Annotated in this window: 107 protein-coding genes, 1 pseudogene and 1 riboswitch (2 of these 109 only partly in view); of the genes and pseudogenes, 71 read left to right on the top strand and 37 right to left on the bottom strand. The window is 69.2% G+C overall.

Features of this window, described 5'->3' with window-relative positions; all coding sequences use genetic code 11:
* A protein-coding gene (pstS, locus tag ACFOES_RS11915) for a phosphate ABC transporter substrate-binding protein PstS (RefSeq protein WP_377833565.1) crosses the window boundary here: on the bottom strand, positions 1-62 show its start. 982 nt of this gene lie to the left of the window's left edge; the window shows 62 of its 1,044 coding nt (coding positions 1-62); its start codon is at positions 60-62; its stop codon lies beyond the left edge, outside the window.
* A 301-nt stretch (positions 63-363) separates the two neighbouring features.
* Between pstS and ACFOES_RS11910 the strand changes: the two genes are divergently transcribed.
* A complete protein-coding gene (locus ACFOES_RS11910) occupies positions 364-1,794 on the top strand; it encodes a M20 family metallopeptidase (RefSeq protein ID WP_377833494.1) in 1,431 nt (476 codons plus the stop codon).
* A 244-nt stretch (positions 1,795-2,038) separates the two neighbouring features.
* On the opposite strand, the gene ACFOES_RS11905 is transcribed toward ACFOES_RS11910, so the two are convergent.
* Positions 2,039-2,575, bottom strand: a complete 537-nt coding sequence (locus ACFOES_RS11905; protein WP_377833493.1) for a peptidoglycan-binding domain-containing protein — start codon at positions 2,573-2,575, stop codon at positions 2,039-2,041.
* Positions 2,576-2,730: 155 nt separating this feature from the next.
* Here ACFOES_RS11905 and ACFOES_RS11900 point away from each other — a divergent pair, with 155 nt between their 5' ends.
* The 8 genes and pseudogenes from ACFOES_RS11900 (at position 2,731) to ACFOES_RS11865 (ending at position 10,189) form a co-directional block, all read left to right on the top strand.
* Complete coding sequence (locus tag ACFOES_RS11900; RefSeq protein WP_377833564.1) at positions 2,731-3,054, top strand: 2Fe-2S iron-sulfur cluster-binding protein; 324 nt, start codon at positions 2,731-2,733, stop codon at positions 3,052-3,054.
* Positions 3,054-3,806: an FG-GAP repeat domain-containing protein gene (locus tag ACFOES_RS11895; protein WP_377833492.1), complete on the top strand. Its 753-nt coding sequence runs from the start codon at positions 3,054-3,056 to the stop codon at positions 3,804-3,806. Before ACFOES_RS11900 ends, ACFOES_RS11895 begins: the two co-directional genes overlap by 1 nt.
* 174 nt (positions 3,807-3,980) lie before the next feature.
* Complete coding sequence (locus ACFOES_RS11890; RefSeq protein ID WP_377833491.1) at positions 3,981-4,796, top strand: TIGR00282 family metallophosphoesterase; 816 nt, start codon at positions 3,981-3,983, stop codon at positions 4,794-4,796.
* Positions 4,793-5,746 (top strand): DMT family transporter, encoded by a 954-nt coding sequence (locus ACFOES_RS11885; RefSeq protein ID WP_377833490.1) that lies wholly within the window; start codon positions 4,793-4,795, stop codon positions 5,744-5,746. The genes ACFOES_RS11890 and ACFOES_RS11885 overlap by 4 nt, the downstream gene beginning before the upstream one ends.
* Positions 5,747-5,755: 9 nt before the next feature.
* Positions 5,756-7,534 carry an SLC13 family permease gene (locus tag ACFOES_RS11880; RefSeq protein WP_377833489.1) on the top strand — a complete coding sequence of 593 codons (1,779 nt, stop codon included), beginning with the start codon at positions 5,756-5,758 and terminating at the stop codon, positions 7,532-7,534.
* A gap of 285 nt (positions 7,535-7,819) precedes the next feature.
* Positions 7,820-8,560, top strand: coding sequence for a YebC/PmpR family DNA-binding transcriptional regulator (locus tag ACFOES_RS11875; RefSeq protein WP_377833488.1), 741 nt, complete (start codon positions 7,820-7,822; stop codon positions 8,558-8,560).
* A 46-nt stretch (positions 8,561-8,606) separates the two neighbouring features.
* Positions 8,607-9,182, top strand: a pseudogene (locus ACFOES_RS11870) (DinB family protein).
* 95 nt (positions 9,183-9,277) lie between these two features.
* Complete coding sequence (locus ACFOES_RS11865; protein WP_377833487.1) at positions 9,278-10,189, top strand: DMT family transporter; 912 nt, start codon at positions 9,278-9,280, stop codon at positions 10,187-10,189.
* Positions 10,190-10,312: 123 nt separating this feature from the next.
* Here ACFOES_RS11865 and choV read toward each other — a convergent pair whose 3' ends face one another.
* The 4 genes from choV to ACFOES_RS11845 form a co-directional block, all read right to left on the bottom strand.
* Complete coding sequence (gene choV, locus ACFOES_RS11860; RefSeq protein WP_377833486.1) at positions 10,313-11,374, bottom strand: choline ABC transporter ATP-binding protein; 1,062 nt, start codon at positions 11,372-11,374, stop codon at positions 10,313-10,315.
* The gene (gene choW / locus ACFOES_RS11855; protein ID WP_377833485.1) at positions 11,371-12,204 is read right to left on the bottom strand and encodes a choline ABC transporter permease subunit; all 834 of its coding nucleotides are present in this window, start codon (positions 12,202-12,204) and stop codon (positions 11,371-11,373) included. Before choW ends, choV begins: the two co-directional genes overlap by 4 nt.
* On the bottom strand, positions 12,201-12,944 hold the full coding sequence (locus ACFOES_RS11850) for an alpha/beta hydrolase (protein WP_377833484.1): 744 nt from the start codon (positions 12,942-12,944) through the stop codon (positions 12,201-12,203). Before ACFOES_RS11850 ends, choW begins: the two co-directional genes overlap by 4 nt.
* A 64-nt stretch (positions 12,945-13,008) precedes the next feature.
* Positions 13,009-13,953 carry a choline ABC transporter substrate-binding protein gene (locus ACFOES_RS11845; protein ID WP_377833483.1) on the bottom strand — a complete coding sequence of 315 codons (945 nt, stop codon included), beginning with the start codon at positions 13,951-13,953 and terminating at the stop codon, positions 13,009-13,011.
* A gap of 207 nt (positions 13,954-14,160) precedes the next feature.
* On the opposite strand from ACFOES_RS11845, the gene betI reads away from it, so the two are divergent.
* The 4 genes from betI (at position 14,161) to ACFOES_RS11825 (ending at position 17,498) form a co-directional block, all read left to right on the top strand.
* The gene (betI, locus tag ACFOES_RS11840) at positions 14,161-14,763 is read left to right on the top strand and encodes a choline-binding transcriptional repressor BetI (protein WP_377833482.1); all 603 of its coding nucleotides are present in this window, start codon (positions 14,161-14,163) and stop codon (positions 14,761-14,763) included.
* Positions 14,764-14,877: 114 nt separating this feature from the next.
* Positions 14,878-15,522, top strand: coding sequence for a glutathione S-transferase family protein (locus tag ACFOES_RS11835; protein ID WP_377833481.1), 645 nt, complete (start codon positions 14,878-14,880; stop codon positions 15,520-15,522).
* Entirely contained in the window at positions 15,522-17,168 is a 1,647-nt protein-coding gene (betA, locus tag ACFOES_RS11830; RefSeq protein ID WP_377833480.1) for a choline dehydrogenase, read from the top strand. Before ACFOES_RS11835 ends, betA begins: the two co-directional genes overlap by 1 nt.
* 90 nt (positions 17,169-17,258) lie before the next feature.
* Positions 17,259-17,498: a YdcH family protein gene (locus ACFOES_RS11825; protein ID WP_377833479.1), complete on the top strand. Its 240-nt coding sequence runs from the start codon at positions 17,259-17,261 to the stop codon at positions 17,496-17,498.
* 6 nt (positions 17,499-17,504) lie between these two features.
* Here ACFOES_RS11825 and ACFOES_RS11820 read toward each other — a convergent pair whose 3' ends face one another.
* The 4 genes from ACFOES_RS11820 to ACFOES_RS11805 form a co-directional block, all read right to left on the bottom strand.
* Positions 17,505-17,969 carry a CoxG family protein gene (locus tag ACFOES_RS11820; RefSeq protein WP_377833478.1) on the bottom strand — a complete coding sequence of 155 codons (465 nt, stop codon included), beginning with the start codon at positions 17,967-17,969 and terminating at the stop codon, positions 17,505-17,507.
* 91 nt (positions 17,970-18,060) lie between these two features.
* Positions 18,061-19,458, bottom strand: coding sequence for a helix-turn-helix domain-containing protein (locus ACFOES_RS11815; protein ID WP_377833477.1), 1,398 nt, complete (start codon positions 19,456-19,458; stop codon positions 18,061-18,063).
* A 196-nt stretch (positions 19,459-19,654) separates the two neighbouring features.
* Positions 19,655-20,872 (bottom strand): multidrug effflux MFS transporter, encoded by a 1,218-nt coding sequence (locus ACFOES_RS11810; RefSeq protein WP_377833476.1) that lies wholly within the window; start codon positions 20,870-20,872, stop codon positions 19,655-19,657.
* A 196-nt stretch (positions 20,873-21,068) separates the two neighbouring features.
* Complete coding sequence (locus tag ACFOES_RS11805; protein WP_377833475.1) at positions 21,069-22,103, bottom strand: trans-3-hydroxy-L-proline dehydratase; 1,035 nt, start codon at positions 22,101-22,103, stop codon at positions 21,069-21,071.
* Positions 22,104-22,244: 141 nt separating this feature from the next.
* Between ACFOES_RS11805 and ACFOES_RS11800 the strand changes: the two genes are divergently transcribed.
* The 5 genes from ACFOES_RS11800 to ACFOES_RS11780 all read left to right on the top strand — a co-directional run bounded on the left by ACFOES_RS11800 (position 22,245) and on the right by ACFOES_RS11780 (position 27,330).
* Positions 22,245-23,777, top strand: a complete 1,533-nt coding sequence (locus ACFOES_RS11800; protein WP_377833474.1) for an acyl-CoA carboxylase subunit beta — start codon at positions 22,245-22,247, stop codon at positions 23,775-23,777.
* 15 nt (positions 23,778-23,792) lie between these two features.
* A complete protein-coding gene (locus ACFOES_RS11795; RefSeq protein ID WP_377833473.1) occupies positions 23,793-24,257 on the top strand; it encodes a DUF6497 family protein in 465 nt (154 codons plus the stop codon).
* A gap of 37 nt (positions 24,258-24,294) precedes the next feature.
* Positions 24,295-24,663 carry a hypothetical protein gene (locus ACFOES_RS11790; protein ID WP_377833472.1) on the top strand — a complete coding sequence of 123 codons (369 nt, stop codon included), beginning with the start codon at positions 24,295-24,297 and terminating at the stop codon, positions 24,661-24,663.
* A 325-nt stretch (positions 24,664-24,988) separates the two neighbouring features.
* Positions 24,989-25,201, top strand: coding sequence for a hypothetical protein (locus tag ACFOES_RS11785; protein ID WP_377833471.1), 213 nt, complete (start codon positions 24,989-24,991; stop codon positions 25,199-25,201).
* Between the two features lie 128 nt (positions 25,202-25,329).
* The gene (locus ACFOES_RS11780; protein WP_377833470.1) at positions 25,330-27,330 is read left to right on the top strand and encodes an acetyl-CoA carboxylase biotin carboxylase subunit; all 2,001 of its coding nucleotides are present in this window, start codon (positions 25,330-25,332) and stop codon (positions 27,328-27,330) included.
* Positions 27,331-27,343: 13 nt separating this feature from the next.
* On the opposite strand, the gene ACFOES_RS11775 is transcribed toward ACFOES_RS11780, so the two are convergent.
* Positions 27,344-27,787, bottom strand: coding sequence for a DUF4174 domain-containing protein (locus ACFOES_RS11775; protein WP_377833469.1), 444 nt, complete (start codon positions 27,785-27,787; stop codon positions 27,344-27,346).
* Positions 27,788-27,898: 111 nt separating this feature from the next.
* Between ACFOES_RS11775 and scpA the strand changes: the two genes are divergently transcribed.
* The gene (scpA, locus tag ACFOES_RS11770; RefSeq protein ID WP_377833468.1) at positions 27,899-30,028 is read left to right on the top strand and encodes a methylmalonyl-CoA mutase; all 2,130 of its coding nucleotides are present in this window, start codon (positions 27,899-27,901) and stop codon (positions 30,026-30,028) included.
* Between the two features lie 257 nt (positions 30,029-30,285).
* On the opposite strand, the gene ACFOES_RS11765 is transcribed toward scpA, so the two are convergent.
* Entirely contained in the window at positions 30,286-30,729 is a 444-nt protein-coding gene (locus ACFOES_RS11765; protein ID WP_377833467.1) for a MarR family winged helix-turn-helix transcriptional regulator, read from the bottom strand.
* Between the two features lie 133 nt (positions 30,730-30,862).
* Between ACFOES_RS11765 and ACFOES_RS11760 the strand changes: the two genes are divergently transcribed.
* From ACFOES_RS11760 to ACFOES_RS11740, 5 genes are all read left to right on the top strand, one after another.
* Entirely contained in the window at positions 30,863-31,711 is an 849-nt protein-coding gene (locus tag ACFOES_RS11760) for an FAD binding domain-containing protein (RefSeq protein ID WP_377833466.1), read from the top strand.
* Positions 31,708-34,434: a molybdopterin-dependent oxidoreductase gene (locus tag ACFOES_RS11755; RefSeq protein ID WP_377833465.1), complete on the top strand. Its 2,727-nt coding sequence runs from the start codon at positions 31,708-31,710 to the stop codon at positions 34,432-34,434. Before ACFOES_RS11760 ends, ACFOES_RS11755 begins: the two co-directional genes overlap by 4 nt.
* 292 nt (positions 34,435-34,726) lie before the next feature.
* A complete protein-coding gene (locus tag ACFOES_RS11750) occupies positions 34,727-36,208 on the top strand; it encodes a 6-hydroxynicotinate reductase (RefSeq protein WP_377833563.1) in 1,482 nt (493 codons plus the stop codon).
* Positions 36,205-37,056, top strand: a complete 852-nt coding sequence (locus ACFOES_RS11745) for a UPF0280 family protein (RefSeq protein ID WP_377833464.1) — start codon at positions 36,205-36,207, stop codon at positions 37,054-37,056. Before ACFOES_RS11750 ends, ACFOES_RS11745 begins: the two co-directional genes overlap by 4 nt.
* Positions 37,037-37,630 carry an amino acid synthesis family protein gene (locus tag ACFOES_RS11740; RefSeq protein WP_377833463.1) on the top strand — a complete coding sequence of 198 codons (594 nt, stop codon included), beginning with the start codon at positions 37,037-37,039 and terminating at the stop codon, positions 37,628-37,630. Before ACFOES_RS11745 ends, ACFOES_RS11740 begins: the two co-directional genes overlap by 20 nt.
* Before the next feature lie 157 nt (positions 37,631-37,787).
* Here the strand turns inward: ACFOES_RS11740 and ACFOES_RS11735 are convergent, their stop codons facing one another.
* Both ACFOES_RS11735 and ACFOES_RS11730 read right to left on the bottom strand, forming a co-directional pair.
* Complete coding sequence (locus ACFOES_RS11735) at positions 37,788-38,762, bottom strand: quinone oxidoreductase family protein (RefSeq protein WP_377833462.1); 975 nt, start codon at positions 38,760-38,762, stop codon at positions 37,788-37,790.
* Between the two features lie 175 nt (positions 38,763-38,937).
* A complete protein-coding gene (locus tag ACFOES_RS11730; protein WP_377833461.1) occupies positions 38,938-40,350 on the bottom strand; it encodes an amidase in 1,413 nt (470 codons plus the stop codon).
* A 176-nt stretch (positions 40,351-40,526) separates the two neighbouring features.
* Positions 40,527-40,732: riboswitch (cobalamin riboswitch) on the top strand.
* Positions 40,733-40,864: 132 nt separating this feature from the next.
* Here ACFOES_RS11730 and ACFOES_RS11725 point away from each other — a divergent pair.
* The 9 genes from ACFOES_RS11725 (at position 40,865) to ACFOES_RS11685 (ending at position 49,179) form a co-directional block, all read left to right on the top strand.
* The gene (locus ACFOES_RS11725) at positions 40,865-42,682 is read left to right on the top strand and encodes a TonB-dependent receptor plug domain-containing protein (protein WP_377833460.1); all 1,818 of its coding nucleotides are present in this window, start codon (positions 40,865-40,867) and stop codon (positions 42,680-42,682) included.
* A 117-nt stretch (positions 42,683-42,799) separates the two neighbouring features.
* Positions 42,800-43,639 (top strand): ABC transporter substrate-binding protein, encoded by an 840-nt coding sequence (locus ACFOES_RS11720; protein WP_377833459.1) that lies wholly within the window; start codon positions 42,800-42,802, stop codon positions 43,637-43,639.
* Entirely contained in the window at positions 43,636-44,625 is a 990-nt protein-coding gene (locus tag ACFOES_RS11715; RefSeq protein WP_377833458.1) for a FecCD family ABC transporter permease, read from the top strand. The genes ACFOES_RS11720 and ACFOES_RS11715 overlap by 4 nt, the downstream gene beginning before the upstream one ends.
* Positions 44,622-45,377, top strand: a complete 756-nt coding sequence (locus ACFOES_RS11710; protein ID WP_377833457.1) for an ABC transporter ATP-binding protein — start codon at positions 44,622-44,624, stop codon at positions 45,375-45,377. Before ACFOES_RS11715 ends, ACFOES_RS11710 begins: the two co-directional genes overlap by 4 nt.
* A 172-nt stretch (positions 45,378-45,549) precedes the next feature.
* Complete coding sequence (locus tag ACFOES_RS11705) at positions 45,550-46,182, top strand: ATP-dependent Clp protease proteolytic subunit (RefSeq protein ID WP_377833456.1); 633 nt, start codon at positions 45,550-45,552, stop codon at positions 46,180-46,182.
* A gap of 138 nt (positions 46,183-46,320) precedes the next feature.
* Positions 46,321-47,592, top strand: coding sequence for an ATP-dependent Clp protease ATP-binding subunit ClpX (clpX, locus tag ACFOES_RS11700; RefSeq protein ID WP_377833455.1), 1,272 nt, complete (start codon positions 46,321-46,323; stop codon positions 47,590-47,592).
* A 143-nt stretch (positions 47,593-47,735) separates the two neighbouring features.
* Complete coding sequence (locus tag ACFOES_RS11695; RefSeq protein WP_377833454.1) at positions 47,736-48,110, top strand: NADH:ubiquinone oxidoreductase subunit NDUFA12; 375 nt, start codon at positions 47,736-47,738, stop codon at positions 48,108-48,110.
* A gap of 2 nt (positions 48,111-48,112) precedes the next feature.
* Positions 48,113-48,601, top strand: a complete 489-nt coding sequence (gene mlaD / locus ACFOES_RS11690) for an outer membrane lipid asymmetry maintenance protein MlaD (RefSeq protein ID WP_377833453.1) — start codon at positions 48,113-48,115, stop codon at positions 48,599-48,601.
* On the top strand, positions 48,598-49,179 hold the full coding sequence (locus tag ACFOES_RS11685) for a DUF2155 domain-containing protein (RefSeq protein ID WP_377833452.1): 582 nt from the start codon (positions 48,598-48,600) through the stop codon (positions 49,177-49,179). The genes mlaD and ACFOES_RS11685 overlap by 4 nt, the downstream gene beginning before the upstream one ends.
* On the opposite strand, the gene aat is transcribed toward ACFOES_RS11685, so the two are convergent.
* Positions 49,143-49,784: a leucyl/phenylalanyl-tRNA--protein transferase gene (aat, locus tag ACFOES_RS11680; RefSeq protein ID WP_377833451.1), complete on the bottom strand. Its 642-nt coding sequence runs from the start codon at positions 49,782-49,784 to the stop codon at positions 49,143-49,145. The two genes, ACFOES_RS11685 and aat, sit on opposite strands and share 37 nt — an antisense overlap.
* Before the next feature lie 108 nt (positions 49,785-49,892).
* Here aat and ACFOES_RS11675 point away from each other — a divergent pair, with 108 nt between their 5' ends.
* A complete protein-coding gene (locus ACFOES_RS11675) occupies positions 49,893-50,597 on the top strand; it encodes a class I SAM-dependent methyltransferase (protein ID WP_377833450.1) in 705 nt (234 codons plus the stop codon).
* A 129-nt stretch (positions 50,598-50,726) separates the two neighbouring features.
* Here the strand turns inward: ACFOES_RS11675 and accC are convergent, their stop codons facing one another.
* Entirely contained in the window at positions 50,727-52,085 is a 1,359-nt protein-coding gene (gene accC / locus ACFOES_RS11670) for an acetyl-CoA carboxylase biotin carboxylase subunit (RefSeq protein ID WP_377833449.1), read from the bottom strand.
* An 11-nt stretch (positions 52,086-52,096) separates the two neighbouring features.
* Positions 52,097-52,582, bottom strand: a complete 486-nt coding sequence (gene accB, locus ACFOES_RS11665) for an acetyl-CoA carboxylase biotin carboxyl carrier protein (RefSeq protein ID WP_377833448.1) — start codon at positions 52,580-52,582, stop codon at positions 52,097-52,099.
* Between the two features lie 290 nt (positions 52,583-52,872).
* On the opposite strand from accB, the gene ACFOES_RS11660 reads away from it, so the two are divergent.
* A complete protein-coding gene (locus ACFOES_RS11660) occupies positions 52,873-54,207 on the top strand; it encodes an NAD(P)-dependent oxidoreductase (protein WP_377833447.1) in 1,335 nt (444 codons plus the stop codon).
* 11 nt (positions 54,208-54,218) lie between these two features.
* A complete protein-coding gene (gene preA / locus ACFOES_RS11655) occupies positions 54,219-55,520 on the top strand; it encodes an NAD-dependent dihydropyrimidine dehydrogenase subunit PreA (protein ID WP_377833446.1) in 1,302 nt (433 codons plus the stop codon).
* A gap of 239 nt (positions 55,521-55,759) precedes the next feature.
* Here the strand turns inward: preA and rutR are convergent, their stop codons facing one another.
* Positions 55,760-56,377, bottom strand: coding sequence for an HTH-type transcriptional regulator RutR (gene rutR, locus ACFOES_RS11650; protein WP_377833445.1), 618 nt, complete (start codon positions 56,375-56,377; stop codon positions 55,760-55,762).
* Between the two features lie 237 nt (positions 56,378-56,614).
* Between rutR and ACFOES_RS11645 the strand changes: the two genes are divergently transcribed.
* Positions 56,615-57,943, top strand: a complete 1,329-nt coding sequence (locus ACFOES_RS11645) for an aspartate aminotransferase family protein (protein WP_377833444.1) — start codon at positions 56,615-56,617, stop codon at positions 57,941-57,943.
* Positions 57,943-58,230 carry a cupin domain-containing protein gene (locus tag ACFOES_RS11640; protein ID WP_377833443.1) on the top strand — a complete coding sequence of 96 codons (288 nt, stop codon included), beginning with the start codon at positions 57,943-57,945 and terminating at the stop codon, positions 58,228-58,230. The genes ACFOES_RS11645 and ACFOES_RS11640 overlap by 1 nt, the downstream gene beginning before the upstream one ends.
* 216 nt (positions 58,231-58,446) lie before the next feature.
* On the opposite strand, the gene ACFOES_RS11635 is transcribed toward ACFOES_RS11640, so the two are convergent.
* On the bottom strand, positions 58,447-59,097 hold the full coding sequence (locus ACFOES_RS11635; protein ID WP_377833442.1) for a TetR family transcriptional regulator C-terminal domain-containing protein: 651 nt from the start codon (positions 59,095-59,097) through the stop codon (positions 58,447-58,449).
* A gap of 127 nt (positions 59,098-59,224) precedes the next feature.
* Between ACFOES_RS11635 and ACFOES_RS11630 the strand changes: the two genes are divergently transcribed.
* The 9 genes from ACFOES_RS11630 (at position 59,225) to ACFOES_RS11590 (ending at position 67,041) form a co-directional block, all read left to right on the top strand.
* A complete protein-coding gene (locus ACFOES_RS11630) occupies positions 59,225-60,475 on the top strand; it encodes a Zn-dependent hydrolase (protein ID WP_377833441.1) in 1,251 nt (416 codons plus the stop codon).
* Between the two features lie 143 nt (positions 60,476-60,618).
* Positions 60,619-60,867: a hypothetical protein gene (locus ACFOES_RS11625; protein ID WP_377833440.1), complete on the top strand. Its 249-nt coding sequence runs from the start codon at positions 60,619-60,621 to the stop codon at positions 60,865-60,867.
* A gap of 29 nt (positions 60,868-60,896) precedes the next feature.
* Positions 60,897-62,351, top strand: coding sequence for a dihydropyrimidinase (hydA, locus tag ACFOES_RS11620; protein ID WP_377833439.1), 1,455 nt, complete (start codon positions 60,897-60,899; stop codon positions 62,349-62,351).
* Positions 62,352-63,152, top strand: a complete 801-nt coding sequence (locus tag ACFOES_RS11615) for an ABC transporter ATP-binding protein (RefSeq protein ID WP_377833438.1) — start codon at positions 62,352-62,354, stop codon at positions 63,150-63,152.
* Positions 63,153-63,237: 85 nt separating this feature from the next.
* Positions 63,238-63,864: a hypothetical protein gene (locus ACFOES_RS11610; RefSeq protein ID WP_377833437.1), complete on the top strand. Its 627-nt coding sequence runs from the start codon at positions 63,238-63,240 to the stop codon at positions 63,862-63,864.
* Entirely contained in the window at positions 63,861-64,724 is an 864-nt protein-coding gene (locus tag ACFOES_RS11605) for an ABC transporter permease (RefSeq protein ID WP_377833436.1), read from the top strand. The genes ACFOES_RS11610 and ACFOES_RS11605 overlap by 4 nt, the downstream gene beginning before the upstream one ends.
* Positions 64,721-65,572 (top strand): ABC transporter permease, encoded by an 852-nt coding sequence (locus ACFOES_RS11600; protein ID WP_377833435.1) that lies wholly within the window; start codon positions 64,721-64,723, stop codon positions 65,570-65,572. Before ACFOES_RS11605 ends, ACFOES_RS11600 begins: the two co-directional genes overlap by 4 nt.
* Before the next feature lie 60 nt (positions 65,573-65,632).
* Positions 65,633-66,622 carry an ABC transporter substrate-binding protein gene (locus tag ACFOES_RS11595; protein WP_377833434.1) on the top strand — a complete coding sequence of 330 codons (990 nt, stop codon included), beginning with the start codon at positions 65,633-65,635 and terminating at the stop codon, positions 66,620-66,622.
* A 263-nt stretch (positions 66,623-66,885) separates the two neighbouring features.
* Positions 66,886-67,041, top strand: a complete 156-nt coding sequence (locus tag ACFOES_RS11590) for a hypothetical protein (protein WP_377833433.1) — start codon at positions 66,886-66,888, stop codon at positions 67,039-67,041.
* Positions 67,042-67,073: 32 nt separating this feature from the next.
* On the opposite strand, the gene ACFOES_RS11585 is transcribed toward ACFOES_RS11590, so the two are convergent.
* Positions 67,074-67,655, bottom strand: a complete 582-nt coding sequence (locus ACFOES_RS11585; RefSeq protein ID WP_377833432.1) for a VOC family protein — start codon at positions 67,653-67,655, stop codon at positions 67,074-67,076.
* Between the two features lie 167 nt (positions 67,656-67,822).
* Between ACFOES_RS11585 and ACFOES_RS11580 the strand changes: the two genes are divergently transcribed.
* The 4 genes from ACFOES_RS11580 to ACFOES_RS11565 all read left to right on the top strand — a co-directional run bounded on the left by ACFOES_RS11580 (position 67,823) and on the right by ACFOES_RS11565 (position 72,861).
* The gene (locus ACFOES_RS11580) at positions 67,823-69,154 is read left to right on the top strand and encodes a helix-turn-helix domain-containing protein (protein ID WP_377833431.1); all 1,332 of its coding nucleotides are present in this window, start codon (positions 67,823-67,825) and stop codon (positions 69,152-69,154) included.
* Between the two features lie 265 nt (positions 69,155-69,419).
* Entirely contained in the window at positions 69,420-69,788 is a 369-nt protein-coding gene (locus ACFOES_RS11575) for a response regulator transcription factor (protein ID WP_377833430.1), read from the top strand.
* On the top strand, positions 69,785-70,177 hold the full coding sequence (locus tag ACFOES_RS11570; RefSeq protein WP_377833429.1) for a hypothetical protein: 393 nt from the start codon (positions 69,785-69,787) through the stop codon (positions 70,175-70,177). The genes ACFOES_RS11575 and ACFOES_RS11570 overlap by 4 nt, the downstream gene beginning before the upstream one ends.
* Positions 70,174-72,861, top strand: coding sequence for an ATP-binding protein (locus tag ACFOES_RS11565; RefSeq protein WP_377833428.1), 2,688 nt, complete (start codon positions 70,174-70,176; stop codon positions 72,859-72,861). Before ACFOES_RS11570 ends, ACFOES_RS11565 begins: the two co-directional genes overlap by 4 nt.
* Positions 72,862-73,025: 164 nt before the next feature.
* Here ACFOES_RS11565 and ACFOES_RS11560 read toward each other — a convergent pair whose 3' ends face one another.
* Genes ACFOES_RS11560 through ACFOES_RS11550 form a run of 3 tightly spaced genes read right to left on the bottom strand, consistent with a single transcriptional unit; the run spans position 73,026 to position 74,325 of the window.
* Positions 73,026-73,457, bottom strand: coding sequence for a TIGR01244 family sulfur transferase (locus tag ACFOES_RS11560; RefSeq protein WP_377833427.1), 432 nt, complete (start codon positions 73,455-73,457; stop codon positions 73,026-73,028).
* Between the two features lie 8 nt (positions 73,458-73,465).
* Positions 73,466-73,900, bottom strand: coding sequence for a DUF6691 family protein (locus ACFOES_RS11555; protein WP_377833426.1), 435 nt, complete (start codon positions 73,898-73,900; stop codon positions 73,466-73,468).
* Entirely contained in the window at positions 73,900-74,325 is a 426-nt protein-coding gene (locus tag ACFOES_RS11550; protein WP_377833562.1) for a YeeE/YedE family protein, read from the bottom strand. Before ACFOES_RS11550 ends, ACFOES_RS11555 begins: the two co-directional genes overlap by 1 nt.
* Positions 74,326-74,706: 381 nt before the next feature.
* Here ACFOES_RS11550 and ACFOES_RS11545 point away from each other — a divergent pair, with 381 nt between their 5' ends.
* From ACFOES_RS11545 to ACFOES_RS11535, 3 genes are all read left to right on the top strand, one after another.
* Positions 74,707-75,024, top strand: a complete 318-nt coding sequence (locus tag ACFOES_RS11545) for a TraR/DksA family transcriptional regulator (RefSeq protein WP_377833425.1) — start codon at positions 74,707-74,709, stop codon at positions 75,022-75,024.
* A gap of 40 nt (positions 75,025-75,064) precedes the next feature.
* Positions 75,065-75,253 (top strand): hypothetical protein, encoded by a 189-nt coding sequence (locus ACFOES_RS11540; RefSeq protein ID WP_377833424.1) that lies wholly within the window; start codon positions 75,065-75,067, stop codon positions 75,251-75,253.
* 164 nt (positions 75,254-75,417) lie between these two features.
* A complete protein-coding gene (locus tag ACFOES_RS11535; RefSeq protein ID WP_377833423.1) occupies positions 75,418-77,508 on the top strand; it encodes a 3-hydroxyacyl-CoA dehydrogenase NAD-binding domain-containing protein in 2,091 nt (696 codons plus the stop codon).
* Positions 77,509-77,708: 200 nt separating this feature from the next.
* Here ACFOES_RS11535 and ACFOES_RS11530 read toward each other — a convergent pair whose 3' ends face one another.
* Positions 77,709-77,927, bottom strand: a complete 219-nt coding sequence (locus tag ACFOES_RS11530; protein WP_377833422.1) for a hypothetical protein — start codon at positions 77,925-77,927, stop codon at positions 77,709-77,711.
* Positions 77,928-78,086: 159 nt separating this feature from the next.
* Between ACFOES_RS11530 and ACFOES_RS11525 the strand changes: the two genes are divergently transcribed.
* A complete protein-coding gene (locus tag ACFOES_RS11525; protein ID WP_377833421.1) occupies positions 78,087-78,347 on the top strand; it encodes a DUF2312 domain-containing protein in 261 nt (86 codons plus the stop codon).
* A 167-nt stretch (positions 78,348-78,514) separates the two neighbouring features.
* Here the strand turns inward: ACFOES_RS11525 and ACFOES_RS11520 are convergent, their stop codons facing one another.
* Positions 78,515-79,390 (bottom strand): hypothetical protein, encoded by an 876-nt coding sequence (locus tag ACFOES_RS11520; RefSeq protein WP_377833420.1) that lies wholly within the window; start codon positions 79,388-79,390, stop codon positions 78,515-78,517.
* A 94-nt stretch (positions 79,391-79,484) separates the two neighbouring features.
* Here ACFOES_RS11520 and ACFOES_RS11515 point away from each other — a divergent pair, with 94 nt between their 5' ends.
* Entirely contained in the window at positions 79,485-81,167 is a 1,683-nt protein-coding gene (locus ACFOES_RS11515; RefSeq protein ID WP_377833419.1) for an ABC transporter permease, read from the top strand.
* A 448-nt stretch (positions 81,168-81,615) separates the two neighbouring features.
* Positions 81,616-83,826, top strand: a complete 2,211-nt coding sequence (locus ACFOES_RS11510) for a hypothetical protein (RefSeq protein ID WP_377833418.1) — start codon at positions 81,616-81,618, stop codon at positions 83,824-83,826.
* A gap of 99 nt (positions 83,827-83,925) precedes the next feature.
* On the opposite strand, the gene ACFOES_RS11505 is transcribed toward ACFOES_RS11510, so the two are convergent.
* From ACFOES_RS11505 to cydD, 7 genes are all read right to left on the bottom strand, one after another.
* A complete protein-coding gene (locus tag ACFOES_RS11505) occupies positions 83,926-84,546 on the bottom strand; it encodes a LysE family translocator (protein ID WP_377833417.1) in 621 nt (206 codons plus the stop codon).
* Positions 84,547-84,636: 90 nt separating this feature from the next.
* The gene (locus tag ACFOES_RS11500; protein ID WP_377833416.1) at positions 84,637-85,629 is read right to left on the bottom strand and encodes an SLAC1 anion channel family protein; all 993 of its coding nucleotides are present in this window, start codon (positions 85,627-85,629) and stop codon (positions 84,637-84,639) included.
* Between the two features lie 101 nt (positions 85,630-85,730).
* Complete coding sequence (gene cydX, locus ACFOES_RS11495; protein ID WP_377833415.1) at positions 85,731-85,859, bottom strand: cytochrome bd-I oxidase subunit CydX; 129 nt, start codon at positions 85,857-85,859, stop codon at positions 85,731-85,733.
* 15 nt (positions 85,860-85,874) lie between these two features.
* Entirely contained in the window at positions 85,875-87,026 is a 1,152-nt protein-coding gene (gene cydB, locus ACFOES_RS11490; protein ID WP_377833414.1) for a cytochrome d ubiquinol oxidase subunit II, read from the bottom strand.
* A 6-nt stretch (positions 87,027-87,032) separates the two neighbouring features.
* Positions 87,033-88,643 (bottom strand): cytochrome ubiquinol oxidase subunit I, encoded by a 1,611-nt coding sequence (locus tag ACFOES_RS11485; protein ID WP_377833413.1) that lies wholly within the window; start codon positions 88,641-88,643, stop codon positions 87,033-87,035.
* Between the two features lie 123 nt (positions 88,644-88,766).
* The gene (cydC, locus tag ACFOES_RS11480; RefSeq protein ID WP_377833412.1) at positions 88,767-90,410 is read right to left on the bottom strand and encodes a thiol reductant ABC exporter subunit CydC; all 1,644 of its coding nucleotides are present in this window, start codon (positions 90,408-90,410) and stop codon (positions 88,767-88,769) included.
* The gene (cydD, locus tag ACFOES_RS11475; RefSeq protein ID WP_377833411.1) at positions 90,407-92,092 is read right to left on the bottom strand and encodes a thiol reductant ABC exporter subunit CydD; all 1,686 of its coding nucleotides are present in this window, start codon (positions 92,090-92,092) and stop codon (positions 90,407-90,409) included. Before cydD ends, cydC begins: the two co-directional genes overlap by 4 nt.
* Before the next feature lie 224 nt (positions 92,093-92,316).
* Between cydD and ACFOES_RS11470 the strand changes: the two genes are divergently transcribed.
* The 5 genes from ACFOES_RS11470 (at position 92,317) to ACFOES_RS11450 (ending at position 100,079) form a co-directional block, all read left to right on the top strand.
* Positions 92,317-93,486 carry an efflux RND transporter periplasmic adaptor subunit gene (locus ACFOES_RS11470; protein WP_377833410.1) on the top strand — a complete coding sequence of 390 codons (1,170 nt, stop codon included), beginning with the start codon at positions 92,317-92,319 and terminating at the stop codon, positions 93,484-93,486.
* A 10-nt stretch (positions 93,487-93,496) separates the two neighbouring features.
* Positions 93,497-96,646, top strand: a complete 3,150-nt coding sequence (locus ACFOES_RS11465; protein WP_377833409.1) for an efflux RND transporter permease subunit — start codon at positions 93,497-93,499, stop codon at positions 96,644-96,646.
* A 198-nt stretch (positions 96,647-96,844) separates the two neighbouring features.
* Positions 96,845-97,315 (top strand): MarR family winged helix-turn-helix transcriptional regulator, encoded by a 471-nt coding sequence (locus ACFOES_RS11460; RefSeq protein ID WP_377833408.1) that lies wholly within the window; start codon positions 96,845-96,847, stop codon positions 97,313-97,315.
* 4 nt (positions 97,316-97,319) lie between these two features.
* Positions 97,320-98,444: an HlyD family secretion protein gene (locus ACFOES_RS11455; protein WP_377833407.1), complete on the top strand. Its 1,125-nt coding sequence runs from the start codon at positions 97,320-97,322 to the stop codon at positions 98,442-98,444.
* Between the two features lie 60 nt (positions 98,445-98,504).
* Positions 98,505-100,079: a DHA2 family efflux MFS transporter permease subunit gene (locus tag ACFOES_RS11450; RefSeq protein ID WP_377833406.1), complete on the top strand. Its 1,575-nt coding sequence runs from the start codon at positions 98,505-98,507 to the stop codon at positions 100,077-100,079.
* A 201-nt stretch (positions 100,080-100,280) separates the two neighbouring features.
* Here the strand turns inward: ACFOES_RS11450 and ACFOES_RS11445 are convergent, their stop codons facing one another.
* From ACFOES_RS11445 to ACFOES_RS11435, 3 genes are all read right to left on the bottom strand, one after another.
* Entirely contained in the window at positions 100,281-101,327 is a 1,047-nt protein-coding gene (locus tag ACFOES_RS11445) for a YeeE/YedE family protein (RefSeq protein WP_377833405.1), read from the bottom strand.
* An 89-nt stretch (positions 101,328-101,416) separates the two neighbouring features.
* The gene (locus ACFOES_RS11440) at positions 101,417-101,716 is read right to left on the bottom strand and encodes an ArsR/SmtB family transcription factor (protein WP_377833560.1); all 300 of its coding nucleotides are present in this window, start codon (positions 101,714-101,716) and stop codon (positions 101,417-101,419) included.
* Between the two features lie 246 nt (positions 101,717-101,962).
* Complete coding sequence (locus ACFOES_RS11435) at positions 101,963-102,397, bottom strand: hypothetical protein (protein WP_377833404.1); 435 nt, start codon at positions 102,395-102,397, stop codon at positions 101,963-101,965.
* An 83-nt stretch (positions 102,398-102,480) separates the two neighbouring features.
* Between ACFOES_RS11435 and ACFOES_RS11430 the strand changes: the two genes are divergently transcribed.
* The 9 genes from ACFOES_RS11430 to ACFOES_RS11390 all read left to right on the top strand — a co-directional run bounded on the left by ACFOES_RS11430 (position 102,481) and on the right by ACFOES_RS11390 (position 110,667).
* On the top strand, positions 102,481-103,221 hold the full coding sequence (locus tag ACFOES_RS11430; protein WP_377833403.1) for a cytochrome c biogenesis CcdA family protein: 741 nt from the start codon (positions 102,481-102,483) through the stop codon (positions 103,219-103,221).
* A gap of 52 nt (positions 103,222-103,273) precedes the next feature.
* Positions 103,274-103,855, top strand: coding sequence for a SoxW family protein (locus ACFOES_RS11425; protein ID WP_377833402.1), 582 nt, complete (start codon positions 103,274-103,276; stop codon positions 103,853-103,855).
* Between the two features lie 295 nt (positions 103,856-104,150).
* Positions 104,151-104,627 (top strand): sulfur oxidation c-type cytochrome SoxX, encoded by a 477-nt coding sequence (gene soxX / locus ACFOES_RS11420; RefSeq protein WP_377833401.1) that lies wholly within the window; start codon positions 104,151-104,153, stop codon positions 104,625-104,627.
* Positions 104,628-104,657: 30 nt separating this feature from the next.
* Positions 104,658-105,077 carry a thiosulfate oxidation carrier protein SoxY gene (gene soxY / locus ACFOES_RS11415; protein WP_377833400.1) on the top strand — a complete coding sequence of 140 codons (420 nt, stop codon included), beginning with the start codon at positions 104,658-104,660 and terminating at the stop codon, positions 105,075-105,077.
* Positions 105,078-105,097: 20 nt separating this feature from the next.
* On the top strand, positions 105,098-105,427 hold the full coding sequence (gene soxZ, locus ACFOES_RS11410) for a thiosulfate oxidation carrier complex protein SoxZ (RefSeq protein ID WP_377833399.1): 330 nt from the start codon (positions 105,098-105,100) through the stop codon (positions 105,425-105,427).
* A 62-nt stretch (positions 105,428-105,489) separates the two neighbouring features.
* Positions 105,490-106,335, top strand: coding sequence for a sulfur oxidation c-type cytochrome SoxA (gene soxA / locus ACFOES_RS11405; protein ID WP_377833398.1), 846 nt, complete (start codon positions 105,490-105,492; stop codon positions 106,333-106,335).
* A 181-nt stretch (positions 106,336-106,516) separates the two neighbouring features.
* Positions 106,517-108,208, top strand: coding sequence for a thiosulfohydrolase SoxB (soxB, locus tag ACFOES_RS11400; RefSeq protein WP_377833397.1), 1,692 nt, complete (start codon positions 106,517-106,519; stop codon positions 108,206-108,208).
* 79 nt (positions 108,209-108,287) lie between these two features.
* Entirely contained in the window at positions 108,288-109,559 is a 1,272-nt protein-coding gene (soxC, locus tag ACFOES_RS11395) for a sulfite dehydrogenase (RefSeq protein ID WP_377833396.1), read from the top strand.
* On the top strand, positions 109,543-110,667 hold the full coding sequence (locus tag ACFOES_RS11390; protein WP_377833395.1) for a c-type cytochrome: 1,125 nt from the start codon (positions 109,543-109,545) through the stop codon (positions 110,665-110,667). The genes soxC and ACFOES_RS11390 overlap by 17 nt, the downstream gene beginning before the upstream one ends.
* Positions 110,668-110,842: 175 nt before the next feature.
* Here ACFOES_RS11390 and ACFOES_RS11385 read toward each other — a convergent pair whose 3' ends face one another.
* Both ACFOES_RS11385 and ACFOES_RS11380 read right to left on the bottom strand, forming a co-directional pair.
* Complete coding sequence (locus tag ACFOES_RS11385) at positions 110,843-111,118, bottom strand: response regulator transcription factor (protein WP_377833394.1); 276 nt, start codon at positions 111,116-111,118, stop codon at positions 110,843-110,845.
* Positions 111,109-111,195, bottom strand: partial view of a hypothetical protein gene (locus ACFOES_RS11380; protein WP_377833393.1) — the 3' end only. The gene runs 435 nt beyond the window's last position; the window shows 87 of its 522 coding nt (coding positions 436-522); the start codon falls outside the window, past its right edge; the stop codon is at positions 111,109-111,111. Before ACFOES_RS11380 ends, ACFOES_RS11385 begins: the two co-directional genes overlap by 10 nt.

The following is a 111,195-nucleotide window of genomic DNA, read 5'->3' as shown; positions in this document are numbered from 1 at the left end:
GCGGCAGCGGCCATGCCCAGGGTGACGGCAGCGGCAGCAGCACCCGCCACGATGGATTTCATGAAGCTCACGTCGTGTCTCCTGTTCAGGGACGAGGATTGTGGCCCGGAACCCCCCCGGACCGCGAAGTGCGGCCCGAATACGCGCGGTATATGATGGTTCGGTGACAAATAATGTCACGAAAACGCGAGCAAAATTCACGGGCCCGTGAGGTGCGGCCGCGCCGCCGCCCCTGCCGTGCGGACCGGTGCCGCAGGCCCGGCGCGCGCCGATTGGTTCGTGCTTGAGGCCGCCGCTGGCCAGGCCTATCCCTGTCGGGCAGGCAAGCGGCCCGGGCCGCGACAACCAAGGAAGGGATGCGTGATGCAGAACAGCGACAGAATCTGGGACATCGTCGACGGCCGACGCGAGGCCTACGAGGCGCTCTCGGACCGGGTCTTCGACACGCCCGAGATCGCCTATACCGAATACCAGTCCTCGGACGCCCATCTCGCGATGCTCCAGGCCGAGGGCTTCCGCATCACCCGCGACCTCGCCGGCATCCCGACCGCGGTGATGGGCGAGGCCGGCGAAGAGGGGCCGGTGATCGCCATCCTCGGCGAATACGACGCCCTGCCCGAGCTGGGCCAGGAGGCCGGGCTGGCCGAGCCGAAACCCGCGGGCGGCAAACCCGGCCCGGGCCATGGCTGCGGCCACAACCTGTTCGGCGCGGCGGCGATGCTGGCGGCGGCGGCGGTCAAGGACTACCTCGCCGAGACCGGCATCAAGGCGCGGGTGCGCTATTACGGCTGCCCGGCGGAAGAGGGCGGCGCCGCCAAGACCTTCATGGTCCGCGCCGGCCTGTTCGACGATGTTGACGCCGCCATCACCTGGCATCCCTCCGGCGTCAACGCCGTCGACATCGCGCCGACGCTCGCCAACAGCCGCATCGACTACACCTTCCACGGCCGCGCCGCCCATGCCGCCGCCTCGCCCGAGCTCGGCCGCTCGGCGCTGGACGCGGTCGAGCTGATGAATATCGGCGTCAACTACATGCGCGAGCACATGCCGGATTCCGCCCGCATCCACTACGCCTATCTCGATGCCGGCGGCAGCGCGCCCAACGTCGTCCAGGCCAGGGCGACGGTGCGCCAGCTGGTCCGCGCCCGTGACCTGCAGGGGCTGAACGAGCTGATCGCCCGGGTCGACAAGATCGCCGAGGGCGCGGCGCTGATGACCGAGACCACGGTCGAGCGCCGGGTCGCCTCGGGCGTGTCGAACGTGATCAACAACGGGGTGCTGCAGCAGGTGATGCAGGGCGCCTTCGACCGGCTCGGCGCGCCGCAATTCGACGATGCCGACCGCAACTATGCCGAGGCGATCCGCGCCACCCTGACGCCCGAGCACATCGCCTCGAGCTTCGCCAAGATCGGCCGGACGCCCGATCTCGACCTGCCGCTCTGCGACTTCGTCGCCCCGCTCGACCGCCCGGCCGGGGCGGGCGAGGGCTCGACCGATGTCGGCGATGTCTCCTGGGCGGTGCCGACGGTGCAGGCGCGGGTGGCGACCAGCGCCATCGGCACCCCGTTGCACACCTGGCAGATGACCGCGCAGGGCAAGAGCGGCATGGCCCACAAGGGCCTCGTCCACGCCGCCAAGGTGATGGCGGCGACCGCCCGCGACCTGATCGAGCAGCCCGAGCGGCTGGCCGCCGCCAAGGCGGCGCACCAGGCCCGGCTGGCGGCGCAGCCCTATCGCTGCCCGATGCCTGACGAGGTCCAGCCGCCGATCCAGCCCCGCCCCGACGCGGCCTGATCTCGCGCAAGAGAGGGGCCGGGCCCCGCGCCCGGCCCTTTCGTCCCGGGGGGCTCCGAAGTCCCCCGCGCCCCCGCGCCCGCGCGCCGCGCCGCCTGCGCTCTTCCCGATTTCACCTTTGCCAAAATACTCCCGGGGGAGTCGCCCGCAGGGCGACGGGGGCAGCGCCCCTGCGCGCGCAGCGCCCGACAGGATCTTGCCCCCGCACGGGGGGCGCCACCGGATTGACGGCCGGTCCGGCCACTCAGCCGTCGGGCTGCTGCAGGCTGTAGAGATCGTAGGTCGCCACCCCCAGCAGGCGCGCGGCGGCCAGCGACGGGATGGCGCTGGCCAGCCCGCGCTCGGACTGGTAGCGGCGCAGCGCGTCCCGGGTCGGGGCGTCCATTTCGCCGGTCACCGGCCCGCCGTAATAGCGCCGCACCTTCAGCGCCCGTTGCAGCGTGGCGATGACGTCGGGCGACATCACCGCGGGGCAGAGCCGGCGGAACCAGACGGCCTCGCGCGGGCGCACGATGCGCTGGTGGCTGCGGGTCTCGAACTGGCCCGGCGCGGTCTCGACATGCTCGGTCGTGGTCTCGATCACCGCCGGCAGGGTCTCGTGCGCCCAGCACTCGCCGGGCACGGTCGAGGGCGGGCCGGGTTGCGTGCGGCGCAGGATCGCCCCGGCCAGCGATTGCCGGGCGCCGGGTTGCGGCCCGTCCCCGGTCAGGGCCGGGTCGGAAGCGGTGCTGCAGGCGGCCAGGCCGAGCGCCGCGAGGCCAAGGAGAAAGGGTCGGATCATCTGCTCGTGCCGGTCTTCTGCCCGTTTCGAGGCACGATAGCGGCAAGCCCGGCCCCGGGGAAGCCGCGAAATCCGGCTGTGGCGCGCGGGCACTGGCAAATCGCTTTCGCTTGGCCTATGTGCGGGAACGGGACATGAGGACGGCGAGGAAGACGATGGCGAAAATCACCTATGTCGAGTTCAACGGCACCGAGCACGTGATCGACGTGCCCAACGGCCTGACGGTGATGGAAGGGGCGCGCGACAACGGCGTGCCGGGGATCGAGGCCGATTGCGGCGGCGCCTGCGCCTGCTCGACCTGCCACGTCTATGTCGATCCGGCCTGGGTCGAGAAGCTGCCCGAAAAGGACGCGATGGAAGAGGACATGCTCGACTTCGCCTACGAGCCCGACCCGGTGCGCTCGCGCCTGACCTGCCAGCTCAAGGTGACGGACGCGCTGGACGGGCTCAAGGTGTTCATGCCCGAAAAGCAGATCTGATGGCCGGCGGGGCCGGGCGCTGGCGGGCTGCGCTCGCGGTTGTCCTGGCCCTGGCCGCTTCGGTGGCGCGTGCCGACACGGTGATCGTCGGCGCCCGCTTCACCGACCCCACCACCCGCTACGATCACGGCGTTCTCGGCGATGCCGTCGAATACGGCGCGCTGACGCTCGACCTGCTGGTCTCGCCGCCCGGCGGGCTGGGGGCGACGACCCGGCGCTCGGTCACTTTCCGGCTGCCGAGGGACCGCGTCTTCGAGGATCTGGCGCCGCGGCTGGTCGATGTCTCGGGCGACGGCGCGCCCGAGGTGCTGGTGGTCGAGACCCAGGTCGACAAGGGCGCGCAGCTGGCGGTCTACGCGCCCATTGGCAAGGTCGCCGCGACGCCGCCGATCGGCAAGACCCACCGCTGGCTGGCGCCGCTGGGCGCGGCCGATCTCGACGGCGACGGCAGGATCGAGCTGGCCTATATCGACCGGCCGCACCTGGCCAAGACGCTGGTGGTCTGGCGCTACGATTACGGCCGGCTGCGCAAGGTGGCCGAGAAACCCGGCCTGACCGCCCATCGCATCGGCGACGGCTTCATCTCGGGCGGCATCCGCCGCTGCCGCGCCGGCGTCGAGATCGTCACCCCCTCGGCCGACTGGGCCTCGGTGATGGCGACCCGGCTCGAGCGCGGCCGGCTGATCAGCCGCCGGCTCGGCCCCTACAAGAACCGCTGGAGCCTGCGCCGGGCGCTCGATTGCCGGATGTGAGGGCGGGGCGCTTCTCGCCCCCCCGCCGGGCCGGGCGCCGCCCTTCGCTCTACGTCCGAGCGGGCCGGAACCTCACGATGTCCCGAGGTGGAAGCGGCGGTCACCGATCGTGACTGGCCCCCGCCGGCGCGCTTTCTCCTTGCCCCGGCCGCGGCCGCGGCCTAATCGGGAAACATGAAACTTCTCTTCCTCGGTGATGTGATGGGCCGCGCCGGACGCGCGGCGATCACGGAAAAGCTGCCCGGTCTGCGCGCCGACTGGCATCTCGACTTTGTCGTCGTCAACGGCGAGAACGCGACCTCGGGTGCCGGCCTCTCGGCCGCCCATGCCAAGGCGCTGCTCGAGGCCGGGGCCGATTGCGTCACGCTGGGCGACCATGCCTTCGACCAGAAGGACATGTTCGGCCATATCGAGCAGGAAACCCGCATCATCCGGCCGCTGAACTTCGCCCGCGGCACGGTGCCCGGGCGCGGCGCGCGGATCTACAGCGCGGCGGGCGGCCAGAAGGTGCTGGTGGTCCAGGTGCTGGGCCAGGTGTTCATGAAGCGGCCCTTCGACGACCCGTTCTCGGCCCTCGACGCGGTGCTCAAGACCCACCCGCTGGGCGGCGCGGTCGATGCCATCGTCGTCGACATGCATTGCGAGGCGACGTCCGAGAAGATGGCCGCCGGCCACTGGTGCGACGGCCGCGCCAGCCTCGTCGTCGGCACCCATACCCACGTGCCCACCGGCGACGCCCAGATCCTGCGCGGCGGCACCGCCTACATGACCGATGCCGGCATGTGCGGCGATTACAACTCGGTCATCGGCATGGAGAAGGCCGAGCCGCTGCGCCGCTTCATCACCGGCATGTCGAAGACCCGGTTCGAGCCGGCGCGCGGCGAGGCGACCCTGTCGGGCGTCTATGTCGAGACCGACGACCGCACCGGCCTGGCGAAAAAGGTCAAGATGGTCCGCATCGGCGGCCGTCTCGAAGAGTCGCGACCGTGAAAGGGCGGCTGACGCCTTATGCCCTGCTGCTGCTGATGGGCGCGGGCTGGGGCGTCAGCCTGCCGCTGAGCAAGATCGCCGTATCGCAGGGCTACCGCCCGCTGGGGCTGATCTTCTGGCAACTGGTGGTCTCGTCCACGGTGCTGGGCGTGCTGATGCTGGCCACCGGCCGCGGGTTGCCGCGCGGGCGCCGGGCCTGGGGCATGTGCGTCGCGATCTCGCTGATCGGCTCGGTGCTGCCCAACTCGGCCAGCTACGAGGCCGCCCGTTTCCTGCCCGCCGGCATCCTGTCGATCACCCTGTCGATGGTGCCGATGCTGGCCTTCCCGATGGCGCTGGGCTTCCGCACCGATCGCTTCAGCGCGGCCCGGCTGGCCGGGCTGGCCTGCGGGCTGATCGGGGTGGCGCTGATCGCCCTGCCGCAGTCGAGCCTGCCCGGGGCCGGCATGGCGCTCTACCTGCCGCTCGGGCTGATCGCGCCGGCCTTCTACGCGCTGGAAAGCAACGTGGTGGCGAAATGGGGCACCGGCGGGCTCGACCCGATCCAGATCCTGTTCGGCGCCTCGCTGGTCGGGCTCGCCTTCGCCCTGCCGGCGGCGCTGGTCTCGGGCCAGTTCATCGACCCGCGCCCGCCCTGGGGGGCGCCGGACGCCGCGGTGGTGCTCTCGGCCATGGTCAGCGCCGTGGTCTATGCCAGCTATGTCTGGCTGATCGGCAAGGCCGGCTCGGTCTTCGCCGCCCAGGTCTCCTACCTGGTCACCGCCATGGGCGTGCTCTGGTCGATGGTGATCCTGCACGAACGCTACAGCGGCTGGGTCTGGCTGGCCTTCATCGTCATGCTGATCGGCCTCGCCCTGGTGCGGCCGCGCGACGAAACGCCCCTCGAGGCGCTCCCGGCGGATGCTTGCGAAAGCGACGGAATCTGCCAAACATCGCCCGAAGGCATTTGAGGGACGGACATGTTCGGGCTGGAATTGTCCCAGACCACCCAGGCGTTTGCCGCCATCGCCATCGTGCTGGCGATGCTGGTGCTGTTCATCCGCGAGGTCTACCCGGTCGAGGTGGTGGCGATCTCGGGCGCGGTGCTGATGATCGTGCTCGGCATCCTGCCGACCGAGGCGGCGCTCACCGTGCTGTCGAACCACGCGCCCTGGACCATCGGCGCGCTGTTCATCATCGTCGGCGCCCTGGTCCGCACCGGGGCGCTGGACTGGATCACCCGGATCGCGCTGCGCAATGTCGAGACGCGGCCGGCGGCGACGCTGGCCGGGCTGGCCGTGGTGGTCGTCGGGCTGTCGGGCTTCGTCAACAACACGCCGGTCGTCGTGGTGATGATCCCGATCTTCATGCAGCTCGCCCGCCAGCTCGGCCGCGCGCCGTCCAAGCTGATGATCCCGCTCAGCTACCTGACCATCTTCGGCGGCACGCTCAGCCTGCTCGGCACCTCGACCAACCTGCTGGTCGACGGTGTCGCCCGGGCCCATGGCCTGCGCCCGTTCTCGGTCTTCGAGATCACGCCGATGGGCCTCGTCGTCTCGCTCATCGGCATCGCCTACCTGGCGCTCTTCGCCCGCCGGCTGCTGCCCGACCGCGAGTCGCTGGCCGGCATGATGGCCGACCGCTCGAAGATGAAGTTCTTCACCGAGGTCGCGGTGCCCGAGGAATCGGCGCTGGTCGGCGAGCGGGTCGACCAGGTCGACCTGTTCAAGCGCGACAACATGCGGGTGATCGACGTGCTGCGCGGCGACGCCTCGCTGCGGCGCGACCTGTCCTCGGTGACGCTCGAACCCGGCGACCGGGTGGTGCTGCGCACGCCGATGGCGGAACTGCTGGGGCTGCAGTCGAGCAAGGAGCTGCGGCTGGTCGACAAGCTGTCCTCGGTCCAGACCTCGACCGTCGAGGTGCTGATCACGCCGGGCTGCCGCATGGTCGGCCGCTCGCTGGGCGAACTCCGGCTGCGGCGGCGCTACGGCGTCTACCCGCTGGCCGTCCACCGCCGCAACCAGAACATCGGCCGCCAGCTCGACGACCTTGTCGTCCGGGTCGGCGACACGCTGCTGCTCGAGGGCGACCCCGCCGATATCCGCCGCCTGGCCACCGACATGGACATGGTCGAGGTCACCGCCCCCTCGGAGCGCGCCTATCGCCGCGCCCATGCGCCGATCGTGATCGCGGTGCTGGCCGGGATCGTCGGGCTGTCGGCGCTGGGGCTGGCGCCGATCGTGACGCTGGCGGTGATCGGCGTCGCCATCGTCCTCGTCACCCGCTGCATCGATGCCGACGAGGCCTTCGGCTTCGTCGAGGGCCGGCTGCTGGCGATGATTTTCGGCATGCTGGCGGTGGGGGCCGGGCTCGACCGTTCCGGCGCCGCGCGGCTGATCGTCGAGGCGATCGCGCCCGCCCTCGCCGCGCTGCCGCCGCAGGGGCTGATCCTGGCGCTGTTCCTGCTGACCTGGGGCCTGACCGAACTGGTGACCAACAACGCCGTCGCCCTTGTCCTGACCCCGATCGCCATCGGCCTCGGCCACAACCTCGGCATCGACCCGCGGCCGCTGGTGGTGACGGTGATGTTCGGCTCCTCGGCCAGCTTCGCCACCCCGATCGGCTACCAGACCAACACCCTGGTCTACGGCCCCGGCGGCTACCGCTTCACCGACTACATCCGCTTCGGCCTGCCGCTCAGCCTGGTCATGGCCGTCGCCTCCAGCCTGCTGATCCCGCTGTTCTGGCCGTTTTAAGGGGGCTGCGCGCGCCTGCCCGTCCCGGCGGGCTGGCGCTTTGGCCTCCTGTGCGTTCCGCTCAAGGCCAGGGGGGCTTGGCTGCCAAGAAGCGCGAAGCTCGACGGTTGCGCGCGCCATCCCACGGGCAGGGGCGCGTCCTGCGCATGTCGCACTGCTTCTGAGATCGGCGGGAGGTTATGAGCTGTCGCGCATCCGTCCGCGGCGCCGCAGCCCACCGGACTTGCAGCGCCCCCCGGCGCTGACATATAGAGACGCCAACACGAAATCGGACCGGAGTAGACCATGGCTGGCCATTCTAAATGGGCGAACATCCAGCACCGCAAGGGGCGGCAGGATGCGGTGCGCTCGAAGCTGTTTTCGAAGCTCGCCAAGGAGATCACCGTCGCCGCCAAGATGGGCGACCCCGATCCCGACAAGAACCCGCGCCTGCGCCTCGCCGTCAAGGAAGCCAGGTCGAACTCGATGCCCAAGGACGTCATCGAGCGGGCGATCAAGAAGGCGACCGGCGGCGATGCCGAGAACTATGACGAAATCCGCTACGAGGGCTACGGCCCGGCCGGCATCGCGATCATCGTCGAGGCGATGACCGACAACCGCAACCGCACCGCCTCGAACGTCCGCAGCTACTTCACCAAGCATGGCGGCAACCTGGGCGAGACCGGCTCGGTCTCCTTCATGTTCGACCGGGTCGGCGAGATCACCTACAAGCCCGAGGCCGGCGATGCCGACACGGTGATGATGGCCGCGATCGAGGCCGGCGCCGACGATGTCGAAAGCGACGACGAGGGCCACTGGATCTACTGCGCCGACACCGACCTCAACGAGGTCTCGACCGCGCTCGAGGCCGCGCTGGGCGAGAGCGAGACCGCCAAGCTGATCTGGAAGCCGCAGAACCGGACCGAGGTCGACCTGGAAACCGCGCAGAAGCTGATGAAGCTGATCGACACGCTCGAGGACGACGACGACGTCCAGAACGTGACGGCCAATTTCGACGTGCCCGAAGAGGTCGCCGCCCAGCTCTGAGGCCGGCGGCGCGGCCGGGGTCGGAAGCAGCCCACAGGACATCCCGATGGACAGTGCAGATCCCTGCCGCCCCTTCCGCCAGCTGGCGCGCAACAACGCGCTGGCCAACCGGCGGCTGCACCTCGCTTGCGAGGCGCTGCCGCGCGAGGACTGGCCCGGTGCCTGGGCCGCGCCCGGGACCTCGTTCTTCCCGTCGATCAAGGCGACGCTGAACCACATCCTGCTGGTCGACCGCTTCTACCTCGACGCGGTCGAGGGCGGCAGGCTCGGCCCGGCCGTCTTCGACGATCCCGAACCCTGCGACACGCTGGCCGAGCTGGTCGCGGCGCAGGTGCCGCTCGACGCCGCCGCCATCGCCCTGTGCGAAAGGCTGCAGCCGGAGGACCTGTCGCGCGAGGTGGCGATCTAGCGCCGCGACCGGGTCCAGCGCGAGACGCTGGCCGACACGCTGATGCACCTGTTCCTGCATGACCAGCATCACCGCGGCCAGGTCCACGCGATGCTGGCCGGCACGCCGGTCAAGCCGCCGCAGCTCGACGAGTTCTTCATGGCCGACGATGCCGCGGCACGGGCCGATGACCTCTCCACGATCGGGGTGAGCGAGGACTGGCTGCGGCGCTGAGCGGCCCCGGCCATGCAGCGGCGGCATAGGAGCCAACCGCGCGCGATCCCGTTTCCGCCTTGCCAAGCTCTGCGCTTTGCGGTCAGGTCGCGGCCATGGCCGAAGTTTCTTTACCTGTGAATCGTCCCCTCGCCGGGGTGGCGTGGATGCTCGCCGCCGGGCTGTGCTTCGTCGGCGTCAACGGCATCGTCAAATATGTCGGCCACGGCATCCCGGCGGCCGAGGCGGCCTTCCTGCGCTACGCGCTGGGGCTGGTCTTCCTGCTGCCGATGCTGCGGCCGCTGATGAACGCGCAGCTCAGCCGCCGGGCGCTGGCGCTGTTCTCGCTGCGCGGGCTGGTCCATGCCCTCGGCGTCATCCTGTGGTTCTATGCCATGGCCCGGATCCCGATCGCCGAGGTGACGGCGATGAACTACCTGTCGCCGGTCTACGTCACCATCGGCGCGGCGCTGTTCTTGGGCGAGAAGCTGGCGGCGCGGCGGATCGGGGCGGTGATCGCGGCGCTGCTCGGCGTTCTGGTGATCCTGCGGCCGGGGATCCAGCAGATCTCGCACGGGCAGATGGCGATGCTGGCGGTCGCGGTGTTCTTCGCCGCCTCCTACCTGATCGCCAAGCGGATGTCGGACGAGGTCAGCCCGCCGGTCGTCGTCGCCATGCTGTCGATCACGGTGACGATCGGCCTCGCCCCCTTCGCCATCGCGGTCTGGGAACCGCCGAGCCTGTCCGAGATGGGCTGGCTGCTGCTGGTCGCCGGCTTCGCCACCGCCGGCCACCTGGCGATGACCCAGGCCTTCCGCATGGCGCCGGTGACGGTGACCCAGCCGGTGACCTTCCTGCAGCTGATCTGGGCCACCCTGCTGGGCGTGTTCCTGTTCAACGAACCGGCCGACGCCTATGTCATGCTCGGCGGCGGTATCATCATCGCCGCGGTCAGCTTCATCACCTGGCGCGAGGCGGTGGTGCGGCGGCGCCAGGTGACGCCGGTGGTCAACGAGATGAAGGGCTGAGGGGGGCACTGGCTGCCTGCTCACCGCCATTGCGCTTGGGCAATGGCGCAAGGAAAGGGCGAGGGGCTGTCTGCCCCTCGCGCTCCCCGAGGATATTTTCGAGCAGAAAGGGAGGGCAGGGGGCTACTGCCCTGAGGGGCCGGCCCCCGTGTCGGTCGGGTTGAGCAGGCGGTTGAGGACGCTGTCGCGGGTGACTTCGCCGATCACGGCGCCGTCCTCGGTGACGCCGACCGGGTGGTGGCTGGCGCAGACCCTTGCCATCACCTCCTGGATCGGGGTCTCGGCGGCGACGCTTTGCTCTGGCGCGGCACCGGCGGGCTGCATCGCGTCGCGCGCGGTGAGCACGCCGAGCGGGTTCATATGGGCGACGAAATCGGCAACGTAATCCGACGAGGGATTCTGGAAGATCTCGCGCGCGGTGCCGCATTGGACGATCCGTCCGCCCTCCATCAGCGCGATCCGGTTGCCAATCTTGAACGCCTCGTCGAGGTCGTGGCTGACGAAGACGATGGTGCGGTGGAGCTTGGCCTGCAGGTCGAGCAGCTCGTCCTGGAGCCGGGTCCGGATCAGCGGGTCGAGGGCCGAGAACGGCTCGTCCATCAACAGGATCGGCGCGTCGGTGGCGAAGGCGCGGGCGAGGCCGACGCGCTGCTGCATGCCGCCCGAGAGCTCGCCGACGCGGCGGTCGGCCCATTGCGACAGGCCGACGAGGTCGAGCTGGGCGTCGACCTTGGCGCGCCGCTCGGCCCGTTTCATCCCGGCCAGTTCGAGCCCGAGCCCGACATTCTCGCGCACCGTGCGCCAGGGCAGCAGGCCGAATTGCTGGAACACCATGGCGATGCTCTGCAGCCGCAGCCGGCGCAGGGTCGCGGCATCGGCATGGGTGACCGAGACCATCTGGTCGCCCTCGCGCACCCGGACCTCGCCGCGCACCACCGGGTTGAGCCCGTTGACGGCGCGCAACAGCGTCGATTTGCCCGAGCCCGACAGGCCCATCAGCACCAGGATCTCGCCCTCGGCGACGGTGAGCGAGCAGTCATGCACGCCCAGCACCTGCTCGGTCGCCTGCTGGACATGGTCGCGGCTCTTGCCCTGGTCCATCAGCGGCAGGGCGCTCTCGGGCTTGTCGCCGAAGACGATCGAGACATTGTCGAATTCGACGGCGGTCGGTTTGCGGATCGTCATTTGCGCGTCACCCGGAGCATGCGGTCGAGAAGGATCGCCACGACGACGATGATGAAGCCGGATTCGAAGCCGAGCGCGGTGTTGACCGAGCCGAGCGCCCGCACCACCGGCACGCCGAGGCCGTCGGCGCCGACATAGGCCGCGATCACCACCATCGACAGAGACAGCATGATGGTCTGGTTGAGGCCGGTCATGATCTGGGGAAAGGCGTAGGGCAGCTCGACCTTCCACAGCCGCTGGGTCGGGGTGGCGCCGAAGGCGGTGGCGGCCTCGAGCAGCGTCACCGGGGTCGAGGCGATGCCGAGCTGGGTCAGCCGGATCGGCGCCGGCAGCACGAAGATCACCGTCGCGATCAGGCCCGGCACCATGCCGAGGCCGAAGAAGATGATCGCCGGGATCAGGTAGACGAAGGGCGGCAGGGTCTGCATCAGGTCGAGCACCGGGCTGACCAGCCGGTAGAGGTTGGGGCGGTGGGCGACGAAGATGCCGATCGGCACCCCGATCCCCATGCAGATCAGGCAGGAGGACAGCACCAGCGTCAGGCTCTCGGTCGTCGCCTGCCAGTAGCCCTGGTTGAGGATGAAGAGGAAGGCCAGCAGCACCAGCAGGCAGGTCTTCCACGACCGCTGCAGCAGCCAGGTCAGACCGACGAAGAGGGCGATGATGACCAGCGCCGGCGGGTATTGCAGCAGCCACTGGATGGCGTCGATCATCCGCTCCATGGCGTAGGACAGCCCGTCGAAGAACCATGTCGCATGGTCCTGCAGCCAGTCGAAACCGGCCTCGGCCGTCTTGCCGACGGGTATCTTGGCCTCGGTGATCCAGTTCATTGCGTGCCTTTCTCGGTCGCGCCTTCGATCCAGTCCATCACGTCGCCGGCGATCGTCTCCCAGCCGGGCTCGCGGAGCATGAAATGCGCGTTGTCGGGATATTCCTTGTAGTCGGCGCCGTAGCGCCGGGCGATGGCGCGGGTGACGCGGGGCGGGGTCATCCGGTCCTGCCCGGCGCCGATCACCAGCATCGGGGCGGTGACCCTGGCGGCGTCCACCGGGATGCCGGCCAGGCCCATCTGCAACGCCACCCGGCCCGATTGCGGGCTCATCTGGGCGCGGACCTCGGCATGCTCGGCCTCGGGCAGTCGGTTCAGGCTGAAGCGCCGCATCTCGTCGGGACCGGGCAGGAAGGTCCGCGACAGCAGCATCGCCGGGGCGTATCTCAGCGCCAGCCGCAGCATGTCGAGAGTGGCGATGGCGAGGATGCCGCGCGGCGCCGCCGGGCCGAGGCAGACGCAGGCCGGCGGATCGCCGATCTCGGCCAGCTTCTGCGCGATCAGCCCGCCGGCGCTGTGGCCGACCAGCACCGGGTTGTCCATCTCGCGCGCCGCCGCCGCCGCCGCGTCGACCAGCTGGCCAAAGCCGATCCGGCCGGGCGCGGTGCCCTCGATCCGGTAGGGCAGGTCGACGGCGCGGGTGCGATAGCCGCGCGCCCGGAACGCCCGTTCGAAGCGCGACCAGACCCAGCCGGTGCTCCACCAGCCATGGATGAACAGGATTTGCGGGCGGGTCGTCATGGCGCCGCGTCCCCTTGCCGGAGGGGTGTGGGCGGGCCGCAGGGCGCGGCCCGCCGGTTGCGCCTTACATCCCCAGCGCCTTGTCGACCGCGGCCACGGCGTCGCCGCCGTCCTTGGTGGTCACGCCGGCGAGCCAGGGCTTGATCGTGCCGGGATTGGCCTTGAGCCAGGCCTTGGCCGCCGCCTGCGGCTGGGCGCCGTCATCGAGGATCGCGCCCATGATCTCGTTCTCCATCTTCAGCGAGAAGACGAGGTTCTTCAGCAAGGCGCCGACATTCGGGCATTCCTTGACGTAACCGGCGCGGGTGTTGGTGTAGACCGTGGCGCCGCCGTAATTCGGCCCGAACCAGTCGTCGCCGCCCGACAGGTAGGTGATCTTGAACTTCGAGTTCATCGGGTGCGGTTCCCAGCCGAGGAAGATGATCGGCTTGTCGCGCTTGGAGGCGCGGGCGACCTGGGCCAGCATGCCCTGTTCCGAGCTCTCGACCAGCTTGAAGCCCTTGAGGCCGAAGGCGTCCTTCTTGATCATGTCGAGGATCAGCCGGTTGCCGTCATTGCCGGGCTCGATGCCGTAGATCTTGCTGTCGAGCGCATCGGCATGGGGGGCGATGTCCTTGTAATCGGTGATCCCCGCCTTGGCGCCGGCGGCGTTGGTCGCCAGGGTGTATTTCGCGCCCTCGAGATTGGCGCGCACGGTGTCGACGGTGCCCTTCTCGCGATAGGGTTTGATATTGGCCTCCATCGTCGGCATCCAGTTGCCGAGGAAGACATCGACATTGCCGTCGGCCATCGAGGTATAGGTGACCGGCACCGACAGCGTCTTGATGTCGGTCTTGTAGCCGAGCGCGTCGAGGATGAAGGTCGTCACCGCGGTGGTCGCGGTGATGTCGGTCCAGCCGACATCCGAGAAGGTGACCGTGTCGCAGCCGGCCGCCTGTGCGCCCTGGGCGGCGGGCAGGGCCAGCGAAAGGCCGGCCGCGGCGGCCAGCAGGGTGGTGCGAAGTGTCATGGCAAAGCTCCCTGATTCTCGTCGTTACGTCGTCTTCGTGTCGCCGGGGGTATCCTCCGCCCGGCCGGTGCTGTCCAGAACCCGAGCGTAGCGCAAGCGTCTTGCCCGGCAAAGCAGCCATGCGCGGCAATCAAGCGGTTATTGATTGACGAGTCAATAAACCATCGGCTAGCTGGTTCCGCGAATTACCAAGCGGGAGCGCGCGGAATGCCGAAAATCGGGATGGAGCCGATCCGCCGGGCGGCGCTGGTGCAGGCGACGATCCACGAGATCGGCCGCACCGGCAGCCTCGACGTCACGGTCAGCCAGATCGCCCGCCGGGCCGGGATGTCGAGCGCGCTGGCGCATCACTATTTCGGCTCCAAGGAGCAGATGTTCCTGGCCGCGATGCGCCACACGCTGACACTCTACGGCGCCGAGGTGCGCGGCGCGCTGGCGCTGGCCGAGGGGCCGGAGGCGCGGCTGCAGGCGGTGATCCGGGCCTCGTTTTCGCCGGCCAACTTCCGCCGCGAGGTCATCGGCGCCTGGCTGAATTTCTACGTCCTCGCCCAGACCGTGCCCGGCGCGCGGCGGCTGTTGCGGATCTACCAGAACCGGCTGCGCTCGAACCTGCTCGGCCCGCTGCACAGGCTGGTCGGCAGCCGCGCCGGGGCGGTGGCCGACGCGTTGGGCGCGATGATCGACGGGGTCTATATCCGCGAGGCGCTGAGCGACGGGCCGTCGGACGGGGCGGCGGCGGCGGCGCTGGTGCTGGACTGCCTCGCCGCCGAATTGGCGAAGGATGCGGGGGCGGCTCCCGCCCGCCGTTGACGCCTGCGGCGCCGCCTTGCGGTCGGGCCGGGCCGCCTGCGGCGGCGGGCGTGCCGGGGAGAGAGCGCGGGATTGAAGGACCGGGCGCGGGTGCCCGAGGGAAGGACGAAGCGGATGATCACGATTTACGGCCGGGCGAGTTCGTCGAACGTGCAGGCGGTGATGTGGGGCGTGGGCGAACTCGGGCTCGAATACGAGCGGCTCGACTACGGCCACGATTTCGGCGGCACCGAGACGCCGGAATTCCGGGCGATGAACCCGCATGGCCTGGTCCCGGTGCTGCGCGACGGCGACCTGGTGATCTGGGAGAGCATGGCGATCCTGCGCTACCTCGCCGCGCGCTACGGTGACGGCGGCGCGTTCTGGCCGGCCGATCCGGCGGCGCGGGCGCCGGTCGACATGTGGGCGGAATGGGGCAAGCTGTCCTTCTGCACCGATTTCACCGGGCCGATCTTCTGGTCCCGCGTCCGGACCGCGGCCAAGGACCGCGACGCGGCGGCGCTGACCCGGGCGCTGGCCCATTTCGAAACCCGGCTCGACCGGCTGGAGGCACAGCTCGCCGGCCGCGATCACGTCTGCGGCCCCTTCACCCTGGCCGACATCCCGGTCGGCCATGTCCTCTATCGCTGGTTCGATATCGACGTGCCGCGCCAGCCGCGCCCGGTGATCGAGGCCTATTACCGGCGCCTGACCGAACGCCCGGCCTATCGCGACCATGTCATGGTCTCTTACGAGCCGCTGCGGGCCGAGGGCGCGTGATGGAAGCGGATGTCGTCATCGTCGGCGCCGGCTCGGCCGGCTGCGCCATGGCCTACCGGCTGGCCGAGGCCGGGGTCGACGTGCTGGTGATCGAGCATGGCGGCTCCGATGCCGGGCCGTTCATCCAGATGCCGGCGGCGCTGAGCTACCCGATGAACATGGCCCGCTACGACTGGGGCCTGCAATCGGAGCCCGAGCCGCAGCTGAACAACCGCCGCCTCGTCGTGCCGCGCGGCAAGGTGATCGGCGGCTCGTCCTCGATCAACGGCATGGTCTATGTCCGCGGCCACGCCCACGACTACGACCACTGGGCCGAGAGCGGGGCGGCGGGCTGGTCCTATGCCGACGTGCTGCCCTATTTCAAGCGCATGGAGCACAGCCACGGCGGCCAGCCCGGCTGGCGCGGCAGCGACGGGCCGCTGCACATCTCGCGCGGGCCGCGCCGCAACCCGCTGTTCCATGCCTTCGTCGAGGCCGGGCGGCAGGCGGGCTATGAGACCACGGACGATTACAACGGCGAGAAGCAGGAGGGCTTCGGCCCGATGGAGGCGACGATCTGGCGCGGCCGGCGCTGGTCGGCGGCCAATGCCTATCTCAAGCCGGCGCTGAAGCGGCCGAACTGTCGCCTGACCCGGGCGCTGGCCTGCAAGGTGGTGATCGAGGACGGCCGGGCAACGGGCGTCGAGGTCCGGCGCGGCGACCGGGCCGAGGTGATCCGGGCCCGGCGCGAGGTCGTGCTGGCGGCCTCGTCGATCAACACGCCGAAGCTGTTGATGCTGTCGGGTATCGGCCCCGGCGCCCACCTGGCCGAGCACGGCATCGAGGTGGTCGCCGACCGCGCCGGCGTCGGCGCCAACCTGCAGGATCACCTCGAGATCTACCTGCAGATGGCGGCCAGCCAACCGATCACGCTCTACAAGTACTGGAACCTCTGGGGCAAGGCGCTGATCGGGGCGCAATGGCTGTTCAGCGGCACCGGCCTTGGCGCCTCGAACCAGTTCGAGAGCGCCGCCTTCATCCGCTCGCGCGCCGGCATCGACTACCCCGACATCCAGTACCACTTCCTGCCGATGGCGGTGCGCTACGACGGCAAGGCGGCGGCCGAGGGCCATGGCTTCCAGGCCCATGTCGGTCCGATGCGGTCGAAGTCGCGCGGGGCCGTCACCCTGCGCTCGGCCGACCCGCAGGCCGCGCCGGTGATCCGCTTCAACTACATGAGCCACCCCGACGACTGGGACGAGTTCCGCGCCTGCATCCGCCTGACCCGCGAGATCTTCGCCCAGGACGCCTTCAAGCCCTATGTCCGGCACGAGATCCAGCCCGGCGCCGAGGTGACGAGCGACGACGAGATCGACGGCTTCATCCGCGAACATGCCGAAAGCGCCTATCACCCCTGCGGCACCGCAAGGATGGGCCGGGCCGACGACCCGCTGGCGGTGGTCGATCCGGAGTGCCGGGTGATCGGCGTCGAGGGGCTGCGCGTCGCCGACAGCTCGATCTTCCCGCGCATCACCAACGGCAACCTCAACGGGCCCTCGATCATGGTCGGCGAGAAGGCGGCGGATCACCTGCTGGGCAAGGGCCTGCTGGCGCCGTCCAATGCCGAACCCTGGATCAGCCCGCGCTGGCAGGTGTCGCAGAGATAGGCGGACCGCGCGTGGCCATTTGACACCGGTCAAGGCACCCGCCGGGCCCGGCCCCTAGGCTGGCGGGGTCAATGGAGGAGACGGTGCAAGATGACCACGATCCCGCATGAGCTGCTGTCGGAATTCCCCGCCGAGGCCGACAAGATCGAGGCGCTGAAGGAGAGCGACGGCCATTTCGCCCGGCTGGCCGAGGAATACGAAGAGATCAACCGTGCCGTCCATGCCGCCGAGACCAATCTCGAGCCGACCGACGAGGCGCACGAGATCGAGATGCGGCGCCGGCGGGTGCAGCTCAAGGACGAGATCTGGCACCGGCTGCAGGCCGGCTGAGGCGTCTCAGCCGCCGCGCTTCTGCTCGAGATAGGTCTTGAGGTTGCGGGTGAAGCCCTGCGCCAGGCGGTCGCCGAGCGCATCGAGCGGCAGGCCCGCCAGCTTGAGCAAGCCGCTGCCGGCATGGGGGCGGGCGGAGTAGACCAGCCGGGTGCCGGCCTTGACCGGCACCAGCTCGATCTCGATCTCGGCACCGGCGCGGCCGGTCAGCGTGTTGCCGCCGTCGATGGCGATGCGGGCGGACTTGCCCGGGGCGATCTCGGTCACCGTGACGTCGGCGTTCAGCCGCACCGGCATGCCGCGCACCGTATGGCCGAACTTGGCGCTGAAGCCGCTCTCGGCATCGCCGGTGACGCGCAGGCAGCCGGGCAGGCAGGTTTCCAGGCAGGCGGCGTCGTGCAAGGCGCTCCACACCGTTTCCGGCCTCGCCTGGATGCCGCGCTTGCCCGTGATCTCATCCGTGGTTTCCATGCCCGGCCCTCCGTTTCCCGGCTCCTGCCTTCACCGACGACGTTAGGCGGCCGCCCGGACCGCGGCAAGAGGCCGCCCGCCGAGATGGCGGTTACGGGCCGATCTCGTAGGGCAGCTGGCCGCGGCGGTCGGGGTCGATCCGCAACGGCCGTTCCAGCGGCGGCACCGAGCGCTGGTGGCAGTCGGGCCGCTCGCAGATCCGGCACGAGATGCCGATCGGCTCGAACCGGCCCGAGAGGTCGAGACCGTCGGCATAGACCAGCGCCCCGGCATGGCGGACCTCGCAGCCCAGGCCGATGGCGTAGCGCCGCACCGGCGCCTTGAACGAGCCGGACGGCTTCGACACCTCGCGCGCCAGCGACAGGTAGCGCACCCCGTCCGGGGTCTCGGCCAGCTGGCGCAGGAAGCGGCCCGGGGTCTCGAAGGCGGCATAGACGTTCCACAGCGGGCAGGCGCCGCCGAAACGGGCGAATTGCAGCCGCGTCGCCGAGTGCCGCTTGGTGATGGTGCCGGCCTGGTCGACGCGGACGAAGAAGAACGGGATCCCCTTGGCGCCCGGCCGCTGCAGCGTCGACAGCCGATGCGCGACCTGCTCGATCGAGGCGCCGAAGCGGTCGGCCAGCTGCTCGAGGTCGTGCCGGGTCTCGTGGGCGGCGGCGAGGAAGGCGCGGTAGGGCAGCAGCGCGGCGCCGGCGAAATAGTTGGCCAGCCCGATCTTGGCCACGGCGCGGGCGTCGTCGGACTGGAACCGGGCGAGGTCGAGCGTCGCCTCCAGCAGGTCGTCATGGGTCAGCAGCGCGACCTGGTGCAGGGCCTGGAAACGCTGGGTGCTGGAGGGGGCATTTGTCGAAAGGGTGAGGGTTTTCCCGGCTTCGTCATAGTTGCGCAGCCAGGCATTGTCGGAAAAGGACAACTCGATCCCGTGCTTCGACAGCGCCTCGGCCGCCGCCCGCATCGGGTCGCGCGGGCTGCCGTCGGGGCAGGCGAAATGCTCCGCCGCCCGGTCGACCGCGTCGATGTAGTTGTCGCAGTAATGGAAGAAGTCGCGCACCTCCTCCCAGGGCGAGGGCCGCAGCGCCGCGTCCTCGCGCCCCAGCGCCTCGTCGAGCGAGGCCAGCCGCTCATGCGTCTGGCGGTAGGCGCGGTGGAGGTCGAGGAAGGCGCGGGCCAGCGCCGGGGCGTTGGAGGCGGCGAGGCGCAGATCGGCCAGCGGCGGCGTGTTGGCGCCGAAGACCGGGTCGGCCAGCGCCTCGCGCATGTCGCTGACCACGCGCTCGGCATCGCCGGTCGAGAGCTCGGTGACGTCGAAGCCGAATTCCTGCGCCAGCGCCAGCACCACCCCGGCCGAGACCGGGCGGTGGTTGTTCTCCATCTGGTTGAGATAGGGCAGCGACACGCCCAGCTTCTCGGCAAAGGCCTTCTGGGTCAGGCCGAGCCTGGTGCGGGTCTCGCGCAGCTTGACGCCGGCATAGAGCTTGGGGGTGGACATCGGGGCCTCGCGGGGTTTGCTAACCCGTCTTTTACGCTTTGCAAACCGGGGCCGGCAAGCCTTGTCCCGCGGCGGCGCGGGCGGTGAGGTGGGAGGCCTCCGGCGGGGATATTTGGATGAAGATGAAGCCGGGTTTCATCTTCACGAAAATATCCCCCGCGGAGCGTCCGCGCTCGCCGCCGGCGCGGGGCCGGGGTCAGGCGAGGCCGATCCGGCGTTCGCGGGCGAGGACGTAGAGGATGGCGGCGACCGAGGCGGCGGAGCTGGCGGTCATCACCGCCAGCAGCGGCAGGGCGCCCGAGCCGGGGCCGAGCAGGGCGCCGGCCAGGGCCGAGAGCGCGGCGCCGCCGGCGACCATGATCGCGCTGCCCAGGCCCGAGGCGGTGCCGGCCAGCTGCGGCCGCACCGAGAGCATGCCCGAGGTGGCGTTGGGCATCACCAGCCCGTTGCCCAGCCCCATGACGACGAAGAAGCCGAAGAAGACCGGGGCGCTTTCGTTGCCCGCCAGCGTGACCAGGACCAGCGCGATGAGCCCGGCGGTCGACAGCACGGTGCCGGCCAGCACCATGCGGTTGATGCCGGCGCGGACCGAGTAGCGGCCCGAGACGTAGTTGCCGAGCGCGTAGCCGACCGCCGGCATGCCGAAATAGAGCCCGAGCATGCCGGGCGTGAGGTGGAAGACATTGGCGCCGACGAAGGGCGCGCCGCCGAGATAGGCGTAGAAGCTGCCGGCCGAGAAGGCGGCGGCGAGGCAATAGCCCCAGAAGCGCCGCGCCGTCAGCAGGGCGGGGTATTCGCCCAGCTGGGCGCGGAAGCTGGTCTGGCGCGCGGTGGCGGTCTCGCCCAGGTCGACCCAGGTCAGGGCCAGCACGCCGATGCCGCAGGCCAGCAGCAGCAGGAAGCTGGCCTGCCAGCCGAAGCTCTGGTCGAGCGCGCCGCCCAGCATCGGGCCGACCATCGGCACCAGCGCCATGCCCATCGTCACGTAGCCGATCATCGAGGCGGCCTCGGCCTCGGGCACCATGTCGCGGACGGCGGCGCGCGACAGCACCATGGCCGCGGCGACGGTGGATTGCAGCATGCGGAAGGCGAGGAAGGTCTCGACGGTGGTCGCCAGCAGGGTGCCGAGGGTGGCGAGGGCGAAGATCGCCAGGCTGGCCAGCAGCACCGGGCGGCGGCCGAAACGGTCCGAGACCGGGCCGACGACCAGCTGCAGCACCGCGTTGACGGCGAAATAGAGCGAGACCGAAAGCTGCATGACGGCGTATTCGGTGCCGAAATAGGCGGTCATCGCCGGCAGCGACGGCAGGAAGACGTTCATCGCCAGCGCCGACAGGCCGGCAAGCAGGACCAGCGTCAGCACATGCGGGGGCGTGGAGCGGTCGAGAAACCGCGCGGTCGGGCGATCGGACATGGAGATTCGTTAGGGCCGGGGCGCGGGCTTGTCCATCGCGTTTTCGTGATGCGGTTGATTTCGATCGCTGCGGAACGCGGGCCCAGGGGCGCGCGGGCGGGCCTGGCCGGGCAGCGGCGGGGAAGGCCGGCGGGGCATCTTCCCCTCGGGGAAAACGTGCGCTGTGTTAGGGGTTTGTCAGCAAAGCGCCCGGGGCTCAGCCTTGCGGCAGTATCGGCCAGGTGTCGCTGAGCCGGTAGCCCTCGGGCCAGGGGTCGGCCGGGTCGCGCATCACCTGGTGGGTGCCGGTCAGCCAGGCGCGGCCGCGGATGCGCGGGGCGATGGCCGGGCGGTCGCCGACCGGGGCGGCGGCGGTGAAGCGGCCGTCGAAGCGGCCGCCGATCAGCGAGCGGGCGGCATAGGTCTCGCCCGGCTTCATCTCGCCGCGCGCCGCCAGCACCGCCATCCGGGCCGAGCAGCCGGTGCCGCAGGGCGAGCGGTCGATCTTGCCCGGGTCGATGACGACGGCATTGGCGCCGCTCAGGGTGGCGCCGTCGCGGCGCAGCGGGCCGGCGAACTGGCAGAAGGAGATGTGGCCCCAGTCCTCGCGCGGGTGCGAGAAGCCGAGCTGGGCATTGGCGGCGGCGGTGATGCGGGCGCCGAGCGTGGCGATGTCGCGGGCCTCGTCGGGCGTGAGGGCGAGGCCGAGGGCGGCGGCGTCGGCGATGACGAAACTGTCGCCGCCATAGGCGGTGTCGACGGTCAGGGTGCCGAGCCCCGCGACCTCGAGCGCGGCGCCGAGGCGGTCGGCGAAGGAGGCGACATTGGCGATCTCGATCGCGTTGACGCGGCCGCCTCTGGTGTCGGCCACGATCTCGATGAGGCCGGCGGGGGCTTCGAGCTGGAAGCGGGTCTCGTCGCCGGCGATCGGCACGATCCCGGTCTCGAGGCAGACCGTGGCGACGCAGATCGTGTTCGAGCCCGACATCGGCGGGGTATGCTCGGGCTCCATGATCAGGAAACCCATGGCGGCGCGCGGATCGCGCGGCGGCACCAGCAGGTCGACATGGGTGAACACGCCGCCGCGCGGCTCGTTCAGCATCAGCCTGCGCAGGCTGCCGTCGCGGGCGAGGAAATCGCGCTGCTGCCACAGCGTGTCGCCGGGCGGCGGGGCGACGCCGCCGGTGATGACATTGCCGACCTCGCCCTCGGCATGGGCCGAGACGACATGGATTACGCGGTCCGTCTGCATGGCGCCTCCGCAGATTTTGCAAATTGCAGCATTCGATCTGCCAACTATTTGCAAATTTGATGGATTGGCCTTTCCCGGCGGCGGGATCGGCAGTAGGGTGGCGGCCATTCAGGAGGCGCGCACGGAGGAGCAGTGTATCCGATGAAAGACATCCTGCAACAGCTGGAAGAGCGCCGGGCCGAGGCCCGGATGGGCGGCGGCGAGAAGCGGATCGCCGCGCAGCACGCCAAGGGCAAGCTGACCGCGCGCGAGCGGATCGAGCTGCTGCTCGACGAGGGCAGCTTCGAGGAATTCGACATGTTCGTCGCCCATCGCTGCACCGATTTCGACATGCAGCACAGCCGCCCGGCCGGCGACGGCGTGGTCACCGGCTGGGGCACGGTCAACGGCCGCATGGTCTATGTCTTCTCCCAGGATTTCACCGTCTTCGGCGGCTCGCTGTCCGAGACCCACGCCCAGAAGATCTGCAAGATCATGGACATGGCGGTGCAGAACGGCGCGCCCGTGGTCGGGCTGAACGATTCCGGCGGCGCCCGCATCCAGGAAGGCGTCGCCTCGCTGGCCGGCTATGCCGAGGTGTTCCAGCGCAACATCATGGCCTCGGGCGTGGTGCCGCAGATCAGCGTCATCATGGGGCCGTGCGCCGGCGGCGCGGTCTATTCCCCGGCGATGACCGATTTCATCTTCATGGTCCGCGACAGCTCCTACATGTTCGTCACCGGCCCCGACGTGGTCAAGACGGTGACCAACGAGGTGGTGACGGCCGAGGAACTGGGCGGGGCCAGCACCCATACCAGGAAGAGCTCGGTCGCCGATGCCGCCTTCGAGGACGATGTCGAGGCGCTGATGGAAGTGCGGCGGCTGATCGACTTCCTGCCGTCCTCGAACCGCGAGAAGCCGCCGGTGCGGCCGTTCTACGACGATCCGGGCCGGATCGAGGAGAGCCTCGACACCCTGATCCCGGACAACCCGAACACGCCCTACGACATGAAGGAGCTGATCGAGAAGGTCGCGGACGAGGGCGATTTCTACGAGATCCAGGAGGATTTCGCCAAGAACATCATCACCGGCTTCATCCGGCTCGAGGGCTCGACCGTCGGCGTCGTCGCCAACCAGCCGATGGTGCTGGCCGGCTGTCTCGACATCGACAGCTCGCGCAAGGCGGCGCGGTTCGTCCGCTTCTGCGACGCCTTCGAGATCCCGATCCTGACCTTCGTCGACGTGCCCGGCTTCCTGCCGGGGACGGGGCAGGAATACGGCGGCGTCATCAAGCACGGCGCCAAGCTGCTGTTCGCCTATGGCGAGGCGACGGTGCCGAAGGTGACGGTGATCACCCGCAAGGCCTATGGCGGCGCCTATGACGTCATGGCCTCGAAGCACCTGCGCGGCGATTTCAACTATGCCTGGCCGACGGCCGAGATCGCGGTGATGGGCGCCAAGGGGGCGACCGAGATCCTCTATCGCAGCGAGCTGGGCGATGCCGAGAAGATCGCGCGGCGGACGCAGGACTACGAGGACCGTTTCGCCAACCCGTTCGTCGCCGCCGAGAAGGGCTTCATCGACGAGGTGATCCAGCCCCATTCGACGCGGCGCCGGGTGGCCCGGGCCTTCGCCTCGCTGCGCGGCAAGAAGCTGCAGAACCCGTGGAAGAAGCACGACAACATTCCGCTCTGACCCCCGGGAGCCGTGATGCCGCTTGCGCCCCATATCCCCGCCGCCCTGCGCGTGCCGGCCGCCGTGTCGGTCGTCGCGCTGGCCGTGGCCGGGATGTTCGCGGCGGAAGCGGGGGCGAAGGAGGTCCCGGTCGCCGTGCCCTCGGGCAAGCCGGTCAGCCTGGTCGAGACGATCTGGCCGGGAGCGGAGGCGGAACCGGGGGCGCGGATCCTGCGGCTGCGCTTCCTCGCGCCCTGGATCGCGGCCTCGAGTTCGGGAGAGCCGGGCGGGATCGGCATCGACGTGGCCGAGATCGACATGGAGTTCCTGTGCAACGCCGTCGCCCTGCCGGCGCTGGCCTCGGCCGGGCGCGAGGCCGACCAGATCGTGATCTCGCTGATGGCGGCGCCGGTGGATTTCGGCGAGGCGGCGCCGGAAGTGACCCAGTTCTTCGACGCCTACCGCGTCGAGGAGGGCAAATGCGTCTGGGAGGGGCTGTGATGCCGCGCCGGACAAGGGGCCGCAAGGAGGCCGGAGAATGCTGAAACACAAGGGCTTTCCCAGCCGTCTGTCGGGGACCGACCACCAGTTCACGATCCGCCGCGACAACAAGGCGGGTGCGACCAAGATCATCCGGCGCGAACGCTATGCCGACCGGCGCAATGTCGACCGGGAAGCCGACCGGGTTTTCCTGGCCGCGCTGTGGGAGCATTTCGGCGAGGAGCCGTTCGAGCGCGGCAATCTCGATGCCGGGCGGCTGTCGTGGCTGTTCGGACGCGAGGTGGTGCCGGCCGAGGATCCGTTCGATCCGGCCAGCTACGAGGCGTTGCTGCGGATCGACCGGGCCCGGGCGGAAGCCGCCTTTCCCGAGATTTTCGATGAAGAATCGGGCGGATGGTCGGCATGATTCCGCGCACCCCTGACCGGAAGCGGCAGAGTCCCGCGCAGATCGCCCATCGTTGGCCGAGGGCGTTTGACCTCGGCGCGATCTGCGACATTCTTGACCAAGAGACGCGGCCCACCCACGTCGCGGCTCTGATTTGTCAAGACCGTTACCCTTCCCCTACCCTCCGGCCTGACCCTCCCCGGGTCAGGCCGGTCTTTATTGCCCGGAATCAACCGGATAGGCGGCGAGTTGCCAAAAATGGCGGTGCCGTGACCCGGGCCTTTGACGCCATGCGCGAGCGCCGCGATAGTGCCGCCGTCCCTCACGAAGCGAACGGTGGAGAAGAATGCGTATCGCCAAAATCGTCGTCGCGCTCGCCCTTGTCGGCGGGCTTGCAGGCTGTCTTGAAAACGATGCCCAGCGGGGCGTCGCCGGCGCGGCCGGCGGGGCGGCCCTGGCCGGGATCACCGGCGGAGACATGGCCACCGGCGCCGTCATCGGCGGTGCCGCGGGCGTCTTCTGCCGCACGGCCAACGTGCCGGGCTGCCGCAACGAGTGAAACCGACCGGACCCGCCGCGCGCGGGCCGTCGACTTGATTTGTCATCGCGCCATCGCGGCTTCGCGCCGCGGTGGCGTTTTCTTTGCCGCGACCGGGGTCAACCCCGGCGCGCTCTAGGAGGGGCGAAATGTTCAACAAGATCCTCATCGCGAACCGGGGCGAGATTGCCTGCCGGGTGATCAAGTCGGCCCGCAAGATGGGCATCGAGACCGTCGCGGTCTATTCCGACGCCGACCGCAACGCGCTCCACGTCAAGATGGCGGACGAGGCGGTGCATATCGGCCCGGCGCCGGCCAACCAGTCCTATATCGTCATCGACAAGGTGATGACCGCGATCCGCGCGACCGGGGCCGAGGCGGTGCATCCGGGCTACGGCTTCCTCAGCGAGAACATGAAATTCGCCGAGGCGCTGGAGGCCGAGGGCGTCGCCTTCATCGGGCCGCCGTCCGGTGCGATCGAGGCGATGGGCGACAAGATCACCTCGAAGAAGATCGCCCAGGAGGCCGGGGTCAGCACCGTGCCGGGCTACATGGGCCTGATCGAGGATGCCGACGAGGCGGTGAAGATCAGCCGGCAGATCGGCTATCCGGTGATGATCAAGGCCAGCGCCGGCGGCGGCGGCAAGGGCATGCGCATCGCCTGGACCGACGAGGAGGCGCGCGAGGGCTTCCAGAGCTCGAAGAACGAGGCCGCCAGCAGCTTCGGCGACGACCGCATCTTCATCGAGAAATTCGTCACCCAGCCGCGCCATATCGAGATCCAGGTGCTGGCCGACAGCCACGGCAACTGCGTCTACCTGCACGAGCGCGAATGCTCGATCCAGCGCCGCAACCAGAAGGTCATCGAGGAGGCGCCGAGCCCGTTCCTCGACGAGGAGACGCGCAGGGCGATGGGCGAGCAGGCGGTCGCCTTGGCCAAGGCGGTGGGCTATACCAGCGCCGGCACCGTCGAGTTCATCGTCGACGGCGACAAGAACTTCTACTTCCTCGAAATGAACACAAGGCTGCAGGTCGAGCACCCGGTGACCGAGCTGATCACCGGCATCGACCTGGTCGAGCAGATGATCCGGGTGGCGGCGGGCGAGAAGCTGCCGTTCAAGCAGGAGGATCTGAAGATCCATGGCTGGGCGGTGGAAAGCCGGCTCTATGCCGAGGACCCGTATCGCAACTTCCTGCCCTCGATCGGGCGGCTGAGCCGTTACCGGCCGCCGGCGGAGGTGAGCGAGCCGACCCATGTCGTGCGCAACGATACCGGCGTCTACGAGGGCGGCGAGATCAGCATGTATTACGACCCGATGATCGCCAAGCTGTGCACCTGGGCGCCGGACCGGAGCCGGGCGATCGAGGGCATGCGCAACGCGCTCGACGCCTTCGAGCTCGAGGGGATCGGCCATAACCTGCCCTTCCTGAGCGCGGTGATGGATCATCCGCGCTTCGTCTCGGGCGAGATCACCACCGCCTTCATCGCCGAGGAATATCCCGACGGCTTCGAGGGCGTGACGCCGAGCAATGGCGGCATGCGCAAGCTGGCCGCGGTGGCCGCCCACATGAAGATGCTGCGCGAGGCGCGGGCGGCCCAGATCTCGGGCGCGATGCAGCACCATGCCCGCCGGGTCGAACCGAATTACGTCGTCTTCCTCGGCCGCAAGACCTTCCCGGTCCATGTCGTCACCACCGACGAGGGCACGACGGTGACCCACGAGGACGGCACCGTCGACGAGGTGCGCTCGGACTGGACCCTGGGCGACGTGCTGTTCCGCGGCACGGTCGGCGGCGACGAGATGATCGTGAAGGTCAATTTCGGCCGTGGCGGCGTGCGTCTGCGCTGGCGCGGGGCCGAGATGAAGGCGGTGGTCCGCACCCCGCGCCAGGCCGAGCTGGCGGCGATGATGCCCGAGAAGCTGCCGCCCGACACCTCGAAGCTGCTGCTGTGCCCGATGCCGGGGCTGGTGGTCTCGATCGCGGTCGAGGAGGGCATGGAGGTGCAGGAGGGCCAGGCGCTGGCCACCGTCGAGGCGATGAAGATGGAGAACATCCTGCGCGCCGAGCGCAAGGGCATCGTCAAGAAGATCAACGCCGTGCCGGGGGCGAGCCTGGCCGTCGACGACGTGATCATGGAGTTCGAATGAGACCCCGCCCCGCCTATCGTCCGGCCGGCCGCTGCTGCAGCATCTCCTCGCGGCGCAGCGGCAGCTTGTCGATGGCGGCGGCGATCTCGCGCACTTCCCAGGGCCGGGGCTTGCGGAAGGCGACGGTGCCCTGCTTGTCGAGCGCGACGAGCGAGAAGCCGCGCGGATGCAGGGCCTCGCGCACCGGGCTGCGGGCGGCCGGGTCACTGTCGGCGATGACGACGATGTCGCGCTCGGCCAGCATCTCGGGATGGGCGGCGAGGTATCGCATCTGGGTCTTGAAGGCCGGGTCGTTGGGGCTGTCGGCGAAGACGACGAGGGGGCGCTTTTCCCATTTGAACTGGGCCAGCGTCACCTCGGTGCCTTTCAGCGGCGCGAAAGCGGGCGCCGCCGGCGTCTCGGCCGCCGCGGCGAGCGGCAGAAAAGCCGCGAGAACAAGGGTCAAGACGGGTTTCATGTCACCTCCTGCCGTCCCGATATAGGCGGTGCGCGGGGGAAAACACAGGGTTGAATGCACCGGGACGTGGCGGAACCTGCCCGCCCGGGTCTGGACGAAAGGATCGCAGCGATGAGCGACAAGATCGACGATTGGAAGGCGCTGGCCGAGAAGGAACTGCGAGGGCGGGAGTTCGACAGCCTGACCTGGAACACGCTCGAGGGCATCGACGTCAAGCCGCTCTATACCGAGGCGGACACGACGGGGCTTTCCCACATGGGCAGCCTGCCCGGCCTCGCCCCCTTCACCCGCGGCCCGCGGGCGACGATGTATGCCGGCCGGCCCTGGACCATCCGCCAATATGCCGGATTCTCGACCGCCGAGGAATCGAACGCCTTCTACCGCAAGGCGCTGGCCGCCGGGCAGCAGGGCGTCTCGGTCGCCTTCGACCTCGCCACCCACCGCGGCTATGACAGCGACCACCCGCGCGTCGTCGGCGATGTCGGCAAGGCCGGGGTGGCGATCGACTCGGTCGAGGACATGAAGATCCTGTTCGACGGCATCCCGCTCGAGAAGATCTCGGTCTCGATGACGATGAACGGCGCCGTCATCCCGGTGCTGGCCAACTTCATCGTCACCGGCGAGGAGCAGGGCGTCGACCGGGCGGCTCTGTCGGGGACGATCCAGAACGACATCCTCAAGGAGTTCATGGTCCGCAACACCTATATCTATCCGCCCGAGCCCTCGATGCGGATCATCGCGGATATCATCGAGTATACCTCGGCCGAGATGCCGCGCTTCAACTCGATCTCGATCTCCGGCTACCACATGCAGGAGGCCGGCGCGAACCTGGTGCAGGAGCTGGCCTATACCCTGGCCGACGGCCGCGAATATGTCCGCGCCGCGCTGGCCCGCGGCATGGATGTCGACGCCTTCGCCGGGCGGCTGTCCTTCTTCTTCGCCATCGGCATGAACTTCTTCATGGAGGCGGCCAAGCTGCGCGCCGCCCGGCTGCTCTGGCACCGGGTGATGAGCGAGTTCAATCCCAAGAAGCCGGGCAGCCTGATGCTGCGGACGCATTGCCAGACCTCGGGCGTGTCGTTGCAGGAGCAGGACCCCTACAACAACGTCATCCGCACCGCCTACGAGGCGATGGCGGCGGCGCTGGGCGGGACCCAGTCGCTGCATACCAACGCGCTGGACGAGGCGATCGCGCTGCCGACCGAGTTCTCGGCCCGGATCGCGCGCAACACCCAGCTGATCCTGCAGGAGGAGACCGGGATCACCAATGTCGTCGATCCGCTCGCCGGCTCCTACTACGTCGAGAGCCTGACCGCCGAGCTGGCCGAGAAGGCCTGGGCGCTGATGGAGGAGGTCGAGGCGATGGGCGGCATGACCAAGGCGGTCGCCTCGGGCATGCCGAAGCTGCGGATCGAGGAGACCGCGGCGCGGCGCCAGGCGATGATCGACCGCGGCGAGGAGGTCATCGTCGGCGTCAACAAGTACCGCAAGGATCACGAGGACCCGATCGACATCCTCGATATCGACAACGCCAAGGTGCGCGAGTCGCAGATCGCCCGGCTGGAAAAGGTGCGGGCGGCGCGCGACGAGGCCGCCTGCCAGGCGGCGCTGGACGAGCTGACCCGGCGGGCGAAAGAGGGCGGCAATCTTCTGGAAGCGGCGGTCGAGGCCGCGCGGGCGCGGGCGAGCGTGGGAGAGATCAGCATGGCGATGGAAAAGGAATTCGGCCGCCACCGGGCCGAGGTGAAGACCCTCGCGGGCGTCTACGGCTCGGCCTACGAGGGCGACGAGGGTTTCGCGGCGATCCAGAAGGATGTCGAGAAATTCGCCGAGGAGGAAGGCCGGCGGCCGCGGATGCTGGTGGTCAAGATGGGCCAGGACGGCCATGACCGCGGCGCCAAGGTGATCGCCACGGCCTTCGCCGATATCGGCTTCGACGTCGATGTCGGGCCGCTGTTCCAGACCCCGGAGGAAGCGGCGCAGGACGCCATCGACAACGACGTCCATGTCGTCGGGATTTCCTCGCAGGCGGCGGGCCACAAGACGCTGGCGCCGAAGCTGGTCGAGGCGCTGAAGGAAGCCGGGGCCGAGGATATCCTGGTGATCTGCGGCGGGGTGATCCCGCAGCAGGATTACCAGTATCTCTACGATCACGGCGTCAAGGCGATCTTCGGGCCGGGGACCAACATCCCCGAGGCGGCGAAGAACATCCTGACCCTGATCCGCGCGGCGCGGGGGTAGGCGGGGGCTCTGCCATATGGCACAACGTGAGCGGGGCGCGCTCCTGCCCCGTGGCTGGCGCTCGCAACAGCCGAACAACGCGCTTTGTGGCAGCCACGCGCCTCCGCAATAGGAGCGTCTCGCGCAGCTCCCCATAGTGCCGGCCCGCCGGGACGGGCGGGCGCCCGCCCTGCGCGGTTCCCGCGCGCACCGGGCGGAGTGCGCTCTCCCCTCAACCGCCCTGTTCTCGTTGCAGACGTCGGGGCGGGGGGCAGCCCTCAGGTCAGCTTGGCCAGCAGCGCGAGGAAGGTCTCGCGTTCCTGTTCGTCCAGCGGGGCGAGGGTTTCGGCGGTGATGCGGTGGGCGGCGGCGACGGCGGCCTCGTAGGTGGCGCGGCCCTCGGGCGTCGGGGAGAGGGTGACGCGGCGCTGGTCCTCGGCATCGCGGGCGGCGCTGACCAGCCCCTTGGCGCGCAGCCGGTCGATCACGCCCTTGATCGTCGCCGCGTCCATCGCCGTCATCCGCCCGAGGGCGTTCTGCGACGACGGCCCCTCGGCGCAGAGCTTGGCCAGGGCGGCGAATTGGGTCGAGGTCAGATCGGGGATATGGGCGGCGAAGATCGCCAGGTGGCGCTGGGTGGCGCGGCGCAGCAGGAAGCCGACCTGGACATCGAGCTCATAGCCGGGCGTTTCGGCGGGCGTATCGGGCAGGGATTGATCCATGACGCATCCTTCCGGGCATTGGCCGGGCACCGCAAGGGCGAAGTGACAGATCGTCATTGACAGGTTGCGGGCGGCGGGCCCAGTGTTTGTATGCGAACAATATCCCCTGCGCGCTCAGGATGGGAGGCCCGCCGTGACCCCGTTCTACCGGCCCCGTACTCTGGCCGAGGCCCTGCGGATCGCTGCCAAGGGCGGCGTGACGCCGGCGGCGGGCTGCACCGACCTGTTCCCCGCCACCCGGGCCCAGGCGCTGGCCGGCCCGGTGCTCGACCTCACCGCAATCGCCGAGCTGCGCGGCATTGCCGAGACCGCCGAGGGCTGGCGGATCGGCGCCTGCACGCGCTGGTCCGAGCTGTTGCGGGCGCCCCTGCCGGAGGCCTTCGACGGGCTCAAGGCGGCAGCGCGTGAGGTCGGTTCGGTCCAGATCCAGAATGCCGGCACGGTCGGCGGCAACCTGTGCAACGCCTCGCCGGCGGCGGACGGGGTGCCCTGCCTGCTGACCCTCGATGCCGAAGTCGAGCTCGCCTCGGCCCAGGGCCGGCGGCGGCTGCCCTTGGCCGAATTCGTCACCGGGGTGCGGCGAACGGCGCTGGCACCGGGCGAGTTGCTGGTCGCGGTCCATGTCCCCTTCGAGGCGGCGGGGCGTGGCGGGTTTCTCAAGCTGGGGGCGCGGCGCTACCTGGTGATCTCGATTGCCATGGTGGCGGCGCGGCTGGAGGTCGAGGCCGGGACGGTGACGCAGGCGGCGCTGGCGGTCGGGGCCTGCGGGCCGGTGGCGGTTCGGCTGCCCGGGCAGGAGGCGGCGCTGCTCGGCCAGCCGGCGGCGCGGGCGGCGGCGGCGGTGCGGGTCGATCTGATCGCCCCGGCGCTGTCGCCGATCGACGATGTCCGCGGCGACGCGGGCTACCGGCGGGACAGCGCGGTGGAACTGGTGCGGCGCGCGGTGGCGGAGCTGGTGCAGGGGCGGGAGGCGGCGGCATGAATCTCGAGGCGGCGCTGGTGCGGCTGACGGTCAATGGCACGCCGCTGGCGGTGAATGCGGGGCCGACGCGGCGGCTGTCGGACGTGCTGCGCGAGGAGCTGGGGCTGCGCGGCACCAAGGTCGGCTGCGACGCCGGCGATTGCGGCGCCTGCACGGTGCTGCTGGACGGTGCCCCGGTCTGCGCCTGCCTGACGCCGCTGGCCCGGGCCGAGGGAGCGGAGCTGCGCACCGTCGAGGGGCTGAAGGGGGAGGCGCTGAGCGCATTGCAACAGGCCTTCCTGCGCCATGGCGCGGCGCAATGCGGGATTTGCACGCCGGGCATGCTGATGGCGGCGGTGGCGCTGCTGGAAGCGGTGCCGGAGCCCGACGAGGCGCAGGTGCGCGCGGCCCTGGGCGGGGTGCTGTGCCGCTGCACCGGCTATGGCCGGATCGTGGCCGCCGTGCTGGACGCGGGCCGGGCGCTGGCGCCGGCGGCTTTGCCGCAGGCCGGGGCCGCCGTCGGCGCGCGGATCGAGCGGCTGGACGGGGTGGCCAAGGTCGACGGCTCCGAGGTCTTCGGCGCCGATCACTGGCCCGAGGGCGCCTGGGTGGTGAAGGCGGTGCGCTCGCCCCATTTCGCGGCGCGGTTCACCTTCGGCGACCTCGCCGGCTGGGCCGGGGCGCGCGGCGTCCAGGTCTTCACCGCCGCCGATCTGGGCGGCGAGAACCGCTTCGGCGTCATCCCGCCCTTCGCCGACCAGCCGGCGCTGGCCGAGGGCGAGGCGCGGCTGCGCGGCGAGGCGGTGGCGATCGTGGTCGGGCCACGAGAGGCGATGGCCGGGCTCGACCTGGGGGAGTTCCCGGTCGACTGGGAGCTGCGCGAGCCGGTGATGGACCCCGATACCGCGCTGGGCGCGCGGGCGGTGCAGGCGGGGCGGCCGGACAACGTGCTGACCCGCGGCAAGGTGGTGCAGGGCGATGCCGAGGCCGGGCTGGCCGGGGCCGCCCATGTCGCCGAGGTCGAGGTCCGGACTGCCTATGTCGAGCATGCCTATATCGAGCCCGAGGCCGGCGTCGCCTGGATGGAGGGCGAGGTGCTGGTGATCCAGGCCTGCACCCAGGCGCCGGTGATGGACCAGATGGACGTTGCCAGGGTGCTGGGGCTGGTGCCCGAGCGGGTGCGGATCGTCCCGGCGGCGGCGGGCGGCGGTTTCGGCTCGAAGCTCGACGTCTCGCTGCAGCCGCTGATCGGGCTGGCGGCGCTGAAGACCGGGCGGCCGTGCCGGATGGTCTATTCGCGCAGCGAGTCGATGCAGTCGACGACCAAGCGCCACCCGGCCCATATGCGGGCCAGGATCGGGGTGGACGGATCCGGCCGGGTCTGCGGCATGGCCTTCGAGGGCAGCTTCAACACCGGCGCCTATGCCAGCTGGGGCCCGACCGTCGCCAACCGGGTGCCGGTCCATGCCTCCGGCCCCTACCGGACGCCGAACTACCGCGCCGAGACCGTGGCGCTGCATACCAACGGCCCGGTCTCCGGCGCCTTCCGCGGCTTCGGCGTGCCGCAGGCGGCGGTGGCGCAGGAGTTGGCCTATGACGACCTGGCCGCGGCGCTGGGCATGGACCGGCTGGCGTTCCGCCGGCTCAACGCGCTGGGCGAGGGCGAGGCCTCGGTCTGCGGCCAGGTGATGCGCGGGGTGGGCATCGGCGCCTGCCTCGCGGCGCTGGAACCGCGCTGGGGCGCGGCACTGGCCGAGGCGGCGGAATTCAACGCGGCGGGAGGCGGGCTGCGGCGCGGCATCGGGGTGGCGAGTTGCTGGTATGGCTGCGGCAACACCGCGCTGCCCAACCCCTCGACCGTGCGCGCCGGGATCACCCGCGACGGCCGGCTGAAGCTGCATCAGGGGGCGACCGATATCGGCCAGGGCTCGAATACCGTCATCACGCAGATCTTCGCCGATGCGCTGGGGGTGGCGATTGCCGATGTCGAGCTGATCGGGCCGGATACCGCGCTGACGCCCGATTGCGGCAAGACCTCGGCCTCGCGCCAGACCGTGGTGACCGGCAAGGCGGCGCTGCTTGCCGGGCAGGCGTTGCGGCAGGCGATCCTCGCCCACACCAACAAGGGGCCCGGGGCGCGGATCGGCTTCGCGCCCGGCAAGGTGATCGTCACCGACGGCAGCGGCCCGGCCGAGATCGCGCTGGCCGAGCTGCCCGAGGCCGGGCATGGCTATGCGCTGATGGCCGAGGAGAGCTACGACCCGCCGACCGAGCCGCTCGACGAGAACGGGCAGGGGGTGCCCTATGCCGTCTATGGCTACGGCGCCCATCTGGCCGAGGTCGAGGTGGATATGGCGCTGGGGACCGTCAGGGTGCTGCGGATCACCGCGGCGCATGACCTCGGCCGTGTCGTCAACCCGCTGCTGGCGCAGGGGCAGATCGAGGGCGGCATCGCCCAGGGGCTGGGGATGGCCTTGATGGAGGATTACATCCCCGGCCGGACCGAGAACCTGCACGACTACCTGATCCCGACCACCGGCGACATGCCGGCGATCGAGCCGATCCTGATCGAGGTGCCGGACCCCGAGGGGCCGATGGGGGCGAAGGGGCTGGGCGAGCACGTGCTGATCCCGACCGCGCCGGCGATCCTGAACGCGATCCGCGATGCCTCGGGCGCCCGGATCACCAGGCTGCCGGCGCTGCCGCACCGGGTGTTGGCGGCGATAAGGGAGGCGCGGGGATGACGGGGGAGCGGCATTTTCCAATGATGCAAGAGGTCCCGCGCGGGAGGACTGTTCTTCCGGGGCTTCAGCCCCGGATCGCGCCCGACCCCGCCCCCCAGGGCGGGCACGATTGGATGGTACTGCTGCAACTGAGCCCGGCGCCGGGGCTTCGAGACGATGTCTGTGCAAACGGCACTGCGCCCCCCCTCGGGGCCGGGCGCGATCCTTATCTCGTAGCTCCCAAGGGGGCCGATTCACCCGGGTGCGCCTCCACCATACCGGTTCCTACCCCATGACCGACCCGAGCCACGACATGCGCGCCGACACCTCAGACGGCACCCTGCCGGGGGACCGGGTGCGCGCGGAGAAGATCCGCTGCGACGCCTGCCCGGTGATGTGCTACGTCGCCGAGGGCCGCACCGGCGCCTGCGACCGCTATGCCAACGCGGGCGGCCGGATCGTGCGCTGCGACCCGGTGACCGTGCTCGACAAGCGCATCGCCGAGGGCGGCGAGATCAGGCCGTTCCTCAAGGCCGACTGGGACGGGACCCTGAGCGATGGCGACCTCTTCGTCTCGGCCGTCGGCGCCGGCACCACTTACCCGGACTACAAGCCCGCCCCCTTCATCGTCAGCCGCGAGATCGACGGGGTCGATTTCGTCACCGTCGTCACCGAGGCGATCTATTCCTATTGCGGCGTCAAGGTGAAGATCGACACCGACCGCCATCTCGGCGACGAGGGCGCGGTGGTCCGGGCCGGCGGCGAGGCGGTCGGGCTGGTGATCACCTCGGAATACGGCTCGCAGATGCTGTCGCTGGGCGGGGTCGACCACCTCACCGGCGGCTCGAAGGCCGAGGGCCGGGTGACCTGCGACACGCTGATGGCGCTGTGCAACCGCGAGGCGGTGGAGCTGAGCATCGACGGCGGTTGCTCGGTGGTGGTGCAGGCCGGAGAGGCGCCGATCGTCGACGGGGTGCGCGAGGCGCGGATGCGGGTCGGCTGCGGCTCGGCGACGATCGGCATGTTCGCGGCGCAATGGCAGGGGCTGGTCGACGAGGTGGTGGTGGTCGACGACCACATCACCGGCGTCGTCAGCGAGCATCAGGCGGGCAAGGTGCTGGGCTGGCCCGATACCGGGATCAGGATCAGGGGCCGGCGCTCGACCCCGGGGCGCTATTTCCAGGTGGCGCAGCCGGGGCTGGGCTGGGGCGGCACCGATATCGACGATCCGCTGACCATCCTCGGGCCGTGGAATGCCAAGAAGGGGGCGCGGCCGGGGCTGACGCTGCTGATGGTCTCGACCACCGGCGAGCACGCGGCCTATTACGTGCTGGACGAGGAGCTGCAGCCGGTCGCACAGCCGCTGCCGGCGGCGCTGCAGCCCTCGGTCGAGCTGATCGCCGAGAATTGCGAGCCGGCGCTGTGCACGGTGCTGTTCACCGGCGGCGCCGGGGGCTCGCTGCGCTCGGGCGCGACGCGGAACCCGGTGCGGCTGACCCGGGCGGTGCAGACGGGCGAGGCGCAGGTCAGCTGCGGCGGCGCGCCGGCCTGGATCTGGCCCGGCGGCGGCATCACCCTGATGGTCGACGTGACGCAGACGCCGGACGGCGCCTTCGGCTACGTGCCGACGCCGGCGCTGGTGGCGCCGCTGGAATTCACCCTGCGGCGCGAAGACTACGTCGCGCTGGGCGGGCACGAGGCGGCGATCCGGCCCTTGCGGCAGGTGCTGGAGGAGGGCGGCGAATACGGGAACCAGTTCCGAGCGGTGGCGCCGAAACCATGGCCGCAGCGATGACAGGGGCACAGGCGGCATATCTGGCCGACAGGGTGCGGCTGCACCTCAATCACGGGCCCATCGACCTGATCCTCTGGGCCAACCAAGCGGCACGGCGGGAGGCGTATGAACGGGCCGCGGCGCGGTTCTCGGGGCTGCTCGAGGAGCTGGTGGCGGAGCTGCCGGAGTTGCGCAGCCCGGCGCCTTGGGACCTGAAAGGGCCGATCGCGCGCAGGATGGCGGCGGCGGTCGCCCCCTTCGCGCCGGTCTTCATCACGCCGATGGCGGCCGTGGCCGGGGCGGTGGCCGATGCGGTGCTGGCGGCGATGGCCGGGGCGCCGGGGTTGAGCAAGGCCCATGTCAACAATGGTGGCGACATCGCCTTCCACCTGACGCCGGGCGAGGCGGTGACGGCGGCGGTGGCCGGGGCGCGCGCGCGGGTGACGCTGGCGGCCGGACAGCCGGAGCGCGGGCTGGCGACCTCTGGCTGGCGCGGGCGCAGCCACTCGCTGGGCATCGCCGATGCCGTCACGGTGCTGGCCCGCACCGCCGCCGAGGCCGATGCCGCCGCGACCCTGATCGCCAATGCCGTCGACCTGCCCGGTCATCCAGCCGTGATCCGCCAGCCGGCCTGCGCGCTTGCGCCCGACAGCGATCTCGGCGACCGTCTCGTCACGGTCGATGTCGGCCCGCTGACCCGCGAGGAGGCCGCCGCGGCCCTCGACCGCGGGCTTGCCACCGCCCGGGATTTCCACCGGCGCGGCCTGATCGGGGCCGCGCTGCTGTCGCTTTCCGGCCAGAGCCGCAGCACCGGCGCGGCGCTGGCCTCCTGCCAACGGGAGCCTGCCGATGAGCCAGAACATGTATGATTTCACGCTGCGCAAGACGATGATTTTCCTCGAGGATATCTATCACGAGGGCGGCCCGGAGGCCGAGGCGCCGCGCCAGCGCGGCGCCATCCTGGCGGTGGTCAACAACCCCTTTGCCGGGCGCTACCAGCCCGAGCTGCAGCCGGCGATGGACGCGCTCAAACCGCTCGGGCTGATGATGACCGACAAGCTGATCGCGGCGATGGGCGGGATCGAGGGCATCGACGGCTATGGCAAGGCCGCGATGGCCGGCGAGGACGGCGAGCTGGAACATGCCGCGCTGTGGCACGTGCCTGGCGGCTACTCGATGCGCGAGCGGCTGGGCGAGGCGCGGGCGATCGTGCCGTCGGCGATGAAGGTCGGCGGGGTCGGCACCCGGATCGACATTCCGCTCGGCCATATCAACGCGGCCTATGTCCGCAGCCATTTCGACGCCATCGAGGTCGGGCTGCCGGACGCGCCGCGGGCGGGCGAGCTGATGTTCGCGCTGGCGATGGCGCGCGGGCCGCGGGTGCATCACCGGATGGGCGGCCTGGCGGTCGAGGACGTCAAGGGCGAGGACGGGCTGCGCTGAGGCCCGGCCGGGGAGGGGGCGCTGCCCCCGCCGCCGCTGGCGGCTCCCCCGGGATATTTTCGAGCAGAAAGGGGGCCGTCGGGGCCCTCGGGAGCGGGGCGGGGCGGAATGACCGTCCGCGCCCGGCCCCTTGTCGATTTGCCCGGCTCGGGCCGGCTCAGGGCAGAAGCACGGTGGCGCCGGTCGTCTTGCGGGCTTCCAGCGCGCGGTGGGCCTCGGCGACCTCGGCCAGCGGGTAACGCTGGTCGATGGCGATCCTGACCGCGCCGCTTTCGACCTTGTCGAACAGCTCGCGCGCCATCTGCTGGCAGGTCTCGTGCTCGGCGATATGGCTGAACAGCGTCGGCCGGGTGATCTTGAGCGAGCCCTTGGCGGCGAGTGTTGCCAGGTTGAAGGGCGGCACCGGGCCCGAGGCATTGCCGAAGGAGATCATCATCCCCAGCGGCTTGAGGCAGTCGAGCGAGCCCTCGAACGTGTCCTTGCCGACCGAATCCATCACCACGTCGACGCCCTTGCCGCCGGTGATCTCCTTGACCCGGGCGGTGAAATCCTCGTCGCGGTAGTTGATGACATGGGCGGCGCCGTTCTCCCGGGCCAGGGCGCATTTCGCGTCGGTGCCGGCGGTGCCGATCAGGGTGATGCCTTCCGAGCGGGCCCATTGGCAGGCGATCAGGCCGACCCCGCCGGCGGCGGCGTGGAACAGCACCGTGTCGCCCTTCCGCAGCGGCGTGGTGCGGCGGAACAGGTATTGCACGGTCATGCCCTTGAGCATCATCGCCGCGCCTTGCTCGAAGGATATGCCGTCGGGCAGCGGGCAGACCTGGGCGGCGGGCATGACCCGGGCTTCGCAATAGGCGCCGGGCGGGGCGGCGGCATAGGCGGCGCGGTCGCCCGGCTTGAGGTGGCTGACGCCGTCGCCCACCGCCTCGACGACGCCGGCGGCCTCCATGCCGAGCGCGTGGGGCAGTTCGAGCGGGTAGAGGCCGGTGCGCTGGTAGACGTCGATGAAGTTGAGGCCGCAGGCCTCGTGGCGGATGCGGATCTCGCCCGGGCCGGGCTCGCCCACCGGGCGGTCGACGAGTTTGAGCTGCTCCGGCCCGCCGAAGGCCTCGATGATCACCGTTTGCGCCATGCCGGTTTCCTCCCGTGTTCGCTGGTTCGTCTGCGCTTGCCTGCCCTCGTTGTAGCCGGTGGCGCGGCGGGGGCAAGCGGGGAGGGGGCAAACGGTGCCGCGGGCGCTATCGTGTCGTGGTGCGCGCGCCCTGCGCATGTCGCGCTACGCGGATCGACATGGGGCGTGCCGTCGGTCACATCGCCGGCGGGCGCTTCTGCGGCCATTCGGTGGCGCGGTGATAGGCCTGGCCGAGCTGCAATATCCGGCGGTCGGCGCCGCGCGGGCCGAAGAGCTGGAAGCCCATCGGCAGCCCGGACGCGCCGAAGCCTGCCGGGGCGGCGAGCGCGGGCAGGCCGACCAGGCTGACCGGCACCACCGCCTCCATCCAGCGGTGATAGCTGTCCATCGGCTGGCCGGCGATCTGCTCCGGATAGCGCCAGCCCTTGGGGAAGGGCCAGACCTGTGCCGTCGGCAGCACCAGCGCGTCGTAGCGGGTGAACAACTCGGCCAGTTTCACGAACCATTCCGAGCGGATCACGCTGGCGCGGTGGACCTCCATCGCGCTCAGGGCCAGCCCGCGCTCGATCTCCCAGATCGCCTCGGGCTTGAGCCGGGCCCGGCGCTTGGGATCGGCGTGGTGGAGGCCCAGCCGCGCCGCCACCGCCCAGCTGCGCAGGGTGGTCCAGCTCTGCCACAGCTTCTCGGCCGGGAAGGGCGGGGCTACGGGCTCGACCGCGCAGCCCAGTCGTTCGAAGACCTTCAGCGCGTCTTCGCAGAGCTCGAGGATGCCCGGCTCCATCGCCCAGGCCCCGCCCCAGTCGCCGAGCCAGCCGATGCGCAGGCCGGCCGGGGCGCTGTCGAGCCCCTCGGCGTAGGGCTCCGGGGGCAGCGAATGGGGCAGGCGGGGATCGTATCCGGCGAGGGTTTCCAGCAGCCGGGCGAGGTCTTCCACCGTGCGGGCCATCGGGCCGTCGGTCGAGAGCTGGTGCAGGAAGGTGTCGCCGACGGGATCGGAGGGAACGAGGCCGTAGGAGGGACGGAAGCCGTAGACGTTGCAGAAGGCGGCGGGGTTGCGCAGCGAGCCCATCATGTCCGAGCCGTCGGCCACCGCGACCAGCCGCGCCGCCAGCGCCGATGCCGCCCCGCCCGAGGAGCCGCCGGCGGTGCGGCTCGGGTCGTAGGGGCTGCCGGTGGCGCCATGGACCGGGTTGAACGAATGCGAGCCGAGACCGAATTCGGGCGTGTTGGTCTTGCCGATCAGGATCGCCCCGGCGGCGCGCAGCTTCGCCGGCAGCAGGGCGTCGGCCTCGGGCACGAAATCGGCAAACAGCGGCGAGCCCCAGGTCGAGCGGATGCCGGCCACCGCCTGCAGGTCCTTCACCGCGACGGGCAGGCCGTGCAGCCAGCCCTTGCGCGGCGCGGCATCGGCGGCCGCCGCCTCGGCCAGCAGCGTGGCGCGGTCGCGCAGCGAGACGATGGCGTTGATCTTCGGGTTCACCGCGTCGATGCGGTCGAGCGTGGCGGTCATCAGCTCGACGGCCGAGGTCTTGCCCGCGGCCAGCAGGGCGGACAGGGCGGTGGCATCGAGGGCGGTGAGATCGGTCATGGCGGGTCCGGAAATGGGTGTTCTGGGCGGCGGGCGGGCTGCCGGGCAGACCGCCCGGCTTGACCCGTGCAGTTAGACCCGCTGGGGCCGGTCCGGGCAAGCCCGCAAGCGAGAGCGCCGGGGCGGTGTCGCGCCCGGGGCTCTCGATCTTGTGCTTGACATGTGGAGCGTGAGGCGTAGGGAGAGGGGGCTTCGGTTCCGGCGTCAAGACCCGGATCAAAGGGAATGCGGTGCGACCGGCCGTCAGGCTGGCCAACTCCGCAACTGCCCCCGCAACTGTAGGCGGCGAGCGATGGTTGAAGGTGCCACTGGGACCCCCCGGGAAGGCCAGCCAGAGCGACGACCCGCGAGTCAGGAGACCTGCCGAGGTGATCACCCTTTCCGGGCGCGGGGCGCGTTGCGGAGGCGGTCGGACCGCAGAGGTGACATTTCACCGTCTGCGGAAGGGCCGGGCCCCTCCAAGGACATCCGAGGAACCGGCGCGGAAGGTCCGCGCCAGCAGAGGCCGAGAGACATGCCCCGCCTGCAGTCCACCCTTCCCATCATCGCCACCCTCGCCCTGACCGCGCTGCCGCAGCCCGGCCGGGCCGAGCCCATCGACCTGGGCGAGATCGTCGTCTCCGCCGACCTGACCCCGACGCCGGCCAACAAGGTCGGCGCCACCGTCGACATCGTCACCCGGGAGGATCTGCAGAAGGCCGCCCAGGGCAGCGTCGCGGACGCGCTGGCGCTGGTGCCGGGGATCACCATCCGGCCGACCGGCGGCGTCGGCGCGCAGACCGGGCTGTCGATCCGCGGCGTGTCGCAGAACTACATCAAGGTGCTGGTCGACGGCATCGACGTCACCGACCCGTCCGGGCCCCAGGTCGCCTATGACTTCGGCCGCCTCGGGACCGCCGGCATCGGCCGGATCGAGGTCCTGAAGGGCTCGCAATCGGCGCTCTACGGCGGTTCGGCCGTCGGCGGCGTGGTCAGCATCTCCTCGGCCAGGAGCGACAAGCCCGGCCTGCACCAGTATTTCGAGATGCGCTATGGCAGCCGTTCGACCGAGGCGCTGAATTACGGGCTGACGCTCAATGGCGAGAACTCGAGCCTGGCGCTGAACCTGAGCCATGTCTCCACCGACGGCATCGTCGACTATGTCGGCGCCGGCTCGGGCAATCTGCGCAACGCCTTCCGCTCGAACCGGATCTCGCTTGCCGGCAGCCACAGCTTCGACAACGGCGTCAAGATCGGTTTCTCGGCCTTCCACCAGAACAGCACCGGCCATTACGACGCCGGTGGCGTGCCCGGCAGCATTCCGGCGAAGTCCAGCGGCCTGCGGGTCTACAGCGATTTCGAGACCGGCGCGGTCCGCAACACCGTGGCGGTGACGACCTATCGGATCGACCGCTCCTACGATTCCGTCTGGGGAAGCTACCGCTATGTCGGCACCCGCAAGAGCCTGTCCTACAAGGGCACCGCGCCGATCAGCAGCGCCGCGACGCTGAGCTTCGGCCTCGAAGGCTCGCGCATCGGCTTCTCCAATTCCTCGGGGTCGCCGTCCAGCAGCTCGCGCTGGAAGCGCGGCGCGTTCACCGAACTGGCCTACAGCCCGACGGCGCAGCTCGATCTGAGCGCGGCGCTGCGCTACGACAACACCTCGGGCGTCGGCGGCGCCCCCTCGGCGCGGGTGGCGATGGCCTGGCGGCCGCAGCAGGATCTGACGGTTCGGGCTTCGGCCGGCACCGGCTTCCGCAACCCGTCGCTCTACGAGCTGAGCTATGCCGCCCCGGGCGTGTCGTTGCAGCGCGAGAAGAGCGACTCGGTCGATCTGGGGGTCGAGAAGCGCCTCTCGGAGGACACAGCGGTCAGCGCCACGGCCTTCTGGTTCTCGGTGCGCGACGCGATCTACAGCACGACGGTCTATCCGCCGACCTACCGCCAGGGCGGCAACGCGACCCGCTACGGGGTCGAGCTGGCGGGCCGGACCAAGCTGGGCAAGGTGTCGCTCAGGGGCGCCTATACCTACACCCTGTCCCATGCCGACAGCAGCCTGTCCGCCACCCAGTGGGGCGTCGCCAAGTACCTGCCGGCCCGCCACAAGATCTCGCTGGAGGCGAGCGCGCCGGTGACGGCGAAGCTGACCGCGGGGCTGTCGATCCTTGCGGCGGCGAACCGGCCGGGGCTGTCGGATTACATCGTCGCCAATGCCGATTTCACCTATGATCTGGGCAATGACGCCAAGGCCTATCTGCGGGTGGAGAACCTGACCAATGCCAGCTACCAGCTGGTGAAGGACTACGCCACGCCGGGACGGTCGGTCTATATCGGGCTGCGCAAGGAGTTCTGAGCCCGGGGGCGGGGCGCCCGGCGATCCTGACCGGCCCTGACCGGTTGCCGGCGCCCGGCACTTGGCGGCAAGGAGGCCCGGAGGCCGGGCGAGAGGAGCGACTGGAGCGGAATGGCCATGACCTGGCGTCCGATACGGCTTGCGGCGGCCGCGCTGGGGATCACCCTCGGCGCGGCCTTGACCGTTGCCGCCGCGCCGGCCCGCGTCGTCTCGATCAACCTATGCACCGACCAGCTGGCGATGATGCTGGCGGCGCCGGGGCAGCTGGCCTCGGTCTCATGGCTGGCGGCCGATCCGCGCTCCTCGGCGATGGCGGCGGCGGCCGGGGGCTACCGGCTCAACCACGCCCAGGCCGAGCAGATCTTCCTGATGCATCCCGACCTGGTGCTGGCCGGCAAATACAACGCGGCGGCGACCGTCTCGCTGCTGCGCCGGCTGGGGGTGACGGTGGTGCAGATCGCGCCGGCGACGTCTTTCGCCGATGTCCGGCGCAACCTGCTGGCGGTGGGCGCGGCGCTGGGCCGCGAGGCGCAGGCGCGCGAGATGGCCGACCGCTTCGATGCCGATCTGGCGGCGCTGCGGGTGACGGGCGAGACGCCGGCGCCGGCGGCGCTCTACTATCCCAGTGGCTACACGCCGGGGGCGGGAACGCTGGCCGACGAGATCCTCAAGCTGACCGGGTTCCGCAACATCGCCGCGCAGGCCGGGGTCAGCGGCGGCGGCACGCTGCCGCTGGAGAAGCTGGTGATGGCGCGGCCGAGGCTGATCGTGACCTCGGCGCCCTATCCCGGCGAATCGCGGGCCGAGGAAATCCTGCGTCACCCGGCGCTGCGCGACGTCCGGGCGCAGGCGATGCACGTCACCTCGGATGCCGACTGGGTCTGCGGCACGCCGAAGCTGCTGGGCGCGGTGGCGAAGATGGCGCAGGCAAGGCGGGCGCTGGAGGGCGGCAAATGAGCTATCGCGGCCTCCTCGTCGCGCTGGGCGCGCTTGTCGTCGCGCTGTTCGCCGCCTCGCTGCTGATCGGGCCGGCGGCGATCGGGCTGCGGGCCAGCCTGCACGCGCTGGTCACCGGCGAGGGCGGGCCGGTGGTGCTGGTGATGCGCGAGATCCGGCTGCCGCGGGCGCTTCTGGGGGCGATGATCGGCGCCGTGCTGGGGCTGTCCGGCGCCGCCTTGCAGGGGTTCCTGCGCAACCCGCTGGCCGAGCCGGGGCTGATCGGGATCTCCGGCGCGGCGGCGCTGGGGGCGGTGATCTCGCTGCAGACCGGGCTGGCCGCCGCCTTCGCCCTGGCGCTGCCGCTGGCGGCGCTGGCGGGCGCGGTGGCGGCGGTGGTGCTGATCCTGGCGCTGGCCGGGCCGCGCGGCACGGCGCTGACCCTGATCCTGGCCGGGATCGCGATTTCCGCCTTCGCGGCGGCGCTGACGGCGCTGGTGCTGAACCTGTCGCCGAATCCCTATGCCGCGGCCGAGATCGTGTTCTGGATGATGGGCTCTCTGGCCGACCGCTCGATGACCCATGTCTGGCTGGCGGCGCCGTTCATGGCCGTCGGCGCGGCGATGCTGTTCAGCCTCGGCCGCGGGCTGGACGCGCTGACGCTGGGCGAGGACGCGGCCGAGGCGATGGGGATCCGGCTGGGTCGGTTGCGGCTGGTGCTGATCCTCGGCACCGCGGCGGTGGTGGGCGCGGCGACGGCGGTGTCGGGCGCGATCGGCTTCGTCGGGCTGGTGATCCCGCATATCCTGCGGCCCTTCACCGGCGGGCGGCCATCGCGACTGTTGCCGGCCTCGGCGCTGGGCGGGGCGGCGATGGTGCTGGCAGCGGATGTCGCGGTGCGGCTGATCGCGCCCGACCGCGACCTCAAGCTGGGGGTGCTGACGGCGCTGGTCGGGGCGCCGTTCTTCCTGCACCTGATCTGGCGCACCCGGAGGGCCGAGCGGTGAGCCTGCTGGCGCTGGAGAACCTGACCGTGCGGCGCGGCGAATGCCCGGTGGTCGACCATGTCAGCCTGACGGTCGGGGCGGGCGAGTTCGTCGGCCTGATCGGTCCCAACGGTGCCGGCAAGACGACGCTGATGCGCGGCGCGCTGGGGCTGCTGCCGGCCGAGGGGCGCAGCAGCCTGGCCGGGATGACGCCGCGGGCGCGGGCCCATGCCGCGGCCTGGATGCCGCAGGCGCGCGAGGTCGCCTGGCCGGTGACGGTCGAGACGCTGGTGAGCCTTGGCCGGACGCCGCATCTGGGGCTGCGCGGCCCCGGCGCGGTGGACCGGGCGGCGGTCGACCGGGCGCTGGAACGGATGGGGCTGGCGGGGTTCCACGACCGCATCGCCACCGAGCTGTCGGGCGGCGAGCAGGCGCGGGTGCTGATCGCAAGGGCGCTGGCACAGGAAACGCCGCTCTTGATGGCCGACGAGCCGATCGCCGGGCTCGATCCGGAAAGCCAGATCCGGACCATGGAGGTCTTTGCCGGGCTGGCCGCCGAGGGCCATGCCGTCCTCGCCTCGCTGCACGATCTCGGGCTGGCGGCGCGGCATTGCTCGCGGCTGCTGATGCTGGACCGCGGCCGGCTGGTGGCCGACGGGGCGCCGGACGCGGTGCTGACGCCGGAGAACCTCGATGCCGTCTTCGGGGTGCGTGCCTATTACGCCCGGACCGAGGACGGGCCGGTGTTCCAGCCGCTGGGGGTGACGCGCTGATGGCGCCGCCGGGGGAAGGGATAGCTCCGGTCCGCGCGGCCCCCAGTCCGGGGCCGGGCATGGCCCCCGGGTCAAACTGAACCGCCGCCCCTTGCAGGGGGCGGCACGCGGAACTAAGACTCCTGAAAGCGCAGCGGCACTAGAATTCCCCAACAGCTCGAGGCAGGCCGAAATGAAAGATCCGATCGACACCTATATGAACACCCTGGTCCCGATGGTGGTCGAGCAGACCTCGCGCGGGGAGCGGGCCTACGACATCTTCTCGCGCCTGCTCAAGGAGCGGATCATCTTCCTCTCCGGCCCGGTTCATGACGGCATGTCGAGCCTGATCGTCGCCCAGCTGCTGCATCTCGAGGCCGAGAATCCGTCGAAAGAGATCTCGATGTACATCAACAGCCCGGGCGGCGTGGTGACCAGCGGTCTGTCGATCTACGACACGATGCAATACATCAAGCCCAAGGTCTCGACCCTGGTGATCGGGCAGGCGGCCTCGATGGGCTCGCTCTTGCTGACCGCCGGCGCCAAGGACATGCGCTTCGCGCTGCCCAACAGCCGGATCATGGTGCACCAGCCCTCGGGCGGCTACCAGGGCCAGGCGACGGATATCATGATCCACGCCCAGGAGACCCAGAAGCTGAAGGACCGGCTGAACCAGATCTACGTCAAGCATACCGGCCAGGACTTCGACACCGTCGTCGCCGCGCTCGAGCGCGACAACTTCATGTCGGCCGAGGATGCCAAGGCGTGGGGGCTGGTCGACGAGATCGTCGAGAGCCGCGAGGCGGTCGAGGACACGTCGAAATGATAGCGCCGCTGCGGCGGATCTGCCGCAGGCGGGAATTAGGCATTGTGAAGGATATGTGGCTGCCCTAGACTCACCCAATGGGGCCGCAGCCAGGCAGGCCGCGGCCTCACGGCAAACCTGCAGCCGCAGAGGAACGATATGGCGAACACTTCCGGCAGCGACAGCAAGAACACGCTCTACTGCTCTTTCTGTGGAAAGAGTCAGCATGAAGTGCGCAAGCTGATCGCCGGCCCCACGGTCTTCATCTGCGACGAATGCGTCGAACTCTGCATGGACATCATCCGTGAAGAGACCAAGAGCGCGGGGCTGAAAGCGACCGACGGCGTGCCGACGCCGCGCGAAATCTGCCAGGTGCTGGACGATTACGTGATCGGCCAGGCCCATGCCAAGCGCGTGCTCTCGGTGGCGGTGCACAACCACTACAAGCGGCTCAACCATTCGGCCAAGGCGGCCGATATCGAGCTCAGCAAGTCGAACATCCTGCTGATCGGCCCGACCGGCTGCGGCAAGACGCTGCTGGCCCAGACGCTGGCGCGGATCCTCGACGTGCCCTTCACCATGGCCGACGCCACCACGCTGACCGAGGCCGGCTATGTCGGCGAGGATGTCGAGAACATCATCCTCAAGCTGCTTCAGGCCAGCGAATACAATGTCGAGCGGGCGCAGCGCGGCATCGTCTATATCGACGAGGTCGACAAGATCACCCGCAAGTCCGACAACCCCTCGATCACCCGCGACGTCTCGGGCGAGGGGGTGCAGCAGGCGCTGCTGAAGATCATGGAGGGCACCGTCGCCTCGGTGCCGCCCCAGGGCGGGCGCAAGCATCCGCAGCAGGAATTCCTGCAGGTCGACACCACCAACATCCTGTTCATCTGCGGCGGCGCCTTCGCCGGGCTGGAGAAGATCATCGCCCAGCGGGGCAAGGGCTCGTCGATCGGCTTCGGCGCCGACGTGAAGGAGAACGACACCCGCGGCGTCGGCGAGATGTTCAAGGAGCTCGAGCCCGAGGACCTGCTGAAATTCGGCCTGATCCCGGAATTCGTCGGCCGCCTGCCGGTGATCGCGACGCTGACCGACCTCGACGAGGAGGCGCTGGTCACCATCCTGACCGGGCCCAAGAACGCGCTGGTCAAGCAGTACCAGCGGCTGTTCGACATCGAGGACGTGCAACTGACCTTCACCGAGGACGCGCTCAGGGCGATCGCGCAGCGGGCGATCAAGCGCAAGACCGGCGCCCGCGGCCTGCGCTCGATCATGGAGGACATCCTGCTCGACACCATGTTCGAACTGCCGGGCATGGACGAGGTCGAGGAGGTCGTGGTCAACGAGGAGGCGGTCACCGCCGACGACGCCAAGCCGCTGCTGATCTACGCCAAGGCGTCGAAGGACGAATCCGCCAGCGCCGGCTGAGGCCGGGTTGCGCCGAAAACAGACACGGAAATCGGCGGGCTTCGGCCCGCCTTTCCATTCCGTGAACGGGGCGCGGGTATAGCCACTGGACCTTCCGCGCGTCCTGGTCCATATGAGGGGAAACTGTCCTCGGAGGGGTTTTGATGTATTTTCTGCTGCGCCTTCTGACCTGGTGGAACAGCCAGACGCTCGGTACCCAGATCTTCACTTGGCGCAAGGGCGTGAAAGTGGGCGAGGACGCCGAGGGCAATGTTTTTTACCGCACCGCCGACGGCAAGCGCCGCTGGGTGATCTACAACGGCGAGAGCGAGGCGAGCCGGATCTCGCCCGACTGGCACGGCTGGCTGCACTTCACCTGGGACGAGCCGCCGACCGCCAAGCCGCTGGCCCACAAGGCCTGGGAAAAGCCGCATCACGAGAACTTCACCGGCACCGCGCTGGCCTATGTGCCGCCGGGGTCGATTCGCCGCCCCGATCCGGTCGAGCGCCGCGATTACGAGGCCTGGCAGCCGGAATAACCATGGCGCAGAATCCCACAGAGGTCGCCGTCGGGGGCGTGGTTCTGGCGGTGGCGATCGGCTTCATGGTCTACGCCGCCCAGGCCACCGGCTTTTCGCGCGCCAGCGGTGGCTATCCGCTGCATGCCTCGTTCCGCTCGGTCGAGGGCATCACCACCGGCGCCGATGTCAAGCTGGCCGGGGTCAAGGTGGGCACGATCACCGACCTCGAGCTCAACCCCAAGACCTTCTTCGCCGACGCCACGATCAACATCAAGAACGGCATCGAGATCCCGACCGACAGCGCGATCCTGATTTCGCAGGACGGGCTGCTGGGCGGCTCCTATGTCGAGATCGTGCCCGGCGGGGCGATCGACAACCTCCAGCCCGGCGACGAGATCGAGGACACCCAGGGCGCGGTCAGCCTGATCTCGCTGCTGATGAAATTCGTCTCGGGCAATGGCGGCAACGGCAGCGATGGCGCTGCCGCCGATCCGGGGGCGACGAAATGAGCCTGCGCGGGCCGGCGCTGGCGCTAGCCGTGGCGCTGTGCGCGCCGGCGGTCCTGGCCCAGCAGGCCACCGATCCCAATGGCGGCATCGTCACCACGCCGCTGCCGGGGCCGGATATCGGCGGCAACACGACGATGGACGGCTCTTCGCAGGACGGGACCTCGCAGGACGGGACCATCCCGGGCGCCCAGGGCGGTTTCGTCGCCGACGGCACCGGGCTGGGCAATGTCACCGACAGCTCGACCCCGGGCACGGTCAGCGCGCCGACATCGGAAAAGGTGACCGAGGCGCCGAAGGGCGGGGTGGTGCGCTGGCTCGACAAGGTCTCGGGCAAGACCGTCGACGTGCCGCTGGCGCCGGGCGATTCCGCCAAGGAAGGCCGGCTGACCATCACCTTGCAGCAATGCCGCTACCCGGTCGACGACCCGTCCTCGAACGCCTATGCCTATCTGGTGATCCATGACAGCCAGGTGCAGGACCCGATCTTCAAGGGCTGGATGATCGCCTCGAGCCCGGCGCTCAACCCGCTCGACAGCCCGCGCTACGACGTCTGGCTGTTGCGCTGCACCACTTCCTGAGGGGTCGGGACCGGCCCCTGGCGGTCGAAATCCGCCGTCTTCTCCAGCGCCGCCTCCAGGCGCCGGTGATACTCCGCCCGGCTGATCTCGACCGCGCCGAGGCTGGCCAGGTGCTCGGTCAGGAACTGGGTGTCGAACAGGGTGAAGCCGCCCGCGCGCAGCCGGTCGACCAGATAGGCCAGCGCGATCTTCGAGGCGTCGCGGCGGCGCGAGAACATGCTCTCGCCGAAGAAGGCGGCCCCCAGGGTCACGCCGTAGACGCCGCCGACCAGCTCCGTGCCCTCCCAGACCTCCATCGAATGGGCGAAGCCGGCATGGTGCAGCGTCAGCGTCAGCTCGAAGATGGCGTCGTTGATCCAGGTCTCTTCGCGATCGGCGCAGCCCTGCATGACCCCGGCGAAATCGGTGTCGGTTCGAATCGTGAAAGGTTCGGCAAGGATCCGGCGTCGAAGCGAGCGGGAGATGTGGAAATTTTCCAACGGGAAAACCCCGCGCCAGGTCGGGTCGATCCAGTGCAGCTCGGGATCGTCGCGCGTTTCCGCCATCGGGAAGATGCCCATGGCATAGGCGCGCAACAGCAGCTCGGGCGTGATCGGCTGGCTCATCCGTGGCATCTTTCCCTGTCCGGCCCGCAGCCGCCGCGCCGTTGAATAGGGCTTTGCGTTCAGCGCCCGAACGGGCAGATTGATGCGCAGAGCAGAGGCGAGGGCAACATGGGTTTTTTCGACTTCATCGGAGATCTAGCAGGCTACGAGGACGCCAACCAGCCGGTGGCGCGGATGAATGCGCGCCACGAGATGATCGTGACGCCCTTCGCCGAGGAAATCCGCGGCGCCCGGGTGCTCGACCTTGCTGCGCATGACGGCCGCTGGTCCTATGCGCTGGCGGGCGCCGGTGCGGCGCAGGTGGTGGGCGTCGAGGCGCGGCCCGAGCTGATCGCCCGCTTTCCCGGCTTTCCCGATCCCGAGTTGCGGGCGAAGGTCGAGCTGCGCTGCAACGACCTCTACGACGAGATCGACGCCGAGGCCGCCCGCGGCGAAACCTATGACGTCGTCGCGGTCTACGGCATCCTCTACCACCTGATGGACCATTTCCGCCTGTTCCAAGGCCTGCGCCGGCTGCAGCCGAAGCTGGTCATCGTCGACAGCGAGTTCATCCGTCGGCCCAACCCGATGATCCAGCTGGTCAAGGAGCGGACCGACAACGTGCTGAACGCCGCGCCCCAGATCGAGGGCCAGAAGGTGGCGGTCAAGGGCGTGCCCTCCTTCAAGGCGATGGAGCTGATGGCCGAGGCGCTCGACTATCGCATCGACTGGGTCGACTGGGACGCCCGTCCGGCGAACCGCCGCGCCGGCGTGGGCGACTACTACCGCGATACCAAGATGCGCCGCGCCACCTGCGCCCTGCGCCCGCTCTGAGCGCCGGTTCCTGAGCGCCGGTTCCGGGCTGGCGTCGCGGCTTGATGAAACAGGGCCGCGAACGGCCCAGTTCCTGCTGACAAATAACCCGGGGGTCCGGGGGCGGCGCCCCCGGCCTGTGGCCCGTCCTCAGGCGGCGCCCTTGCCGTAATGGCTGGCCAGCCATTTCTCGAGCCAGTGGATGTTGTAGTCGCCGGCGATGATTTCCGGTTCTTCCAGCAGGTCGTGGAACAGCGGCACCGTGGTCTCGACGCCGTCGACGATCAGCTCGCCCAGCGCCCGGTGCAGCCGCGCCAGCGCCTCGGTCCGGTCGCGGCCGTGGACGATCAGCTTGCCGATCAGGCTGTCGTAATAGGGCGGGATCGAGTAGCCGGCATAGAGCGCCGAATCCATCCGCACGCCCAGCCCGCCGGGGGCGTGGAAGACGTTGACCCTGCCCGGACGCGGGGCGAATTCCGGCACCTTCTCGGCGTTGATCCGGACCTCGATGGCATGGCCGTTGATCTCGAGCTCGTTCTGGCCGAAGGACAGCGGCATGCCCGAGGCGACCCGGATCTGCTCGCGCACCAGGTCGACGCCGAAGATCGCCTCGGTGACGGGGTGCTCGACCTGCAGCCGGGTGTTCATCTCGATGAAGTAGAACTCGCCATCCTCGAACAGGAACTCGATCGTGCCGGCGCCGGCATAGCCGATGCTGGCCACCGCGTCGGCGCAGATCTTGCCGATCCGGTCGCGCTGCTCGGCCGTGATCACCGGGCCCGGCGCTTCCTCGAACACCTTCTGGTGGCGGCGCTGGAGCGAGCAGTCGCGCTCGGCGAGGTGGACGGCGTTGCCCTTGCCGTCGCCGAAGACCTGGATCTCGATATGGCGCGGCTTCTGCAGGTATTTCTCGATATAGACCTCGTCGTTGCCGAAGGCCGCCTTGGCCTCGACCCGGGCGGTGCGGAAGGCGCTTTCCAGCTCGCTGGCGTCGCGCGCCACCTTCATGCCGCGGCCGCCGCCGCCGGCAGTGGCCTTGATGATCACCGGGTAGCCGATCTCTTCCGCCACCCGCAGCGCCGCCGCCACGTCGGGCACGCCGCCGTCCGAGCCGGGCACGACCGGGATGCCGAGCTTCTCGGCCGTCTCCTTGGCGGTGATCTTGTCGCCCATGATGCGGATATGTTCCGCCGAGGGGCCGATGAAGGCGATTCCGTGATCCTCGAGCACCTGGACGAAATTGGCGTTCTCGGACAGGAAGCCGTAGCCGGGATGGATCGCCTCGGCGCCGGTGATCTCGCAGGCCGAGACGATGGCCGGGACCGAGAGGTAGCTGTCGGTCGAGGAATTGGGCCCGATGCAGACCGATTCGTCGGCCATGCGGACATGCATGGCATCGGCATCGGCGGTCGAATGGACGGCGACGGACCTGATCCCCATCTCGCGGCAGGCCCGAATGACGCGGAGCGCGATCTCGCCCCGGTTGGCGATCAGGATCTTCTCGAACATCGCCGGCCCCCTTATTCGAGGATGACCAGAGGCGCGCCGTATTCCACCGGGCTGCCGTCTTCGACCAGGATGCGCTTGACGGTACCGGCGCGCGGCGCCGGGATGTGGTTCATCGTCTTCATCGCCTCGACGATCAGCAGGGTGTCGCCCTCGCTGACCTGGGTGCCGATGCTGACGAAGTTTTCGGCGCCCGGTTCCGGCGCCAGGTAGGCGGTGCCGACCATCGGCGAGGTGACGGCGCCGGGATGCTGGGCCGGGTCTTCCGCGACGGCCGGGGCGGCCGCGGGGGCGGCTGCCGGGGCCGCGGCGGGCGCCGGCGCCGGCGCGGCGGTGGCCGTCGTGGTCACGACGTTGGCCTGCTTGGTGACGCGCACGTTCAGGCTGTCATTCTCGCCATATTCCCGCTTGACGCTCAGCTCGGTCAGCTCGTTGGCGTTGAGCAATTCGGCGAGCGCCTGGATGAAGGCGACGTCAGTGTCATGGGGTTGCTTGGTCATGCCGTCCTCGGTCGGTCTTTGCTGCCCGTTCGGTGCAGGCCGTGGCCTTTTGGTTGGGCGCTTATACGCCAGCTATCCGGGGGTGAAAAGCGCCAGTTTCGTCTCGGTCGCAACGCGAATCCCGGGGCGCCCGGACCGGGACTTGACCGTTTTTCGGGCAGAACCGGCCGCCAAGACGTTGATTTTCCCGCAAACGGCGGCTGACGGCGGAAAGTGAAAATTTACCATTTGATAAAAAAATGGCGCTGTGGCAGCTTTTTCTCAAAACAAAGACCAACGGGAGAGCCACCTTGTCGAATACACCGCTGACGCCCGGCGTGGTGCCGGGCCGCCTGCCGGCCGGCGCCTATGCCGACAATTTCGCGGACATGGAACCGCCGCTCGACGCGCATGAGGCGCGGGTGGCGGCCGACCGCTGCTATTTCTGCCATGACGCGCCCTGCACGGTCGCCTGTCCGACCACGATCGACGTGCCGCTGTTCATCCGCCAGATCGCGACCGGCACGCCCGAGGCGGCGGCGAAGACGATCCTGAGCCAGAACATCCTCGGCGGCATGTGCGCCCGGGTCTGCCCGACCGAGCAGCTGTGCGAGGAGGCCTGCGTGCGCGAGGCGGCCGAGGGCAAGCCGGTCGAGATCGGCCGGCTGCAACGCTACGCCACCGACGTGCTGATGGCGCATGGGGCGCAGCCCTTCACCCGCGCCGCCGCGACCGGCAAGAAAGTGGCCGTGGTCGGCGCCGGCCCGGCGGGCCTGTCGGCGGCGCACCGGCTGGCGATGCTGGGCCACGAGGTCACGCTCTATGACGGCCGCGACAAGCCGGGCGGGCTGAACGAATACGGCATCGCCGCCTACAAGACGGTCGACGGCTTCGCCCAGGCCGAGGTCGACTGGCTGCTCAAGATCGGCGGCATCTCGGTGGTCCATGCCAAGCGGCTGGGGGCGGAACTGTCGCTCGACGCGCTGCAGCAGGAGTTCGACGCGGTGTTCCTGGGCATCGGCCTCGCCGGCGTCAACGCGCTGCGCACCGAGGGCGAGGAGAAATCCCATGTCCGCGACGCGGTCGATTTCATCGCCGAGCTGCGCCAGAGCGGCGACCTGTCGAAGCTGCCGGTCGGCCGCGACGTCGTCGTCATCGGCGGCGGCATGACCGCGGTGGATGCCGCGGTGCAGTCGAAGCTGCTGGGCGCCGAGACCGTCACCATCGTCTACCGCCGCGGGCAGGAGAAGATGTCGGCTTCGGAATACGAACAGGAATACGCGACCTCGAAGGGCGTGCGTATCATCGCCGGTGCGGCGCCGGTCAGGCTGATCGGCAACGGCGCGGTCACGGCGGTCGAGTTCGCCTATACCGAGGAGGGGCCGAACGGCCTGACCCTGACCGACGAGACCTTCCGGCTCAAGGCCGACCAGGTGTTCAAGGCCATCGGCCAGAGCCTCGAGGGCGCGCCCGAGGGGCTGGCGCTGGCAGGCCGCAAGATCGCCGTCACCGGCCCGGGCCGGACCAGCATCGCGGGCGTCTGGGCCGGGGGCGACTGCGCCTCGGGCGGCGACGACCTCACCGTCACCGCGGTGGCCGAGGGCCGCGACGCGGCGATGGACATTCACACGGCCCTGATGGGCTGAGGGAGGCAGAGATGGCCAATCTTCAAAGCGAATTCGTCGGCATCAAGTCGCCCAACCCGTTCTGGCTCGCCTCGGCGCCGCCGACCGACAAGGAATACAACGTCCGCCGCGCCTTCGAGGCCGGCTGGGGCGGCGTCGTCTGGAAGACCTTGGGCGAGGACGGCCCGCCGGTCGTCAACGTCAACGGCCCGCGCTACGGTGCCATCTACGGTGCCGACCGCCGGCTGCTGGGGCTGAACAACATCGAGCTGATCACCGACCGGCCGCTGGAGGTGAACCTGCGCGAGATCAAGCAGGTCAAGCGCGACTATCCCGACCGGGCGCTGGTCGTGTCGCTGATGGTGCCGTGCCAGGAGGAGGCGTGGAAGGCGATCCTGCCGCTGGTCGAGGAGACCGGCGCCGACGGGATCGAGCTCAACTTCGGCTGCCCGCACGGCATGGCCGAGCGCGGCATGGGCTCGGCCGTCGGCCAGGTGCCGGAATATATCGAGATGGTGACCCGCTGGTGCAAGCAGAACACGCGGATGCCGGTGATCGTCAAGCTGACGCCGAACATCACCAACATCCTCTACCCGGCCGAGGCGGCAAAGCGCGGCGGGGCGGATGCGGTTTCGCTGATCAACACCATCAACTCGATCACCTCGGTCGATCTCGACCTTTTCGCGCCGCAGCCGACCATCGACGGCAAGGGCACCCATGGCGGCTATTGCGGCCCGGCGGTGAAGCCGATCGCGCTCAACATGGTGGCCGAGATTGCCCGCAACCCCGAGACCGCCGGTCTGCCGATCAGCGGCATCGGCGGGGTGACGACCTGGCGCGATGCCGCGGAGTTCCTGGCGCTGGGGGCGGGCAACGTGCAGGTCTGCACCGCGGCCATGACCTATGGCTTCAAGGTGGTGCAGGAGATGATCTCGGGCCTGAGCCAGTGGATGGACGACAAGGGCCATGACAGCGTCGCCTCGGTGGTCGGCCGCGCGGTGCCCAATGTCACCGACTGGCAGTATCTCAACCTCAACTATGTCACCAAGGCCAAGATCGACCCGGAGGCCTGCATCAAGTGCGGCCGCTGCTATGCCGCCTGCGAGGATACCAGCCACCAGGCGATCGCGATGTCGGAAGACCGGGTGTTCGAGGTCAAGGACGAGGAATGCGTCGCCTGCAACCTCTGCGTCGATGTCTGCCCGGTCGAGGGCTGCATCACCATGGAGCAGCTGGCGAAGGGCGTGGTCGACCCGCGCACCGGCCAGACCGTGGGCGATTACGCCAACTGGACGACCCATCCCAACAACCCCGCGGCACAGGCGGCGGAGTAGGGGGCGGGCCGGCGGTGCGAGCCGCTGCCGGCCGACCCTTCCGGGGTGCCCACCCCGTCTGGCGCCCGGTCCCTGTGCGTGGACCGGGCGCTTTTTCGTTGCCCTTCTTGCAGCCGTGGTCCGGTTGGGAAGGCGAAATGACGCTTGGTGCCATGCCTCTTCCGCCCGGTGCGCGCGGGAACCGCGCAGGGCGAGGCGATCAGGAGGGGGGCGAAGCCGATGCGTCGGGAGGTGATGCCTCACCGCGGCGTCAGGGCGTTGGTATAAAGCCGGGTCAGGAAGTCCAGCGCCCCGGCATGGGTGGACTCGGCCGGCTCCTGCAGCACGCCGCGGACCTGGACCTCGAAATCGGCGTAATGCTGGGTCGTCGCCCAGATCGAGAAGATCAGGTGGCGCGGATCGACCGGGGCCAGCTTGCCCGCCGCCATCCAGCCCTCGATCACCGCCGCCTTCTCGTCCACCAGATCGCGCAGATCGCCCTCGATCAGGTCGAGGATGCGCGGCGCGCCCTGCAGGATCTCGTTGGCGAACAACCGGCTTTCGCGCGGGTAATCGCGGCTCAGTTCCAGCTTGCGGCGGACATAGCCGAGGATTTCCGCCACCGGCTCGCCCGCCGGATCGAGCGCGCGCAGCGGGTCGAGCCAGGTATCCATCAGCCCGGCCAGCAGCTCGACATGCATCGCCTCCTTGGAGGGGAAGTAATAGAGCAGGTTGGGCTTGGACAGGCCCGCGACCTCGGCGATCTGGTCCAGCGTCGCGCCGCGGAAGCCGAATTGCGAGAACACCTCGAGCGCGGCATCCAGGATCGCCTGGCTGTTCTTGCGCTGGATGCGGGTGCGGGGGCGTGTCTCGTTCATCGGCGGCCTTCCATCATTTCATCTGCAACAGTCTTGCCGAAACCGGCCCGGGGAAAAAGCCCATTTGCACCTTTTGTCGCCAGCTGACGAATCCCCCTTGCCAAGTGATGGGCGATTTCCTTGACTGGCGCCGACGCTCTGCTAGCGTGATCCTGACCATCTGGTCAAATTATGAAATCTCCGCACCGGATGCGCCGCGGGGCGCCGGCCGGTCGCGGTCGTGTGAAGGAGAGCCCGATGGCCCTTGATCGCAAACCCGCCCCGAACGACCTCGATGCCTTCTGGATGCCCTTCACGGCGAACCGCCAGTTCAAGAAGGCGCCGCGCATGCTCGTCGGCGCCAAGGACATGTATTACACCTCGTCCGACGGGCGCCAGGTGCTGGACGGCACCGCCGGGCTGTGGTGCTGCAACGCCGGCCATTGCCGGCCCAAGATCACCGAGGCGATCCAGAAGCAGGCGGCCGAGCTCGACTACGCGCCGGCCTTCCAGATGGGCCACCCGCTCGCCTTCGAGCTGGCCAACCGGCTGGTCGACGTCGCGCCCAAGGGGATCGAGCACGTCTTCTACACCAACTCCGGCTCCGAGAGCGTCGAGACCGCGCTCAAGCTGGCGATCGCCTATCACCGCGCCCGCGGCGACGGCGCCCGCACCCGGTTGATCGGCCGCGAGCGCGGCTATCACGGCGTCAACTTCGGCGGCATCTCGGTCGGCGGCATCGTCAATAACCGCAAGATGTTCGGCAGCCTGCTGACCGGCGTCGACCACCTGCCGCATACCCATCTGCCCGAGCAGAACGCCTTCACCCGCGGCCAGCCGGAACATGGCGCCAACCTCGCCGACGAGCTGGAGCGGATCGTCGCCCTGCACGGCGCCGAGACCATCGCCGCGGTGATCGTCGAACCGATGGCGGGCTCGACCGGCGTGCTGCTGCCGCCGAAGGGCTATCTGCAGCGGCTGCGCGAGATCACCAAGAAGCACGGCATCCTGCTGATCTTCGACGAGGTCATCACCGGCTTCGGCCGCCTCGGCAGCAGCTTTGCGGCCGAGCATTTCGGCGTGTTGCCCGACATGATGACCACGGCCAAGGGCCTGACCAACGGCGTCATCCCGATGGGCGCGGTGCTGACCACGGGCGAGGTGCACGACGCCTTCATGCAGGGCCCCGAGCACATGATCGAGCTGTTCCACGGCTACACCTATTCCGGCAACCCGATCGCCGCCGCCGCCGGCATTGCGACGCTGGACACCTACAAGGAAGAAGGCCTGTTCGAGCGCGCCGCCGAGCTGGCGCCCTATTGGGAGGACGCGCTGCACGGGCTCAAGGGCCTGCCGCATGTGATCGACATCCGCAACATGGGCCTGATCGGCGCCGTCGAGCTGGAAGGCATCCCGGGCGAGCCGACCAAGCGCGCCTTCTCGGCCTTCCTCAAGGCCTACGAGAAGGGGATCATGATCCGGACGACGGGCGACATCATCGCCATGTCGCCGCCGCTGATCATCGACAAGGCCCAGATCGACCAGCTGATCGGCACCCTGGCCGACGTTCTGAAGACGCTGGACTGATGCGTCCCCAGGCCGTTGCCACGCTGCTGCACGAGGACGAGCGGGTGCGCGTCACCCGTTTCGACTTCGCGCCGGGGGCCGAGACCGGGTGGCATGTCCACGGCATGGAATATGTCATCACCACGGTGACCGATTGCAGCCTGCTGCTGGAATTGCCGGGCGGCGAGACCGCCCGCAGCGACATCCCCGCCGGCAGCGCCTACAGCCGGCCGATGGGGACCGAGCACAACGTCATCAACGGCGGCGACGCCCCGATGACCTTCGTCGAGGTGGAGTTGAAGGGGTAGGGGGCTCGGCCTCCCCCTGGTTCCATCCCTGACCATCTGTCTTGCCCGGCGTTTACGCCGGGCAGCGCCCGACCCGCCCCCCACCGGGGCGGGCGCTGTTGGCGGCGAAGGTGCAAAAAGCATGGCGCCGGGGCTTTGAAGAACGAAGCGCTCAGTTCTACCCCCGCCCCGGACGGGTCGGGCGCTGCCCTCATACTGGATGACGGGCGCGGTCGCCTAGATCGCCACTCCGATCCCGCGCAGGATGATTTCCTTCACGCTCGCCTTCGCCGCCTCCCATTGGGCGTCGTCCAGCGGCTTGCCGCCGTTCAGCGTCTCGATCTGGTGGCCGAAATCGGCGTAATGCTGGGTCGTCGCCCAGAGCATGTAGAGCAGGTGCTCGGGGTTGACCGGCGCCATCTTGCCCTCGGCGATCCAGCGTTCGATGACGGCGACGCGGCCCCGTGTCCACTCGGTCAGCGTCGTCTCGAGGTAGTCCTGGATCACCGGCGCGCCGTGCATCACCTCCGACGCCCAGACCTTGGAGCCGTTGGGATGGTGGCGCGAGATTTCCATCTTGGCGTCGATATAGGCGCCGATGCCCTCGGCCGGGCCGGCGGCCTCGTCCATCGCATCCGCCGCCCGCAGCCAGATCAGGAAGATGCGGTTGACGACCGAGCGGTAGAGCTCTTCCTTGGTGGCGAAGTAGTAGTGCAGGTTGGCCTTGGGCAGCCCGGCGACATCGGCGATCAGCTGCATCGTCGCTCCGCCGAATCCCGCTTCGGCGAAAACCGACTCGGCCGCCGTCAGAATCGTGCTTTCGGTTGCGCGTCGCGCCGCTTCGCGCCGCCCTTTTTTTGGGCGATTGATGGCTGTTTCGTCGCTCATGACCCCTGTCGCACCGAGAAAAACGTTGACCGAATGGTCAGAACGTGGCCTGCTGAGTTTGACCATATGGTCAGAATTGGTTTCGTCGCAAGAGGGCACAAGCCCCGACCGACAGGGAGAATGAAAGATGGCAGCACCTGGTGAGAACCTCAGGATCAATGGCGAACGGCTGTGGGACAGCCTGATGGAGATGGCCAAGATCGGCCCCGGCGTCGCCGGCGGCAACAACCGCCAGACCCTGACCGACGCCGATGCCGAGGGCCGCGCGCTGTTCCAGAAATGGTGCGAGGCGGCGGGCCTGACGATGGGCGTCGACACCATGGGCAACATGTTCGCCCGGCGCGAGGGCACCGATCCCGACGCGCTGCCGGTCTATGTCGGCAGCCACCTCGACACCCAGCCGACCGGCGGCAAATACGACGGCGTGCTGGGCGTGCTCGGCGGGCTCGAGATCGTCCGCACGCTGAACGACCTCGGCATCAAGACCAAACACCCGATCGTGGTCACCAACTGGACCAACGAGGAGGGCACCCGCTTCGCCCCGGCGATGCTGGCTTCCGGCGTCTTCGCCGGCATGCACACCCAGGACTGGGCCTATGACCGCGCCGATGCCGAGGGCAAGAAATTCGGCGACGAGCTGAAACGGATCGGCTGGGTCGGCGACGAGGAGGTCGGTGCGCGCAAGATGCACGCGATGTTCGAGCTGCATATCGAGCAGGGCCCGATCCTCGAGGCCGAGGGCAAGGATATCGGCGTCGTCACCCATGGCCAGGGTCTGAGCTGGACCCAGGTCACGGTGCACGGCAAGGACAGCCATACCGGCTCGACCCCGATGCCGATGCGCAAGAATGCCGGCCTCGGCATGGCGCGCATCCTCGAGCTGGTCGACGAGATCGCCTGGTCGCACAAGCCGCACGCGGTCGGCGCGGCGGGCCATATCGACGTCTACCCCAATTCGCGCAACGTCATCCCCGGCAAGGCGGTCTTCACCGTCGATTTCCGCTCGCCCGACCTGGCGGTGATCGAGGACATGGAGAAACGGCTGCGCGCGGGCGGGCAGAAGATCTGCGACGAGATGGGCCTGACCGTCGAGTTCGAGAAGGTCGGCGGCTTCGACCCGGTGGCCTTCGATGCCGGCTGCGTGACCGCGGTGCGCAACGCCGCCGAGCGGTTGGGCTATTCCCACATGAACATCATCTCGGGCGCCGGCCACGATGCCTGCTGGATCAACCGGGTGGCGCCGACGGCGATGGTGATGTGCCCCTGCGTCGACGGGCTGAGCCACAACGAGGCCGAGGAGATCAGCCCGGACTGGGCCCGCGCCGGGGCCGATGTGCTGTTCCATGCCGTGGTCGAAACCGCCGGCATCGTCGAGTAGGGTGGCGAGGCCGGGGGGCTGTCTGCCCCGTCGCCATCGTCTCTCGGACCGATGGCGCGACAATGACGATGCCCCCCGAGGATATTTTCGAGCAGAAAGTGGGGGCGGTGCGGGGCCCCGTGACGGAACAGGGAGACGGGTGATTGGGACGCATGGGCCGGGCCTTCGGGATCGTCGTGGTGTCGGGAATGATGGCGGGCTGCGCGCCGGGACCGGCGCCGCTGCCCTACATCTCGCCCAGGGCGCGGGCGGCGCTGCCGCCGGGCACCGACCTGCATGACGTCAAGCGCCGCGCCGACGGCTGCTATTTCATCCAGACCAAGGACGATCTTTCGGGCTATCTGACGCCCGTGACGGACACCGCCGGCAAGCTGATCTGCGACGACAGCTGACGCCGGCAACCAAGAACAGGGAGACGAACATGACCACAGTGATCAAGAACGGCACCGTCGTCACCGCCGATCTGAGCTACAAGGCGGATGTGCTGATCGAGGGCGGCCAGATCATCGAGATCGGCGCCGATCTGAAAGGCGACGAGGTGCTCGACGCCACCGGCTGCTACGTGATGCCGGGCGGGATCGACCCGCATACCCATCTCGAGATGCCCTTCATGGGCACCTACTCGACCGACGATTTCGAGAGCGGCACCCGCGCGGCGCTGGCCGGCGGCACGACGATGGTGGTCGATTTCGCCCTGCCCAGCCCGGGCCAGGGGCTGCTCGACGCGATCCAGATGTGGGACAACAAGTCGACCCGCGCCCATTGCGACTATTCCTTCCACATGGCGATCACCTGGTGGGGCGAGCAGGTCTTCAACGAGATGGAGACCGTGGTGCGCGAGCGCGGCATCAACACCTTCAAGCATTTCCTCGCCTACAAGGGCGCGCTGATGGTGAACGATGACGAGCTCTATGCCAGCTTCAGCCGCTGCGCCGAGCTGGGGGCGATCCCGCTGGTCCACGCCGAGAACGGCGATGTCGTGGCCGAGCTGTCGGCCAAGCTGCTGGCGGCGGGCAATACCGGGCCCGAGGCCCATGCCTACAGCCGGCCGCCGCAGGTCGAGGGCGAGGCGACCAACCGCGCAATCATGATCGCCGACATGGCCGGCGTGCCGCTCTATGTCGTGCATACCTCCTGCGAGGAGAGCCACGAGGCGATCCGGCGCGCCCGGCAGGCCGGCAAGCGGGTCTGGGGCGAGCCGCTGATCCAGCACCTGACGCTGGACGAGAGCGAGTATTTCGACAAGGACTGGGACCATGCCGCCCGCCGCGTCATGAGCCCGCCCTTCCGCAACAAGCAGCACCAGGACAGCCTCTGGGCCGGTCTGCAGGCGGGCAGCCTGAGCTGCGTCGCCACCGACCATTGCGCCTTCACCACCGAGCAGAAGCGTTACGGCGTCGGCGATTTCACCAAGATCCCGAACGGCACCGGCGGGCTCGAGGACCGGCTGCCGATGTTGTGGACCTATGGCGTCGGCACCGGCCGGCTGACCCCGAACGAGTTCGTTGCCGTCACCTCGACCAACATCGCCAAGATCCTCAACATCTATCCGAAGAAGGGCGCGGTGCTGGTCGGCGCCGATGCCGACCTGATCGTCTGGGACCCGGAGAAATCGAAGGTGATCAGCGCGGCGAGCCAGCAATCGGCGATCGATTACAACGTCTTCGAGGGCAAGGAGGTGAAGGGCCTGCCGCGCTTCACCCTGAGCCGCGGCAAGGTGGCCGTCTATGACGGCGAGATGCGCAGCGAGGAAGGCCACGGCAAGTTCGTCAAGCGCGAGCCCAACGGCTCGGTCAACCGCGCACTGTCGAGCTGGAAGGAACTGACGGCCCCGCGGCCGATCCAGCGGTCGGGCATCCCGGCGAGCGGGGTCTGAATGAAGGACACGGTGAATACCGCGCCGCCGGTGATCGCGGCGCAGGGGCTGGGGCTGACGTTCCAGACGAGCGACGGCCCCGTCCACGCGCTCAAGGACGTCAACCTGGAGATCGAGAAGGGCGACTTCGTCTCCTTCATCGGTCCCTCGGGTTGCGGCAAGACCACCTTCCTGCGCGCCATCGCGGCGCTGGAGCACCCGACCGAGGGCACGCTGCAGGTCAACGGCATGACCCCCGACGCGGCGCGCCAGGCGCGGGCCTATGGCTACGTGTTCCAGGCCGCCGGGCTCTACCCGTGGCGCACCATCGCCGGCAACATCAAGCTGCCCTTGGAGATCATGGGCTTTGCCCGGGCCGAGCAGAACGAACGGGTCGAGCGGGTGCTCGAACTGGTCGACCTGGCCGGCTTCGGCAAGAAGTTCCCGTGGCAGCTGTCCGGCGGCATGCAGCAGCGGGCCAGCATCGCCCGGGCGCTGGCCTTCGATGCCGAGATCCTGCTGATGGACGAACCGTTCGGCGCGCTCGACGAGATCGTGCGCGACCGGCTCAACGAGGAGCTGCTCAAGCTCTGGGGCCGGACCGGCAAGACCATCGGCTTCGTGACCCACTCGATCCCCGAGGCGGTGTATCTGTCGACCAAGATCGTGGTGATGAGCCCGCGGCCGGGGCGGATCACCGACGTGATCGAAAGCCCGCTGCCGAAGGAGCGGCCGCTCGACATCCGCGACAGTCGCGAATTCATCGAGGTCGCCCATCGCGTGCGCGAGGGGCTGAGAGCGGGGCACAGCTATGACGAATAATCGGCTGGTAGAGACGGCAAGGGGGCATGAGAACGGAGTTTTTTCCGGGGCATCAGCCCCGGATCGCGCCCGACCCGCCCCCATCATGCCGAAGGCGTGCTTCCAGCCCGACGGCGGGCGCGATGCGCCCACCCTCGGGCCGGGCGCGATCCTAGCTTCTGCGTTGTGCCATTGGGGCAAGAGACTTGCGGCGGCGCTGGCCGTCGCCGCGACCGTGGCACCGGGGGCGGGGCTTGCCTCCGGCTCCGCCTGCACCGGCAGGGCGGCGCAGCAGACCGGCAAGTTCCATGCCGCGGCGGTGGTGACCGGCGATGCCGACTGGAAGCAGGAATGGGCCAAGGGCGCCCATGCCGCGCCGCCCGCCTTCACCCCGGCGGCCGAGATGGCGCCGGGCGACAAGGCGCGGCTGCTGGTCTTTTTCTCCAACCCGCTGACCGACATGGGCGGGGCGCATGTCGATTGCGCCATCCGCGTCACCCGGCCCGGCGGCCAGGTCTCGGGCCTGCCGGCGCAACGCTGCTTCGACACCAAGCTGAGCGGGGAGGCGAGCGACTTCTACATGACCCGGTTGGGGGCCGATATCGCGGTCGACGACAAGTACCCGGTCGGGACCTGGCAGGTCGACGTGGTGCTGACCGACGTGCTGGCGCAGCGCACCGTGCCGCTGCATTTCTGCTATCATGTCGCGGACAAGCCGGGAGGGCAGGGATGAAGTCGGTTGCGCCCGTTCTCACCATCGTCGCCGCGATCATCGCGCTCTGGTATGCCGGCGCGGTCTGGATGAACTCGCAATGGGTTCTCGACCAGGCGGCGCGGGCGAAGAAGGAAGTCACCTTCACCCAGGTCGTCGGCGAGACCATGAACCAGAAACGCCCGGTGCTGCCGACGCCGCACCAGGTGGCCGAGGGGCTGTGGCAAGGCGTCTTCGGCCAGAAGATCACCTCGAAGCGCAGCCTGGTCTACCATGCCTGGGTGACGCTGTCGGCGACGCTGCTGGGCTTCGTCATCGGCACCGGGGCCGGGGTGCTGCTGGCGGTCGGCATCGTCCATAACCGGGCGATGGACATGTCGGTCATGCCCTGGGCGATCGCCAGCCAGACGATCCCGATCCTCGCCATCGCGCCGATGATCATCGTCGTGCTGGCCTCGATCGGCATCACCGGCATCCTGCCCAAGGCCTTCATCAGCGCCTATCTGAGCTTCTTCCCGGTCGTCGTCGGCATGGTGAAGGGGCTGCGCAGCCCCGACGGCATGCAGCTCGACCTGCTCAAGACCTACAGCGCGAGCCCGTCCCAGACCTTCTGGAAACTGCGCTGGCCCTCGTCGATGCCCTATTTCTTCACCTCGCTGAAGATCGGCGCGGCGGCGGCGCTGGTCGGCGCCATCGTCGGCGAGCTGCCGACCGGCGCGGTGGCGGGGCTGGGCGCGCGGCTGCTCTCGGGCAGCTATTACGGCCAGACCGTGCTGATCTGGTCGGCGCTGATCATGGCGGCGGTGGTCGCCGCGGTGATGGTCGGTGCCATCGGCGCGGTGCAGAAGGTGACGCTCAAGCGGATGGGGATGGCGCGATGATCTGGCTGCTTGTTGCCCTCGTGGCCTGGCTCGGCGGCTGGGCGCTGAACGTCAGGCTGTCGCACAGCCCGGCGGCCAATACCCGCGCCGTCGGCCTGCTGGTGCCGACGATCTTCGGCCTGACCCTGCTGCTGGTCTGGCAGGGGTTGGTGCGCGGGCTGAACGTGCCGATGGTGATCCTGCCGGCGCCGACCGACATCGCGGTGAAGATCGGCGCCAGCCTGCCGACGCTGTGGACCGACTTCCTGCAGACCTTCGTCAAGGGGGCGCTGTCGGGCTATGTCATCGGCTGCGGCGCGGCCTTCGTCACCGCGGTGCTGATCGACCGCTCGCCCTTCCTGCAGCGCGGGCTGCTGCCGATCGGCAATTTCGTCGCCGCGCTGCCGATCGTCGGTATCGCCCCGATCCTGGTGATGTGGTTCGGCTTCGACTGGCAGTCGAAGGCGGCGGTGGTGGTCGCGATGGTGTTCTTCCCGGTGCTGGTCAATACCGTCGAGGGGCTGAACGCCACGGACAAGATGCAGCGCGACCTGATGGCGACCTACTCGGCCAGCTATGGCCAGACCCTGGCCAAGCTGCGCCTGCCCGCCGCCATGCCCTTCGTTTTCAACGGGCTTAAAATCGCGACAACGCTGGCGCTTATCGGGGCGATCGTGGCGGAATTCTTCGGCTCGCCGATCAAGGGCATGGGGTTTCGCATCTCGACCGAGGTCGGGCGGCTGTCGCTTGATATGGTCTGGGCCGAGATCACCGTGGCGGCGTTGGCTGGCAGCGCGTTCTATGGAATTGTGGCGATGATCGAGAAGGCAGTGACCTTCTGGCATCCGTCGCAACGCTCACGCGCCTGAAGGCGCGGGCAATAACCCAAGGCCGGGGCAAGAATCCCGGTCACAACCCGGAGGTACGCAATGAAGAAACTGATGGTGGGCGCGATTGGCGCGCTGATGATGGCGGGGGCGGCCCAGGCCGCCGACAGCGTGACGCTGCAGCTGAAATGGGTCACCCAGGCCCAGTTCGCCGGCTACTATGTCGCGCTCGACAAGGGCTTCTACAAGGACGAGGGGCTGGACGTCACGATCAAGCCGGGCGGCCCCGACATCGCGCCCGAGCAGGTGATCGCCGGCGGCGGCGCCGATGTCATCGTCGACTGGATGGCCGCGGCGCTGGCGGCGCGCGAAAAGGGCCTGCCGCTGGTCAACATCGCCCAGCCGTTCAAGCATGGCGGGCTCGAGCTGACCTGCCTGAAGGAAACCGGCATCAACTCGCCCAAGGACTTCCCGGGCCACACCCTGGGCGTCTGGTTCTACGGCAACGAATACCCGTTCTACGCCTGGATGGCCAAGCTGGGCATCCCGACCGAGGGCGGGCCGGACGGCGTCACCGTGCTCAAGCAGGGCTTCAACGTCGATCCGCTGCTGCAGAAGCAGGCCGACTGCATCTCGGTCATGACCTATAACGAATACGGTCAGGTGCTCGATGCCGGCATCACGCCGGATCAGCTTGTCACCTTCAACTACCTGAAGGAAGGCGTCGGCATGCTCGAGGACGGGCTCTATGTCATGCAGGACAAGCTCAAGGATCCGAAGTTCAAGGACGAGATGGTGCGCTTCGTGCGGGCCAGCATGAAGGGCTGGAAATATGCCGAGGCCCATCCGGACGAGGCCGCCCAGATCGTCATCGACAACGATGCCAGCGGCGCCCAGACGCTCGACCACCAGAAATACATGATGAAAGAGGTGGCCAAGCTGACCGCGGGCTCGAACGGGGCGCTCGACCCGGCCGATTACGAGGAGACGGTGAACACGCTGCTCTCGGCGGTGTCGAAGGAGAACCCGGCGATCACCAAGAAGCCGGAAGGGGCCTGGACCCACGAGATCACCGACCTGGCGCTCAAGTAAGCCGGATCGCATGGCAAAGACGGCGCGGCTCCCTTCTGGGGGCCGCGTTTTTCTTTGCCCTCGCCCGGGGGCGTTTCAGGCTCCAGCCGTGGCGGGGGCAAGATCGCCCGATCGGCGCGCAAGACGCACAGGGCGGGGGCCGACCCGCGGGCAGACGCTTGCCCCGCCTGGGCGTTGATCCGCGTCAAGGCCGGGCTTGCAACCCCGTGCCAACGTTATCGGGCCGGACGACGGCGGCCGGGGCGAACGGGAAGGAGACGGGGATGAGTGGAATTGCGTTGCGCGGCGTGATGGTCGCGATGGTTCTGGCGGGGGCGCTGGCCGCCTGCACCCAGCCGATGAAGGATGACGGCCAGTGCGAGCCCGGCGTGTCGGATATCAGCAAGGTCGGCACCACCCTGCCCAATCCGAACTGCTGACGCCGAGGGCGGGGCGATCCTGCACGCCCCGCCTAGTAGGGGTTCTTCGGGCTGCGATCCTCGGATAGCGATTGCTGGCTGCGCTCGACCAGCAGTTCGATGGCGTCGGCGAGGTGCTGTTCCTGGATGTTGTAGTCGCCGCGGGCGACGCGCAGCCGGTGCGCCTCGATCATGACGTCGGCATGGGCGTAGCCGCGCGGCGGCTCGAAGCGGTAGCAGGCCAGTTCGATCAGCAGGCCGAGCGGGTCGGTGAAATAGATCGAATCCATGAAGCCCCGGTCCTTGGGACCGGAATGGCGGATGCCGCGGGCGTCGAGCCGTTTCGCCACCTGGCGGAAGGTGGCGAGGCTGACGGCGAAGGCGAGGTGATGGACGCAGCCCGGATCGGTCGGCGTGCGGTCATGCACCGGCTTGCGGTCCTCGTTGGTGAAGACGGTGATCAGGCGGCCGTCGCCCGGGTCGAAATAGAGATGCCCCTCGCGCGGGTTGTCGAGATTGGGCTGGTCGAAGACGAAGGGCATGCCCAGCACGCCCTCCCAGAAATCGATCGAGCTCTGCCGGTCGGCGCCGGTCAGCGTGATGTGGTGCACCCCCTGGGTCTGCAGCTTGCGCATCGCCTCCTCCCTGTCCTTTGCCGGGCAACATAGCACGGCTGGCGGTGATTTCCCGTCCAAATCCTATCCGCCGATAGCGGCTGTAAAGTGCTGCAAATCGCTCTTAAAATCCTTGTGCATCGGCAGTTTGCCTGTCAATTTATTTACACCGATATAGGAGAAGCCTCGTGGCGAGATCGGCCCTTGCGGGCAGCCGGATACGCGAGCGGCGGACGCTGGCGGGCATCAAGCAGGCCGACCTGGCCCGCGAGGCGGGGATCTCGGCCTCCTATCTCAACCTGATCGAGCATAACCGGCGCAATGTCGGCGCCGCCCTGCTGCGCCGCATCGCCGAGGCGCTGGGGGTCGATCCGGCGGCGCTGACCGAAGGCGTCGGGGCGGCGCTGCTGGACGGGCTGCGCGAGGCGGCGACGGCGGCGGCCCCGGCCGAACGGCGGACGCCCGACCTGCCGGAACTCGAGCGGATCGAGGAATTCGTCGGCCGCTTTCCGGGCTGGGCCGGGCTGTTGGCGGCACTGCAGGGCCGGGTGGCGCATCTGGAGCGCACGGTCGAGACGCTGAGCGACCGGATGGCGCATGACCCTTACCTCTCGGCCTCGCTGCACGAGGTGCTGTCGGCGGTGACCTCGGTGCGCTCGACCGCCGCGATCCTGGCCGAGACCGAGGATATCGAGCCCGAATGGCGCGCCCGCTTCCACCGCAACCTGCACGACGATTCCGTGCGCCTGGCCGAGGGGGCGGAATCGCTGGTCGCCTATCTCGACGGCACGATGACCGAGGAAACCGGGCTGGCGGCGCCGCAGGAGGAACTGGAGGCCTGGCTGGGCGCGCGCGGCTACCATGTCGCGGAACTGGAGCGGGCGAGCGCGCCCGAGCCCGAGAGCCTGATCGCCGAGGCGCCCGAGCTGGCTTCGACAGCGGCGCGCAAGCTGGCGACGGCCTGGCTGCGGCGCTACCTTGCCGATGCCCACGCCCTGCCGCTGGACAGGTTTCGCCCGGCGGCCGAGGAGATGGGCTACGATCCCGGCCGGCTGGCGCAACAGTTCGGCGCCGATCTCGGGGCGGTGTTCCGGCGGCTGGCCAGCCTGCCGGACGTGGCCGGGCGCGGCACGATCGGCCTTGTCGCCTGCGACGGCTCGGGCACCTTGGTCTTCCGCAAGGCGACCGAGGGGTTCGCCCTGCCGCGCTTCGGCTCGGCCTGTCCGCTCTGGCCGCTCTACCAGGCGCTGTCGCGGCCGATGACACCGATAAGGGCGCTGGTCGAGATGGGCGGGCGCGGCCGGCGGCGGTTCCTGACCTATGCCATCTGCCAGCCGCGCCATCCCGGCGGTTTCGACGGCCCGCAGGTGCTCGAGGCGCAGATGCTGGTGCTGCCCGAGACGGCGGTGCCGGGGGGCGGCGACGGGCCGGTGCTGGCGGTCGGCACCAGCTGCCGCATCTGCCCGCGCGGCGGCTGCGCGGCGCGGCGCGAGCCGTCGATCCTGGCCGAGGAATTCTGAGGCCGGCACGGGGGCGAGGGGGCGGGGCGCCTCCGGCGGGAGTATTGGGGCAAAGAAGAAGGGGGGGCTGGCCCTCCGGTGGTGCTTGAGGGGGCGGAGCGAGCTTGGCTCGGAGATCGCGCGGGAACTGCGCCGGGCGGGGCGGCCTGAACTCCCCCCGCCATCGCGCTGCGGCGCCGGGGATTTTGACAGCCGGCGGCTTTGGCGTGATAGTCACGGCAGGAGGCCGGCGCCTGCGCCGGGAATGACAGGGGGGACGCATCGGATGGACAAGCATGTCCTTCTGATCGAGGACGAGCCGAATATCATCGAGGCGATCCGCTTCATCCTGACGCGGGATGGCTGGCAGGTGACGACCCATGATAGCGGCGAGGATGCGATGGCGGTGCTGCGCGCGGCGGCGCCCGATGTCGTGGTGCTGGACGTGATGCTGCCCGGGCGCTCGGGCTTCGAGGTGCTGCAGGAGCTGCGCGCCGATCCGGCCTACGAGAAGCTGCCGGTGCTGATGCTGACCGCGAAGGGCCAGGAACGGGACCGCGAGCTGGCCGAACGCTACGGCGCCAGCCGCTTCATGACCAAGCCCTTCGCCAATACCGAGATCCTCGCCTCGATGCGCGATCTGGTGGGGCTGTGAAGGAGGCACCACGCCAGCCGCTTTTCCTGGCCCGGCAGAGCTATCGCCGGCGGCGGCTGATGGACGCGGCGCGGCTGTTGCCGATCCTCGGCGCCTGCCTGTTCCTGCTGCCGATCCTGTGGGCGCCGCAGCCGGGAGAGGCGCCGCGCTCGACCGCGCATGACGGTATCTACCTGTTCATCGCCTGGGCCGGGCTGATCCTGGCCGCGGTGCCGATGGCGCGGGCGCTGGCGCCCGAGGCCGAGGGCGCCGGGCTGCCCGAGACCGGGCCCGCCGCCGGCCCCGTTGCCGGGCCGCCGCCGACCCTGGCCGAACCGGGCCTTTCCGATCCTGGCCCTTCCGATCCGGGCCTTTCCAATCCGGGGGCGGGGCAGGAGCCGCGCGGATGATCCCCTTCAACCTGCTGGTCCTGACCTGCCTGGCCTATGTCATTTTCCTGTTCCTCGTCGCCTTCGCGGTCGAGCGGCGGGCGGCGGCGGGCGGCATCGGCTGGCTGCGCTCGCCGGCGGTCTACACCCTGTCGCTGTCGATCTACTGCACCGCGTGGACCTTCTACGGCGCGGTCGGCTACGCCGCGCGCTCGGGGCTGGAATTCGCCACCATCTACCTTGGCCCGACCATCGTCTTCATCGGCTGGTGGGGGCTGCTGCGCAAGCTGGTGCGGATCGGCAAGACCCAGCGCATCACCTCGATCGCCGACCTGATCTCGTCGCGCTACGGCAAGTCGAACCTGCTCGGCGTCGTCGTCACCGTGATCGCGGTGGTCGCCGCCACCCCCTATATCGCGCTGCAGCTGCAATCGGTGACGCTGAGCTTCGGCGCCTTCGCCACCGCGGCGCCGGAGGGCTGGGCGGTGCCCGGCCGCGACGTCACCGCGCTCTGGGTGGCGGCGGGGCTGGCGATATTCACCGTGTTCTTCGGCACCCGCAACCTCGACGCCAACGAGCAGCACCAGGGCGTCGTCACCGCGATCGCGGTCGAGGCGATCGTCAAGCTGGTGGCGCTGCTGACGGTCGGCATCTTCGTCGTCTGGGGCATCGCCGACGGGCCGGCCGACATCGTCGCCCGGATCCAGGCCTCGCCGCTGGCCCATTGGGACCTGCGGCCCGGGCGCTGGGCCGGGCTGACCTTCCTCGCTGGCGCCGCCGTCATCACCCTGCCGCGGATGTTCCAGGTGCTGGTGGTCGAGAATTCCGACGAGCGCCACCTCGCCACCGCCTCCTGGGCCTTCCCGCTCTACCTCTTCGCGATGAGCCTGTTCGTGGTGCCGATCGCCGTCGTCGGGCTCGACCTGCTGCCGGCGGGGTCGAACCCGGACCTGTTCGTGCTGACGCTGCCCTTGTCCTTCGACCGTGGCTGGCTGGCGATGCTGGCCTTCCTCGGCGGCTTTTCCTCGGCCACGGCGATGGTGATCGTGGCGGCGATCGCGCTGGCGACGATGGTGTCGAACCATATCGTCATGCCGCTGTGGCTGTCGCTGCGGGCGCCGGGCGCGACCCAGTCGGGCGACGTCCGGGCGCTGGTGCTGCTGGCGCGGCGGCTGTCGATCGCCGGGGTACTGGCGCTGGGCTATGCCTATTACCGCTTTACCGGCGGCGGCGAGGCGCTGGCGGCGATCGGGTTGATCAGCTTCGTCGGCGCCGCCCAGGTGCTGCCGGCGATGCTGGGGGCGATCTACTGGCGCGGCGCGGCGCGGGTGGGCGCGGCGGCGGGCATGTGCGCGGGCTTCGCGGTCTGGCTCTACACCCTGTTCCTGCCCAGCTTCGGCACCCATGGCCTGCTGTCGCCCGAGCTGATGACGCAGGGCCCGTTCGGCATCGGCTGGCTGCGGCCCCATGCCCTGTTCGGCATCACCGGCATGGACCCGCTGCTGCACGCGCTGGTCTGGTCGCTCAGCGCCAATACGCTCGCCTTCTGCATCGGCTCGCTGCTGACCTTCCCGGCCCCGGTCGAGCGGCTGCAGGGGGCGCAGTTCGTCAACGCCTTCGAGCAGGGCGGCGGCGCCCGCGGCTGGGCCCGCGGGCTGGCCGAGGCCGAGGACCTGCTGGTCATGGCGCAGCGGATCATGGGCGGCGAGGCGGCGCAGGCGATGTTCCTGGCCGAGGCGCGGACCCAGGGCAAGGCGGGTTTCCTGCCCGACACGACGCCGGAATTCATCGAGCGGCTGGAGCGCCGGCTGTCGGGATCGGTCGGCGCGGCGACGGCGCATGCGATGGTGGCCCAGATCGTCGGCGGCGCCGCGGTCTCGGTCGAGGACCTGATGGCGGTGGCCAACGAGACGGCGCAGATCATGGAATATTCCAGCCAGCTCGAGGCCAAGTCCGAGGAACTGGCCCGCACCGCCCGCGCCCTGCGCGAGGCCAATGACAAGCTGACCCAGCTCTCGGTCCAGAAGGACGCCTTCCTGAGCCAGATCAGCCACGAACTGCGCACGCCGATGACCTCGATCCGGGCCTTCTCCGAGATCCTGATGGAAGGCGACATGCCGGCCGAGCTGCGCGAGAAATACGGCGGCATCATCCATGACGAGGCGATCCGGCTGACCCGGCTGCTCGACGACCTGCTCGATCTCAGCGTGCTCGAAAACGGCCAGGTGACGCTGAATACCGGCCCGGCCAACCTGCGCGAGCTGATCGACCGGGCGCTGGCGGCGGCGGGCATCGCCGGGGCGCGGCGCGACTGGGTCATCGAGCGCGACCGGACCGCCGAGGCCGTCGCGGTGACCACCGATGCCGACCGGCTGGCGCAGGTCTTCATCAACCTGGTCAGCAACGCCCGCAAGTATTGCGACGCGCCGGCGCCGAAACTGCGCATCGCGGTGCGCAGGCACGGCGACCGGGTCGACGTCGACTTCATCGACAACGGCGCCGGCATCGCCAAGCCCGACCAGGCCATCATCTTCGAGAAATTCGCCCGGCTGAGCGACCAGAGCCGTGCCGGCGGCGCCGGGCTCGGCCTCGCCATCTGCCGCGAGATCATGTCCAAGCTGGGCGGCTCGATCGCCTATCTGCCGGGCCAGGGCGGCGGCGCCTTCCGGGTCAGCTTCCCGCGCGAACTGGCACAGGCGGCGTGAAGGCGGCGGGGATATTCAATGCTCGGAAGCAACGCAGGCGCGCTTTGCGTTCTTTCTGCTCATAAATATCCCGGGGGTCGCCGTTGGGGCGCCATTGGTCCGAGCGACAATGGCGACGGGGCAGCGCCCCCGGCCTTGGCGGCGCCCCCGGCCTTGGCGGCGGCTCAGCCCTTGCGGGCGGCCAGCGCCTCGATCTGGTCGCGCCAGATCTCCATGTTGTAGCCGTAGCGCGCCGGGGCGGCGACGATGTCGTCGGTCGGCAGCTCGCCCGCCTTGTCCAGGGCCCAGACGATCGACGAGCGGTTGCCGGAGGCGCAATAGGCCAGCACCGGACCCTCGGACTGGCGCAGCGCCTTGCCCTGGGCCTCGACATTCTCCATCGTCAGCGCCCCGCCGACGACGGGGTTGTCGACGAAGGTCATCCCGGCCGCCTCGACCGCGGCACGGATCGCGGCGGCCTGTTTCTCGGGCGGGTTCTCGCCATCGGGCCGGTTGCAGATCACGGTGGTGAAGCCCGCCTCCCTGATCCGGGCGGCGTCCTCGGGCGCGATCTGGGGCGAGACGGCGTAGTCGTGGCTGATCTGGCGGATTTCCATGCTGCTCCTCATGCTGGAACGAGTCGGTCGAGCCGGGCGCGCAGGCCGGGAGCCATCATCATACCCGCTGCCATGGCGATGAGAAAGACCACCCCGCCGAGGCCGCCGAAGCTGAGCGCGGCGAGCGACGGGCCGGGGCAGAGCCCGGCCAGGCCCCAGCCGGCGCCGAAGAGCAGCGAGCCGAGGACCAGGTTGCGGTCGATCCTGGGCGGTGCGGGCTGCGGCATCGGCGTGCCCAGCACGGATTTGGCGCGGCGGGCGGCGACCCGCCAGGCGATCGCCATCGGGATGATCGCCCCGCCCATGACGAAGGCGAGCGTCGGGTCCCAGGCGCCGAAGACGTCGAGCCAGCCCTGGACCTTGGTGGTGTCGACCATGCCCGAGACCAGGAGTCCGGCGCCGAACAGGCCGCCGGCGATGAAGGCGTAGAGGTTGCGATGCATCAGATCACCCCCAGGATATGCCGGAACAGGATGATCGAGAGCCCGCCGCCGAGGATGTAGAAGGTCGTCGCGATGATGCCGCGCATCGACAGCCGCGAGATGCCGCAGACGCCGTGGCCCGAGGTGCAGCCATTGGCCAGCCTGGTGCCGATGCCGACCAGCAGCCCGGCGGCGACCACGGCGGCCATGTTCGGCGTGATATGGGTGTCGACCACGCGGTAGAGCGGCACCAGCAGCGGCGGGATCGCCACCAGCCCGGCGATGAAGGCCAGCCGCTCGGGCGCGGTCTGCCAGCCGGAGCGGTCGATGAGGCCGCCGACGATGCCCGAGGCGCCCATGATCCGGCCGTTCACCAGCAGGTATAGCGCGGCGGCGCTGCCGATCAGCAGCCCCCCGATGAAGCCCCAGACCCAATCCTGTTCGATCATCTCCCTGATCCCTCTCTCCCTGTCTTCCGTCCCGGTCGGCGGCCGTGCCTATGGCACGAACCGACCGGGCCGGCCACCGCCAAGTGGCCCGTCGCGCAGCGTTTTTCAGATTGTGCGCCGCCTTGTTCGCGTCGTTGGCGCACCGCTGGTCCGTTGGCAAGGTGGCCGATACCTCCCCCGGCGGGTCACCTCGGTTCACGGATACTCGCAAGATAGTGACAAGAATCATGATATATCAAGTTATGAATGCTTCATTTGCGGGACTCTGCCGAAGCCCTGGCCGGAATGCCGCAATTGCCGGCAGGCGCGGGCGGTTGACCTGCGTCAAGGATGCGCATGCCCGGCAGGCCTAGGATGGCTTAGTCTTGGGAGGCAGAGATGACGCCGATCGAAGTCAGAAAAGCGCAGATGGAAGCCCGGCTGGCCGACCTCAAGGCGCGGATGGAAACCATCGACAGCGAGCTCGACTCGCACCAGTCGAAGGACTGGGAGGAGCTTGCGACCGAGCGCGAGGAGGAAGAGGTGCTCGAGGGCATGGGCCATGCCGCCAAGGCCGAGATCCGGATGATCGAGGCCGCGCTGCAGCGCATCGAGGAAGGTGAGTACGGCTATTGCGTCACCTGCGGCAGCGAGATCGGCGAAGAGCGTCTCGACGTGCTGCCCTATACCCCGTTTTGCAAGAACTGCGCCCCGTGAGGGCGAAATCCGCCGCGCCCCGGCGCGGCAAGGAGGAAAGATGACACGCGCACCGAAACCGGAAACCGACCGCCGCGAAGACGATCTGGCGGTGCCGGAGGGCCCGGCGCTGCAACTGCTCCTTGACGAGATGACGGCCCTGTCGCGCATCCTGCCGCCGCGCGACGTGCCCGGCGCCGATGCCGACGAGGACGAGGTCGAGGCGGTCTTCGACAACATGCCGGTCTGAATGCCGCTCTGGCGGCGCGATCGGGGCGACGGAGCCGAGCCGCGGGCCCGAGCGTCGGGTCCGTCGGCGCGCGGCTGCCGGGGATAGGTGCCGGGGATTGCCATTCGGCGCCCGATTCTTCTTAATACCGGCAAGGGTTTGACGGTATCAGGAAGGGGCGTGAGATGGCGCAGGCGGTCGGCTGGACGGTTCGCGACGGCGTGGCGGTGGTGAGTGTCGACAATCCTCCGGTCAACGCGCTGGGCCACGCGGTGCGCCGCGGTCTCGTCGATGCCATCGCGGTGGCCGAGGCCGACAGCCGGGTGCGCGCGGTGGTCATCGCCGCCGCCGGCCGCACCTTTCCCGCCGGTGCCGATATCCGCGAATTCGGCAAACCGCCCGAGGACCCGTGGCTGCCCGAAGTCTGCGACCGGATCGAGGCCTGCAGCAAGCCGGTGATCGCGGCGCTGCACGGCACCGCGCTGGGCGGCGGCTTCGAGGTCGCGCTGGCCGCCCATTACCGCATCGCGCTGGCAAGCGCCCGCGTCGGCCTGCCCGAGGTCACGCTGGGCATCCTGCCAGGCGCCGGCGGCACCCAGCGCACGCCGCGGCTGATCGGCGCCGAGCAGGCGCTGCGGCTGATGCTGACCGGCAAGCCGATCGGGGCCGCCGAGGCGATGGCGATGGGGCTGATCGACGGCGTCGTCGAGGACGACCTGCTGGAACAGGCGGTGGCGCTGGCGGTGATGCTGGCCGACGAGGGCAAGGGCCCGCGCCCGACCCGCGACCGCCGCGACGGGATGCGCGATCCGGTCGCCTACGAGGCCGCGATCAAGGCGGCCCGCGACGGGCTGAAGGCGCCGCGGCTGCCGGCGCCGGGGCGGATCATCGATTGCGTCGAGGCGGCGCTGCTCCTGCCCTTCGACAACGGCCTCGCCTTCGAACGCGCCGCCTTCGAGGATTGCGTCACCTCGCCCGAATCCGCCGGCCTGCGCCATGCCTTCTTCGCCGAGCGGCGGGCGGCCAAGATCCCCGAGGCCAAGGAGACGCCACGCCCGGTCGGCCATGCCGGGGTGATCGGCGGCGGGCTGATGGGGGCCGGCATCGCCCATGTCCTGCTCGGCGCCGGGCTGCGGGTGACGCTGATCGAGCGCGACCGCGACGCGCTGGCCGGCGGGCTGCAGCGGGTCGCGGTGATGGAGGAACAGGCCATCGCCCGCGGCAAGATGACCGAGAAGGAGCGCGACGCCCAATGGGCGCGGCTGTTCGGCGCCCTCGATGTCGGCGCCCTTGCCGAGGCCGACCTCGTGATCGAGGCGGTCTACGAGGACGAGGCGCTCAAGGCCGGCATCTTCCGCGAGCTCGACCGGGTGATGCGGCCGGGCGCGGTGCTGGCGACCAATACCTCCTATCTCGACATCGACCAGTTGGCGCGGGTGACCAGCCGTCCGGCCGACGTGATCGGCCTGCATTTCTTCTCGCCGGTGCCGGCGATGAAACTGCTGGAGGTCGTGGTCGGTGCGCAGACCGCGCCCGACGTGGTGGCGACCGGCTTCGAACTGGCGAAACAGCTGGGCAAGGTGGCGGTGCGCGCCGGGGTCTGCGACGGCTTCATCGGCAACCGCATCCTCACCGCCTATCGCACGGCGGCGGATTTCCTGCTCGAGGACGGCGCCACGCCCTACCAGGTCGACGCCGCGATGCGGGCCTTCGGCTTCCCGCTCGGGCCCTACCAGGTGCTCGACATGACCGGGCTCGACATCTCCTGGGCCCGGCGCCAGCGGCTGGCCGGGACCCGCGACCCGCGGGCGCGCTATGTCGCCATCGGCGACCGGCTGTGCGAGGCGGGCTGGTTCGGCCGCAAGTCCGGGCGCGGCTATTACCGCTACGACGCCGCCGGCTCGGCCAGCGAGGACCCCGAGGTGCTGGCCCTGATCGCGGCCGAGCGCGAGGCCAAGGGCATCGTCGCCCGCACCATCGGCGACGACGAGATCCGCGACCGCTGCCTCTGCGCCATGGTCAACGAGGGCGCGCGCCTCCTCGGTGAGGGGATCGCGCTGCGGCCCTCCGACATCGACGTGGTGATGCTGGCCGGCTACGGCTACCCGCGCTGGCGCGGCGGGCCGATGCAGACGGCCGACCAGCGCGGTATGCTGCAGATCCGCAACCTGCTGGCGGATTATGTCGGCGAGGACCCGATCTTCTGGGCCCCGGCGGCGATCTTCGAGGAGATGATCAAGTACGGCCGCAAGTTCTCGGACATGGACGAGGGATAGGGCGCGGTATCCCGACGGCGGGGGCGGACGGCGCGGGTGGACGCTCCGCGGGGAGTATTTCGGCAAAGAAGAAGCCGTGGCGCAGGCGATGGCGGGGAAGCGGGCCGCTTCTGCCGCGGACTTCTCCGCCCGGTGCGCGCTTGAAGCGCGCTTGAAACGCCTTGCTCACGCCACCCGTCGGCCGCTCGGCGCGCGGCGTCTCAGCTCAGCACGATGCCGGTGACGACGGCCATCAGCCCGAGCGCCGAGACCGCGAGCGCGCCCATGTTCCAGACCACGATCTGCTGCAGCCGGGCGCGCATCGCGGCGTCGTCCAACCCGGCCCGGCGGGCCTTGAAGGTCTCCAGGATGCACCACAGCAGCCCGGCCACGCCGGCCAGCGTCAGCGCCGCCCCGATCCAGATCAGAAGCTCCATCATGCATCCTTCCCGTTGCTCCGGCCCCGGGTAGCCGAGCGCGGCGGTTCTGGCAAGGCTTCGCCGCCGCGGCACGAAGCGGCACCGCGCGAGGCGCGGGACGCTTGAACCGCGGCGGGGGGGCGGCTAGGGAAAGAGCGGAACTCCGGATCAGAGGCAGATATGAGCGACCCCGTAAGCGACGCCCAGTACAACGTCACCGCCGAGGAACTGCGCCAGTTCATCGAGCAATACGAACATCTCGAGGCCGAGAAGAAGGACATCACCGAGCAGCAGAAAGAGGTGATGGCCGAGGCCAAGGGGCGCGGCTACGACACCAAGGTGATGCGCAAGGTCATCGCCCTGCGCAAGCGCGACGCCGACGACGTCGCCGAGGAAGAGGCGGTGCTCGAGATGTACAAGTCGGCCCTCGGGATGAGCTGAGGCCGGTCGACGGCACGGGCCGTCACGGCCGAGGGGCTGCCTGCCCCGCCGCCATTGCGCCTGGGAAATGGCGCTACAGGACAGGGCGAGGGGCCGTCTGCCCCTCGCGCTCCCCGAGGATATTTCAGAGCAGAAAGTGAGGGCGGCCGGCGCTGGCCCGGACGCCTCTAGGGCTCGATCACGGTGACGCCGGGCATCTGGCCCAGCTTGACCACGTCGTTCTCGTAGAGATCGGTGAGGCCGTCGACGTAATCGGCATCCCAGCCGGGCAGGTCGAGCTCGACCTCCATCTCGTCTTCGAGCGCGTATTTGTCGAGGAAGGCGGCGGTGATGCGGCGGCGCTGGGCCACGGTCAGCGTCGGATTGGCGTCGAGATAGTCCGCCAGCCGCTGCAGCCCCTCCTCGGACATGATCGGGACCAGGTTGTCCATCGTGCCGGCCAGCTGCGCTTTCGGATCGTGGCCCGAGACCGCCTGCAGCACCTCGGGCCAGATCAGCGGCGTGTCCTCGTCGCACCACAGCGTCACCGGCACCTCGGGCAGGGCGGCGCGGATGCGGCCGACCATCTCGGACCAGCGCAGCTTGTGCGGCGCGATCCCGGCCATGAACTCCTCGTAGCTGCGCTCCTTCTCGCGCGCGAAGAGGGCGGGGATGAAGGTGGCCGGGTTGCGGATCGCGAAATGGAACTCGAACCGGTGGTCGGGAAACAGCCGGGTCATCCACTGCACCCTCTCGTCGGCCATCGGGTAGAGCGCGCCCTCGCCCAGGACCCGGTCGCGCTTGCACAGGAAGGACTGGTTCGAGAAGATCACCCGCTCGGCCTCGTCCTCGTCCATCACCGCGTCGAGGATGGTTTCCTGGGTCTCGTGGCTGACGGCGGTGCCGCGGGTGGCGTTCATCGTGTCGCGCAGCACCGGGCGGTAGCGATCGGGGTCGGGGACGACGATGTTTTCCTGGGCCAGCAGCCCGGCATTCCGGCGCAGGTTGGCGACGAGGCGGCCTTCGTCGGTGCAATGCAGGCCGAGGTGGTAGATGATCTTCATGGGTCTCCGGCCCGTGCTCGGGCGCTGTTCCGTCGGGGCCGACTATACGAGCTTTTCTGGACAGTTAAACCGCTTTCCTGTAGGCGGGAAGATGATGGTCGAGCAAAATGGTCAAGTTTATGGCGCGCGCTGGCGCGGGCGGCTGCGGGCGGACCCGTGGTCGCTGGGCGCGGTGGTGATCGCGGCGCTGGTGCTGGCGCCGGTCCTGGCCGTGGTGGCGATGGCGCTGCGGCCGGCGGGGAATATCTGGCCGCATCTGCTGGCCACCACCCTGCCGCGCTACATGGAGAACACGCTGCTGCTGATGGCCGGGGTCGGGGTGCTGACGGCGGCGGTCGGCGCCGGGGCGGCCTGGCTGGTCAGCATGTACCGCTTCCCGCTGTCGCGGCTGCTGGATTACGCGCTGCTTCTGCCCCTGGCGGTGCCGGCCTATGTCGGCGCCTATGCCCTGGTCGATTTCCTCGAATATGCCGGGCCGGTGCAGGCGGGACTGCGCGCGGCGATGGGCTGGAGTTCGCCGCGCGACTACTGGTTTCCCGAGATCCGTTCGCGCTGGGCCGCCGTCGTGGTGCTGTCGGCGGCGCTCTATCCTTACGTCTACCTGCTGGCGCGCAGCGCCTTCCGCGAGCAGTCGGGCGCGGCCTACGAGGTCGCGCGGGCGCTGGGCACCGGGCCCGTTGGCCTGTTCCGTCGGGTCGGGCTGCCGCTGGCGCGGCCGGCGATCGCGGTCGGCGTGGCGCTGGCGATGATGGAGACCGTCAACGATTTCGGCGTCGTCGACTATTTCGGCGTCCAGACCCTGACCACCGGCATCTTCTCGACCTGGCTGTCGGGCAACAATGCCGGCGGCGCGGCCCAGCTGGCCTGCGTCATCCTGGTCTTGATCTTCGGGCTGGTCTGGATCGAGCGGCTGAGCCGGCGCAACCTGCGCTTCTACCAGATGGCGCGCCATGCCAGGCCGGTGGTGCCGCTGCGGCTGAGCGGCTGGCAGGGCTGGGCGGCGACGGCGGCCTGCCTGCTGCCGCTGCTGCTGGGCTTCGTGCTGCCGGTGGCGGTGATGGCGCTGCACGCGCTCGACAATCCCGGCGGCTGGGTTGCCCGCGGGCTGGGCCGGGCGCTGATCAACACCCTGACCGTGGCCGGGACCGCCTCGGTCGTGACCGTGGCGGCGGCGCTGTTCCTGGTCTACGGCGTCCGGCTGAGCGGGCGGCTGGTGCCGCGGCTGATGCTGCCGGCGACGACGATCGGCTATGCCGCGCCCGGCGCGGTGCTGGCGGTCGGCATCCTGATCCCGATGGCCGGCTTCGACAACGCCTTCGCCGACATGGTGCTGCGGCTGACCGGCTACGATCCCGGCCTGATCGTCACCGGCTCGGCCGCGGCCATCGTCATCGCCTATTGCGTGCGCTTCTTCGGCATCGCCCAGGGCGCCATCGACAGCGCCTTCGGCCGGGTCTCGCCCAGCCTGCCGATGGCGGCGCGGTCGCTGGGCCGGACGGCGGGCGGCGCGCTGCGGGCGGTCTACCTGCCGCTGATGCGCGGCTCGGTCGGCACGGCGTTGCTGCTGGTCTTCGTCGACGGGGTCAAGGAATTGCCTGCGACGCTGCTCTTGCGGCCGTTCAACTTCGCCACCCTGGCGACGCGGGTGCAGGAGAAGGCGAGCCTCGAGAACCTGGGCGACGCCTCGCCGGCGGCGATTCTGGTGATGCTGGTCGGGCTGGTCGCGGTGGTGCTGCTGGCGCGGGCCAACCGGCCGGGGGCGATCGCCAAGCCGTGAGGAAGGTGGGCGGGTGGTGGTGGATGGCACCGCTACGGGTGCTTTGCGGGCCTTCTCCGTCCTTGAGTGCAACGTGAGCAGGGCGGGCGCCTGCCCGTGGGGTGGCGCTTGCAACTGCCGAACTTTGCGCTTTATGTCAGCCAAGCCCCTCCGCAATATGAGCATTGCGCGCGGTTGGCCAAAGCGCCAGCCCGCCGGGACGGGCAGGCGCTCGCCCTGCGCGGTTCCCGGGCGCAGCGGGCGGAGGTGCGCATTGCATGAAGGGGGCGCTCTCCCGCATTCCGAATGCCCCGCCGCCTCCCGCAATCCGCCTCCCCTTGCCGCGCGAATACCCTCTTGCGCTTGGAAAAAGGCCACGTTTTCGCCAGACTGCCCCGCTAGACAGGCTGCGAACGGGGCGCCGCGCGGGCGCCGGACGGGCGCCGGACGGGCGCGGTGGGGCAAGGGCATGGCACGGGAACGGGAAGTCGGAACCCTCTGGATCGGCGGCGCGCTGAGCTGGCTGGAACAGCTCTGCCTGAAATCCTTCGTCGATGCCGGACAAAGGATCACCCTGTTCTCCTACCACGATATCCCCAACGTGCCCGAGGGCGTGATCCGTCGCGACGGGCGCGAGATCATCGAGACCGAGGATTTCCTCAAATACGAGAAGAAGGACAGCTTTGCGCTGTTCGCCGACCTGTTCCGGCTGCACATGCTCAGGCAGTGCCCGGGCATGATCTGGGTCGATACCGATGTCTATTGCCTGCGGCCGATGGCCTATGACAGCGATTATGTCTTCGGCCACGAGCTGCCCGACAGCGACCGGATCAACAATGCCGTGCTCGGGTTGCCGGCCGACAGCGCAGTGCTGGCCGACATGCTCGACTTTACCGCCGATCCCTTCGCCGTCCCGCCCTTCGTCAAGCCGCGGCTGAGGGCGGAATACGAGGCGGCGGCGCTGGCCGGCCAGCCGGTCCATGTCAGCGCCCAGCAATGGGGCGTCTGGGGGCCGATGATGCTGACCCATTTCATCCGTGCCCACGGGCTGACCGACAGGGCGCAGCCGCTCGACGCCTTCTACCCGATCCCGTTTCCCGAGCGGATCCGGATGATCCGCGCCGCCTCGAAGGTCGAGGCGCGGCTGACCGGGAACACCACGGCGCTGCATCTCTGGGCCTCGAACAAGCGCGAGCTGGGGCGGCGGTTCCACGGGTTGCCGCGGCGCGGCTCCTACCTCGCCAAGCTGGTCGAGGCGCATGGCATCCGGCCCGAGCTGGCGCCGATCAGGGGCCGGGGCGGCGAGCTGTTCGAATCCGGGCTGGTCGAGGCGCTGGAGCTCGACCGCGTCGCCAGCATCGGCGATCTGGGCGGCACCGCGCGGGCGGCGGTGCTGGGCGCCTGGCTGCAGCACGATTGCGATATCGTGCTGATCGATGCCGACCGCCGGGGCGAGTTTCCACAGGCCGAGAGCCGCTGGGTGGCCGAGTACCGCGCCTTCCTGGAAGCCAACGGCGTGCCGGCAGAGGCGGTGCGGGTGGTGCGGCGCGCAGCCGATCTGCGCCCCGTCGACCTGCTGCTCAACCTGCAGAATTTTGGCGACCGGGCGAAGATCAAGCATATCGCCCCCTTCCTGCGCGCCTGCCTGCATTCCGACAGCGTCATGGTCACCGACATCCGCAAGAAATCCGGCAGCTACCCGTTCCTCAACGATTTCGGCGCCTGCGAGACGCTGTCAGAGCGCGACGATGACGGCATTCCGGTCACCCGGGCGCTGTTCCGGCCCAAGGCGCCGGAGGCGGCGGGCGATGCCGGGGCCGATCCCGACTGGGCGGCGATGGCGCGCGACCTGGCCGGGCCGCAGGGCTTCTTTCGCGACAACGGGCTGCATTCCTTCCTCTACATCCCGCGCGGCGACACCCTCGTCGTCAGTTTCGACAACCTCGACATCGCGATGAACAAGCGCGAGGGGCGCAAGCCCTGGGGGTTCGATTTCATCGCCCGCCAGGGCTGGTCGATGCTGGGGGTGATGGCCAATGGCTGGACCTGGTATCGCGACCCCTGGGTCTGCGACCAGTTCGACGCGCTGGCGGCCGAGGGTTTCTTCGACCGCTTCGAGCGGGTGGTGTTCTACGGCGCCTCGATGGGTGGCTACGCCGCCGCGGCCTTCTCGGGCGCGGCGCCGGGGGCCGAGGTGGTGGCGATCTCGCCCCAGTCGACGGTCGACAAGGCGGTGGTGCCGTGGGAGACGCGCTACAAGGTGGTCTGGGACGCCGATTTCAGCGGCAAATACGGCGACGCGGCACGGGTCTCGGGCGCGGCGCGGCGGGTGACGATCCTCTACGATCCCTACGAGCCGCTGGATGCCGGCCATGCCGACCGCTTCACCGCCCCCAACGTGGTCAGGCTGCGCACGCCGCTGCTGGGCCACCGGCTGGGCTCGTCACTGCAGCAGATGGGCATTCTCAACGACATCATCCTCGGCGCGCTGTCGGGCCAGTTGACCGAGCGCGACTTCTACCGTCGCCTGCGCGCCCGCAAGGATTTCCCGCGCTACCAGAAAGAGCTGTTCCAGCGCGCGCTCGACCGCGACCGGCCCGAGCTGGCCCGGCGCCTCGGCCGCTACGTGCTGGCGCGCGGCGACCACCGCTTCATCCGCCAGCGGATGCAGGGGCTATAGGGCTTGCCCGTGACCAGGGGGCCGGAGCGGGGCAGGGCAAAGCCATGTGCATTGCCCTGAGGGCGCGTGGCCGCCCGGCGTGAATGCCGGGCGACAGGATCAGCTCCGCGCCAGGTTCGCCGTCAGCAGCCCCATGCCGATCAGGGCGCTGCCGCCGGCGCGGTTCATCCAGCGCAGCACGTTGGGCCGGCGGATGCGGGCGCGCAGCCGGTCGGCCAGCAGCGCATAGCCGAGCGCGTTCAGTGTCGCCAGCCCGACGAAGGTGGCGATGAGGGTGGCGAACTGGCCCGGCAGCGGCTGGCCGAGGTGGATGAACTGCGGCACGAAGGCGATGAAGAAGGCGATGGATTTCGGGTTCAGCGCCGTCACCGTGGCGGCATGGGCGAAGATCGCGCGCGCCTGCTTGGGCGTCGCCTCGGGCATCGTGTCGGCCTTGGGCGCGGCGCGCAGCAGCTTGAACCCGAGCCAGACCAGGTAGACCGCTCCGATCCATTTCAGCACCGTGAACAGCTTGGCCGAGGCCAGCACCAGCGCGCCGAGCCCGAGCAGCGAGGCGGTCATGGCGATGAAATCCCCCAGCGCCACGCCGAGCGCCATCGCCAGCGCCACCCGCCGTCCCTGGGTCAGCGAATAGGAGATCACCAGCAGGATCGTGGGGCCGGGGATCATCAGCAGGGCGGTGGAGGCGGCGACGAAGGCGAGCCAGAGATCGAGGGACATGGGGATACTCCGTAAAGACCGGCCGCAGCGAGCCACGCGCGGCCGGTCTTGTCAACGGGGCGCTGCCGGGGCGGCCCTTATTCCGGCAGTCTATTCCGGCAGGCAGATCTCGCGGCCGGCGATCGCCCGCAGCGTCCGCACCACCAGCGCGGCGATCAGCAGCACCAGCAGCCCGAGCAGCCCCAGCGCCAGCAGCCGGTGGGGCTCGGAGCCGGTCTGGCCGGCGAAGAGGAAGCTGGCGATGGTCAGGGCGGCGAGCGGGAAGCTGAGCGCCCAGAAGGACAGGGCGAAGGGCAGCCGGGCGATGCGCGGCAGCTGCGTCGCCACGATCAGGGCGAAGACAAAGGCCGCGTTGATCAGCACCCGGGCGAAGGCATCGACCTCTCCGGTCAGGCGCATCCAGGCGATGAAGGCGACGGCGGGCGGGGCGATCAGGATCACCAGGGTCGGCTGCAGCCGGCCGGGCAGCGGATCGTGGAAGATCAGCCGGTTGACCACCAGCGTCAACAGCACGACCCAGAACATCATCCCCATCGAGAAGAAGAACCAGGAAATCTCGGGATGGCCCAGCGGCACCCCGGCGACGGGAACGACGACGTTGCCGACCGCGGGGATGAACCAGGCCGGCGACAGGTGGCCGTGCTGGAAGGCGCGGGTGCCGATCCAGCCCGAGACGACGGCCAGCGTCAGCACCAGCTGCAGCGCGGCGCCGATGGCCCACAGCGCCTCGGCCAGCCCCTTGTGATGGGACAGGGTCGCGGTGGCGATCAGCAGCAGCGAGATCGAGACGGTCGGGAAGAAGGCGAGGCGGACGGGATGGTTCCACTCAGCCCGCACCTCGCCACCGTGGCGCAGCGCCTTGAGGGCGTAGGCGATGGCGATCAGGGCGAATATCGCCGCCGAGACGTAGAGCATGACATGCGACGCGACGGGGGCGAGGCCGAGGGCGGTTTCGCCCGCATGCAGCGCCAGGGTCAGGCCGGTCAGCCCCATGACGATGGCGAAGAAGGTGATCGGGAAATGCTCGAGCCGGCCGACTTCGGCCGGATGATCGGGGGCCGGATGATCGGTATGCGAGGTCATGGGAGGGGCTCCGCAACGGGAAGCGCCGGACGCGGCGCGGAAATCACTGGCAGGAATGGCCCCGGCCGGGCAGTGCCGGCCGGGGCGGGGTTCGGGGCCGCTCAGCGGCGCGTTTGCGGCCGGTCCTCCTCGGCCATCCGGCGGTCCTCCTGCAGCTCAAGCCACATGGCGTTGAGCACGGCGACGCCGGCGGCGAGGGGAAGTCCGAGGATCCAGGCGAAATACCACATGGAACGGTCCTTTCCTTAATAGACGCTGTGGCTGTTGCTGGTCACCTCGGCCTCGGTCACCTTGCCCCACAGCACTTTGTAGACCCAGGCGGTGTAGGCCAGGATGATCGGCATGAAGATGACCGTCACCACCAGCATGACGAAGAGGGTCATCTGCGAGGACGAGCTGTCCCAGACCGTCAGCGACGATTTCGGGTCGATCGACGACGGCAGGATGAACGGGAACATCGTCAGCCCGACCGAGGAGATCACCCCGAAGATGCCCAGCTTCGACCACAGCAGGGTCGAGACTTCACGCCCGGCCCGCAGCCCGAGCACCGCCATCACCATGCCGGCGAAGCCCAGCGCCGGGGCGAGGATGATCCACGGCCGGGCGCCATAGGCCGCCAGCCAGCTGCCGCCGTGATCGACCGCGGTCAGCAGCGGGTTGGCCGGCATGTCGGCCGGCACCGCGCCGGCGAAGTGGTAGGCGGGGATGCCGAAGGCGAGCCAGAGACCGGCCAGGGCATAGCCCACCACCGCCACCAGCCCGGTGATCGAGCCGATGGCACGGGCGCGTGCGGCGACCGGCCCCTCGGCCTTGAGCGACAGCCAGGCGGCGCCATGGGTCAGCAGCATGGTCAGCGAGACCACGCCGGCGAGCAGGGCGAAGGGGTTGAGCAGGCCGAAGAAGGTGCCCTCGTAGATCGAGTGCAGATCCTCGGTCAGCCGGAAGGGCACGCCTTGCAGCACGTTGCCCACCGCGACGCCGAAGATCAGCGCCGGCACCGCGCCGCCGACGAACAGCGCCCAGTCCCAGGTCGCCCGCCAGCCGGCGCCGTCACGCTTGGAGCGGTACTTGAACGCCACCGGCCGCAGGATCAGCGCCGCGAGGATGGCGAACATCGCCAGGTAGAAGCCCGAGAAGCTGACCGCGTAGAGCGGTGGCCAGGCGGCGAAGATCGCCCCGCCGCCGAGGATGAACCACACCTGGTTGCCTTCCCAGACCGGGCCGACGGTGTTGATCGCCACCCGGCGCTCGACGTCGGTCTTGCCGACGAAGGGCAGCAGCGCGCCGACCCCCATGTCGAAGCCGTCGGTCAGGGCGAAGCCGATCAGCAGCACGCCGAGCAGCAGCCACCAGATCACCTTCAGGATGTCGAAGTCGATGAGTGTATGAAGGATCATGATTTCTTACTCCGCAGGCGAAAGGCCGGCCCGGTCGTCGTCACAGGCGTTCAGCCGCTTCTCGTGGCGTTCCATCCACTCTTCGGTCTCTTCCACGTCCTGGTAGGGGCCCTTGCGGATGTATTTGATCATCAGCCCCATCTCGACGATGAACAGCACCGAGTAGAACAGCGCGAAGCCGGCGATGGTGATGGCCAGGTCGGTGGCGCTGAGATGGCTGACCGACAGCGCGGTCGGCAGCACCCCGTCCACGGTCCAGGGTTGGCGGCCGAATTCGGCGGTGAACCAGCCCAGCTCGGCCGCGATCCACGGTGCCGGGATCATCCACACCGCCAGGCGCAGGGCCGGGCGCGGGAAGCGCATGCCCTTGAACGAGGCCATGTAGAAGAAATAGGCCATCGTGCCGATGAAGCCGAAGCCGAGCGCGACCATGATCCGGAAGGACCAGAACAGCGGCCAGACCGTCGGCACGGTGTCGTTGGCGGCCTTGACGATCTGCGCCTCGGTCGCGGTGCGCGGGTCGTTGACGTAGGGCTTGAGCAGGAAGGCGTAGCCCAGATCGCGCGAATGGTTCTCGAACGAGACCTGCACGTTGTCGGGCACGTCGCCCTTGGCTTCGCGGATCTTCATCAGCGCGCCATAGGCGACGATGCCGGAACGGATCTTGTTGACGTTCTCGGCCACCAGCTGGTTGATGCCGGGGATCTCGCGGGTCAGCGACCGGGTGCCGATCAGGCCCATGGCCCAGGGGATATGCACCGCCCACTTGGTCTCGCGCGCCTGTTGGTCGGGCATGCCGAACAGGGTGAAGGGCGCGGGCGCCGGCTCGGTGTTCCACATCGCCTCGATCGCGGCCATCTTCATCTTCTGGTTCTGCGACACGTCATAGCCCGACTCGTCGCCCAGCAGCACCACCGACAGCGCCGAGGCCAGGCCGAAGGCCGAGGCGACGGCGATCGAGCGCCGCGCCAGTTCCCAGTGCCGGCCCTTGAGCATGTACCAGGCCGAGACGCCGATCACGAAGACCGCGGCGGTGACATAGCCGGCCGAGGTCGTGTGGACGAACTTGGCCTGCGCCACCGGGTTGAACAGCACGTCGAAGAAGCTGGTCATTTCCATGCGCATGGTGATCGGGTTGAAGCTCGCCCCGACCGGGTTCTGCATCCAGCCGTTGGCGATCAGGATCCACAGCGCCGAGAAGTTCGACCCCAGCGCCACCAGCCAGGCGACGACGAGGTGCTGGACCTTGCCCAGCTTGTCCCAGCCGAAGAAGAACAGGCCGACGAAGGTGGCCTCGAGGAAGAAGGCCATCAGGCCCTCGATCGCCAGCGGGGCGCCGAAGATGTCACCGACATAGTGGCTGTAGTAGCTCCAGTTCATGCCGAACTGGAACTCCATGGTGATGCCCGTCGCCACGCCGAGCACGAAGTTGATGCCGAACAGCGTGCCCCAGAATTTCGTCATCTGCCGCCAGATCGGGCGGTTGGTCATGACATAGACCGTCTCCATGATCGCCACGACGATCGACAGTCCCAGGGTCAGCGGTACGAAGAGGAAGTGATAGAGAGCCGTCATCGCAAACTGGATGCGGGACAGCTCGACGATACTGAGATCCATGGTTCGTCGCTCCGGTTGGCCGGAAAAGAGTATTCCGGCGACTCATGATAGAAGCTGTAATAAGATAACATTCACGGCTTAGAATTGATGCAGATCAAAACGCTGCATCGCCGCTACACCTTATCACGCGATCGCGACGATCCGTGTGCTGTGTTTGAGGTCGTCCGGCCGGTGCGAGGCGATCAGCAGCGCCGCCTGCGGCAGGGCCGCGCGCAGGCCGGTGAGCACCGTCTCGGCGGTGGCGGGGTCGAGCCCCTCGGTCGGCTCGTCGAGCAGCAGGATTTCCGGGTGCCGCAGCACCGCGCGGGCCAGCGCGAGGCGGCGCGATTCGCCGCCCGACAGCCCGGCGCCCCCTTCCGAGAGCTCGGCATCGAGCCCGCCCTTGGCGGCGACGGTCTCCTCCAGCGCGACGGCCCGGAGCGCGGCCCAGGCCGCGTCGTCGGTCAGGTTGTCGGTGGCCAGGGCGAGGTTGTCGCGGATCGTGCCGGCGACAAGCGCGGTGCGCTGCGGCACCAGCACCAGCCGGGCGCGCAGGGCGGGGTCGGGCCAGTCGGCCAGCGGCTGCCCGGCGAGCGCGATCCGGCCCGCCTCGGGCGTCAGCAGGCCGGCGGCGAGGAACAGCAGCGTGCTCTTGCCGGCGCCGCTCGGACCCGAGAGGCCGACGGTTTCGCCCGGCTTCAGGTCGAGGGAAAACCCTTCCAGAACAGGGCTTTCGGCACCGGGGCGGCGGAAGGTCAGGCTGTCGATCGCCAGCGTCGCCGGGCCGGCGGGCAGGGCGGGGGCGGTGGCTGCCGGGGCCGGCTCGGTCCCCGTCAGCACGCGGTCCGCGGCGTCGCGCATCCGGCCCAGCTCGGCCATGCCGCGGCGCAGCCCGAAGATGGTTTCCGACAGCGCCAGCGCGGTGAAGAATCCCAGCGCCGCCGCCGCCGGGTCGATCGCGTGGCGCGCCGCCAGCGCCCCGCCGAGGGCAAGGGCGCCGGCGGCGGTCAGCGTTGCGGTCAGCGACAGGGCGAGGTCGGCGCGGCGCTCGATCCGGTCCTGGGCGGCGAGGGCGGCGCGGGTCTCGGCATCGGCGGCGCGGGCGGCATCGCGCTGGGCCTCCATGCGGCCGAAGACGATCAGGTCGGTGCGGGCGCGGGCGAGGTCGATGACCGCCCGGCGCAGCCCCTGGCCGGCGCGCTCGGCCCGGATCGAGGGCGCGTGGCCGGCGCGCGCGGTCCAGATCAGCACCAGCGTGCCGCCGATCAGGTAGCCGGCGGCGATCCAGCCGGCGACGGCATAATCCACCAGCCAGGCCAGCGCCGCGAAGGTGACGGCATGGGTGAGCAGGGCGGCGATCAGGGGCAGGACGAGGCGCAGGGCGACGCCGTCGAGGGCATCGACATCGGCGGTGATCCGGTTGAGCGCGGTGGCGCCGCGCAGTTTCAGCAGCGCGTCGAGCCCGGCCCGGGTCTGGCGCCGCATCAGGTCGATGCGCAGCGCGGTCAGGGCGCGCAACGTCGCGTCATGGGTCAGCAGCCGCTCGCCATAGCGGGCGGCGGTGCGGCCGAGGGCGAGGGCGCGGACCCCGGCCGAGGGCCGGAAGACGTCGAAGCTCAGCCCGGCCCCGGCGAGGCCGGCGGCGGCGGCGGCGGTGATGAACCAGCCCGACAGGCCCAGCAGGCCGGCGCCGGCCAGCAGCACCGCGACCGACAGAGCCGCGCCGCGCGCCATGGCGCCGGGCGCCGCGCTCCAGATGGTGCGGAAGATGCGCCACAGCGATCTCATGCCGGCGCCTCCATCGGCACGGTCCGGTCCATCGCCGCGGCCAGGCGCGGGTCGTGGGTGGCGACGACAAGGGTGGTGCCGCGGTCCTTCAGCTCGGTCAGCGCGGCGATGACGGCCGCGGCGGTCTCGGCGTCGAGATCGGCGGTCGGCTCGTCGGCCAGCAGCAGGTCGGGCGCGGCGACCAGCGCCCGGGCCAGGATCAGCCGCCGCGCCTCGCCGCCCGAGATGCCGCCGCCGGTTTCGCCCAGCCGTGCCGACAGCCCGCCGGGCAGGGCGGCGACGACATGGCTGGCGCCGGCGGCCCTGATCGCGGCGGCCGGGTCGGCGCCGGTCTGGCGCAGGTCGAGATTGGCGGCCAGCGGTGCGTCGAGGAAATGCGGCGATTGCCCGACCCAGGCCAGCCGGGCGCGCCAGGCGTCGGCGGTGTCGTCGCTCAGGGGCTGGCCGGCGACGCTGACGCTGCCTTCGGCGGGCCGGGCGAGGCCGGCGGCGACGGCGAGCAGGGTCGATTTGCCGACGCCGCTGGGGCCGGTGACGGCGACGGCCTCTCCTGCCGCGACGCCGAGGTCGGGCAGGCGGACCAGCCGCGGGCCGCGCTGGACGGCGACGCGGTGCAGCGACAGCGACAGCGGGCCGGGCAGCGGCTTCGCCGGGGCGCCCCGGCCCAGCACCGGGGCGGCCTCCTCGGCCTCGAGCGCGGCCAGTTCGCCGGCCACGGCCTGGGCGGCGGCGCGGTCGTGCCAGGCGGCGGCGAGGTCGCGCAGCGGCTGGAAATACTCGGGCGAAAGCAGCAGCAGGAAGACCCCGGGGCCGAGCGCCAGCGGCCCGCCCCAGGTTCCGAAATCGATCGTGCCGAGCAGCGAGAAGCCGACATAGACCGCGATCATGGCGACGCCGAGGGCCGAGAACAGCTCGAGCACGGTCGAGGACAGGAAGGCGATGCGCAGCACCGCCATGGTGCGGGTTCGCAGCCCCTCGGCGCGGGTGGTGAAATCGGCCGCGGTGCGCTCGGTGGCGTCGAGCAGGCGGATGTCGACCAGCGCCGAGAGCCGGTCGATGAGCAGGCTGTTCATGTCGCCGATCTCGACCATCTGGCGTTCGCTGGCGTCGCGCGCCGCCATGCCGACCAGCGCCATGAAGACCGGGATCAGCGGGCCGGCGACCAGCAGGATCAGCCCGGCGGCCCAGGAGATCGAGAAGCTGAGGCCAAGGAAGACCAGCGGCAGCACGGTCGAGCGGAAGCGGGCCGGGCGGTAGCGGGTGAGATAGGGCACCAGCAGCGGCAGCTTCTGCGCCGTCAGTGCGCCGAGCGCGGCCGAGGCGGGGCCGGAGCCCGGCATCCGCAGGCTCTCGCGGGCGATCAGGGTTTCGCGTTCGGCGGCCAGCGCGGCATCGGCGGCGCGGAACAGGGTGGCGCCGGCGGCATGGTCGAGCGCGGCGCGGACGGCGCCAGCCAGGGCGAAGCCGGCGGCGGCGAGGAAGGTCTGCGTCAGCGGCGCACCGTGGAGCCAGCCCGAGATCGCCCAGGCGATCAGCGCCGCCTGCACCGGCCAGCCCAGCCCCGACAGCACGGCCAGCACCCCGGCCCGGCGCTGGGCCCGGGCGGCGGGGGCCTCGATCCGCGCCAGCGTGGCGGCGCCGGGATCTCTCGAGGCCGGGTCTCGTGCTGTCTCGCGCGCCATGAACGCTCCGCTTGCGGGCCGGGATCGGTGGGCGGACCGCCGGCCGGGGTCTTCCGCGCCTACGCCGCGCCGCCCCGGGGATCAAGGGCTGCTCATGTCGCAGCCTGCGGCACCGGTTACACTTTTATTCGATTGCGGCGATGCTACCTCTTGCTTTCGGGGCGGCTTTGGGTGCCGATCCCTGCAGGACCGGGTGAGAGACCGGGTGAGAGGGTGAGACGCGGATGAAGCTGATCAGGCAGGCGATCGTGGCGCTGGTGGTGCTGGCGGGAGCCGTGGCGCTATGGATCGCCTATGTCCCCGAGGCGCGGCCTCTGCTGGCGCGGCTGGGCGTCTATGATGCGCTGGGGATCAGCCCGCCGAAGGCCTCCGGGACCGGCGCCGCCAACAGCTTCCGCCGGCCGGGTGGGCCCATCGCCGTGGTCGCCAAGCCGGTGGTGGATGCCGTGGCCGACGACCGCGCCAGCGCCATCGGCAACGGCCGGGCGCTGCGCTCGGTGGTGGTGACGCCGCAGGTCTCGGGCCGGATCGTCGCCGTCGATTTCACCTCCGGCGCCCGGGTCAAGGCCGGGCAGGTGCTGGCGCAACTCGACGACGCGGCGCAGAAGATCGCACTGGACAAGGCGCGGCTGGTGCTGGCCGACGCGCAGGACAAGGAAGCGCGGCTGCAGAAGCTGGCGGCCTCGGGCACCGCCAGCGACACCCAGATCCGCGATGCCAAGCTGACGGTGCGGACCGCCGAGCTGGCGGTGCGGCAGGCCGAGTTCGACCTGTCGCTGCGCCGGATCACGGCGCCGATCGACGGCTGGATCGGGCTGCGCTCGGCCGAGATCGGCGACCAGGTGACCTCGTCGACGGCGCTGGCCCAGATCGACGACCGTTCGAGCCTGTTGGTCGATTTCCGCATCCCCGAGCGTTATGTCACCCGCATCCGTCCCGGCGAGGCGGTGCAGGCGGCGCCGCTGGCCCAGCCCGAGCGGGCGCTGCACGGCGTGGTCAAGGCGCTCGACAACCGCGTCGACGAGGCCAGCCGCACCATTCTGGTCGAGGCCGAGTTCCCCAATCCCGACGACAACCTGCGCCCCGGCATGGCGTTCTCGATCTCGCTGCGGTTCCAGGGCGAGAGCTACCCGGCAGTGGCGCCGCTGGCGATCCAGTGGTCCTCCGAAGGCTCCTATGTCTGGGCGGTGAAGGACGGCAAGGCGGCGCGGCTGCCGGCCCGGATCGTCCAGCGCAGCGCCGACCAGGTGCTGGTCGCGGCGGATCTCAAGCCCGGCGACATGGTGATCACCGAGGGCGTGCAGATGCTGCGGCCGGGTGCCGCCGTCGCGGTGCTGGCCGCCGATCCGCTGGCGCCGGGCCAGGGTGGCGCGCCGGCGCCGGCCAATCCGTGAGGGTCCGGCGATGAGCACGTCCGATGAGGCCGGAAAGCCGGTCGAGACCCCGCCCGAGATGCTGTCGGGCACCGCGCTCTTCGTGCGCCGGCCGATCCTCGCCTTCGTGCTCAACGCCCTGATCGTGATCGCCGGCCTCGCCGGGCTCTCCGGCGTCGAGGTGCGCGAGCTGCCGGATGTCGACCGCCCGGTCGTCACCGTCACCACCACTTTCGACGGCGCCGCGCCCGAGACCGTCGACCGCGAGGTGACTTCGGCGATCGAGGGCGCGGCCGGACGGGTCGCCGGGGTCAAGTCGATCTCGTCCTCGTCCAGCTTCGGCCGCAGCCGGGTGACCGTCGAGTTCAGCACCGCGACCAATCTCGACACCGCGGCCAGCGACATGCGCGACGCGATCTCGCGGATTTCCAACAAGCTGCCGGCCGATGCCGACACGCCGCGCATCGTCAAGGCCGACGCCAATGCCAGCGCGGTGATGCGGGTCGCGGTGACCTCGGCCACCCGCTCGGCCCAGGCGCTGACCGAGCTGGTCAACGATGTCATCTCGGACCGGCTGGTCGCGGTGCCCGGGGTGGCCGATGTCCAGGTCTATGGCGGCCGCGACGAGGTCTTCCGGGTCGACATCAACCAGCTCGAGCTGGCCAGCCGCGGCCTGACCCTGGCCGATGTCCGCGCCGCGCTGGCCAATGTCTCCTACGACGCGCCGGCCGGGGCGCTGAAGGGCGGCGGCCAGAACCTCGTCGTCCGCACCGTCGCCAGCGTCACCACGCCGGCCGCCTTCGAGGCGCTGGTGCTGAAAGGGAACGTGACCCTGGGCGACGTGGCGACGGTGACGCTGGGCCCGGCGCCGGGCGACAGCGTGCTGCGCGCCAACGGCCAGACCGGGGTCGGCATGGGCATCATCGCCCAGGCCCAGAGCAACGCGCTCGACATCTCCAGGGGCGTGCGGGCGGCGGTGGCGCAGCTGCGCAATGTGCTGCCCAAGGACGTGAAGATCTTCGTCACCAGCGACGACGCCACCTTCATCAAGGGCTCGATCCACGAGGTCGTCCGCTCGCTGATCCTGTCCTGCCTGATCGTGGTCGGGGTGATCTTCCTGTTCCTGCGCGACTGGCGGGCGACGCTGATCCCGGCGCTGACCCTGCCGGTGGCGCTGATCGGGGCGCTGGCGGCGATCTACCTGGCCGGTTTCTCGGTCAACATCCTGACGCTCTTGGCGCTGGTGCTGGCCACCGGGATGGTGGTCGACGACGCCATCGTCGTGCTGGAGAACATCGTCCGGCGCCGGTCCGAGGGCATGGGCGCAAGGGCGGCGGCGGTCTTGGGCACGAAACAGGTGTTCTTCGCCGTGCTGGCCACCACGACGACACTGGCGGCGGTCTTCATCCCGCTCTCCTTCCTGCCCGGCCAGACCGGCGGCCTGTTCCGCGAATTCGGCTTCACGCTGGCGATGTCGGTGCTGATCTCCTCGGTCGTCGCCCTGACCCTGTGCCCGGTGCTGGCCAGCCGGATGCTGCACGGCCATGCCGGCGAAAGCGGCGGCGGGCTGATCGGCGGCCTCGGCGACGCGCTGTCCCGGCTCTATGCCGCGACGCTGCGGGTGACGCTGAACGCCCCGGCCATCGCTCTGCTGGTGGCGCTGCTGTTCGGCGCCACGGCGGCGCTGGTCTTTCCCTCGATCAAGCAGGAGCTGACCCCGCGCGAGGACCGCTCGCTGATCTTCCTCTCGGTCTCGACGCCGCAGGGCGTCTCGCTCGACTACACCACCGAGAAGATGCGCGAGATCGAGGATCTGGTGGCGCCGCTGCGGGCGGAGGGGCTGGTGACCAACATCTTCTCGATCGCCGGTTTCCGCGGCAATGACAACGGCGGCTTCCTGGTGCTGTCGCTCGAGGACTGGAGCAAGCGCCGGCTGAGCCAGCAACAGGTCGTCGCCAAGATCAACGGGCTGCTGAGCAAGGTCGTCGGCGCAAGGGTGTTCGCGATCCAGCCCAACTCGCTCCATATCCGCGGCGCCGGGCGCGGGCTGAGCTTCGCCATCACCGGCGACAATTACGACGAGCTGTCGAAGGCGGCGACGACCATGGTCGACAAGCTCCAGGACGATCCGCGCTTCGGCCGGGTGCAGCTCGGCTACCAGACCACCCAGCCGCAGCTTTTCGTCCATGTCGACCGGCGCCGGGCCTCGGATCTGGGCGTCAAGATCGACGGGTTGGGGCAGGCGTTGCAGGCGGTGCTGGAAGGCACCACGGTCGGCAGCGTCTTCATCAACGACACCAGCTACGACATCAAGATGATCTCGACCTCGGACCCGGTGAACGACCCGGCCGACCTGGAACGGATCTTCGTGCGCACCGGCGACGGCAAGATGGTGCCGATCTCGTCCTTCGTCACCCTGACCGAGAAGGCGGTGGCGCCCGAGCTCGACCGCGAGATGCAGATGCGCTCGGTCTCGATCTCGGCCGGGCTGACGCCGGCGCTGCCGCTGGGGCCGGCCTGGGCGCAGGTGCAGGAGATCGCCGCCGAGGCGCTGCCGGCCACCAACCACGTCATCCCGCTGGCCGAGGCGGCGACGCTGTCCGAGACTTCCTCGGGCATGGTGGTGACCTTCGGCGCGGCGATCCTGATCGTCTTCCTGGTGCTGGCGGCGCAGTTCGAAAGCTTCCTGTCGGCGATCATCGTCATGGCGACGGTTCCGCTGGGGCTGGCCTGCGCCGTCTTCGCCCTGCTGGCAACGGGGGGCAGCCTGAACGTCTACAGCCAGATCGGGCTGGTGCTGCTGGTGGGGATCATGGCCAAGAACGGCATCCTGATCGTCGAATTCGCCAACCAGCTGCGCGACCGCGGCCAGGGGGTGCACGAGGCGATCCTCAACGCCTCGGTGATGCGGCTGCGGCCGGTGGTGATGACCATGGTGTCGACGGTTCTGGGCGGCCTGCCGCTGATCCTGTCTTCCGGCGCCGGGGCCGAGGCGCGGGCGGCGCTGGGCTGGATCATCGTCGGCGGGCTGGGCCTGGCGACGCTGTCGACGCTCTACTTCACCCCCGTCGCCTATCTGCTGCTGGCCCGCTTCACCACGCCCAAGGCGCATGAGGAGGAACGGCTGCGGCGCGAGCTGAGCGCGGCGACCGGGGCGGAGCAGGCCGACAGGAGAGCGTAGGCCGACGCGGCCCGGCTTCTTGTTTGCCGTTGTTTCCCGCCGTCCTGATGTCTTGCCCTTCGTGCCCGACACCACTGATTCGATACATTCTCTGAAGCCCCAGCCATGCGTCTCCTGCATAGCGGGGATGCATTCACCTGTTAAAGGTAAGCCTGCTTACGACTTGCTTCATAAGCAGGCTTACCATATATCCCGCTCATGAATAACGCACCCACCAACACCCTGGGCTTCCTGCTGCACGACGCCTCGCGCCTGTTGCGCCGGCGGTTCGAGCTGCGCGGCGCCCAGTACGGGCTGTCGGCGGCGCAGTGGCGGCTGATGGTCCATGTCGTTCGCCACGAGGGCATCTCGCAGGCGCGGCTGGCCGAACTGCTCGAGATCGAGCCGATCAGCGTCTCGCGCCTGGTCGACCGGATGGAGCAGGGCGGCTGGGTCAGGCGCTGCCCCGATCCGCAGGACCGCCGGGTCCGACTGATCCACCCGACGGACCGGGCGATGGAGGCCTTCACCATGGTCAAGGCGCTGGCGGGCGAGGTCTACGAGGAGGCGCTGGCCGGGATGAGCCCGGAACGGCGCGAGGCGCTGATGGACGGGCTGACCCAGGTGGTCGCCAATCTGAACGAGTTGGAAGCCAGCACGGCCTGCGGGTCGGCGGCCAAGGAAGGTTGAGACGATGAACGCTTCGGCTGATGTGAAAACCAAGGATGCGGTTGCGGTCGACAGCCCGGCGCCCAAGCGCGGCCGGGCGCGGCGCCGCATCCTGATGCTGGCCCTGCCGCTGGCGCTGGTGCTGGGCGGCGGCTATGTCTGGGTGACCGGCGGCCGTTACGAGGATACCGACAACGCCAACCTGCAGCAGGCGCGGTTCTCGATCGCCGCCGATGAATCGGGCCGCGTCGTCACCGTCAACGTGACCGACAACCAGCACGTCAAGAAGGGCGACGTGCTGTTCCAGGTCGATCCGCAGCCCTACCGCATCGCGCTCGAACAGGCCGACGCGGCGCTGGCCGGCGCCCGGCTGAAGGTCCAGCAGATGCAGGCCGCCTATGCCCAGGCCGTGGCCCAGGCCAAGGTGGTCTCGGACGACGTCACCTATTTCAAGACCGAATACGACCGCCAGGAGGCGCTCAAGGCCAAGGGCATCGCCTCGGCCTCGGCGCTGGACGCGGCCAGCCGCAACCTGCGCAAGGCGCAGGAGAGCAAGGTCGCGGCCGAGCAGGCGGTGATGAGCGCCAAGGCGGCGCTGGGCGGCAAGCCCGACCTGCCGGTCGATGATCACCCCTCGGTGCTGGCGGCCAAGGCGGCGCGCGACAAGGCGGCCTACGACCTCGCCCAGACCACGGTCAAGGCCCCGGCCGACGGCATCGTCTACAAGGCCTCGTCCTTCAAGCCGGGCGAGTTCGTCGCCGCCGGCAGCCCGCTGTTTGCGCTGGTCGAGACCGGCGACACCTGGGTCCAGGCGAATTTCAAGGAAACCCAGCTGACCCACATGAAGCCGGGCCAGAGCGCCGAGATCACCTTCGACACCTATCCGGGCCGCAGCTTCAAGGCGACCGTGCAGGCGATCGGGGCCGGCACCGGGGCCGAGTTCTCGCTGCTGCCGGCGCAGAACGCCACCGGCAACTGGGTCAAGGTCACCCAGCGGGTGCCGGTCTACCTGCGGCTCGACAATGCCGATCCCAAGCTCATGCTGCGGACCGGGATGAGCGCGGCGGTCTCGGTCGACACCAAGGTGACGCGCAGCTTCGCCGGGCTGATCACCGCCTTCGCCGGCGGCACCGGCGACAACAGCAACTGATCCGAACCGATCTGAAACCTATCTGACGGCCGCGCCCGGGCGCGGCCCGGAGGGCCCGAGATGGCAAATGGCGCAACCGCCGCGGCGGGCGGAGACGATATCGATCACGGCGCGATCCCGCATCGCGGCCTGATCACCGTGTCGATCATGCTGGGCACCGTCATGCAGGTGCTCGACACCACCATCGCCAACGTCGCCCTGCCGTCGATGACCGGCGACCTGGGCGCCTCGGTCGACACCATCAACTGGGTGCTGACCTCCTACATCGTCGCCGCCGCGATCATGACGCCGGTGACCGGCTGGCTGGCCGACCGGATCGGCCGGCGCGAGCTGTTCCTGACCTCGATCGTCGGCTTCGTCGTCACCTCGATGGCCTGCGGCATCGCCTGGAACCTGAACGTCATGGTGATGTTCCGGCTGCTGCAGGGCGTCTTCGGCGCCGCTATCGTGCCGCTGTCCCAGACCTTCCTGCTCGACATCAACCCGCGCGAGCGCCACGGCCAGGCGATGGCGATCTGGGGCGCCGGGATCATGGTCGGCCCGATCATCGGCCCGACCCTGGGCGGCTACCTGACCGAGACCTTCAACTGGCGCTACGTCTTCTTCGTCAACCTGCCGGTCGGCATCCTCGCCTTCCTCGGCTCGGCCGCCTACCTGCCGAAGATCGCCACCAAGCTGCGCAGCTTCGACTTCTTCGGCTTCGCCATGCTGTCGCTCGGCGTCGGCGCGCTGCAGATGATGCTCGACCGCGGCGGCGAGGTCGACTGGTTCAACTCGATCGAGATCTGGATCGAGTTCGGGCTGGCGATCACCGGTTTCTGGGTCTTCGTGGTCCATATCCTGACCTCCGAGAAACACGCCTTCATCGACCCGCATATCTTCACCGACCGCAACTTCGTCACCGGCCTGCTGTTCATCTTCGTCATTGGCGTGATCCTGCTGGCCAGCCTGGCGCTGCTGCCGCCGATGCTGGCGCATATCTTCGGCTACCCGACGATCACCACCGGACTGGTCATGGCGCCGAGGGGCGTCGGCACGATGATCTCGATGCTGCTGGTCGGGCGGCTGGTGCGCAAGGTCGACGCCCGCTTCCTCGTCGTGCTGGGGCTGATGCTGGCGGCCTGGTCGCTGCACATGATGGCCGGCTTCTCGCCGCAGATGGACGACCGGCTGATCATTCTCAGCGGCGTGGTGCAGGGGCTGGGCCTCGGGCTGGTCTTCGTGCCGCTGTCGACGGTGGCCTTCGCCACGCTCGACGCGCGCTACCGCACCGACGCCACCGCGTTGTTCAGCCTGGTGCGCAATATCGGCTCGTCGATCGGCATCTCGGTGGTCAGCGCCATGCTGACCCATAACCTGCAGGTCAACCATGTCGAGCTGTCGGCCAATGTCTCGGCCTACAACCCGGTGCTCAAGGCGCTGTCGCCGGCGGCGGCGGCGGGCAACCCGACGATGCTGAAGGAGCTCGACGGGCTGGTGAACCAGCAGGCGCTGATGATCTCCTATGTCGACGATTTCAAGTTCATGATGATCGTGACGATCTCGGCGATCTTCCTCGCCTTCCTGCTGCGCTCGCCCAAGCGCGCGGCCCAGCAGAACATCCCCGACGAGGAAATCAGCGCGGCGATGGAGTAGGGCGGGGGCGTTTCCGTTCCAATGGCGCCTAGGGCGGCGTCCGACCCCGGGGGGGGCGCTTGTGACCTGACCGTTTGGCAGCGGCACTTCCGCATTCCGGCTGGTCGCGCTCATCGGCCGGCTGCGGAATGCGCCGTTCCGGGGGGGGCGGGCGCCGCCCGGCGTGCCGCCGGGCGAAGCGGCTGTGAGAGGCGCCGCGCCTCAGCCGGGCTGGAAGCCGCCGATCAGGTGGCGCAGGCCGAGCACCGCGCCGGCGCCGATGCAGGCCAGCGTGACCGGGCCGGAATAGGCCAGCGTCGCGAAGGCCGAGACGCCCTGGCCGACCGAACAGCCCAGGGCCACGACGCCGCCGATGCCCATCAGCGCCGCGCCGGTCACCTGCCGGCCCAGCTCGCGCGGGTCCTCGCAGGCCTCCCAGCGGAACAGGCCGCGGATGCTCGAGCCGATGAAGGCCCCGGCCATGACGCCGATCACCGAGCCGACCGAGAAGGTGATGCCGCCGGCGGTCGAGGTCATCAGGTAGATCAGGGTCCGGCCCAGCGGCGCGGTGAAGGAGGGGCCCTCGATCGCCACCTCGCCGAAGCTCTGATCGGCCAGCCAGGCGGTGCCGACGAAGGCCCAGACCACTGCCAGCCCGGCCAGCAAGCCCCAGACCAGACGCCGGGGCGAACGCCGCAGCGGCGCGTAGGACAGCGCCCAGGCGAAGCAGAGCACGGCGACGGGCAGGGCGATCGCCAGCGGCGGCAGCCCGGTCAGGCCCGAGATCAGGTCGGCATAGTTTTGCGAGCTCTCGGCGCCGATCTGCGGGAACAGCGTGATCCGCAGCGGCGCCAGCGGTCCGTTCAGGGTGATGAAGGAGAAGACCGCCATCACCACCACCACCACCAGCGACCGCAGGTCGCCGCCGCCGAAGCGGGCCAGCGCGCCGAAGCCGCAATTGCCCGCCAGCGCCATGCCGTAGCCGAAGACCAGGCCGCCGACGATGCTGGCCCAGGGGTTCCAGCGCACCGACTGGTAAAGGGTCTGCGACAGGTCGATATAGCCTGCCGCCTGGGCCAGGTAGCAGCCGGCGATGGCGGTGCCCAGGACGATGCCCCAGAGCCGCAAACGCCGGTGGTCGCCGCCGTAGATCGAGCTTTCCAGCGCGCCCAGCGTGCAGAAGTCCCCCAGTCGCGCGGCAAGGCCCAGAACCAGGCCGCCCGACAGACCGACCAGCGCCGCAAGGGCGCCGTAGGGCAGATTTTCCATGTCGTCCTCCCCAAAGGCCGCCTCGCGGCCCGCTCTCCCTGAGGGCCGCACGGGCCCGATCCGCCCCGGCGTCGCCTTGTTCTCGCGTCTCAGCCTTGTTCGGCGGCGTCCGGGTTGCAGAACATATCGTAGACCAGTTCGATGGCGCGCTGAACCTTGGGGTCGCTCAGCGAATAGAAGATCGCCTTGCCCTCGCGCCGGCACGAGACCAGCCCTTCCAGCCGCAGGCGCGCCAGTTGCTGGCTCACGGCAGCTTGACGGGAGGAGAGCAGGTTTTCAAGCTCGGTGACCGATTTCTCGCCCGAGGACAGGTGGCAGAGGATCATCAGCCGGCCCTCATGGGCCAGCGCCTTGAGGAAGTTCGAGGCCGACTGGGCCTGGTCCATCATCTCGTCGGGCGACAGCGCGCCGCAATGCGACGGCACAATCACCGCGTCCGGATCGAGACTATCGCGTTTACTTGTGTCCAAAGACATACCCCGGCCTTTCCTGTGTCGCGCTCCGGGTGGCCGGCTCTGGCCTGCCCGGTCCGGCGCACACCCCGCACCGCGCGGAGTTCCGGATACCTCTTTCTGCCCCACAGGGGCAATAGCATGGGGCGGAGGGAAATGCGACCCCCGGGGACCTCCCGGCGATCAGCTCTTGGCCATCTCGGCCGCCGCCCCGGCAGCCGAATTGTCCGTCTTGGTCAGGATCTGGTCGAGCAGACCCCAGAAGAAATCCTCTCCCGGATAGCCCTCGATGCGGCCGATCTCGACCCCGTCCTGCAGCACCACGAAGGTGGGCGTGAACTGCGGCTTGCGGGCCAGCTGCATGTAGCTGGGCAGGGCGCCGTGGATGTCGACCCGGTGCAGCGGCGCCGCCTTGCCCTCGTCGGTCTTGCCGTAGATCGGGCCGATCTGGGCGTTCCACTGCGCGCACCAGTGGCACCCGGTCTGCTCGAACATCACCAGTTCGACCCCGCGCCGCACCTCCTGGGCGCGGGTCGGCTGAGCCGTGAACGCCGCGACGAAAGCCAGCCCGAGACCGGCAAGGATAGCAAAAGTGACGCTGCGGAACGCAAGGCGCATGGCCGTTCACCCCGATTGACGAGTCTGTGAATACATATAAAGATCGTAATGTGTTTCCACGAATTCAGCAAGGTGCCTGATAAATGAACCTTGATATAAGCTATGGCGGGGCGGCGGTCGCCGGTATCCTGTCATTCCTGTCGCCCTGCATCTTGCCGATGGTCCCTTTCTATCTGTGCTACATGGCCGGCATTTCAATGCAGGAGTTGCGCAACGACGGCGGCATCAACCCGGGGGCGCAGCGCCGGCTGGTGATCTCGGCCGTCGCCTTCGCGCTCGGGGTGACGACGATCTTCGTCCTGCTCGGCCTCGGCGCCACCGCCCTGGGCCAGGCCTTCGTCGCCTGGAAGAACCAGCTGTCCTGGGTCGCCGCCGCCATTCTGGCCGTGTTCGGGCTGCATTTCCTCGGTATCGTCAAGGTGCCGTTCCTCTATCGCGAGGCGCGGATCGAGGCCAAGGCCGAGCCGTCCAGCATCATCGGCGCCTATATCATGGGGCTGGCCTTCGGCTTCGGCTGGACGCCCTGCGTCGGCCCGGCGCTGGCCGCGATCCTGTTCGTCGCCAGCGGAACCGGCGACCTCTGGCACGGCGGCACGCTGCTGCTGGTCTACGGCCTGGCGATGACGCTGCCCTTCATCATCGCCGCGCTCTTCGCCCAGCCGTTCCTGGCCTGGGTCGGGCGCAACCGGCGCTACCTGGGCTATGTCGAGAAGATCATGGGCGCGATGCTGATCCTTTTCGCCGTGCTGATCGCGACGAATTCTGTAGGCTACATCTCGGATTTCCTGATTCAGAACTTTTCCTGGGAGAGCACCCTGAAGTGATCCCCGGCGGGATCGGCGGGGCTCTGCCCGCAGCATGTAACGGGAGGACATCATGCGACGCCTTACCATCGCTCTTGCCACGCTTCTTGTCGGCGGCCTCGTCCTGACGGCGCCCGCGCGCGCCGAGGTGCCGATCGGCGACGACGGTCTGCACAAGCCGACCTGGCTGCAGGACACCTTCAAGAACCTGCCCGACGACCTGGCCGAGGCCAACGCCCAGGGCAAGCGGCTGCTGATCATGATCGAGCAGCGCGGCTGCATCTACTGCACCAAGATGCAGGAAGAGGTCTACCCCGACCCGGCGATCGACAAGATCATCCGCGATACCTACTTCGTCGACCAGATCAACCTGTTCGGCGACACCGAAGTGACCGATTTCGACGGCACGGTGCTGCCGGAGAAGGAAATGGCGCAGCGTTGGGGCGTCGTTTTCACGCCGACGCTGATCTTCCTGCCCGAAGAGATTCCGGAAGGCAAAACCGCCGCCCAGGCGGCCGTGGTCACGATGCCGGGAGCCTTCGGCAAGGGCACCACCAAGGCGCTGTTCGAATGGGTCCGGGATCACGGCTACGAGAGCGGCGAGAACTTCCAGAAATACCTTCAGCGTCAACTCGCTAAGAGCAAGACGGACTGACGGCGAACAGGGTTCGGTCGCGGCGATGGTCGCGGCCGGTCTATACTAAAGCATTGATGCTTAAGTATATTTATCGCCAGAAATTGAGCGGCCATGCTGCGACTGCGCGCGCGGCGCGCCGCGCCGCGGCATCTGCCGGCAGATCGCCGTCGATGTGTTCAAAAGAACATATCCGCTCACATGCAAAAATTGGAATTTTATATTGCACGCCGCGTCACGCTTCCGTTACGGTACGACTCGGAGCATCGACAGGGAGGTCGACTCCGTGACGCAGGGAAGCCAGGGAGGACTCCATATGAAGCGCCAGATCGTGCTGGGTATTGCCGCAGCGGCCATTGTCGCCGGCTATGCCAATGCTGAAACTGCGCCGGATGACGTCAAGTTCGTAGATGGTGCGGTGGCCCAGTCGCTGACCGGCAAGCCGGGCGACCCGGTTGCGGGTGAGAAGATCTTCACCACCAAGTCCATGGGGAATTGCATCGCTTGTCACGTGGTGACCGCGCTCGCGAAATATCCGTTCCCCGGCGATATCGGCCCGTCGCTGGACGGCGTCGCCGATCGCTGGAACGAAGCCGAGCTGCGGGGCATCGTGGCCAACGCGAAGATGACCTACGAGGGGTCGGTGATGCCGCCCTTCTACAAGGTCTCGGGCTTCATCCGCCCCGGAGACCATTACACCGGTAAGGCCGCCCCGGCCGATCTGAAGCCGATCCTGAGCGCGCAGCAGATCGAAGACGTGGTGGCCTTCCTCGAAACGCTCAAGGAACAATGACCTGAGCCCTTCAGGACTGAGGAGAGAATGATGAACCTGACCAGACGTGAAGCCCTGGTGGTTGGCGCCGGCGGTATCGCGGTTGCGATGCTGCCGCTGTCGGCGAATGCCGCGGCGATCGACGATGTAATTTCCGCCTTCACCGGCGGCGCTTCGATGGGCGAGGGCGACGTGACGCTGACCGCCCCGGAAATCGCCGAGAACGGCAACACCGTTCCGATCTCGGTCGAGGCGCCCGGCGCTTCGGAAATCCTCGTGCTCGCCTCGGGCAACCCGACGCCCAAGGTCTGCACCTTCAAGTTCGGCCCCGCATCGGGCTCGCAGATGGCCTCGACCCGCATTCGCCTGGCGAAAACCCAGGACGTGATCGCGATCGCCAAGATGGGCGACGGCAGCTTCGTCAAGACCGCCGCGACCGTCAAAGTGACCATCGGCGGCTGCGGCGGCTGAGGAACAGGAGAACAACGACAATGGCAAAGCATGTCAAACCCCGCGTGAAGGTTCCGAGCAAGGCCTCGGCCGGCGACGTGGTCACGATCAAGACCCTGATCAGCCACCCGATGGAATCGGGCCAGCGCAAGGACAAGAGCGGCAAGATCATCCCGCGCGAGATCATCAACCGCTTCACCTGCGACCTGAACGGCAAGAACGTCATCGACGTCGAGCTCGATCCGGCCGTGTCCGCCAACCCTTACTTCGAATTCGAAGCCAAGGTCGACGCCTCGGGTGAGTTCAAGTTCACCTGGTACGACGACGACGGGTCGGTCTACGACACTTCGAAGAAGATCGCGGTTAGCTAAGCGCCGTGTTTCACACTCGTCAGGGAGGAGAGATGATGAAAATGCGGACGCAAGCAAAAGCGATGACGGCGGTCGTGGCCCTGGTCACGCTGTCCCTTTCCGGGATGGCGCAGGCGGCGGGCGACGACCCCGATCCCGGCAAGGAACTGGTGATCAACGGCGACATGCAGATGGTCACGCGCGTCAAGGCGCCTGACAACATCCCGGGTCTGACCAATGTCTACTCGGGCTGGCTGTTCCACGATCCCAGCACCCAGGCCATGGAAATGGACGATTTCGACAACCCGGGCATGACCGGGGCCGAAACCGGGACGGAGAACTGGAGCGTGGCGGATGGTTCGGAGGGCAAGTCCTGCGCTTCGTGCCACGGCGATATCGAGAAGATGAAGGGCGTGCGCACGCATATGCCCAAGGTCAACAAGGACGGCAAGCTGTGGTCGATGGAAGACTACATCAACAACTGCCGGACGACCCGCATGGGGGCGAAAGCCTGGAGCTGGAACAGCGCCGACATGCAGGACATGGTGGCCGCGATCTCGGTGCAGTCGCGCGGGATGCCGATGGCGGTTGCCACCGACGGCGCCGCCGCGAAGTTCTGGAAGGAGGGTGAGAAGATGTACTACACCCGCACCGGCATGCTGGAGCTGTCCTGCGCCAGCTGCCACGAACAGAACTACGGCAACCACATCCGGGCCGAGCATCTGTCGCAGGGGCAGCTCAACGGCTTCCCGACCTATCGTCTCAAGACCGCCAAGCTGGTGTCGATCCACAACCGCCTCAAGGGCTGCGTGCGGGATACCCGTGCCGAGACCTACAAGGAGGGGACCGACGCCCTGCGCATCCTCGAGCTCTACGTGGCCTCGCGCAGCAACGGCCTCTCGGTCGAAGGCGTGGCGGTTCGTCCCTGAACCCGAACAGCGGGGCGCGCGGCGGGGGCGCGCGTCCCACCCCATCTCCCAGCGACGCATTTTCATCGCTCGGCAATCGCACGGTATTCGTTTGGCCATTTATCAAACTGGGGCAGAGGCCCGGCGCGGGATCGATTCCGTGCGGGGGCTTGCTTTGCCCGGACGACAGGAGTGAACCGGAATGATCTCGCGGCGCGACTTTCTTCAAGCCACCGTTGCAGCCTCCGCCATCTGGGGGGCCTCGGGCGTCGGCAACTGGGCGAAACTGGCGGCGCAACAGGCGCTTAGCCAGGACCAGCTGCTGGATTTCGATACCTACGGTAACGTAACGCTTGTTCACATTACCGATATCCACGCGCAACTCAAGCCGATTTGGTTCCGCGAGCCGGAAATCAATCTCGGCGTCGGCGCGGTGCACGGCCTGCCGCCGCATGTCACCGGCGCCGACTTCCTGAAGATGTTCAACATGAAGCCCGGCACGCCCGAGGCCTATGCCCTGACCTACCAGGATTTCGCGTCGCTGGCGAAGGCTTACGGCAAGATGGGCGGTATCGACCGGGTTGCCACGGTGCTCAAGTCGATCCGCGCCGACCGGCCGGACGCGCTGTTCCTCGATGGCGGCGACACCTGGCACGGCTCCTATACCTGCCTCAAGACCGCCGGCCAGGACATGGTCAACGTGATGAACGCGCTCAAGCCCGACGCGATGACCTCGCACTGGGAATTCACCCTGGGCACCGAGCGGATCAAGGAGATCGTCGACGGGCTGCCCTTCGCCTTCCTCGGCGCCAACATCTTCGACGCCGAATGGGACGAGCCGGCCTTCGAGCCCTACAAGATGTTCGAGCGCGGCGGCGTCAAGGTGGCCGTCATCGGCCAGGCCTTCCCCTACCTGCCGGTCGCCAACCCGAAATGGATGTTCCCGGAATACAGCTTCGGCATCCGCGAGGAGCGTATGCACGAGGTCGTGCAGGAGGTCCGCGGCAAGGGCGCCGAGCTGGTCGTGCTGCTGTCGCATAACGGCTTCGACACCGACCGCAAGATGGCGGCCCAGGTCGAGGGCATCGACGTCATCCTGACCGGCCACACCCATGACGCGCTGCCCGAGCCGGTGATGGTCGGCAAGACGATGCTGATCGCGTCGGGCTCGAACGGCAAGTTCGTCACCCGTCTCGACCTCGACGTCCAGAAGGGCCAGCTGATGGGCTTCCGCCACAAGCTGATCCCGATCTTCGCCGACGTCATCACCCCGGATGCCGAGGTGGCCAAGCTGATCGACGAGCAGCGCGCGCCCTACAAGGCCGAGCTGGAAGAGGTGGTCGGCCATACCGACAGCCTGCTCTACCGTCGCGGCAACTTCAACGGCACCTGGGACGACCTGATCTGCAACGCGCTGATCGACCAGCGCGAGGCCGATATCGCCATGAGCCCGGGCTTCCGCTGGGGCCCGAGCATCCTGCCGGGCGAGGCGATCACCCGCGAGGACGTCTTCAACGCGACCTCGATGACCTATCCGAACGCCTACCGGTCGGAAATGACCGGCGAGACGATCAAGACGATCATGGAAGACGTCGCCGACAACCTGTTCAACCCCGATCCCTACTACCAGCAGGGCGGCGACATGGTTCGCATGGGGGGCATGGGCTACGACATCGACGTGTCCAAGCCGCAGGGCAGCCGCATCACCAACATGACGCTGCTCAAGACCGGCGAGAAGATCGATCCGGCCAAGACCTACGTGGTCGCCGGCTGGGCGAGTGTGAATGAAGGTACCCAAGGGCCGGCGATCTGGGACGTCGTGGAGACCTGGCTCAAGGAACAGGGCACCGTGGAGGTTGATCCGAACAAATCGGTTCACGTCACCGGCGCCTGACAGACGATCAAATCCAACAGGACTTCTTGAACATGGCCGCGCCGCCGTGCCGGTCGAGCTAACACTAGGAGGATGACGCATGACGGAGACATCCGGCAAAGGCACCAGCCGCCGCGGGTTTCTGAAAGCGGGCTTCGCCGCGGGGGGCGCACTGGTCGCCGGCGGCACGGCGGCACGCGCCGCCACCCCTGATCCGCTGATCACCCAGGTCCAGCCCTGGAACACCGTTCTGGGCGACGGGGTCGACGTGCATCCCTACGGGATGCCGGTGAAATACGAATCCGATGTCATTCGGCGCAACGTGCCGTGGCTGACCGCGGATTCGGTCTCGTCGATCAACTTCACCCCGCTGCACGCGCTGGACGGGATCATCACCCCGAACGGCCTGTGCTTCGAGCGCCACCACGGCGGCGCGGCGGAGATCCCGAAGGAAGACTACCGGCTGATGATCAACGGCCTGGTCGACGAGCCGCTGGTCTTCACCCTTGACGACCTGATGCGCTTCCCGCGCGAAAACCGCATCCACTTCATGGAATGCGCGGCGAACAGCGGCATGGAATGGGCCGGCGCCCAGCTCAACGGCTGCCAGTTCACCCACGGCATGATCCACAACGTCATGTATACCGGCGTGCCGCTGCGGGCGCTCTTGGAAGAGGCCGGGGTCAAGACCGAGGGCAAGTGGATCCTGGCCGAGGGCGCCGACGCCGCCGGCATGACCCGCTCGATCCCGATCGAGAAGGCGCTGGACGACTGCCTCGTCGCCTTCAAGATGAACGGCGAAGCACTGCGCAAGGAGCAGGGCTACCCGGTCCGCCTGGTCGTTCCCGGCTGGGAAGGCAACATGTGGGTCAAGTGGCTGCGCCGCATCGAAGTGGGCGACAAGCCCTGGGAGCAGCGCGAGGAGACCTCGAAATACACCGACCTGATGCCGAACGGCAAGGCGCGGAAATTCACCTGGGTCATGGACGCCAAGTCGGTGATCACCAATCCCAGCCCGCAGGCTCCGATCACCCACGGTCCCGGCCGCACCGTGATCACCGGCCTGGCCTGGTCGGGCCACGGCACCATCAAGCGGGTCGACGTCACCCTCGACGGCGGTGTCAACTGGCACACCGCGCGCCTGTCGGGCCCGAGCCTCGACAAGTCGCTGCACCGCTTCTACTTCGAGTTCGACTGGGACGGCTCGCCGCTGCTGCTGCAGAGCCGGGCGATCGACGAAACCGGTTACGTCCAGCCCACCAAGGACGCGCTGCGCAAGTTCCGCGGGAACAACTCGATCTACCACAACAACGGGATCCAGACCTGGTCGGTCAACAAGGACGGGGAGGCAGAGAATGTCGAAATTTCGTAAGCTCGCGCTCGGCACCGCGCTCGCCGCGGCGGCCTTCGCCCAGCCCGTGATGGCGCAGAAGCTCGGCCTCGGCCGACCGGCTCTGCCCGCCGAGATCAAGGCCTGGAACATCGACGTGCGTCCCGACGGCCAGGGCCTGCCCGAAGGCAAGGGCAACGCGGCCGACGGCGAGCAGATCTTCTCGGAACGCTGCGCGGTCTGCCACGGCGACTTCGGCGAGGCGGTCGACCGCTGGCCGGTGCTGGCCGGCGGCCAGGGCACGCTTCAGGCCCGCCGCCCGGTCAAGACGATCGGTTCGTACTGGCCCTACCTGTCGACGGCCTTCGACTACATCCACCGCGCGATGCCGTTCGGCGACGCGCGCACCCTGACCGCGGACGAGACCTACTCGATCGTCGCCTACCTGCTGTATCTCAACGATATCGTGCCGGACGACTTCGAGCTGTCGAAGGAGAACTTCACCTCGGTGAAGATGCCCAACGCCGACGGGTTCTTCATGGATGACCGGGACCAGGGCGAGAAGATCGCCTTCACCCGCGAGCCCTGCATGAGCGACTGCAAGACCGACGTGAAGATCACCAAGACCGCCTCGGTCCTCGACGTCACGCCGGAAGGCGAGGATGCGGGCGACACCTTCGAGGGCGGCGACGTCACCCCGGTGACCGAAGCCCCGGCAGGCGACGACCAGGCCGCCGCCGACGCGCCGAAGGCGGAAGAGCAGGTGGCCTCGGCCGAGACCGCCCCGGCGGAACCGGCTCCCGCCGAGCCGGCCGCGGCCGCGCCGGACCCGGAGCTGGTTGCCAAGGGCGAGAAGGTGTTCAAGAAGTGCAAGGCCTGCCACATGGTCGGCGAGGGCGCCAAGAACCGGGTCGGCCCCGAGTTGACCGACGTGATCGGCCGCACCGCCGGCACCGTCGACGGCTTCAAGTACTCCTCGGCCATGATCGATGCCGGCAAGGGTGGCCTGATCTGGACCAACGAGGCGCTGCACACCTATCTGAAGAAGCCGAAGGACATGGTGCCGGGCACCAAGATGACCTTCGCCGGCCTGAAGAAGGAAAGCGAGCGCGACGCGGTCATCGCCTATCTCGACTCGTTCAAGAAGTAGGGCGGCGGCCAGGCCGGATGGATCCGGCCTGGCGCATGCGGCTTGCCCCGGAAATGGATTTGGGCGGCGGGTTTCCCGCCGCCCATTCCTTTTGCGCCCATTCCTCTTGCGCCCGTGCCCGTGCCCGCGACCGTCCGGCTTGCGCCTTTCGGGCAGGGCCGCAGCCACGGCGCGTTCAGGACTCTCTCCGTTGCCGGCCCACCGTATCCTCGTAGGGCTCCTCGGTCCGGGAAAGAGAGTCCGGGCAATTCGCGACAAGCGCGGGATCGAGATGGCGGCTCGCCCAGAGCGCCGCCTGGGTGCGGTTGCTGACGCCGATCTTGCGAAACACCGTGCGCAGATGCACCTTCACCGTGGCATCGCTGATTTTCAGGGACCGCGCGATCATCTTGTTGGGATGGCCGGCGCAAAGATGGCCGAGGATCACGCTCTCCCGGTCGGTCAGTTCCACGGCGGCGGCGTCGACCGGCGGTTCGGGCGCTTCCGCCGGCAGGGCAGAAGGCTGTCCCGATGGCCGGGGGCCGCTGC

This window comes from Acidimangrovimonas pyrenivorans (assembly GCF_042643245.1).
In the GTDB taxonomy this organism is placed as follows: domain Bacteria; phylum Pseudomonadota; class Alphaproteobacteria; order Rhodobacterales; family Rhodobacteraceae; genus Acidimangrovimonas; species Acidimangrovimonas pyrenivorans.
The sequence above is the reverse complement of the archived record's forward strand: the minus strand, read 5'-3'. Positions and strand labels throughout refer to the sequence as shown.

Bases quoted from the DNA above. Each gene is read 5' to 3' on its own strand.
- ACFOES_RS11910 (WP_377833494.1), top strand. From the start codon at position 364: ATGCAGAACAGCGACAGAATCTGGGACATCGTCGACGGCCGACGCGAG.
- ACFOES_RS11905 (WP_377833493.1), bottom strand. From the start codon at position 2,575: ATGATCCGACCCTTTCTCCTTGGCCTCGCGGCGCTCGGCCTGGCCGCC.
- ACFOES_RS11900 (WP_377833564.1), top strand. From the start codon at position 2,731: ATGGCGAAAATCACCTATGTCGAGTTCAACGGCACCGAGCACGTGATC.
- ACFOES_RS11895 (WP_377833492.1), top strand. From the start codon at position 3,054: ATGGCCGGCGGGGCCGGGCGCTGGCGGGCTGCGCTCGCGGTTGTCCTG.
- ACFOES_RS11890 (WP_377833491.1), top strand. From the start codon at position 3,981: ATGAAACTTCTCTTCCTCGGTGATGTGATGGGCCGCGCCGGACGCGCG.
- ACFOES_RS11880 (WP_377833489.1), top strand. From the start codon at position 5,756: ATGTTCGGGCTGGAATTGTCCCAGACCACCCAGGCGTTTGCCGCCATC.
- ACFOES_RS11875 (WP_377833488.1), top strand. From the start codon at position 7,820: ATGGCTGGCCATTCTAAATGGGCGAACATCCAGCACCGCAAGGGGCGG.
- ACFOES_RS11865 (WP_377833487.1), top strand. From the start codon at position 9,278: ATGGCCGAAGTTTCTTTACCTGTGAATCGTCCCCTCGCCGGGGTGGCG.
- choV (WP_377833486.1), bottom strand. From the start codon at position 11,374: ATGACGATCCGCAAACCGACCGCCGTCGAATTCGACAATGTCTCGATC.
- choW (WP_377833485.1), bottom strand. From the start codon at position 12,204: ATGAACTGGATCACCGAGGCCAAGATACCCGTCGGCAAGACGGCCGAG.
- ACFOES_RS11850 (WP_377833484.1), bottom strand. From the start codon at position 12,944: ATGACGACCCGCCCGCAAATCCTGTTCATCCATGGCTGGTGGAGCACC.
- ACFOES_RS11845 (WP_377833483.1), bottom strand. From the start codon at position 13,953: ATGACACTTCGCACCACCCTGCTGGCCGCCGCGGCCGGCCTTTCGCTG.
- betI (WP_377833482.1), top strand. From the start codon at position 14,161: ATGCCGAAAATCGGGATGGAGCCGATCCGCCGGGCGGCGCTGGTGCAG.
- ACFOES_RS11835 (WP_377833481.1), top strand. From the start codon at position 14,878: ATGATCACGATTTACGGCCGGGCGAGTTCGTCGAACGTGCAGGCGGTG.
- betA (WP_377833480.1), top strand. From the start codon at position 15,522: ATGGAAGCGGATGTCGTCATCGTCGGCGCCGGCTCGGCCGGCTGCGCC.
- ACFOES_RS11825 (WP_377833479.1), top strand. From the start codon at position 17,259: ATGACCACGATCCCGCATGAGCTGCTGTCGGAATTCCCCGCCGAGGCC.
- ACFOES_RS11820 (WP_377833478.1), bottom strand. From the start codon at position 17,969: ATGGAAACCACGGATGAGATCACGGGCAAGCGCGGCATCCAGGCGAGG.
- ACFOES_RS11815 (WP_377833477.1), bottom strand. From the start codon at position 19,458: ATGTCCACCCCCAAGCTCTATGCCGGCGTCAAGCTGCGCGAGACCCGC.
- ACFOES_RS11810 (WP_377833476.1), bottom strand. From the start codon at position 20,872: ATGTCCGATCGCCCGACCGCGCGGTTTCTCGACCGCTCCACGCCCCCG.
- ACFOES_RS11805 (WP_377833475.1), bottom strand. From the start codon at position 22,103: ATGCAGACGGACCGCGTAATCCATGTCGTCTCGGCCCATGCCGAGGGC.
- ACFOES_RS11800 (WP_377833474.1), top strand. From the start codon at position 22,245: ATGAAAGACATCCTGCAACAGCTGGAAGAGCGCCGGGCCGAGGCCCGG.
- ACFOES_RS11795 (WP_377833473.1), top strand. From the start codon at position 23,793: ATGCCGCTTGCGCCCCATATCCCCGCCGCCCTGCGCGTGCCGGCCGCC.
- ACFOES_RS11790 (WP_377833472.1), top strand. From the start codon at position 24,295: ATGCTGAAACACAAGGGCTTTCCCAGCCGTCTGTCGGGGACCGACCAC.
- ACFOES_RS11785 (WP_377833471.1), top strand. From the start codon at position 24,989: ATGCGTATCGCCAAAATCGTCGTCGCGCTCGCCCTTGTCGGCGGGCTT.
- ACFOES_RS11780 (WP_377833470.1), top strand. From the start codon at position 25,330: ATGTTCAACAAGATCCTCATCGCGAACCGGGGCGAGATTGCCTGCCGG.
- ACFOES_RS11775 (WP_377833469.1), bottom strand. From the start codon at position 27,787: ATGAAACCCGTCTTGACCCTTGTTCTCGCGGCTTTTCTGCCGCTCGCC.
- scpA (WP_377833468.1), top strand. From the start codon at position 27,899: ATGAGCGACAAGATCGACGATTGGAAGGCGCTGGCCGAGAAGGAACTG.
- ACFOES_RS11765 (WP_377833467.1), bottom strand. From the start codon at position 30,729: ATGGATCAATCCCTGCCCGATACGCCCGCCGAAACGCCCGGCTATGAG.
- ACFOES_RS11755 (WP_377833465.1), top strand. From the start codon at position 31,708: ATGAATCTCGAGGCGGCGCTGGTGCGGCTGACGGTCAATGGCACGCCG.
- ACFOES_RS11750 (WP_377833563.1), top strand. From the start codon at position 34,727: ATGCGCGCCGACACCTCAGACGGCACCCTGCCGGGGGACCGGGTGCGC.
- ACFOES_RS11745 (WP_377833464.1), top strand. From the start codon at position 36,205: ATGACAGGGGCACAGGCGGCATATCTGGCCGACAGGGTGCGGCTGCAC.
- ACFOES_RS11740 (WP_377833463.1), top strand. From the start codon at position 37,037: ATGAGCCAGAACATGTATGATTTCACGCTGCGCAAGACGATGATTTTC.
- ACFOES_RS11735 (WP_377833462.1), bottom strand. From the start codon at position 38,762: ATGGCGCAAACGGTGATCATCGAGGCCTTCGGCGGGCCGGAGCAGCTC.
- ACFOES_RS11730 (WP_377833461.1), bottom strand. From the start codon at position 40,350: ATGACCGATCTCACCGCCCTCGATGCCACCGCCCTGTCCGCCCTGCTG.
- ACFOES_RS11725 (WP_377833460.1), top strand. From the start codon at position 40,865: ATGCCCCGCCTGCAGTCCACCCTTCCCATCATCGCCACCCTCGCCCTG.
- ACFOES_RS11720 (WP_377833459.1), top strand. From the start codon at position 42,800: ATGACCTGGCGTCCGATACGGCTTGCGGCGGCCGCGCTGGGGATCACC.
- ACFOES_RS11715 (WP_377833458.1), top strand. From the start codon at position 43,636: ATGAGCTATCGCGGCCTCCTCGTCGCGCTGGGCGCGCTTGTCGTCGCG.
- ACFOES_RS11705 (WP_377833456.1), top strand. From the start codon at position 45,550: ATGAAAGATCCGATCGACACCTATATGAACACCCTGGTCCCGATGGTG.
- clpX (WP_377833455.1), top strand. From the start codon at position 46,321: ATGGCGAACACTTCCGGCAGCGACAGCAAGAACACGCTCTACTGCTCT.
- ACFOES_RS11695 (WP_377833454.1), top strand. From the start codon at position 47,736: ATGTATTTTCTGCTGCGCCTTCTGACCTGGTGGAACAGCCAGACGCTC.
- mlaD (WP_377833453.1), top strand. From the start codon at position 48,113: ATGGCGCAGAATCCCACAGAGGTCGCCGTCGGGGGCGTGGTTCTGGCG.
- ACFOES_RS11685 (WP_377833452.1), top strand. From the start codon at position 48,598: ATGAGCCTGCGCGGGCCGGCGCTGGCGCTAGCCGTGGCGCTGTGCGCG.
- aat (WP_377833451.1), bottom strand. From the start codon at position 49,784: ATGAGCCAGCCGATCACGCCCGAGCTGCTGTTGCGCGCCTATGCCATG.
- ACFOES_RS11675 (WP_377833450.1), top strand. From the start codon at position 49,893: ATGGGTTTTTTCGACTTCATCGGAGATCTAGCAGGCTACGAGGACGCC.
- accC (WP_377833449.1), bottom strand. From the start codon at position 52,085: ATGTTCGAGAAGATCCTGATCGCCAACCGGGGCGAGATCGCGCTCCGC.
- accB (WP_377833448.1), bottom strand. From the start codon at position 52,582: ATGACCAAGCAACCCCATGACACTGACGTCGCCTTCATCCAGGCGCTC.
- preA (WP_377833446.1), top strand. From the start codon at position 54,219: ATGGCCAATCTTCAAAGCGAATTCGTCGGCATCAAGTCGCCCAACCCG.
- rutR (WP_377833445.1), bottom strand. From the start codon at position 56,377: ATGAACGAGACACGCCCCCGCACCCGCATCCAGCGCAAGAACAGCCAG.
- ACFOES_RS11645 (WP_377833444.1), top strand. From the start codon at position 56,615: ATGGCCCTTGATCGCAAACCCGCCCCGAACGACCTCGATGCCTTCTGG.
- ACFOES_RS11640 (WP_377833443.1), top strand. From the start codon at position 57,943: ATGCGTCCCCAGGCCGTTGCCACGCTGCTGCACGAGGACGAGCGGGTG.
- ACFOES_RS11635 (WP_377833442.1), bottom strand. From the start codon at position 59,097: ATGAGCGACGAAACAGCCATCAATCGCCCAAAAAAAGGGCGGCGCGAA.
- ACFOES_RS11630 (WP_377833441.1), top strand. From the start codon at position 59,225: ATGGCAGCACCTGGTGAGAACCTCAGGATCAATGGCGAACGGCTGTGG.
- hydA (WP_377833439.1), top strand. From the start codon at position 60,897: ATGACCACAGTGATCAAGAACGGCACCGTCGTCACCGCCGATCTGAGC.
- ACFOES_RS11615 (WP_377833438.1), top strand. From the start codon at position 62,352: ATGAAGGACACGGTGAATACCGCGCCGCCGGTGATCGCGGCGCAGGGG.
- ACFOES_RS11610 (WP_377833437.1), top strand. From the start codon at position 63,238: ATGCCGAAGGCGTGCTTCCAGCCCGACGGCGGGCGCGATGCGCCCACC.
- ACFOES_RS11605 (WP_377833436.1), top strand. From the start codon at position 63,861: ATGAAGTCGGTTGCGCCCGTTCTCACCATCGTCGCCGCGATCATCGCG.
- ACFOES_RS11600 (WP_377833435.1), top strand. From the start codon at position 64,721: ATGATCTGGCTGCTTGTTGCCCTCGTGGCCTGGCTCGGCGGCTGGGCG.
- ACFOES_RS11595 (WP_377833434.1), top strand. From the start codon at position 65,633: ATGAAGAAACTGATGGTGGGCGCGATTGGCGCGCTGATGATGGCGGGG.
- ACFOES_RS11590 (WP_377833433.1), top strand. From the start codon at position 66,886: ATGAGTGGAATTGCGTTGCGCGGCGTGATGGTCGCGATGGTTCTGGCG.
- ACFOES_RS11585 (WP_377833432.1), bottom strand. From the start codon at position 67,655: ATGCGCAAGCTGCAGACCCAGGGGGTGCACCACATCACGCTGACCGGC.
- ACFOES_RS11575 (WP_377833430.1), top strand. From the start codon at position 69,420: ATGGACAAGCATGTCCTTCTGATCGAGGACGAGCCGAATATCATCGAG.
- ACFOES_RS11565 (WP_377833428.1), top strand. From the start codon at position 70,174: ATGATCCCCTTCAACCTGCTGGTCCTGACCTGCCTGGCCTATGTCATT.
- ACFOES_RS11560 (WP_377833427.1), bottom strand. From the start codon at position 73,457: ATGGAAATCCGCCAGATCAGCCACGACTACGCCGTCTCGCCCCAGATC.
- ACFOES_RS11555 (WP_377833426.1), bottom strand. From the start codon at position 73,900: ATGCATCGCAACCTCTACGCCTTCATCGCCGGCGGCCTGTTCGGCGCC.
- ACFOES_RS11545 (WP_377833425.1), top strand. From the start codon at position 74,707: ATGACGCCGATCGAAGTCAGAAAAGCGCAGATGGAAGCCCGGCTGGCC.
- ACFOES_RS11540 (WP_377833424.1), top strand. From the start codon at position 75,065: ATGACACGCGCACCGAAACCGGAAACCGACCGCCGCGAAGACGATCTG.
- ACFOES_RS11535 (WP_377833423.1), top strand. From the start codon at position 75,418: ATGGCGCAGGCGGTCGGCTGGACGGTTCGCGACGGCGTGGCGGTGGTG.
- ACFOES_RS11530 (WP_377833422.1), bottom strand. From the start codon at position 77,927: ATGATGGAGCTTCTGATCTGGATCGGGGCGGCGCTGACGCTGGCCGGC.
- ACFOES_RS11525 (WP_377833421.1), top strand. From the start codon at position 78,087: ATGAGCGACCCCGTAAGCGACGCCCAGTACAACGTCACCGCCGAGGAA.
- ACFOES_RS11520 (WP_377833420.1), bottom strand. From the start codon at position 79,390: ATGAAGATCATCTACCACCTCGGCCTGCATTGCACCGACGAAGGCCGC.
- ACFOES_RS11515 (WP_377833419.1), top strand. From the start codon at position 79,485: ATGGTCGAGCAAAATGGTCAAGTTTATGGCGCGCGCTGGCGCGGGCGG.
- ACFOES_RS11510 (WP_377833418.1), top strand. From the start codon at position 81,616: ATGGCACGGGAACGGGAAGTCGGAACCCTCTGGATCGGCGGCGCGCTG.
- ACFOES_RS11505 (WP_377833417.1), bottom strand. From the start codon at position 84,546: ATGTCCCTCGATCTCTGGCTCGCCTTCGTCGCCGCCTCCACCGCCCTG.
- ACFOES_RS11500 (WP_377833416.1), bottom strand. From the start codon at position 85,629: ATGACCTCGCATACCGATCATCCGGCCCCCGATCATCCGGCCGAAGTC.
- cydX (WP_377833415.1), bottom strand. From the start codon at position 85,859: ATGTGGTATTTCGCCTGGATCCTCGGACTTCCCCTCGCCGCCGGCGTC.
- cydB (WP_377833414.1), bottom strand. From the start codon at position 87,026: ATGATCCTTCATACACTCATCGACTTCGACATCCTGAAGGTGATCTGG.
- ACFOES_RS11485 (WP_377833413.1), bottom strand. From the start codon at position 88,643: ATGGATCTCAGTATCGTCGAGCTGTCCCGCATCCAGTTTGCGATGACG.
- cydC (WP_377833412.1), bottom strand. From the start codon at position 90,410: ATGAGATCGCTGTGGCGCATCTTCCGCACCATCTGGAGCGCGGCGCCC.
- cydD (WP_377833411.1), bottom strand. From the start codon at position 92,092: ATGGCGCGCGAGACAGCACGAGACCCGGCCTCGAGAGATCCCGGCGCC.
- ACFOES_RS11470 (WP_377833410.1), top strand. From the start codon at position 92,317: ATGAAGCTGATCAGGCAGGCGATCGTGGCGCTGGTGGTGCTGGCGGGA.
- ACFOES_RS11465 (WP_377833409.1), top strand. From the start codon at position 93,497: ATGAGCACGTCCGATGAGGCCGGAAAGCCGGTCGAGACCCCGCCCGAG.
- ACFOES_RS11460 (WP_377833408.1), top strand. From the start codon at position 96,845: ATGAATAACGCACCCACCAACACCCTGGGCTTCCTGCTGCACGACGCC.
- ACFOES_RS11455 (WP_377833407.1), top strand. From the start codon at position 97,320: ATGAACGCTTCGGCTGATGTGAAAACCAAGGATGCGGTTGCGGTCGAC.
- ACFOES_RS11450 (WP_377833406.1), top strand. From the start codon at position 98,505: ATGGCAAATGGCGCAACCGCCGCGGCGGGCGGAGACGATATCGATCAC.
- ACFOES_RS11445 (WP_377833405.1), bottom strand. From the start codon at position 101,327: ATGGAAAATCTGCCCTACGGCGCCCTTGCGGCGCTGGTCGGTCTGTCG.
- ACFOES_RS11440 (WP_377833560.1), bottom strand. From the start codon at position 101,716: ATGATGGACCAGGCCCAGTCGGCCTCGAACTTCCTCAAGGCGCTGGCC.
- ACFOES_RS11435 (WP_377833404.1), bottom strand. From the start codon at position 102,397: ATGCGCCTTGCGTTCCGCAGCGTCACTTTTGCTATCCTTGCCGGTCTC.
- ACFOES_RS11430 (WP_377833403.1), top strand. From the start codon at position 102,481: ATGAACCTTGATATAAGCTATGGCGGGGCGGCGGTCGCCGGTATCCTG.
- ACFOES_RS11425 (WP_377833402.1), top strand. From the start codon at position 103,274: ATGCGACGCCTTACCATCGCTCTTGCCACGCTTCTTGTCGGCGGCCTC.
- soxX (WP_377833401.1), top strand. From the start codon at position 104,151: ATGAAGCGCCAGATCGTGCTGGGTATTGCCGCAGCGGCCATTGTCGCC.
- soxY (WP_377833400.1), top strand. From the start codon at position 104,658: ATGAACCTGACCAGACGTGAAGCCCTGGTGGTTGGCGCCGGCGGTATC.
- soxZ (WP_377833399.1), top strand. From the start codon at position 105,098: ATGGCAAAGCATGTCAAACCCCGCGTGAAGGTTCCGAGCAAGGCCTCG.
- soxA (WP_377833398.1), top strand. From the start codon at position 105,490: ATGACGGCGGTCGTGGCCCTGGTCACGCTGTCCCTTTCCGGGATGGCG.
- soxB (WP_377833397.1), top strand. From the start codon at position 106,517: ATGATCTCGCGGCGCGACTTTCTTCAAGCCACCGTTGCAGCCTCCGCC.
- soxC (WP_377833396.1), top strand. From the start codon at position 108,288: ATGACGGAGACATCCGGCAAAGGCACCAGCCGCCGCGGGTTTCTGAAA.
- ACFOES_RS11390 (WP_377833395.1), top strand. From the start codon at position 109,543: ATGTCGAAATTTCGTAAGCTCGCGCTCGGCACCGCGCTCGCCGCGGCG.